Here is a 112470-nt window from a genome sequence, read left to right as displayed (position 1 = left end):
GCCTACAAGGCCGGCGACATGACGGGCGCGGTGAAGGAATGGACCGGCGCTGCGGATGCGGGGCATGTCGGCGCGGCCTGGCTGCTGGGCAATCTCTATGACGCGGGCAAGGTCGTTCCGCAGTCGGACGGTCTGGCGTTCAAATATTACAAGATCGCCGCGGAAGGCGGCCAGCCGGAAGCGGCGACGCGGCTGGGGCTCATCTACCGCGAAGGCAATCCGGATATCGACCTGGAGAAGAACTACGCCGAGGCCGTTCGCTGGTTCGAGGTGGGGGCGCTGGCGCCGCGCGCGGACGCGCAGTTCTATCTGGGCCAGATGCATCGCAATGGCTGGGGCGTCCCGGTGGAGAAGTCCGAAGGCCTGCGCTGGTATCTGCTGTCGGCCAAGAAGCGCTTCGCGCCGGCCTTTCTGGCGCTTGCGCGCATTCATTTCGACGGCGACGGCGTGGATGTGAACCGGGAGGACGCCTGGGGCTTCCTGATGCTGGCGCAGCGCTATGGCGACGATGAGATCAAGCAGAAGGCCGAGGAGGCATACGAGAAATACGATCCTCGCATGAATGCCGGCGAAAAGAGAAAAGGCGCCCGTTTCGCGGAAGCCTGGGTGGAGTCGTCCACGGACGGTCCCGGCAACTAGGCCTCGGGAGGCCCGGGATTCCTTATTCGCCATTGCGGGGAGCGGAAGCGACCAAGCAATCCATCCTTCGAGACGGGCCCCCAAAGCGAGTTGGGGGCGCTCCTCAGGATGAGGTCCTCATGCTGAGGAGCGGCGAAGCCGCGTCTCGAAGCATGTTGGCAATCTACCCGAAAATAACCTTCTCCTCGCCGAACCAGAGCGGCGAGTTTGCCAGATCGACGAACTTGCGTTCGTCTTCCAGCAGGGCGCGCCCCGCCTCGATGGCGTCGGGTTCGGTCCCGATGGCAGCGAGGTCTTCCGCATTGGCCCACCAAAGCTGGGCGACGCCGTCATAGATTTCCGGCGCGCTTTCGATACTCCCTGCGCGCGCCGCGCGGAGCGCTTCGGCCATGGCCGCGTCGCCGGAGTGAAGCTGGACATAGCGCTGGATGCGCAGCGCCTTGCGGTGCGAGGCGACGAGGGGCCCATGCTTGTTCAGCCAGTAGTCCTGGAATTCTTCGAGGGAAAGCGACGGCAGGCGGCGCAGGCAAAAGGTCAGCTTGATCATGCTCATTCCATCCCCGGCAGGTCCGGGTCGAAGCCTTTCATGTATGCGGGGCGGGATTCGGTGAATATCTGGCGCGTCGGCGGGAAGGCCTCCTGATCGTCCAGAGAGGCCAGCGTCACGTCGATTTCCTCGCCGCGCGCCTCATGCCAGAAGCTGATCTGGGTGCCGCAATTGCCGCAGAAGCCGCGCGAAGCCGGGGGCGAGGAGCGATAGTCCTTGAGCGTCCCCCTGGTCACGCGAAAGGCTTCGATCTTTACCGTCACCCACGGGATAACCGCCGCGCCGGCGGCTTTCTGGCACATGCGGCAATGGCAGAAGGTGGAGTGAAGCGGCGTCTCCGTGAGTTCGTAGCGGATCGCGCCGCAGAGGCAGCCTCCTTCGATGGGCAGACCGGCCATGTCCTCTCTCCCTTGCTAGAAGTCGAAGCTCGCCCAGACCGGCGCATGGTCGGAGGGCTTCTCCCGGCCGCGCACGGCGCGATCGATGTCGCTGCCGCTCAGGCGGTCGGCGGCCTGCGGCGACAGCAGCAGATGGTCGATGCGAATGCCGTTGTCCTTCTGCCAGGCGCCGCGCTGATAGTCCCAGAAGGAATAGCGATGCGCTTCATTGTGGCAGGCCCGGAAGGCGTCGGTCAGGCCGAGATTAAGCAGTTCGTGAAACTTCGCCCGCGTCTCCGGCAGGAAGAGCGCATCCTCCGCCCAGGCGGCCGGATCGTACACATCGTCGTCGGTGGGAATGACATTGTAGTCGCCTGCCAGAACCAGCGGTTCCTCATAGGCGAGCAACCCGCGCGCATGTTTGATGAGGCGGTCCATCCATTTCAGCTTGTAGGCGTATTTTTCCTCGCCGCCATTGCCGTTCGGCAGATAGATGCTGGCGACGCGCACCACGCCGCCGTCGATGGAGACGACCGCTTCGAGATAGCGGGCCTGTTCGTCGGATTTGTCGCCCGGCAGACCGGCTGTCACGTCTTCCAGCGGATGGCGGGAGAGGATGGCGACGCCGTTATAGGTCTTCTGGCCATGCACGGCGACGTTGTAGCCGAGCGACTCGATATCGCTTTTCGGAAAGGCGTCGTCGACGCATTTGATTTCCTGCAGGCAGGCAATGTCGGGTTGAGCCTCGTCCAGCCAATCCTTGAGATTGCCGAGCCGGGCCTTGATGGAATTGACGTTGAAGGTCGCGATTTTCATGGATGCCGTCTTCTGAATCGGGAGACGGCAGTCTGACTTATTGAACATCCGCTGCAAAGAGAGCAAGCGAAGTCACTGTGGTGTTAATCGTACCAAGTCGTCGCTAACCATGACCTTTATTGACTGCGTTTTCACGTCGAGAATCCGACAGCCTTGGTCGTGCGCTTGAGCTTCTGTTGAAGTCAGGAAAATCTTTGCCGGTTCTTCGCATCCGACACGTCCGCAAATAGCGGCAGTATTAGGATACCCTAATGGCAGCGAGTAGGCCTCGTATGGCTCTTTGGTGCTGCGTTCAATTGGGTGATTGTCGCATCGGGCGATGGCCATATCTACCTCCCACCTTCATTGCCTGCTTCGCACTCCTGAACGGTCAAAGACGTTATTACGAATTGTCTGTCTGGATAATCAGCCGGAAATGAGGAAGGGAGCGGGGCGTCCTGATCGCGATTGTCAGATCGAAAAGGAGGTGCCGCAGCCGCAGCTTGCCTGCGCGTTCGGGTTCTCGATCTTGAAGGCGGAGCCGATCAGGTCCTCGGCATAGTCCAGCTCGGAGCCTGCGAGATACATCTGCGAGACCGAGTCGATGAGCACGGCCACGCCGTCCCTTTCGATCACGAGGTCGTCGTCCTGCGCGGTGTCGTCCAGCGTGAAGGCATACTGAAAGCCCGAGCAGCCGCCGCCCTGGACCGCCACGCGCAGCATCGTGCCTTCACCTTCTCCTTCAAGAATCGCGGCAATCTGCTTGAAAGCGCGGTCGGAAACGGTGATGGGCTGGCCGGTGCCGGGCAGGGTGTCGATGTCCATATCGCTCATGGCGTTCTTTCCGATGGGGCTCCTTCTTCGCAAAGGAGGCCTTTCGTTCTGGAATGATACTAAATATAGCTCATAAAAGATGTAAGAGGCCATGCCTCCGATTTCAAACGGGCAGACAGGAGAGCGGCGTGCCAGACAGCGATCCGAACCCGAACGGGAAGGGCCGTTCGATCGTCTCCAATCCGGGGACGACGGCGCCCTTTGCCACGCTGGCGGTGGAAACCAGGGGCCGGCTCTATCCCGAGCCCGAAAGCGCCACGCGCACGCCGTTCCAGCGCGACCGCGACCGGATCATCCATTCCGGGGCCTTCCGGCGGCTCAAATACAAGACGCAGGTCTTCGTCTATCACGAGGGCGACAATTACCGGACGCGGCTGTCGCACTCGCTGGAGGTCTCGCAGATCGCGCGCTCCATCGCCCGCCTGCTGGGGCTGGACGAAGACCTCGCCGAGACGCTGGCGCTGGCGCACGATCTCGGCCACACACCCTTCGGCCATGCGGGCGAGGAGGCGCTGGACGGCTGCATGACAGGTTTTGGCGGCTTCGACCACAATGCCCAGACGCTCCGGATCGTCACCAAGCTCGAACACCGCTACGCCGATTTCGACGGGCTCAACCTCACCTGGGAGACGCTTGAGGGGCTGGTGAAGCATAACGGCCCGGTCGTCACGCCCGGCCGGGGCGTCGACGAGCTGCCGCGCGCCATCGTCGAATATGCCGAGCAGCAGGATCTCGAACTCCACAGCTATGCGGGGCTCGAAGCGCAGGTCGCCGCGCTCTCCGACGATATCGCCTACAACAATCACGACATCGACGACGGGCTGCGGGCGCGCCTCTTCACCATCGACGATCTGATGGCGCTGCCGCTGGTGGGCGACGTCTTCCGGGAGGTTCTCGACGCCTATCCGGGGCTGGAAGAGACGCGGATCATCCATGAGGCCGTGCGGCGGATGATCGGCGTCATGATCGCCGATGTGATGCAGGAAACGCAGGCGCGGCTCGACCGGGTGAAGCCGCGAAGCGCGGCGGATGTCCGCGGGCATGACAGGCCCATCGTCGCCTTCTCGCCGGAGATGAACGAGCATAATGCGGCGCTCAAGGCGTTTCTGTTCGAGCGCATGTATCGCCATTACCGGGTCAACCGGAGCATGAGCAAGGCCAAGCGCATCGTGCGCGACCTTTTCGGCCTGCTGCATGCCGAGCCCAACCAGTTGCCGCCCGAATGGCAGGTGGGCTGCGACGGCGATGGCGGGGTGAAGACGGCGCGTCGGGTCTGCGACTTCATCGCGGGCATGACGGACCGTTTCGCCATCGAGGAGCATAAGCGGCTTTTCGACCTGCACGACCCCAGAGGCTAGCGAGGGGCCGGCCTTACTTGCGGGCTGGCAACGGGCCCGTCTCCCCGCTATGGTGCGCGCCACTCAAGCGGCATAAGTGACGATTTCCATGAATCTTTTTCGGCATTTCGAGGAACGGGTCGAGGCGGCGGTTCGCCACCTGATCGACGAGGGTGTGTTGCCCGCGGACATAGACACCGGCCGGGTGACGGTGGAGCCGCCGCGCGACGCCTCGCATGGCGACGTCTCCACCAATGCGGCCATGGTGCTCGCCAAGCCCGCCGGGCTGAAGCCGCGCGATCTCGCGGAGCATATCCAGGCGCATCTGGCGACCGACGAGGCCGTTACCGAGGTGGCGCTGGCCGGTCCCGGTTTCATCAATCTGCGTCTCAGCGACGCCTTCTGGCTTGCGCGGATGCCCGAGATCCTGCGCGCCGGGGCCTCCTATGGGGCGAGCGGGCTCGGCGACGGCGAGAAGGTGAATGTCGAATATGTCTCCGCGAACCCCACCGGCCCGATGCATGTGGGCCATGTGCGCGGCGCGGTCTTCGGCGATGCGCTGGCGAACCTTCTCGAAATGGTCGGCTACGAAGTCTGCCGCGAATATTACATCAACGATGCCGGCGGCCAGATCGAGGTGCTGACGCGCTCCGCCTTCCTGCGTTATCGCGAAGCGCTCGGCGAAGACATCGGCGAAATTCCGGAAGGGCTTTATCCCGGCGATTATCTGAAGCCGGTCGGCACCGCGCTCGTGGCCACGCATGACAAGAGCCTGCTGGAAATGGACGAGGAGGACTGGTTCCCCATCGTCCGCCGTGCCGCGGTCGAAGCGATGATGGAGCTCATCCGGGGCGATCTCGCCGAGCTCGGCATCGTGCATGAGGTCTTCTATTCGGAGAAGTCGCTTCACGATTCCGGTGCGGTCGAGGACACGCTGAAATATCTGGACGAGAAGGGCCTCATCTATGTCGGCGTGCTGGAGCCGCCCAAGGGCGAGGTGCCGGACGACTGGGAAGCCCGCCCGCAGACGCTGTTCAAATCCACCGAGTTCGGCGACGACGTCGACCGCGCGCTGAAAAAGGCGGATGGAAGCTGGACCTATTTCGCGCCGGACATTGCCTATCACCTGGACAAGTACCGCCGCGGCTATCGCTCCATGATCGATGTCTGGGGCGCGGATCATTCCGGCTATATCAAGCGCATGAAGGCCGCCATCGCGGGCGTGACCGGCGGCGACGCCGAGTTCGACGTGAAGGTCTGCCAGATGGTGCGGCTGCTCCGGAATGGCGAGCAGGTGCGCATGTCCAAGCGCTCGGGCGATTTCATCACGCTGCGCGAAGTGGTGGACGAGGTCGGCAAGGGCGTCGTGCGCTTCATGATGCTGACGCGCAAGAACGATGCGCCGCTCGACTTCGATTTTGCCAAAGTGATGGAACAGTCGCGCGACAATCCGGTCTTCTATGTGCAATACGCCCATGCGCGTATCCATTCGGTGCTGCGCAATGCCGCCGATCCGGAGATGGGCTTCGACGTCTCCGACGCCACGCTTTCCAATGCGGATCTCGCCGCGCTGACGGATGAGGCGGAGCTGGGCCTTATCAAGCTTATGGCGAGTTTTCCGCGCGCGGTGGAGCAGGCCGCGCTGGCGCATGAGCCCCATCGCATCGCGTTCTATCTCTACGATCTCGCCTCCGCCTTCCACGGGCTGTGGAACAAGGGCAAGGACGAGCCGCGCCTGCGGTTTATCGTGAGCGACGACAAGGATGTTACCATGGCCCGGCTCGCCTTGATTCGAGCGACAGGCTATGTGATCGCGGCCGGGCTGGGGATATTGGGGGTCGAACCCGCCGAGGAGATGCGCTGATGCCTTCAGGCAGAGACTGGGACGATGAACCCGAATACGACATCGACCCGGACTATGACGACGACTACGACGATTACGACTACGAAGACGAGGATACGTCCAGCCGCCGCCGCGCGTTGATGGTGCTGAGCGTGCTCGTGCTTCTGATCGTGTTCGGCGGCGTGGTGTTCGTGGCCTATCAGCAGGGGATGAAGCAGGGCAATCAGGCCCAGCCGCCCGTGCTCCAGGCCGAGAACATGCCGGGCAAGGTCGCGCCCAAGGAACCCGGCGGGGTCAAGATTCCGCATCAGGAAAACACGATCTACGACCGTATCGACGGCTCCTCGAAGGATAATGAGGAACTGAAGGTCGAGCAGCTTCTGCCGCCGGCGGAAGAACCCGTCGACATTCCCGAAGCCGCGCCGGAAGCCTCCGCTGCGACGCCGCCGGCGAATGCGCCCGAGGGGGAAGAGACAGCAGCCGGGACCGAGCCGGAAGCTGCGCCAAAAGCTGCGCCCGAGCCCGCGCCGGCCGAGGACAAGACCGTCGAGCAGGTGAAGGCCGCGCTCGCTCAATCGTCGCCTCCCGCGCCCTCTGCGCAGGCCGCGTCGGGCGGCTATGTCGTGCAGCTTGCCGCGTTCCGGGACGCAGATGCCGCCCGGGCGGCGTTTCGCGGGTTGCAGGGCAAGCACGCCTCGCTGCTGGGCGGGCTTTCCGCCGACATTCAGCGGGCGGATCTGGGCGACAAGGGCATCTATTACCGGCTCCGGGCCGGATACATGGACAAGACAGACGCAGCCGAGCTTTGCGCGAAGCTGAAAGCGCAGGGCCAGGGCTGCCTTGTGAGGCCGCGATGACGCAACAGGCCGCGATTTACGGCTGCCGGGGTTTAACGCTTAGCGAGGACGAAAAGAGCTTCTACCGGGATGCCCGGCCATGGGGCTTCATCGTGTTCGCCCGCAATATCGAGACGCCGGACCAGCTTCGAGCGCTGACCGCCTCCTTCCGCGAGACGGTCGGCTACGATGCGCCGGTGCTGATCGATCAGGAGGGCGGGCGCGTCGCCCGTCTGAAGCCGCCGCACTGGCGGCGCTATCCCCCGGCGCGCGCCTATGGTGCGCTTTACGAGCGGGACGCGGAAGCGGGGCTCACCGCCGCCCGGCTCGGTTCGCAGCTCATCGCCTCGGAACTTGCCGATGTCGGGATCGATGTCGATTGCCTGCCGGTGCTCGACGTGCCGGTCGCGGGCGCCCACGACATTATCGGCGACCGGGCCTATTCGACCGCGCCGGAGACCGTGAAAGCCGTGGCGCAGGCCGCCGCCGAAGGGCTGCTGGCGGGCGGCGTGCTGCCGGTCATCAAGCATATTCCGGGGCATGGCCGCGCGGGCGTGGACAGCCACGAGAAACTTCCGGTGGTGGATGCCTCGCGCGAAACGCTCGACGAGACGGATTTCGTGCCGTTCCGGACCCTGTCGGACATGCCGCTCGCCATGACGGCGCATGTCGTCTACAGCGCGATCGATCCGGATAATCCCGCCACGACCTCGGCCAAGGTCATTCGGGAGGTCATCCGGGAGGATATGCGGTTTTTCGGTCTTCTGATGAGCGACGATCTGTCGATGCAGGCGCTCAAGGGGTCGCTCGGCGAGCGGACGCGCGCCGCGCTCGGGGCCGGTTGCGACATGGCGCTTCACTGCAATGGCGATATGGCCGAAATGCAGGCGGTGGCCGCCGAGGTGCCCGCACTGGCCGGCGAGGCCGGGGCGCGGGCCGAAACGGCCATTCGCAACTGGAAAAAGCCGCCCATGGGGTTCGACGCGGAAACCGGCTATGCCCGGCTGCAGGAGCTTCTCGGCATCTCGCTCACGGCCTGAGCGCAGAAGGCTGGGGATAAGCTCATGGGCCGGGTAGGCCCTGCGCGGATCACGCGCTATAACTGATTCCTTTCAGCCGTTTCGAGTCGGGGGACATTCAGTCGGGGCTCGGGACTGACGGGACCATTCCAGGGACAGAGATGAACGAGGCGTCCTCACAAAGCGAGATGTCGGGCGAGACGCCGGGCGACGGGCCCGAGGGCGGCGACGAGGCCGTTAGCGAGGCCGGGTCGCAGGCGGAAGCGCCGGACGGGTTCGAGGAAGGTGCGCCGCGCGGCGAACCCGAAGCCGAGGGCGAAGGCGAGTCGCTGATCGTCGATCTGGACGGTTTCGAGGGACCGCTGGACGTGCTGCTGGTGCTGGCGCGCAACCAGAAGGTCGATCTCACCAAGATCTCGATCCTGCAACTGGCCGAGCAGTATCTCGAATTCATCAATCAAGCCCAGAGGATGGAGCTTGATCTTGCAGCGGATTATCTGGTCATGGCGGCCTGGCTCGCCTACCTGAAATCGCGCCTGCTGCTGCCGCCGCCGGATGAGGAGGAAGGCCCCTCGGGCGAGGAAATGGCCGCGCGTCTTGCCTTCCAGCTTCAGCGGCTGGAAGCGATGCGCAAGGCGTCCGAGCAGCTTTTCGCCAGCCAGAAGCGGATGGGCATTCATGTCTTCCGCCGGGGCGCGCCGGAAGGCGTCAGGGTCATTCGGCGGAGCGAGTTCGATGCCTCGCTCTACGACCTTTTGAAGGCCTATTCCGAGCAGCGGCTGACCGGCCATGAGACGAAATGGGAGCCCAAGAAGCTTCCCATCATGCAGATCGAGGACGCGCGCCGCCGTCTGGAAAAGATGCTCGGCATCATGGTCGAGTGGGACCGGATCGAGACCTATCTGCCGACGGGCGAGGGCGTGACGCCGGAACTGCGCCGCTCGGCGCTGGCCAGCATGTTGAGCGCCTCGCTCGTGATGGCCAAGGACGGCCATGTGGAATTGAGACAATCGGGATCTTTCGGGCCGCTTTTCATGCGCCGGCGCGATACGCCGCCCGACGAGCCTCTGGTGCCTGAACAGGCGTCGGACGAGGACGCGGAAGGCGACGACGGCGACACGAATTCGACCGGCGATGACGACACCGGAAAGACAGGCGAATGACAGACGAAATCCAGCACGATCAGCCGACCGGGGAAGCGGACGAGCGCGAGGAAGAGCGCGACGGCGAGATGCCCGAGACGGAGGCGACCGCCGAGGCCGAAAACGACGACGAGGAGAGCGCAGCCGAAGCGCAGGACGGCAAGGCGGCGGACGAGGCCACAGATGGGGCAGAGGACGAGGCGGCGGACAATGTCGTGCGGTTTCCGTCCAATGCGACCGATCATGCGCAGGTGATCCGGATGACCGAGGCGCTGCTTTTCGCGGCTGCCGAACCGCTGGACATCGACAGCATCGCCGCGCGTCTGCCCGAGGGGGCGGATGTGGGCGCGGCGATCGAGGATCTTCAGAAGTTCTACGAAGAACGGGGCGTAAACCTCGTTCGTATCGCCAATAAATGGATGTTCCGGACGGCCGACGACATGGCGTTCCTGATGGAGCGCGAGGCCGTCAGCACGCGCAAGCTGTCGCGCGCGGCGATGGAGACGCTGGCGATCATCGCCTATCACCAGCCGGTCACGCGCGCCGAAATCGAGGAGATCCGGGGCGTCTCCGTGTCCAAGGGCACGCTGGACGTGCTGATGGAAACCGAGTGGGTGCGCCTGCGCGGGCGGCGGCGGACGCCGGGCCGGCCGGTGACCTATGGCACGACCGAGGAATTCCTGGTGCATTTCGGTCTGGAGAATGTGGGCGATCTGCCGGGCGCCGAGGAACTCAAGGCGGCTGGCCTTCTCGACGGGCGTCTGCCGCCCGGCTTCGAGGTGCCCACGCCCAGCGACAGCGGCGGCGACGGGGACGGCGATTTCACCGACGACGAGCCGCTCAACGAGGAATATGGCGCGGCGATGGACGAGCATCTGACGGCGGGCGGCGAAGAGGAATAGGGACGGCCCCGCGACCGGCCGGAAAGGGCGCTATCCAGCGCCCGTCCCGATATGCTAACCAGTGACGATCATTGGGCTTGCCGGACGGGTGCCGCGCAAACCGGACCTATCGCAATTCCGCGCCTGAGCGCCCATATTGTGCTGCACATACCGGTTGTCCGCCGGGATGCGCCCAGCGGAGTTTCGGAGAAGAATATGCCAGGTTGGACACAGATACTGCTCGTCGTTGCGATCATCGTCCTGTTGTTCGGGTCGGGTCGCATTTCCGGTCTGATGGGCGATTTTGCCAAGGGAATCCGGAGCTTCCGCGAAGGCCTTAATGACGGCGATGAGGAAGAGGGCAAGGACAAACCCGAGCCCAAAACCATCGACGCCACCGCCGTTCATGAGGATGAGGCGGCGGAAAAGGCGGAGAGCAAGGACAAGACGGCCAGCAGCTAATCTGGTCCGCGGGGGCCGAGGCGGGCCGGTTCGCGCCGCGTCTTCTTTCCGGCTCCATTTCCAGGATTCATCATGTTCGATCTGGGCTGGTCAGAGCTGCTTCTCATTGCCGTCATTGCGCTTGTCGTGGTGGGTCCGCGCGACCTGCCGCGCATGATGCGCACCGCCGGCCAGTACATGGCCAAGGCCCGCAAGGTGGCCCGCGAGTTCCAGGCGACATTCGACGAGCTGGCGCGGGAAACCGAGGTCGAGGAACTGCGCCGCGAAGTGGCCACGCTGAAATCCGAGGCGACCGCCCCCTTGAGCGAAATGCGCAAGGATCTCGACAAGGCGACGCAGCCGCCGTCCTCCGGCAGCAACCGGGGCGCGGGCAGCGCCGCCATCTCCGAGACCCAGCTCGACGGTCTGCCCGAGGAAATGGCCGACCAGATCCGTGAGAGGCAGGACATCGAGCGATCCGGAGAAGCGGACAACGGCGCGGATAGCGGCGAGGGCGAAAAACCGGCCTCGAAATCGCCGAAGGACGGGGCATGAGCGAGCCGGACGACGAAATGGAGTCCTCGCGGGCCCCGCTGCTCGATCACCTGATCGAACTGCGCTCGCGGCTCATCAAGTCGATCGTCGCCATCGTGATCGGCTTCGGTATCTGCATCTATTTCGCCAAGGACATCTTCAACATCCTGGTGGCGCCCTATAACCACGTCATCGGCAGCCAGCTCGGCGCCAAGCTCATCTTCACCGCGCCGCAGGAATTCTTTCTGACGCAGATGAAGCTCGCCTTTTTCGGGGCGATGTTTCTCGCCTTTCCGATCATCGCGATCCAGATCTACATGTTCGTGGCGCCCGGCCTCTACAAGAACGAGCGGCATGCCTTCCTGCCTTATCTTGTGGCGACGCCGATCCTGTTCCTGATGGGCGCCGGTCTCGTCTATTTCGGCGTCCTGCCCATGGCGCTCGGCTTTTTCGCCGGCATGCAGCAGCAGGCGGGCGACGGGCAGGCGGCCATCGAGCTGCTTCCCCGGGTCAGCGAATATCTGGGGCTGGTGATGACGCTGATCTTCGCCTTCGGCCTCTGCTTCCAGCTCCCCGTCATCCTGACGCTTCTGGGCCGTATCGGCGTCGTCTCGAGCGATATGCTGAAACGCGGCCGGAAATATGCGCTGGTCGTCACCTTCGCCGCCGCGGCCTTTCTGACCCCGCCGGACCTTCTGAGCCAGATCGCGCTCGGTACGCCCACCTATCTGCTCTACGAGGTTTCGATCCTGCTGGTCGGCATGACCGAGAGAAAGCGGGCCGAAGCCGGGGCGGATGAGGAAGAGGGGACGGGCGAGGCCGAGTGATCGCCCGCCGTTCTGGACGCTTTCGGGCCCAGCGCGTATACAGTTCGGCCTGAGACGCGGCGGCGCCGGCTCGATTCGGGCGGGCTTCCGCCATTCCTTCATCCTTCAGACATTCGGGGTGTCATGTTCGACATCAAGGCCATTCGCGACGAACCGGAAGCGTTCGATGCGGGTCTCGCCAAACGCGGGCTGGACCCGCAGGCGGCCCATCTGATCGCGCTCGACGAGACCCGGCGCAAGGTGATTGCCGAGCTTCAGGAGCTTCAGGCCGGTTCCAACGCGGCGGCCAAGCTCATTGGCGGCCTGATGAAGGAGGGCCGGAAGGACGAGGCGGAGGCGAAGAAAGCCGAAGTCGCGGCGAACAAGGCCCGGATGCAGGAGCTGGAAGCCGCCGAACGCGAGGCCACCGGCGCGCTCGACACCGCGCTGTCCGCCATCCCCAACATCCCGCTCGACGAAGTGCCCGAGGGTCCGGATGAGAGCGCCAATGTGGAGCGCCACAAGGTCGGCGAACCCCGCGCGCTGAATTTCGAGGCGAAGGAGCATTTCGATCTCGGCGAAGCGCTCGGCCTCATGGATTTCGAGACGGCGGCGAAGCTTTCCGGCTCGCGTTTCGTGGTGCTGAAGGGCGCGCTTGCGCGGATGGAGCGCGCCATCGCCAATTTCATGGTCGATCTCCACACCACCGAGTTCGGCTATGAGGAAGTGCTGCCGCCTTATCTCGTGCGCGACCAGGCGATGTTCGGTACCGCGCAGCTTCCCAAATTCGCCGACGACCAGTTCGCCGTCTACAAGGGCCAGTCCTCCGAGGAGGAAGACCGCTACTGGCTGGTGCCGACGGCGGAAGTGCCGCTGACGAACCTTGTGCGCGAGAGCATTCTTTCCGAGGAAGAGCTGCCGCGACGCTTCACCGCCTATACGCCGTGCTTCCGCGCGGAAGCGGGCGCGGCGGGCCGCGATACGCGCGGCATGATCCGCCAGCATCAGTTCTCCAAGGTGGAACTCGTTTCCGTCACCACGCCGCAGGCCTCGCTCGACGAGCATGAGCGGATGCTTTCTTGCGCGGAGGAAGTGCTGAAGCGGCTCGATCTGCCTTACCGCGTCATGACGCTCTGCACGGGCGATATGGGGTTCAGCTCGCGCCGGACTTACGACATCGAGGTCTGGCTGCCCGGCCAGAAAATGTATCGCGAGATTTCCTCCTGTTCGGTCTGCGGCGACTTCCAGGCGCGGCGGATGAATGCGCGTTACCGCCCGGCGGGCGAGAAGGGCACGGCCTTCGTTCACACGCTCAACGGCTCGGGCCTCGCGGTCGGGCGGACGCTGGTGGCGGTGCTGGAGAACTACCAGCAGGCGGACGGTTCCATCGCGGTGCCGGACGTGCTTCAACCCTATATGGGCGGCAAAACAGTGATCGGAGCCTGACGATATGGCGCGCGCAGCCCGCAAGACGGCCGGCAAGGACATGCGGATTCTCGTCACCAACGATGACGGGATCAATGCGCCGGGGCTGAAGGCGCTGGAGAAGATCGCGCGCAAGCTCTCCTCCGATGTCTGGGTTGTCGCGCCTGAGGAAGAGCAGAGCGGGTCGTCGCATTCGCTGTCGCTGGCCAATCCGATCCGCCTGCGCGAACTCGGTCCGAAGAAGTACGCGGTGAAGGGCACGCCGTCCGATTGCGTGATGATGGCGGTGCGCCACATCCTTCACGGCGAGACGCCGGACCTCGTTCTGTCGGGCGTCAATCGCGGTCAGAACATCGCCGACGACGTGACCTATTCGGGCACGATCGCGGCGGCGATGGAAGGAACGCAGCTCGGCATTCCCTCCGTCGCGTTGAGCCAGGCCTTTGGCTTCGGCGGCAAGTCCCATGTGAAATGGGCGACGGCGGAGCGTCACGCGCCGGCGATCCTCAAGGATCTGCTCAAGGCGGGCTGGCCCGAGGATGTGCTCGTCAACATCAACTTTCCCGATGTGTCGGCGGCTGCCGTCAAGGGCATTCAGGTGACGAAGCAGGGCAAGCGGGATCAGTCGCTCGTTCGCGTCGAGGAGCGGATCGACGCGCGCAACAATCCCTATTACTGGCTCGGCTTCGAGCGCATTCTGAGCAATCCGCCCAAGGGCACGGACCTGCGGGCGATCTATGACGGCTATGTTTCGGTGACGCCGCTCCACATGAACCTGACGCATGGGCGCACCATGTCCGCCCTCGAGACGGCGGTGAATGGCGGGCGGAAAGCCGCGAAACAAGGCAAGTGAAGTCAATCGAGTAAAAGGGCGGGTGCGCGGCGATGGATGAGGCCGAGCAGGGGAAAATCGAGCTCATCATGTCGCTCCGGCGGCAGGGTATTCGCGACAAGCGCGTCCTTTCCGCGATCGAGCGTATTCCGCGCGAGACCTTCGTGGCCGGCACGTTCCGCAAGCAGGCCTATGAGGATCATGCGCTGCCCATCGAGTGCGGCCAGACCATCAGCCAGCCCTATATCGTCGCCTATATGACCGAGCAGTTGAAGGTCACGGACCGGATGAAGGTGCTGGAGATCGGCACAGGGTCCGGCTATCAGGCCGCCGTGCTGGCGAAGCTCTGCCGCCGCGTCTACACCATCGAGCGCTACCGGACCCTGCTGAAGGACGCCGAAAAGCGCTTCGAGGAGCTGCATCTCCATAACATCACCGCCAAGGTGGGCGACGGGACCAAGGGCTGGCCGGAACAGGCCCCTTTTGACCGAATCATCGTCACCGCGGCGGCCCCGACCGTGCCCCAGACGCTGGTCGACCAGCTCAAGGTCGGGGGCATTCTGGTGGCGCCTATCGCCGCGACGGCGCTGGTAAGGCCGGATTCCGGCGCGCCGAAGCCCATGCCCGGCGACCAGCGGCTTGTCCGGATCGAGCGAACGGAGGAAGGTGTGAAGCGGGAAGAGCTTCTGCCGGTCCGCTTCGTGCCGCTGGTGGAAGGCGTGGCCAAGGAAAGTTGATGCGGCGAGGCAGGACAGGCTGGACGGAACGGGGACAGGGCGCGCGCCGGGCGGCGGCGCTGGTCTTCCTGCTGTTCGCGGCCGGCTGCGCGCGCGAGCCCACGCCCGCCTGGTGGGACGGGGGGCCGAGCCGCCCCGCGCCCGCCGCGCAGGGGCGCGTGAGCGCCGGCGGGCTTTACGCGGTCCAGCGCGGCGATACCGTCTATCGCATCGCCCGGTCGCAGGGCGTGTCGATCCGCGCGCTGATCGACGAGAACGGTCTACAGCCGCCCTATGACATTTATCCGGGCCAGAAGCTCCGCATTCCGCGCGGGCGCTATCACACCGTGCAGCGCGGGGAGACCGTTTATTCGATCTCGCGGCGCTACGATGTCGACATGGCGTCGCTCACCCAGCGCAACAATATCCCGCCGCCCTACGAGATCCGGGTCGGCGAAAAGCTCCAGATCCCGGGGCGCGGCACGCAGGTGCAAACCGCGTCGGGCGTCCCCCGGCCGCAGGCCCGTCCCACGCCGGGCAGGCCGGAAAGCGCCAATGCCCGCCTGGCGCTGACGCTTCCCCTGCAACGGCCGTCCCGCAGCGTCGGTACGCCGGTGGCAACCGCGCAACCGACGAGGTCGCCGGTCCCGCCGCCGCCCGCGTCGTCGGGCAGTTTCGTCTGGCCGGTGCAGGGCAAGGTGATTTCCAGCTACGGGCCCAAGGCGAACGGGCTTCACAATGACGGCGTCAACATCGCCGTGGCCGAGGGCACGCCGGTTCACGCGGCGCAGACCGGCGTCGTCGCCTATGCGGGCAATGAGCTCAAGGGCTATGGCAATCTGCTCCTCATCCGCCATTCCAACGGATGGGTGACGGCCTATGCGCATAACAGCCGGTTGCTGGTGAAGCGGGGCGACCGGGTGACGCGCGGACAGGAAATCGCGCTGGCCGGCAAGAGCGGCAGCGTGGTCACGCCACAGGTCCATTTCGAAATCCGCAAGGGCGCGAAAGCGCTCAATCCGAACGGGCTGATCGGTAGCTGACCCTCCGCCCGGATGCGTCATGGCCCGACTTGTTCGGGCCATCCACGTCTTGGCGGCAAGTAAGGCGTGGATGCCCCGCATAAAGCGGGGCATGACGGTGGAAGAGGGAGGGCGTTCCCCTCAATCCCTCAGCGCCGCCCCCAGACGTCCCGCCAGGTCCTGAATGAACTGCCAGGCCACGCGGCCCGAGCGGGCGCCGCGCGTGGCGGCCCATTCGATGGCCTGGGCGTGGAGGTCTTCCGCGCCGATCTCCAGCCCGTGATAGCGGGCATAGCCGTCGACCATTTCCAGATAGTCGGCCTGGCTGCAATTGTGAAAGCCCAGCCAGAGGCCGAAGCGGTCGGAGAGCGAGACCTTTTCCTCCACCGCCTCCGACGGGTTGATCGCGGTGGAGCGCTCATTGTCCACCATGTCGCGCGGCATCAGATGGCGGCGGTTGGAGGTGGCGTAGAAAAGCACATTGTCGGGCCGCCCCTCGATGCCGCCTTCGAGCACCGCTTTCAGCGATTTGTAGTCGGTATCGTCATGGTCGAAGGAAAGGTCGTCGCAGAAAATGACGACCCGGCGCGGCTGGTCGCGGAGCTGCAGCATCAGGCGGGGCAGGCTCTCGATGTCCTCGCGATGAATTTCGATCAGGACGAGCGCGGACGGGCTTTCCTCGTTCACCGCCGCGTGGGCGGCCTTGACGAGAGAGCTTTTGCCCATGCCCCGCGCGCCCCAGAGCAGGGCGTTGTTGGCGGGCAGGCCCTTTGCGAAGCGGCGGGTATTGTCCAGCAGGATGTCGCGCATCCGGTCCACCCCCTGCAGGAGCGACATATCCACCCGCGAGACCTTCGGCACGGGCTGCAGGGTGGCGCTGTCGGCTTGCCAGACGAAGGCGTCGGCGGCATCGAGCCCGGCCCCTTCGGCGGCGGGCGGCGCAAGGCGCTCAAGGGCGTCCGCGATGCGGTGCAACTGGGCCGTGAGATCGGAGGCGTTTTCTGCGGTCATGGGGCTTTCACGGGGGTTTTGGAGCCGGATGGAGAGGGCCGGACATTAGCACCCGGGCCATGCAGGGAAAATGCCTTTCAGCGCCGAAACTTAACTGGCTGTCATGTGGCGAGAGGCGGTTTGCAAAGCAGCGGGCGACGGCTATAGTCCGCCGCAAATCGCGCTTCGGAGCCCCTTTATTCCAACCGGCTCCGAGTTCAGCTCTTGGGGAGTTTTCTATGGATCAGGCCGGCGGCTTTAACGAGTTTATGATCTCGATTTTTCCGTTCATCGCTCTTTTTGCGATCATGTATTTCCTTGTGCTGCGGCCGCAGCAGCGCCGGGTCAAGGAACACCGCGAAATGGTGTCCAATGTGCGCCGGGGCGACACGGTGGTGACCGCGGGCGGGCTCGTCGGCAAGGTCGCGAAAGTCGAGGAGAACGAGGTTCAGGTCGAGATCGCCGAGAATGTGCGTGTGCGCGTCGTGAAGACGACGATCAGCGAGGTCCGCTCCAAGTCGGAACCTGTGCCCGCGAATTCCAATTCACCGTCCTGATCGCCACCAAGAGCCGCTGCCCCGCCACCGGCGTCCGCAAGGGCGCCCGTGACGGGTGCAAAGAGGGAGCGGAGCCCAGATGCTGCATTTCGAACGCTGGAAGATCATCCTCGTAGCCCTTGTGTGCTTCGCGGGGTTTGCCTATTCGGCGCCCAACTTCTTTCCCAAGGACTCATTGGCCGATATGCCCGCCGGGCTGCCGGACAAGCAGGTCAATCTGGGTCTCGACCTCCGGGGCGGTTCCTATCTGCTGCTGGAAGTCGATATCGACGCGGTCATGAAGGACCGCTTGCAGTCGCTGGTCGGCGATATCCGCAAGGCGCTGCGCGACGAGGGCATCCGCTATACCGGGCTCGGCGTGAAAGGCGATGTGGCGACGGTCCGCGTGACCGACGCCGCGCAGCTCGACACCGCGATGCAGCAGATCAGGGATCTCTCCACGCTGGTCAATGGCGGCGGCTTTTCCACCACGCCGACGCGCGACATCGAAGTCAGCAATCAGGGCAATCTGATTTCCGTGGCGGTGACCGACGCGGCACGGCTGTCGCGCCAGCGCTCGGCCATGCAGCAATCCATCGAGATCGTGCGGCGCCGTATCGACGCGCTCGGCACGACCGAACCCGTCATCCAGCAGCAGGGCGCGGACCGCATTCTCGTGCAGGTGCCGGGCCTCAAGGATCCGGAAAACCTGAAGAACCTGGTGGACCAGACGGCGAAGCTCACCTTCCGTCTTGTGAACAATTCCGCGAACGCACAACAGGCGATGCAGGCGGGGTCGGTGCCGGCGGGCTCCGAAATCCTCTATATGCAGGATAACGATCAGCAGCCGGTTCTGGTCGAACGTCAGGTCATGGTGGGCGGCGACCATCTCACCGATGCGCAGCCGGGCTTCGACTCCCGCACCGGCGAGCCCGTCGTGAACTTCCAGTTCGATTCCACGGGCTCGCGCCTTTTCGGCGATGTGACGAGAAACAATGTGAACCGGCCTTTCGCCATCGTGCTCGACGGCAAGGTGATCTCCGCCCCCGTGATCCGCGAACCGATCACGGGCGGGCAGGGCCAGATCAGCGGCAATTTCACCGTGGCGGAGGCTAACAATCTGGCGATCCTGCTGCGCGCCGGTGCGTTGCCGGCGCCGCTCGATATTCTGGAAGAGCGAACGGTCGGTCCCAGCCTTGGCGCTGACTCCGTCGCCGCGGGCGAAATCGCCTCGCTGATCGGTTTTGCCGCCGTCATCGTCTTCATGGCGCTGATCTATGGCTTTTTCGGTGTGCTCGCCAATGTGGCGCTCATCATCAATGTGGCGCTCATCATGGGTGTGCTGTCGCTTCTGCAGGCAACCCTGACGCTGCCCGGTATCGCCGGTATCGTTCTCACGATCGGCATGGCCGTGGATGCCAATGTGCTGATCTATGAGCGCATCCGCGAAGAGCTGAAGGCGGGCAAATCGGTCATCGCCGCGCTCGAGGCCGGTTATTCCCGCGCGCTCAGCACCATTCTCGACGCCAACATCACCACGCTCATCGCGGCCATCGTGCTTTTCCAGCTCGGCTCCGGTCCGGTGCGCGGTTTCGCGGTGACGCTGGCCATTGGCGTGGTCACCTCCGTCTTTACCGCCTTCACCGTCAACCGCGTGTTCGTTGCCACGTGGTATCAGCGGCGGCGGCCGAAGACGCTGAATCTGTGATCGGGAGATTTTAGGACAATGAGACATTTGAAGCTCATTCCGAGCGATACGAAGATCCCGTTCATCAAATTCCGCCACATCGCGGTCGGGGTCTCGATTCTGCTGATCGTCGCATCGGCCGTGCTGACCATGATGCGCGGCCTGAATTTCGGTATCGATTTCGAGGGCGGCATTCTGCTGGAAGTCGCCACGGACGGCCCCGCCGATATCGGGGGCCTGCGCACCAGGCTGGGATCGCTCGGCCTGGGCGAGGTGCAGATTCAGGAATTCGGCGAAGCCAATGACGTGCTCATTCGCGTGCAGACGCCTGATGAAGGCGGAAACGACGCATCGCAGGCGGTCATCAACAAGATCAAGGCCGCATTGGGCGAGGGCGTCGAATATCGCCGCGTCGAGGTGGTCGGGCCGCAGGTCAGCGGCGAGCTGATCCAGAGCGGCGTGACCGCCGTCATTCTCGCGATCGTCCTGATGCTGATCTATATCTGGTTCCGCTTCGAATGGCAGTTCAGCCTCGGCTCGGTGCTGGCGCTGGTGCATGACGTGGCGCTGACCATCGGCGTCTTCTCCTTCCTGCAGCTCGATTTCAGCCTCCAGACCATCGCCGCCATCCTGACGATCATCGGTTATTCGATGAACGATACGGTGGTGGTTTACGACCGCATTCGCGAAAATCTGCGCAAGTACAAGCGGATGGATCTCGGCGAGCTGGTGGACCTGTCGATCAACGAGACGCTGTCGCGCACGGTGATGACCTCCGGCACGACGCTGCTGGCGCTCTTCTCGCTCTACATCTTCGGCGGCGAAGTGCTGCGCGATTTCACCTTCGCCATGATCTTCGGCATTCTGGTCGGCACCTATTCGTCGATCTTCATCGCCTCGCCGCTGCTGCTCTATATCGGCGTGAAGCGCGACTGGAGCGGCACGGGCGACGCCAAGGTGCAGCAGGCCAAGGGCTGAGATCGGCTTTCGCATGGCGGGACCGTCCTCATCGAAACCTCATTTCAGCGGGCAACCGCTGATCGAGGCCTATGGGGATTTCGGGTTCCGGCTGGAAGGGCAGCGCTTCGAGGGGGCGGTTTTGCTGACCCCCTCCGGGCTCTATCCCTGGCCGGTGGCCGATCTGTCGGAAGTCACCGCGGAGAGCCTCAGCCCCGCCGTTTCGGTGAAATCCAGCTTCGACATCCTGCTCTTCGGCGCGGGCGCGTCCTTCGCCCGGCTGCCGCGCGAAATCGCGGAAATGCTGGAGGAAGAAGGGATTTCCTTCGACGTGATGGACAGCCCCGCGGCGGCGCGGACCTATAACCTCCTCATGGACGAGGGCCGCCGCGTGGCGGCGGCGATCATCGCGGTCGAATAGGCCGATTGGCGAGAGCGGATTAGGTTCAATTTTCTTTATGGCCCTAAGCGGATAACGGAAATACTTTTTAGCTATCCCCTAGATGAGCAGAATGCTGAACAATCAGATTCCGTACATATCCGCCGACGCGGTCGTCTCCCCAATCTGACCGGTTCAGCGATACCCGTATACCATCCGTCACCAAGACGTCTGGTTTGGATTTTTGAGCGCGGGCGTAGATCCTCGGTGCACGCTCAGCGTCAAAAGCCTTTGTGAGTAGAGTCAGTGCGCGTTCATCGAAGGCGCGTTGAGCTTCCTTCGTGTCGTTCTGGTTCGAGCCATCGAGTGCAAGTCGCATCTGCGTCACGGCGCGCTCATTGCCAGTGAGATAATACGAAATTCGATCAGGCAGCACTTCGTTGTTCAGCTCCACCGACGGGATGTGAGCGAACCAGCCCGATTGTGTGCGATGATAGTCGTCGGTAACGAGGCCGAATTCCTTAAGAAATAGCCGCGCTGCGTAGGGCGACCAACCTTCGGCGCGAGCAACGGAGGGTGGATTTTTTTCGACTTTGAGTAACCTTTTGATTTCCTGGATGGCCTCTTTGATACCCTGCTTGTCCACGATGTTGCGCACTTTAATGTCTCGCGCAAGGCGCTTCACCGCATTGATGTTCCATCCGAACGCGAATAGTGCGCTCCATCGCGCGTAGCGAACGATGGACATCTGTTCTGGCCTTATCTGTAAACGGACGAAGGCTTCCTCGTAGGTCATATAGACCGCTAGTAGGAAAATGAACGGAACGAACATCAGCCAAAGGAGCAAGGGTAACCCGAACTCACGCAGTGTATTTAGGGACCAAAAAACGGTAACGCTGTTGGCAACCAGCCAGTAGCTGAAACTGAGAATGATTAGGCCTGCGAACATCTGGAGGCCGCGCAGCAGTTTCAGCACTTGGTCTATGTCGGATTTCTCGGTCTGTTGTTCGCCGACAGCTATAAGGAGAGCGAGAAACACGAGCGCTGGCGCTAGGAGTAGTTCTATCCAGAGTGGGAAGCTCACCAACTCGGCGATGAACAGAATTACGGTGGAGAGCGTGAATGCATCGCGCACTAGTTTGCGTAGCGCATGTGGTTTCTCTTTAAGCCGCTCCGCCTCAAAGACAGAGGTGAAACCAACAGTCAACCACCACAGGAGGGTCGACTTGAGATTGGTCCATTCCCAAAGATTCATCCACGCAAGCAGCCAGACGCAGGTAGCAACGTAGATAGACATGAGCAGCCAGATCTGAGCGAGCTTTGGCGCAAAGAAGGCCTGCACGATATTAAACGCCAAAGGGCGTACCTCTTTCCACATAAGTATGGTGGCAAGCAGGAGGCAAAGATATGTGAGAGTGGCGATTTCGCGATTGCTCAGATCGAAGCCGAAGTTGGCCGATGTGAAAGACATATCGTTGTAGACCATATCTCGCGGATCACGCTATTCGTGGGATTATGGAACTTCTGTTGGTAACTTTGCCCAAGGCAATGTCATGGACGAGTATTAGTGATGTCCGCTTCTGGCACAAAGCGGGCAGGCGGGACCATCCCGACCGTTAAATAGGCGATTTTGCTCTGCTTCCCTTTTCTTCCCAGAACTCCTAGCCTTGGTACCGGCCTGCGGCATTGAGTCGCGGGGATGCGGGCGGCTTGGGAGGGTCGCCTCGCGATGAAGGAAGGGGAGGAACATGGCAGCTATCCTGACATCGCTGAGAAACACGGTCATTGCGGGCTGCGTACTCGCAGCCATTCTGCTCATCATGTATTTCGTCTGGGACGGCCAAGCGGGACGGCTCTTCTGGGCGTTCATTTTCCGCTGGCTGCATGTCGTCAGCGGCGTCATGTGGATCGGCCTGCTCTGGTATTTCAATTTCGTCCAGATCCCGAAAATGCCGAGCATTCCCGACGATCAGAAACCCGCGATCAGCAAGGTGATTGCCCCCGAAGCGCTGTTCTGGTTCCGCTGGGGCGCCATGGCGACCATCGTGACGGGGCTCATTCTCGCCCATCTGAACGGCTATCTGGGCGATGCGCTCACGCTCGGCGCGATGAACGACTTCATGGTGCACAAGAGCACGGCTATCGGTATCGGCATGTGGCTCGGGATCATCATGTGGTTCAACGTCTGGTTCGTGATCTGGCCGAACCAGAAGATCGCGCTCGGGCTGGTGGATACGCCGGCGGAGTCCAAGCCGCCGGCCGCGCGCACGGCCATGCTGTTCTCGCGCACCAACACATTGCTGTCGATCCCGATGCTCTTTGCGATGGTGTCGGCCCAGAACATTTATTGAGGGCCGCTATCGAGGGAATTGCGGTTCCGGTAAAGACGGGGGGTCGCTTCCGGGCGGCCCCCTTGTTATTTGAAGCAGCATGAATGACGGCGTCGACATAAAAGCGAGTTTCGATGCCTGTCTCGCAGAGCTGCGGGCGGGCGACCATGACCGCTTTCTGAGCCTGTTGCTGGCGCCCGCCGAAAAGCGGCCGGCCCTGCTGGCGCTTTATGCCTTCAATCTGGAGATCGCGCGCATCGCCGAAACGGTGAGCGAGCCGATGATGGGGATGATCCGGCTGCAATGGTGGCGGGAGGTTCTCGAAGGTCTCGATGCGGGCGAGACGCGCGGGCATCATGCGGCGGTTGCGCTTGCCGAAACCCGAAAGCATGTCGACCTGCCGCTTTCGGACCTGACGGCGCTGGTCGATATGAGGGAACGCGATCTCGACGAGGAGCCGTTCGAGGATATGGCCGCGCTGGAGGGGTATGCCGTGGCGACCTCGGGGGGGCTCATGTCGCTCGCCGCGACGGTTCTGGGCGGCGAGGGCGCGGCGGCGGCGCATCGCGAGGCCATCGACCATGCGGGCGCGGCCTTCGCGCTGACCGGATTGTTGCGCGCCCTTCCGGCGAAGGCGGCGCAGGGGCATGTGATGCTGCCGGTGGATCTGATGCGCCGCCACGACCTCGATCCGCATGGGCTGCTTCACGGGCGGATGAGCGAGGCGCTTCGCGCGGCGATGCGGGAGATCGGTAGCGCGGCGCGAGCGCATCTGGCCTCGGCGCGGCGCGAGGGCGTCCCGAAAGAGCTGTTGCCCGCGCTGCTTCCCGCCTCGCTCTGCGACCGCTATCTCGACATCGTGCTGGCCGAGGGGTTCGATCCGTTCCGGGAGCGCAGCGACGTGCCCGCCTTCCGCAGGCAGCTCCGTCTGCTGGGCCGGAAATGGCGGGGGCGGATTTAGGCGGCGCGTTTCCCGTTTTCGTCATTGCGAGGAGCGAAAGCGACGACGCAATGACGGTTCGGGTTTATTCCGCGGCTTCGGCGTGCGGTTTCAGCCAGCCTTCGAGATCGGCCAGCGCACGCGATGTGTGGGCGCGTTTCTTCGCCGGGCCCTTGGCCTTGCCGCGCACGCGCTTGCCGTTTTCGTCCTTCGGGATTTCCACCTCCGGAAAGAGCCCGAAATTGACGTTCATCGGCTGGAAGGTGCTGGCCTCCGCATCGCCGGTAATATGGGCGAGCAGGGCGCCGAGCGCGGTGGTGCGCGGCGGCGGCGCGACCTCGCGGCCGAGCCGTTCGGCGGCGGCGAAACGGCCTGCGAGAATGCCCATGGCGCCGCTTTCCACATAGCCCTCGACGCCGGTGATCTGGCCCGCGAAGCGCAGGCGCGGCTCGGCCTTCAGCCGCATGGCGCGGTCGAGCAGTTTCGGGCTGTTGAGGAAGGTGTTGCGGTGGAGCCCGCCCAGCCGGGCAAACTCGGCGTTCTCAAGCCCCGGAATGGTGCGGAAGACGCGCTTCTGTTCGCCATGCTTCATCTTGGTCTGGAAGCCGACGAGGTTGTAGAGCGTGCCGAGCTTGTTGTCCTGGCGGAGCTGGATCACCGCATAGGGCTTCACCTCCGGGTTGTGCGGATTGGTGAGCCCGACCGGCTTCATGGGGCCGTAGCGCAGCGTTTCGATCCCGCGTTCGGCCATCACCTCGATGGGCAGGCAGCCGTCGAAATAGGGGGTCGATTTCTCCCATTCCTTGAACTCTGTCTTCTCGGCGTCGATCAGGGCACGGATGAAGGCTTCGTACTGATCCTTGTCCATCGGGCAGTTGATATAGTCCTTGCCCGCGCCGCCTGCGCCTTCGCCGCCCGATCCCACGCGGTCGTAGCGCGACTGGTACCAGCAGACCGACATATCGATCGTCTCCTTGTAGACGATCGGGGCGATGGCATCGAAGAAGGCGAGTTCGTCGCCGCCCGTCAGCTCCGCGATGGCCGCGCCGAGCTTCGCGGAGGTCAGCGGGCCGGTGGCGATAATCACATTGTCCCACTCGGCGGGCGGCAGGCCGTCCACCTCGCCGCGCTCCACGGTCACCAGCGGATGGTTGGCGAGGCGTTCCGTCACGAAGCCGGAGAAGATTTCCCGGTCCACGGCGAGCGCGCCGCCCGCGGGCACCTTGGCCCGGTCGGCGGCTTCCATCATCAGCGAGCCCGCCCGGCGCATTTCCTCATGCAGCAGGCCGACGGCGTTCTGCTCGTAATCGTCGGAGCGGAAGGAGTTGGAGCAGACCATCTCCGCGAAGCCGTCCGTCTCATGCGCGTCCGTCTTCACCACGGGCCGCATTTCATGCAGCAGGACGGGGACGCCCGCCTGCGCGAGCGCCCAGGCGGCTTCCGAGCCGGCCATGCCGGCGCCGATTACGTGAACGGGTTCGATGCTTTCTGTCATGGAAGGCGTTTTAACGCGGAAACGGCCCGCCCCCAAGAGGTAGATAGGCCGTCATTGCGAGGAGGCGGAGCCGACGAAGCAATCCAGCGCCGCGCCTGCCGCCTCCGGATTGCCGCGCGCCCTTGCGGGCGCTCGCAATGACGGTGAAACCGGTCTCAATCCCACACTTTCGGTTTCCGGTCCTTCCAGGCGCATTCCTTTTCGAGCTGGGCGGCGAGGCGGAAGAGCGTCGCCTCGTCGGCATAGTGCCCGGTGAACATCATGCCGATGGGCAGGCCGTTTTCGGACTGCCAGAGCGGCACGGACATGGAAGGCTGGCCGGTGAAATTGAAGGGCGGGGTGAAGGGGAAGACGCGGCCCTGCCGGCGGTTCAGTTCCTTCGGCTCCTGGTCCGGCGTGAAATGGCCGATCTCGGGCTGCAGGTCGCCCAGCACCGGGCAGAGATAGACGTCGAAATCCTCGAACAGACCGAGGATCTGCCGGTTCATCAGGCGAAGCTGCTGCCAGCCCCACATGGCTTGCGCGCCGGAGACCTTCTGGCCGTTCCTGAAGCCCGCCCATGTATTGGGCTCCAGCTCGTCCTCGCGCGGCTCGCGGCCCATCGCCTCGATGCGGCGCATCATGCCCGCGGCGAAGTTCGAGGCGGAAACGAGCCCCTGCGCCCGGTAGAGGGCACGATAGTCCACGCCCAGCCCGGTCGGGACGAGCTCATGACCGAGCTTTTCCAGAAGATCGGCCGTCTTTTCCAGCGCCGCCTGGATTTCCGGCAGGATGGGCCGCCCGCTCGGCGTTTCCGGCGACCAGGCGATCCTCAGCTTGCCGGGGTTCTTTGTGATCTCTTCCATATAGGGCGCGGATTTGGGCGGCGGCGCGTAAGGCGAGGCGGGTTCGGGATAGCCGGTCGCGTCCAGCATGGCGGCGCTGTCGCGCACCGTCCGGCTCACCACATGATCGACGCTGAAGCCGATGGCGCGGTCATAGTCGCCAGGCCCTTGCGGATTGCGGTCGCGCGTTATCTTGAGGCCGAACAACCCGCAACAGGCCGCCGGAATGCGGATCGAGCCCAGCCCGTCCGACGCATGAGCCAGCGGCACGATGCCCGCCGCCGTGGCCGAGGCCGCGCCGCCCGAGGAGCCGCCGGAAATGCGGTTCGGATCCCACGGGTTCCGGCAGGGGCCGAGAAGCGTGGATTCCGTGGTGCCGGTGATGCCGTATTCCGGCGTGTTGGTCTTGCCGACCAGCACCGCGCCGGATGCGCGGTAGCGTTTGGTGAGTTCGGTGTCCTCGGTATCGACGATATCGGCCACGAAGCGGCTGCCGGAGGTGCGCGGCCAGCCCTTCACCTGAATGCCGAGATCCTTGATGAGGAAGGGCACGCCCTTGAACGGGCCGTCGGGCAGGGGGCCTTTTGCCGTTTCGCGGGCCTCGTCATAGGCCTTGTGAACCACGGCATTGAGCGTTCCGTTATGCCGTTCGATCCGCTCTATCGCCTCGTCGGCCAGTTCGGCGGCGGAAACGTCGCCTTTCTCCACCAGCCCGGCCAGGCCCAGCCCGTCATAGTCGGCATATTCCTTGAACGCCATCCTCGTTCCTCCCCTGAATCTTCGCTATCGGTGTCTTTCGACAAAGATTAGCGGTTGGGGAGGCGGGGTCAAATCGGGAGCGTGTGAGTAAAAATTACTCCGAGTACGGATAAGGCGGTTCGCCGGTGAAGAGGGGCCCTTCGATCGCGGCATCCTCGCCCGGTCCCCAGCTCTTCACGACGAAGCGCGCCTTGCGCAGAATGTCGGGGCCGGCGGGGCCGGCGTCATGCGACACGCCGCCCACATTCACCTGTTCGACGACCACGGCGCTTTCGGTCACGGTGACGAGGGAAAAGCCGTGCCCGCGCGAGTCGACATAGGAAAGGCCGGGGCTCGCCCGTTCGTTCACGAACCAGTCGCCCCAGCCCTTGCCCGCATAGGAGGTGACGAGCCCGGCGCGGAACCCGTTCACCAGCGTGTTGTTCCAGTTCGCCAACTCCTTGCCGTCGGCGTCCTTCATCACGGCGACGCGGTAAAACGTGTCGCTGCCGCGCGCGGTGCGCTCGACGCTGGAGAACATGTCGCCGGAGCTGATCGCCGCCGTCATGAACTCCGCGGCCGGGAAGGCCAGCTTCTCCGCATCCGGGTCGACCGGCAGGCGGCCCGCGGCGAAGGCGTGATAGTCGCCGGAAAGCGTCACGAGATTGGGGATGCCGTTTGCGCGCACATAGGCCATGAGTTCGCGCAACTCACCGGGATAGCCCTGCCAGCCATCCGCGCCGACATAGCCGTCCCGGTAGCCCGCCATCGGAACCGATGAAAGGTCGAGGCGCATGGACAGCGCCGGTACCGAACTCGCCCAGAAGCGCCAGCGCGCCGTCGAGGCCTTGAGAACCTGTTTGAACCAGTGCTTCTGGTCGACGCCCATCTGGGTGCCGGGCGGCATGTTCCGGCGCGGATTGGGAATTTCCCGGTCGCCATGGGAAATCGTCTCGGGGGGATTGCCGTCATTGGCAAGCCGGCCGCTGTCGAGCGTCTTCACCAGATCGACGGGCGGCAGCGGGGCGCCCTTTGTGAGGTCCTCGATCTCCCGCGTCATCACGGGCGGGCTGCGATAGGACCGCAGATCGGTAAGGATCAAGTCGAGCATCGCGCCCCATTTGACCGCGCGATAAATGGTGATGCTGCGCAGGGCTGCGAGGTTGTTCGCGTCCTGCAGCAGAAAGCCGTCATCGGGGTCGCCGAAGGGGCCGTCTTCCAGCTCCGCCTGCGCGAAGTCGCGGGCGCTGGAAGGAATGTCGCCGATGGTCGAGGCGTCGGTCAGGATGGCCGGCACGAATTCGAACCAGGCCGCGTTGGCCGCGAGCTTGCGGCGTTGCGCGGGCGTCGCGTCCTCGAAATAGGTGGCGGCGGACTGCCAGCCATTATTGGAAAACTCGTGATCGTCCCAGATGGCGATGATGGGAAAGCGCGCCCGCGCGGCCTGAAGGTCGGGGTCGCTGAGATAGGTCTTGTAGAGATAGCGATAGTCGTCGAGCGTGACCGCCGCCTGCGCGCCGCGCTGCCACCAGGGATGCGTCCCGTCGGGTTCCCAGGGCGCGGAGCCGTCCGGCATATGGCCGACGAGGCGGGCGGGCGTTTCCTCCTGCGGTACGTCGCCCGCGACCTCGTAAATGAAATCGCCGAGATGCAGCACGAAATCGAGCTGCCGCTCCGGCGGCGCGGCGATATCGTCGTTCACCAGGCGCCGCCACGCCCCGTAAAATCCCTGCTCGTAGTTCTGGCAGGCAACGGCGGCAAAGCGCACGGGCCGGTCGGCATCCGGGCTCGGGGCTGTCCGTGTACGGCCGATCAGGGGCGATGTGTCGCCGCCTGCGTAGAAGCGATAATAATAGATCGTGTCGGGCTGAAGCCCGTCGACCAGCAGGCGGACGGTATGATCGGTTTCGGCGGGCGCCCGCACCGTGCGTTCCAGCACGAGGCTCTCGAATGCCTCGTCCCGGGCGACCTGCACATAAAGGTCGATGGCGCCGTTGAGCGGCTGGGCGACGGGGGCGTCATCGCCCGCGATCCGCGCCACGCGCGTCCAGAGCAGCACGGCGTCCGGCTGCGGGTCCGCCGAGGCGAGCCCTTGCGGGAAATGGAACTGGCCGGGCGCGGCGTCCGCCCGGTTCAGGCGGGCCAGAAAAGGGATAGGCGAGGCGGTGAGCGCATAGCACCCCGCCGCCGCGCCGAACAGTTTCAGAAAGTCGCGCCGACTTGGCCGCGCGCCATCGCGTCTCAGCATCTCGCCATCCCCAGCCACCTCATCACCATCCCTTATAGGAAGTTTGCCGCCTCACGGAAACGTCTTGATGTCGGGAGGGTGTCGCTCATTTCGCCGTTTTGCGACGGGAGGATGCGGCCGGCGTCTTGCGCCGTCCCGCGGGGGCTTTCTTGGCGGGGGCGGCGCGGCCGGACGCGGCGGCGCTTCGCTTTGCGACGTTTCCGGCAGGCTTACGGGAAAACATGGTCTTGAGATACTGGCCGGTATAGGAGCGCGGTTCGGCGGCCACGTCTTCCGGCGTCCCGGCCGCGACGATTTCGCCGCCGCCGTCGCCGCCTTCCGGCCCCAGATCGAGAAGCCAGTCGGCGGTCTTGATGACTTCGAGATTGTGTTCGATCACCACCACCGTATTGCCGTTGTCGACCAGCTCATGCAGCACGTCGAGGAGCTTCGCCACGTCGTGGAAGTGGAGACCGGTGGTCGGTTCGTCGAGAATGTAGATGGTGCGGCCGGTGGCGCGCTTCGACAGTTCCTTGGCCAGTTTCACGCGCTGCGCTTCGCCGCCCGACAGCGTCGTCGCCTGCTGGCCGACCTTGATATAGCCCAGCCCCACGCGCTTCAGAACCTCCATCTTGTCGCGCACGGCGGGCACGGCCTTGAAGAAATCGGCGGCTTCCTCGACCGTCATTTCCAGCACGTCGGCGATGGACTTGCCCTTGAACTTCACTTCCAGCGTTTCGCGGTTGTAGCGGTGTCCGTGGCAGGCGTCGCATTCGACATAGACGTCGGGCAGGAAGTGCATCTCGATCTTGATGACGCCGTCGCCCTGGCAGACTTCGCAGCGGCCGCCCTTCACATTGAAGGAGAAGCGCCCGGGCTTGTAGCCGCGCGCGCGCGACTCCGGCAGTTCGGCAAACCAGTCGCGAATGAAGGTGAAAGCGCCGGTATAGGTCGCCGGGTTCGAGCGCGGCGTGCGCCCGATGGGCGACTGGTCGATGTCGATGATCTTGTCGAGATGTTCGAGCCCGAAAATCTCGTCGAAGGCGCCGGGGTGCTCGCGCGCATTGTTGAGCCTGCGCGCGACGGCCTTGTAGATCGTCTCGATGAGCAGGGTGGACTTGCCGCCGCCGGAAACGCCGGTGACGCAGGTCATGGCGCCGAGCGGGATTTCCGCCGACACGTCCTTCAGATTGTTCTCGCTGGCGCCGGTGATCTTCAGCCATTTGCCGTTGCCCTGGCGGCGTTCGGCGGGCACCTCGATCTGGCGGAAGCCCGTCAGATATTGCCCCGTCAGGCTGTCGGCATTGCGCATGATGTCGTCCGGCGTGCCTTCCGCGACGACTTCGCCGCCATGCACGCCCGCGCCCGGTCCCATATCGACCACATGATCGGCGGTCCGGATCGCATCCTCGTCATGCTCGACCACGATCACCGTGTTGCCGAGATCGCGCAGCCGTTTCAGCGTGTCGAGCAGGCGGTCATTGTCGCGCTGATGGAGGCCGATGGACGGTTCGTCCAGCACATAGAGAACGCCGGTCAGGCCGGAGCCGATTTGCGAGGCGAGCCGGATGCGCTGGCTTTCGCCGCCCGACAGCGTGCCGGAATTGCGCGAGAGCGTCAGATATTCCAGCCCGACATTGTTGAGGAAGTGCAGCCGTTCGCGGATCTCCTTCAGGATGCGGCCGGCAATGTCCTTCTGCTTCTTGTTCAGATGCTTGTCGAGGTCGCGGAACCATTCGTCGGCCTGACGGATCGACATTTGCGAAACTTCGCCGATGTGAAGGCCGGCGATTTTCACGGCCAGCGCTTCCGGCTTCAGGCGGTAGCCGCCGCATTCCTCGCAATCGGTGACGCCCTGAAAGCGCTCGATCTCCTCGCGCGCCCAGGCGCTGTCGGTTTCGCGCCAGCGCCGTTCCAGATTGGGGATCACGCCCTCGAACGGCTTCTTGGTCTTGTAGGAGCGCATCCCGTCGTCATAGGTGAAGGTCACGACCTCATCGCCCGATCCGTAAAGGATGACCTCCTGCGCCTCTTTCGAGAGCTTCGACCAGGGCTGCGCCATGGAGAATTTGTATTGCCGCGAGAGCGCCTGAAGGGTCTGGGTGTAATAGGGCGAGGTGGAGCGGGACCAGGGCGCAATGGCGCCGTTCTTCAGCGAGAGGCCCGGATCGGGCACCACCAGCTCGGGGTCCATATAGAATTGCGTGCCGAGGCCGTCGCAGCTCGGGCAGGCGCCGAAGGGGTTGTTGAAGGAAAAGAGACGCGGTTCGATCTCGTCGATGGTGAAGCCGGACACCGGGCAGGCGAAGCGCGAGGAAAAGATGATGCGTTCGGCCTCTTCCGCGCCTTCCTTCTTATCGGCGAGTTCCACCACGGCGATGCCGTCGGCGAGCCCGAGTGCGATCTCGAAGCTGTCGGCGAGGCGATTGCCGAGGTCGTCGCGCACCACGATCCGGTCCACCACCACGTCGATGTCGTGCTTCAGCTTCTTGTTGAGCGCGGGCACGTCGTCGATTTCGTAGAACTCGCCATCCACCTTGACGCGCTGGAAGCCCTTCTTTTGCAGCTCGGCGAAGTCCTTGCGGTACTCGCCCTTGCGGCCGCGCACGATGGGCGCCAGCAGATAGAGCCGGGTGCCTTCGGCGAGCGCCATCACGCGGTCCACCATCTGCGTCACGGTCTGGCTTTCGATGGGAAGCCCCGTCGCGGGCGAATAGGGGATGCCGACACGCGCCCAAAGCAGGCGCATATAGTCGTAGATCTCCGTCACCGTGCCGACGGTCGAGCGCGGATTGCGCGAGGTCGTCTTCTGTTCGATGGAAATGGCGGGCGAGAGGCCGTCGATCTGGTCGACATCCGGCTTCTGCATCATCTCCAAGAACTGGCGGGCATAGGCCGACAGGCTTTCGACATAGCGGCGCTGGCCCTCGGCATAGATGGTGTCGAAGGCGAGGGAGGATTTGCCCGAGCCGGAAAGGCCGGTGATGACGATGAGTTCGTCGCGCGGCAGCTCCACGGAGACGTTTTTCAGATTGTGCTCGCGGGCGCCGGCGACGCGGATCGCCTTTGTGGAATCCGCCGGCGTGGATTTGTCGGTCTTGCCGGTGGCGGCTTTCTTGCTGCGCGTGGTGCTCATGTCGGGGGGCCGGTACTCAGTAAAAACGCGATGATGGAGGCGTGGCGATACGGGGGCGAGGGGAAGGCTCCGTCCCTCGCCACTCATGTATGTAGCCCGGAGCGTCCGCCTTCAAGGGGCGGTCTCAATCCGGGCGGCGAAAAGGCAGAATATCCGCGTTGGCGGACAGGCTGTCGGCGGCGAGAAGGTCGTCTTCCGTCAGCGGGCGGCGTCCGAAGGCGACGAGACGGCGGTTCACCCGTTCAAGGGCTGTCATGAACTGGTCCGTCGTCCGGTCGAGATTGTCGCACAGGGTCATCCAGTTTTCCGCGGCGCTCATGGGCATGTTCTCCGGCTCGACTCAAGGCTTACGGGAAGATGTTAGCCGCCGGGTGTGAACAAAACAAGAACTCTAGCGGGGCGGGAGGGGTTCGAGTGCGCGGGGATGCGCCCGGTCGATCATCCGGCCCGCCGCCGTCCAGATCGCGGCGGCGGCCGCGGCGCCGGCGATGCCGTCCAGCGCATAGTGGAAGGCGAGCATGATGGAGCCGATGAAGATCGCGACGGCGAAGAGCGTATAGGCGATGCCCCAGAGCCGCCCGAGTCGCCAGCCGAGCAGGGCCAGCGTCGTGGCCATGGCGACGTGGATGCTGGGCATGGCCGAGATCCCGGCGCCCGCGATGGCGCCTTTCAGGCTGAAGATCGACCACAAGCCGTTCTGCACCGATAGCGCCATCAGGGCGTGCCCGTCGCCGTCGATGGCGTGGAGATGGGCGAGGAGCCCGTCGAAGGGCGTCGGCGTGCCCCAGAGGTCCGGCAGGAAGGCGGGCCCGGCGGAGGCGAAGGCCAGCGCGCCGAAGGTGCCGAGCAGGCCCCAGTTCAATGCCAGCGTGGTGATGAATTGCAGCCGCAGATGGGGGCGGCGCACGGAGAGAAGCTGGAGAATGAAGGTCGCGGCGAGGAGCGGGAACCAGAGATAGTAGATGCCGTCGAGCGCCTTGATCGCCCAGGGCGCGCCGAACCAGGCCATGAGATATTGCCAGGGCAGCGTGTCGCCGGTGAGCGCGCGGGTCCATTCGATGATGGGCCGGTCGTAATCGAAGGGCTGGAGGTGCCCGATATGGACTTTCATCGCCGTGAAGCCCGCCAGCACGAAGGCCAGCGGCAGGAGGACGGTCAAAAGGCCTGTGACCCGGTCCGGCGCGAAATATCGGCCCGCCAGCACCCGCCTCAGCGTTTCGCGCGGGTGGGCGCGTCCGGCCTGCAGGGCGCAGAGGGCGCTCCACAGCACGAGGACCGTCGCGAAGGGGACGGCCATGATGACGAGGAGGGTGATGAGGTTCCGGTACAGGAGCGCCGCGCCGCCGGGGGCTGAAAGCGCCAGAAACGGCCAGACCGTCGCGACGCAGAGCAGGCAGAGCGCCAGATAATGGCGGTGGCCGGTCACGGCCTTCCCGACCTCGTCGGCCCAGATATCGGAGGCTTTTCCGCCGCTTTCGGTCTGCATGGTGGCGTAGTCGGTCATGTTCCGGCGTCTCTCCCGGGGATCCCGGGCACCAGATTGCGCGCGCGAATTTAGGGAAGGGTTAATGCCGAATTGCGTTTGCCCCGCTTTATCAATAGGACAACAGGGGAGCGAAACGAGCTGCGCGATTCCGGCAACGGTCGACGTGGCCTGTTCAAGACGAGGCGACGGGGATAAACCTGTCGGGGCAGACAACAGCGAGGCGAATATGGCAGGCAGCGTCAACAAGGTCATTCTGGTGGGCAATCTCGGCGCGGATCCGGAAATCCGCCGCACGCAGGACGGCCGGCCGATCGCAAATCTGCGGATCGCCACGTCGGAAAGCTGGCGCGACAAGAATTCCGGCGAGCGCCGCGAGCGTACCGAATGGCACCGCGTGGTGATTTTCAACGAAGGGCTCTGCCGGATCGCCGAGCAGTATCTGAAGAAGGGCTCCAAGGTTTATCTCGAAGGCTCGCTCCAGACCCGCAAATGGCAGGACCAGTCCGGTCAGGACCGTTATTCGACGGAAGTCGTGCTGCAGGGCTTCAATTCCGTGCTGACCATGCTGGACAGCCGCAGCGGCGGCGGAGGTGGCGACTTCGGTGGCGGCGGTGGCGGCAGCTACGGCAATGACGATTTCGGCGGTGGCGGCGGCAGCTCCAGCGGCGGCGGTGGCGGCGGTTTCGCCCAGGATCTCGACGACGAAATCCCGTTCTGAGGCGTTCGCGGCGCTTTCCCGCGCGTCAGGCTCCAGGGCCCCGCGCCGCCCGAAACAGGGGCGGGCGGGGCCTTTGATTTGCCGTATTGCCGGCGCCCCGAAGCCGCGACTTTTTATCCTTTTAAATCAATATCTTACACCGTCTCCTTCGGGCTCTTTGAAGTTGCCGTGACGGTGGCGACCTGCTAGATTGCGGACAAGTCAAAAAAGGGGATTCGGCGCTTTTCCGGGGCCTCTTTTCATCCCTCGAAATGCCGCGTAACCGGGCCGGATATTCCGCGCCCGGCGGGCGCTCAAGAAGACGAAAAACACTTGTCCGATACTCCAGAAACCGATCAGCCGGGCGACGAGCCGATGTCCGGAAACGGGGACGGCATGAACGGCGGCTCAGGCGGCGGCCGGGATGGCGGCGCCGGAAACGGCGAAGGCGGCGGCCCGCCGCCCGAGCGCGACGTGGCCCCCATCTCCATCGAGGAGGAAATGCGCACCTCCTATCTCGATTACGCGATGAGCGTGATCGTGAGCCGTGCGCTGCCGGATGCGCGGGACGGGCTGAAGCCCGTGCATCGCCGCATCCTCTTCTCGATGAACGAGAACGGTTACGACTGGAACAAGCCCTATCGCAAATCGGCCCGCGTGGTCGGCGACGTGATCGGTAAGTATCACCCGCATGGCGACCAGTCGATCTACGACGCGCTGGTGCGCATGGCGCAGGATTTCTCCATGCGCCTGCCGCTCGCGGACGGGCAGGGCAATTTCGGCTCGGTGGACGGCGACCCCGCCGCCGCCATGCGTTACACCGAAGTGCGCATGGCCAAGGCCGCGCATGCGCTGCTGAACGATATCGACAAGGACACGGTCGATTTCCAGGACAATTACGACGCGACCGAACGCGAACCGAGCGTTCTGCCGGCGGAGTTTCCAAACCTTCTGGTGAACGGCGCCAACGGCATCGCCGTCGGCATGGCGACCAATGTGCCGCCGCATAATCTGGGCGAGGTGATCGACGCCTGCGTCGCGCTGCTCGACAATCCGAACATCTCCATCGACGAACTGATCGAACTCGTTCCGGGGCCGGATTTTCCGACCGGCGGCATCATGCTGGGCCGGGCCGGGGCGAAATCGGCCTATCACACCGGGCGCGGCTCCATTGCCGTGCGCGCGAAGGTCGAGATCGAGGAAACCCGGAAAGACCGTCAGGCGATCATCGTCAGCGAAATTCCCTATCAGGTGAACAAGACCACGCTGATCGAGAAGATCGCCGAACTGGTTCGCGACAAGCGCATCGAAGGCATCGGCGATCTGCGCGACGAGTCCGACCGGCAGGGCATGCGCATCGTGATCGAGCTGAAGCGCGACGCGGTGCCCGATGTCGTGCTGAACCAGCTTTACCGCTTCTCGCAGCTTCAGTCGTCCTTCGCGGCCAATATGCTGGCGCTCGACCATGGCCGGCCCGAGGTGATGAACCTGAAGCGGCTGCTGGAAGCCTTTACGGCGTTCCGCGAAGAAGTCATCACGCGGCGGACCAAATTCGAGCTCGGCAAGGCGCGCGACCGGGCCCATGTGCTGGTGGGCCTTGCCATCGCGGTCGCCAATATCGACGAGTTCATCCGCATCATTCGCTCCTCGCCCGACCCCTCCACCGCGCGGGCGCGGCTGACGGAGCGTAGCTGGCCCGCCGCCGATATCGCGCCGCTGGTGCGTCTCATCGACGATCCACGCCACAGGCTTGCCGATGACGGCACGCTGAAACTGTCCGACACCCAGGCCCGCGCCATTCTCGACCTGCGTCTGCAGCGCCTCACCGCGCTTGGCCGCGACGAAATCGGCGACGAGCTGAAGGGGCTCGGCGAAAGCATCGAGGAATATCTGTCCATTCTTCGCTCGCGCGAGCGGGTGCTGGGCATCATTCGCGAGGAACTTATCGGCCTCAAAGACGAATTCGCCACGCCGCGCCGGACGCAGATCGCGGAAGCCGAATTCGAGATGGAGGACGAGGACCTCATCCAGCGCGAAGATATGGTCGTGACGGTGAGCCATCAGGGCTACATCAAGCGCGTGCCGCTCTCCACTTACCGGGCGCAGCGCCGTGGCGGCAAGGGCCGTTCCGGCATGTCGACCAAGGATGAGGATTTCGTCACCCGCATTTTCGTGGCCAATACGCATACGCCGATGCTGTTCTTCTCCTCGAACGGCATGGTCTACAAGCTGAAGGTCTGGAAGCTCCCGCAAGGGTCGCCGACCTCGCGCGGCAAGGCGATGGTCAACCTCCTGCCGCTGGCGCAGGACGAATACATCTCCACCGTCATGCCCATGCCGGAAGACGAGGAAAGCTGGGGCAACCTCCATGTGATGTTCGCCACCAGGAGCGGCAATGTCCGCCGCAACAAGCTTTCCGATTTCGTGCAGATCAATCGCGGCGGCAAGATCGCGATGAAGCTGGAAGACGAAGAGGACGGCATCGTCTCGGTTCAGATCTGCACCGAGGACGACGATGTGCTGATGACGACCGCGGGGGGCCGCTCGATCCGCTTCCCCGTTACCGATGTGCGCGTCTTCGCGGGCCGCACCTCCACCGGCGTGCGCGGCATCCGCCTCGGCGACGGCGATACGCTGATCGGCATGAGCATTCTGCGCCATGTCGACGTCACGCCGGCGGAGTGCCGCGCCTATCTGAAACAGGCCGCCGCCATGCGTCGTGCCGCGTCGGACGAGGCCCATGAGCCGGAGGCGGATATCGCCGAGCCGGAAGAGGGCGACGAGGAGGGCGGCGACGAACTCACGCTTTCGCCCGAGCGCTATACCGAGCTCGGCGCGAGAGAGCAGTTCGTTCTCACCGTCAGCGAAAAGGGCTTCGGCAAGCGGTCCTCGTCCTATGACTACCGGACCTCCGGACGCGGCGGCAAAGGCATTATTGCGATGGCGGTCACGCAGCGGAACGGTAATCTCGTCGCGTCCTTCCCCGTGGAAGGGCACGACCAGATCATGCTGGTCACCGATGCGGGCCAGCTCATCCGTTGCCCGGTGGACGATGTCCGCGCCGCCGGCCGCGCGACGCAGGGCGTCACCATTTTCCGCACGGCGGCCGACGAGCGTGTTGTCTCGGTCGAGCATATCGGCGAGGCTGGCGAGGAAGAAGGCGACGATGCCGAGGGCGGCGGCGACGCCTGACATGATGGAAACAGGATACGCAACGATGCCCTTCAAAGTCCTCCCCCTTGACGGGGGAGGGTTGGGAGGGGGTGAAGCGGCAAACGCCCAAGCCGCGATATGCCGAAAGGCCGCACCCCCCACCCGGCGCGGTGCGCCGACCTCCCCCTCAAGGGCGGAGGTGAAGCGCAATCAGGGCATTCGGAAGATCGGCGGGGGAAATCCGGCATGACGAAAACGGGGCTTTATCCCGGTACATTCGACCCGATGACGAACGGCCATGTGGACATCATCCGGCGTGCGCTGCGCGTGGTGGATCATCTGGTGGTCGCCATCGGCGTTCATGCCAGCAAGAAGCCCATGCTGTCGCTGGACGAGCGGTTCGACCTGATCGAGCGCGAGGCCGCGCCGATTGCGAAGGAAATGGGCGGCAAGGTTTCGACCGCGTCCTTTTCCGGGCTCGTCGTCAATGCGGCGGACGAGTTCGGCGCCTCCATCATCATCCGGGGCCTGCGCGGATCGGTGGATTACGAATATGAAGAAGCCATGGTCGGCATGAACCGCACCATGAACCCGAAGGTCGAGACGGTGTTTCTTGCCGCCTCGCCGGAAACGGGACATATCTCGTCCACGCTTGTGCGTCAGATCGCGCAGATGGACGGCGATATTTCGCCTTTCGTGCCCGCATCGGTGCGCGAAAAGATGATGGCCAGGGTTACCGAGCTGAAAGCCGGGGGCTGAACCCGGCTCGCGGCTCCCCAGAAAAACCGGAGATCAGAATGCATAAACTGGTAGCGGCATTTGCGCTTGCGGCATTTGCGTTCCTTGCGCCTCTCGCGCATGCCGAGGACGGGCAGAAGCTCGATCCGGAAAACACGCTCTATATGGATCTGAAGGACGGTCGCGTCGTCATCCAGCTCTATCCGGAAATCGCGCCCAAAACGGTCGAACGGATCAAGAAGCTGACGCGGGAGGGCTTTTACGACGGGCTCGTCTTCCACCGTGTGATCGACGGCTTCATGGCGCAGGGCGGCGACCCCACGGGCACGGGGCGCGGGTCCTCCATGTATCCGGACCTGCCGGCCGAATTCACCGACAAGCTGAGCTTCGGTCGCGGCACGGCCGGGCTGGCGCGCTCGTCGTCGCCCGATAGCGGCAACAGCCAGTTCTTCATCTGCTTCGACGATTGCAGCTTCCTCGACGGGCAATACACCATCTGGGGTCAGGTCGTCTCCGGCATGGACCACGTCGACAACATCACGCGCGGCGAACCGCCGGCCAATCCCGACAAGGTCGTCCGGATGCAGGTCGCCGCGGACGCCAAGAAATAAGACGCAAGAAACAGGAGCCGCCTTCATGGCCGATATCAAAGACCCCGAAAACACGCTCATCATGGAAATCCCGCATGGCGAGGTCGTCATCGAACTTCGTCCGGACCTTGCGCCGAAGCATGTCGAGCGCATCAAGGAGCTTGCGCGCGAAGGTTTCTATGACGGCGTCGCCTTTCACCGCGTGATCGACGGTTTCATGGCGCAGGGCGGCGACCCCACGGGCACCGGCACGGGCGGCTCGGGCAAGAAGCTCCCGGCCGAGTTTTCGCGCGAACCGCATACCCGCGGCGTCTGCTCCATGGCGCGGACCCAGGATCCGAACAGCGCGGACTCGCAGTTCTTCATCGTCTTCGACGACGCCAGCTTCCTCGACGGCCAGTACACGGTCTGGGGCAAGGTAATCTCCGGCATGGAAGCCGTCGACAAGATCAAGCGCGGCGAGCCGGTACGCGAGCCCGACCGCATCGCCTCGATGAAGGTCGCGGCGGACGTGGCCTGACAACGGTCCTCGTCATTGCGAGGAGCGTAGCGACGAAGCAATCCAGTGCCGAGTTTGCGGCTCTGGATTGCCTCGCTTCGCTCGCAATGACGGGCGCGACCGCGTTCGGATATAACGGTCGTCATGGCCCGCTTTATGCGGGCCATCCACGTCTTTGCTGAGCGAAAAGCCAAAGGAAGACGTGGATGACCCGGACGAGCCGGGTCATGACGACGATCTTCAGCCCGGCCGTGAATGACGTTGCGGGCATGGCACCAAGTGATGGTCTGACACCTCATGCGCGTCGACGAATTCGACTTCGAGCTCCCGGAGGAGCGCATTGCGTTGCGGCCGGCGCGGCCGCGCGATGCCGCGCGCATGCTCGTCATCGGTCCGGAAGAGGGCGCCCTCGCCGACAAGGGCGTGCGCGATCTGCCGGATTATCTCGATCCCGGCGACGTGCTCGTCTTCAACGATACGAAGGTGATCCCGGCCCGGCTGTTCGGCACGCGGGCGCGCGGCGAGGCGGTGGCGCGCATCGAGGTGATGCTTCACCTTCGCGAAGGGCCGAGCCTGTGGCGCGCCTTTCTGCGCCCGGCCAAGAAGCTCGCTATCGGCGAGACGATAAGCTTCGAGGGCGGGCTCGAAGCGCAGGTCGTGGAGAAGAACGAGGGCGGCGAGAGCGTGTTGCAGTTCTCGCAATCCGGGCCCGATCTCGACGCGGCGATCGCCGTGGCCGGCGTCATGCCGCTGCCGCCCTATATCGCCCGCAAGCGCGAGACGGACGAGGAAGACCTTTCCGACTATCAGACGATGTATGCGGACGAGCCCGGCGCCGTGGCCGCGCCGACGGCGGGGCTGCATTTCACGCCGGAGCTGATGGCGGCGCTGGAGGCGCGCGGCGTGCGCATGGTGCGGTTGACGCTTCATGTGGGCGCGGGCACCTTCCTGCCGGTGACGGCGGACGATACGGATGCTCACAAGATGCATTCCGAAGTCGGTGAGATCACCGGGGAGGAAGCCGAGGCCATCAATGCCGCGCGGCGGGCGGGCGGACGCATCGTCGCCGTCGGCACGACATCGTTGCGTTTGCTGGAAACGGCGACGGATGCGCATGGCGTGGTTCATCCCTGGCGCGGCGGGACCGACATTTTCATCACGCCCGGCTATCGTTTTCACGCGGTGGATATTCTGATGACGAATTTCCATCTGCCGCGCTCGACGCTCTTCATGCTCGTCTCCGCGCTGCGCCGCACGGCGGAGATGAAAGCGGCCTATGCGCATGCCATCGCCGCGGCGTACCGTTTCTATTCCTATGGGGATTCCTGCCTGATCTACCGGCGCGACCCTGAAAGTGAGTACAGGCCATGAGCGCGTTCGGTTTCGATCTCCACAAGACGGACGGCAAGGCGCGCACCGGCGTCATCCGCACACCGCGCGGCGATATCCGCACGCCCGCCTTCATGCCCGTCGGCACGGCGGGAACGGTGAAGGCGATGTATCCCGAGCAGGTGAAGGAGACCGGGGCCGACATCATTCTCGGCAACACCTATCATCTGATGCTCCGTCCGGGGGCGGAGGAAGTGGCCGCGCTCGGGGGCCTGCACACATTCGCCAACTGGCCTTATCCGATCCTCACCGACTCCGGCGGTTTTCAGGTCATGTCGCTCGCCCGGCTCCGCAAGATGACGGAGGAGGGCGTGACCTTCCAGTCGCATATCGACGGATCGCGCCACATGCTTTCGCCGGAGCGCTCCATCGAGATCCAGTGTCTGCTGGGCTCCGACATCCAGATGGTGCTGGACGAATGCACGCCGTTCCCGGCGACCGAGGCGGAGGCGGAAAAGTCCATGGAGCTGTCGCTTCGCTGGGCCGCGCGTTCGAAAGAGGCCTTCGCGGCCCAGCCGCTCCGCAAGGACGGCATGGCGCTCTTCGGCATCGTGCAGGGCAGCACCTATGAGCCCCTGCGCCGCCGCTCCGCCGAGGGGCTGGTCGATATCGGTTTCGACGGTTATGCGGTCGGCGGGCTCGCCGTGGGCGAGGGGCAGGAGGCGATGCTGCGCGTTCTCGATTACGCGCCCGACATGCTGCCCGCGGACAAGCCGCGCTATCTCATGGGCGTCGGCACGCCGGACGATTTGGTGGAAGCCGTCCGGCGCGGCATCGACATGTTCGATTGCGTCATGCCGACCCGGAACGGGCGCCACGGGCTCGCCTTCACCCGTTTCGGCAAGATCAACCTCAAGAATGCCCGCCATGCGACCGACACCGCGCCGCTCGATCCGGAGAGCACTTGTCCGGCCGCGCGGGATTATTCCCGGGCCTATCTCCATCACCTCGTGAAGTCGGGCGAGATGCTCGGCTCCATGCTCGTGAGCTGGAACAATATCCACTACTACCAGTCGCTCATGGCGGGGATGCGGGCGGCGATTTCGGAGGGCCGGTTCGAGAATTTCGTGTCCGATTTCAAGGCGGCGCAGGGGGCTTGAGCGCTATCTTGCCCAAAGCTCTGTTTTCATCATCCCAATCTTGCCCAAACTCTGTTTCTATCTCACCGAAACCATGTCTGGAGTGTTGACCCCCGGCGGCGCTCCCCTTAAGTTCCGCGCACTTTCCGGCGGCTGCCGCGAGTCCCGACTCGTCCGAATAGCCGTTTCAGGACGGGCCCTTAGCTCAGCTGGTAGAGCAACTGACTTTTAATCAGTAGGTCGATGGTTCGAACCCATCAGGGCTCACCACCTTATCCCCGTGCATCTCCGAGTTTCAGCGCCCGGCAATCTTGTCCCCGGGCCTTGAGATGCGCGCAAAGCGTTTCCGCGGCGTCCCGGCTCGCGAGGGGTGTGGTCAGCAGGCGGGTATAGACCTTTCCATCCCGGCTTTCATATCTCATCGTCGTCCAGCCCCGGCCCGACAGCATGTCGGGAAAACGGGCGGAAAGTATGCGTTTTCCCTTCTCGATATTGGCCACATCGAGATAGGAGGCGAGATGAACGGCCCATCCGCTCCCGTTCCGCGCATCGTCTTCGCTGTCCGTGAGTGTCGGTCGAATGTCGAGGCGAACGGGCTTGGCCGCGGATTTCTGCCTTTGTTTCGGCGAGATAGACGCAGTGGTCAGTCCCAATCCGGCCTCCAGCGTGCCGAGCCGGCTGTCGAGCGACCGGTCGTTTGCCTTGAGGTCGGTCAGTACCGGTTCGATGACGGAATATTTGCGGTTCAGCATCGCGACGCGGGATTCCAGCCGGTCGAGACGGCGTTCGACGCTCTTTTCCGGCGGGGCCTGGTCGGCCGCAGTTTCCGCCTCGTTCTGCTCCGTAGGCACCCCGGCGCCTGCCGCGCGCTCCGAGCAGGCGGACAGTCCCAGCGAAAGCGGAACCATGATGAGCGCTGCTGCGATCGCGCCGGGCAACGGCCTGATTGTCATCGAGAGTCCGACCTCCAAACTGCGATGCGGCCCCGGGAGGCAGCGCACCGACAGTCTTTCGTTAGAGCGAGTCGGGCAATATGGTCAAACCGAGGGAGTAGGCCGAATGCCTGTTTTTTGGGCAGCGCCCTCATGTTTTTGCCCGTGTCGGGAACAGAGGGGTTTCGGAAAATCGTGGCAAATGCATGATTGTGCGTGAGGCCCGTTTTCTGCATAGGATGGCGCCGAGATGGCCGGTCGCGGCAGCCGGTCCATGGGAAACTAGAAACGGGGAAGGGCATGTCGTTCGACGAGGTGGTGTCGAGCCTGACGACGCAGGAATTGGCGGTCGTCGCCGGGCTGGTTTTCTTTGCGATTTTCTTTCTTGGCCTCGTCATACGGAGCTGGTTTTTGACCCAGCTTCTGAACGAGCGCGCCGCGAGATCCGAAGCGTTGAACCGTCTGGAGCGTGCGAAACCGGTCGTGGTTTCCTCCAGGCCGGCGCGCCGCGCCGCGCGCAAGCCGATCCCGGCAATACGCTCGGCGGTGCCGGCTCCCCGTAATCATCGCTACAACGGTCTAAAAGGGCGCGCCTGAGGCTCGCCTTGCCCGATATTCGGTGTCTAAGAGCCCAACCGAAAATTAAGTTGAGTGATTTCAGTGGCTTATGATTCTCTGTGGTTTGCAAAGACGACGGAGGATCAGATGGCCTGGACTGAAATCACTCGGGAGCACTATGACCGCAGACACCTGCGTTACGCAAGCGACTGCACGGACGGGGAGTGGGCGTTGATCGAACCGTTCATGCCTGTGCCGAGCAAGGTCGGCCGACCTCGCAAATGGTCGATGCGTGAGATATGGAACGCCATCCAGTATATCGCGGCGGCGGGCTGCCAATGGGCGATGCTGCCGAAAGACTTCCCGCCTTTTACGACGGTTCAGCATTATTTCTACCGGCTTCGCGACAGCGGCATGTTCGACATCATCAACGAAACGCTGGTGATGTCCGCCCGCCTTCTGTCCGGACGGACGGTAGAGCCGACAGCGGGCGTTATTGACAGCCAAAGCGTGAAAACCACGGAAAGCGGCGGACCGCGCGGCTATGATGCCGGCAAGAAGATCAAGGGGCGCAAGCGCCATATCCTCACCGATACGCAAGGCAACATGCTGGGCGCGATCACGCACACCGCCGACATTCAGGATCGCGATGGTGCGCCGGGTATCATCGCCGACACCATGCAGAGCTTCCCCACGCTCGTTCATCTGTTCGCCGACGGCGGCTATGGAGGCGACAAGCTGGAAAACGCCTTGCAGAACATGGATGGGCCGAGCATCGAGATCGTCAAGCGGCCCAATGGGGCAACGGGCTTCGTCGTCATCGCCCGCCGCTGGGTCGTCGAGCGCACCCTTGCCTGGCTCGGCCGCTGCCGCCGTCTCGCCAAGGACTGGGAAGCAACCATCGCATCCTCCGATGCATGGCTCCTGATCGCCTCCATCCGACGCTCCACAAGGCTCATCGCAAGGGCTTGAAATCAATGGGTATTAATTTTGAGTCCGACTCTAAGATCGCTTTGGTTGAATCTTGTCAGATGAGGCCTTGCAATCGCGAACCTGCACGTCTAAATCACATTCAATATCGGGGTTGAAAACAACTCCACATTGTTTTTTTGTATTATGGTCATGCGGCCCGGTTGGATTGCCGTGTGAAGGAGCAAGGCATGGATCGTCTCGATCAGCTTGAGAGCCAAAGCATCTACATCTTCCGGGAAGCGTTCAACCGGATCGAAAACATCGCGATGTTGTGGTCGCTGGGCAAAGACTCCAACGTGATGATCTGGCTCGCCCGCAAGGCGTTCTTCGGCCATGTGCCTTTCCCTGTGATGCATGTGGATACGGAGAAGAAGTTTCCGGAGATGTACGAGTTCCGGGATCGCTATGCGGAAGAGTGGGGCCTGAACTTCATCCGCGAGCTGTGCCCGCCGATCGAGGAAGTCGATCAGTCGCTGCCGCCCGCCGCGCGCTCCGCCTCGCGCAAGACGGCCGGGCTCAAGGCCGCCATCCAGAAGCATCAGTTCAACGCGCTTTTCGCCGGTATTCGACGCGATGAAGAGGCCACCCGCGCCAAGGAACGCGTTTTCAGCCCGCGCGGCCAGACGGGCCAATGGGATTTCCGTGACCAGCCGCCGGAGTTCTGGGACCAGTTCAAGACGGAGTTCCCGCCCGGAACCCATGTGCGCGTCCATCCGCTGCTGCACTGGACCGAGATCGACATCTGGCTTTACACGCAGCGCGAGAACATTCCGGTCATTCCCCTCTATTTCTCGCAGGACGGGAAGCGCTACCGTTCGCTGGGCGACCAGGACATCACCAATCCGGTGGAGAGCGACGCGGCCACGATCGAGGAAATCATCGAAGAGCTGAGCACGACCAAGGTGTCGGAGCGCTCCGGCCGCGCCATGGATCATGAGTCCGAGGATGCTTTCGAGCGTCTTCGCGCCGATGGCTACCTGTAAGGGGGACAAAATATGACCAAGGCACAGGCAGACACGGCAATGAAAGTCATCGAAGGCGGCAAGAGCGTTTCCAATGCGCGCGACCTGCTCAGGATCGTGATTGTGGGGCATGTGGACCACGGTAAATCCACGCTTGTGGGCCGGATGTTCCACGACACCGGCTCTTTGCCCGACGGCAAGTTCGAATCCATCACCGAGATGTGCAAGCGGCGCGGCGTGCCGTTCGAATGGGCCTTCCTGATGGACGCGCTGCAGGCGGAGCGCGACCAGGGCATCACCATCGATACCAGCCAGATCTGGTTCAAGACCGATCAGCGCGACTACACGATCATCGATGCGCCGGGCCACAAGGAATTCCTGAAGAACATGATCACCGGCGCGGCGCAGTCCGATGCGGCGCTGCTCATCATCGACGCGGCGGAAGGCGTGCGCGAGCAGTCGCGGCGGCACGGTTACCTGCTTCATCTTCTCGGTGTGCGCCAGGTAGCGGTCGCCGTGAACAAGATGGACCTTGTCGACTACGACAAGGAGACCTTCGACCGGATCGAGGCGGAATATCGCGAATATCTCCGGTCCATCGGCGTCGAGCCCACCTTCGTCATTCCGGTGTCGGCGCGCGAAGGCGACAATATCGTGGGACCGTCCACCAACACGCCCTGGTACAAGGGGCCGAGCATTGTCGGTGCGCTGGACAGCTTCCAGCCCAAGAGCGACCCGGTGGACAGGCCGCTGCGCATGCCGGTGCAGGACGTCTACAAGTTCGATCAGCGCCGCATCATCGCAGGCCGCGTCGAAGAGGGCGTCATCAAGGTTGGCGACGAACTGGTCTTCTCGCCCTCCAACAAGACCGCGCGTGTGGAGTCCATCGAGGCCTGGCACAATGTGCCCGGCCGCAAGGCGCCGACACAGGCGGAAGCGGGCTACTCCATCGGCATTACGCTTGACGAGCAGATTTTCGTCGAGCGCGGCGAAGTCATCAGCCATGTCGAACACCCGCCCATCGAGACGGATGTTTTCCGCGCCCGGGTGTTCTGGCTGGGCAAGGAGCCGATGGTGCCCGGCAAGACCTACCGCCTGAAGCTTGGAACGCTCGATGCGCCGGTTACCGTCCAGTCGATCGAAACGATTATCGATACGACGGATCTCTCCGGTGCCTCTTCGCATCAGGTCGAGCGTAATCAGGTGGCCGAGGTTGTGATGCGCGCTCGCCGCATGCTGGCGCTCGACGAGTTCGAGACCTCTCCCAAGAGCGGCCGTTTCGTTCTTGTCGACAAATACGATATTGCCGGCGGCGGCATCATTTCCATGGAAGGATATGCCGACCAGCGAGGCCTCATCACGGCGCGCTCCAGCAACATCACCAAGGTCGAGCACGGCATCGACGACCAGGCGAGAGCATTCCGCAACGGGCACAAGGGCGGCGTTCTCTGGTTTACCGGTCTGTCCGGCGCGGGCAAGTCCACGCTGGCCGTTGCACTGGAGAAGAAGCTCTTCGAGAAGGGCTATAACGTCTACGTGCTGGATGGCGACAATATCCGCCATGGACTCAATGCCAATCTCGGCTTCTCGCCGGAGGACCGTGCCGAAAACATTCGCCGTGTCGGCGAAGTGGCGGCCCTCTTTGCGCGCGCCGGCATGATCGCCATCACCTCGTTCATTTCGCCCTACAGGTCGGATCGCGACCGGGCGCGCGAAGCGGGCGGCGACGATTTCCACGAGATCTATGTGAAGGCCGATGTGGAGACATGCGAAAAGCGCGATCCGAAGGGGCTCTACAAGAAGGCCCGGTCCGGTGAGATCAAGGACTTCACCGGTATTTCGGCGCCTTACGAAGCCCCCGATATGGCGGATCTCGAAGTCGACACTTCCTCCGCTTCGATCGAGGAATGCGTCGAACAGCTCACTAAATATGTCGAGGCCCGGTTCAAGATGTGAGCCCGGCGCTCGCCATTCACGGTCTTGTCCGGTTCCTCCGGGAACCGGGCAAGATAGTGAAATATAAATTTATTTCAGAACAGACTGATCTCCGTGCGAATTTGCCCGCGCTCGAACACCGAGTCGCGGTATTTTTATGCGAGCGTCCGACTGTCCATTTCTCCCGGACGCCTGAGAACGAAACGGATAGGTGATGGCGAGAGAGACGGTCACTGCAATCATTCTCGCAGCGGGAAAGGGCACGCGCATGAAGTCGCGGCTGCCCAAGGTGCTGCACAGGATTGCCGGCCGACCGATGCTCGGCCATGTGCTTTCTTTGGTGGACGAGATTCCCAACGCCCGTTCCGTGCTGGTGGTTGGGCCGGATATGGACGAGGTCGCGACCTATGCTAAAGGCGTAGCCCCGGATACGGGCATTGCCGTCCAGGCAGAGCAGCTCGGCACGGCTCATGCCGCGTTGATGGCCCAATCGGATATTTCCGATCGAGAAGGCGTCGTCCTCGTGATTTTCGGCGATACGCCGCTGATGCACCCCGAAACGCTTGCCGGCATGGTCAGAACCTGCCGCGACGAAGCCGAAATCGTCGTGCTGGGTTTCCGGCCCAAGGACCCCGCAGCCTATGGGCGACTGGTGCTCGATGAAGAGGACGCGCTTCAGAAGATCGTCGAATTCAAGGATGCAAGCGAAGCCGAGAAGGGGATCGCTTTGTGCAATGGCGGCGCGATGGCCGTCCGTGCGGAATATCTCTTCGATCTGCTTTCCAGGGTCGGGAACGAGAATGCGGCGGGCGAATATTATCTGCCGGACATTGTCGGTCTTGCCCGTGCCGAAGGCCTTGTCTGTCGCGTCCAGGAAGGCGAGGAAGAGGAAGTGCAGGGCGTCAACAGCCGCGCCGATCTCGCCATGGCGGAAGCGGTAATGCAACGCCGCTTGCGACACAAGGCGATGGCAGATGGTGCAACGCTTGCCGACCCTGCTTCCGTCTATTTCAGTTTCGACACGGTTCTCGGACGGGACGTAACCGTCGGCCAGAACGTCGTCTTCGGTCCTGGCGTGAGGATTGCCGATGGCGCCACGATCAAGCCCTTCTCCCATTTGGAAGGCGCAACAGTCGCTGAGAAAGCGGAAGTAGGGCCCTTTGCGCGTATTCGGCCCGGCTCCTCCATTGGCGCAGGCGCAAAGATCGGCAATTTCGTCGAAACGAAGAAGGCCGAGATTCAAGAAGGCGCAAAGGTCAGCCACCTTTCCTATATCGGCGATGCCCGCGTCGGCGCTCATGCCAATATCGGCGCGGGCACGATCACCTGCAATTATGATGGCTACAACAAGTTCTTTACCGATATCGGGGCCGGGGCGTTCGTCGGCTCCAATTCGGCGCTGGTCGCACCGGTCAAGATCGGCGATGGAGCCTACCTTGGATCCGGCAGCGTCATCACGAAGGACGTTACGCCGGACGCACTTGCTTTTACGCGACCAAAGCAGGTCGAAAAATCCGGATGGGCCTCAGCCTTCCGTGCAAAGAATGAATCCGCTTCCGGGAAAGTGAAGGACTGAGAGATGTGCGGTATTGTCGGGATCGTCGGAGGGCGAGATGTTGCGCCCGTCATTCTCGAGGCGCTGAAACGTCTGGAATATCGTGGCTATGACAGTGCCGGCATAGCGACCCTGGACGACGGGCAGCTCACACGGCGGCGGGCGGAAGGAAAACTTTTCAACCTCGAAACCGCACTTACGGCTCAGCCGCTTCACGGCGGGCTCGGCATCGGCCATACGCGATGGGCAACCCATGGCGCTCCGACCGAAAACAACGCACACCCTCACGCGACCGACCGCGCCGCTATCGTTCATAACGGCATCATCGAGAATTTTCGCGAATTGCGGCAAATGCTGCTGGAGAAAGGGTTCTCTTTTTCGACCGATACGGACTCCGAAATCATTGCCCATCTGGTGACCGATCACCTGAACCGGGGCAAGGATCCGCGAAGGGCCGCCGCCGATGCGCTGCGTGAACTCGAAGGTGCGTTCGCCGTCGCCATCATTTTTTCCGGCGAAGAAGATCTGATGATCGGCGCACGGCGCGGTAGCCCGCTCGCAGTCGGTTATGGCGATGGGTCGATGTATCTGGGGTCCGATGCTTTCGCGCTGGCGCCGATGACGAACCGCGTGTCCTTTCTGGAAGAGGGGGATCGCGTAGAACTTACCCGGGAGGGCGCCGTCATTTATGACGCGGCAGGGCGTAACGTGGAGCGTACCGTCAAGATCACCGACGTTTCCGCCGCGCTCGTGGACAAGGGCAACCACCGCCATTTCATGGCCAAGGAGATATTCGAGCAGCCCGAAGTGATCGGTCATACGCTGTCGGAATATCTCGACCTGGTAAATGAAAAACTTCACCTGCCGGACCTGCCGGTCGATCTCGCCACTGTGCCGCGCATTACCATCATCGCCTGCGGCACGGCGTTCTATGCCGGGCTCGTCGCCAAATACTGGTTCGAAAAACTCGCGCGCATTTCGGTCGAAGTCGATATCGCATCTGAATTCCGCTATCGCGAAGCCGCCTTGCCGGAAGGCGGTCTTGCCATCTTCATCTCGCAATCGGGGGAAACTGCCGACACGCTGGCCGCGCTGCACTACTGCAAGTCGCGGGGGCAAAAGACGCTGTCTGTCGTCAATGTGGTGGAGTCGAGTATCGCACGCGCGTCGGATGTCATTCTGCCGACTTTCGCGGGCCCCGAGATCGGGGTCGCCTCGACCAAAGCCTTTACGTGCCAGCTTTCCACATTGGCCATCCTTGCGGTGCGGGCCGCAATTGCGCGCGGTCAGATCGATGCGGAAGAAGAACGCCGGATCGTTCATACATTGATCGAAACCCCGCGGCATGTCGCCGAGGCGCTCGGCGCGGACGGCGCGATCCAGGACCTCAGCGTCGATCTCGCCAAGGCGCGGGACGTACTTTATCTCGGGCGTGGACACAATTATCCGGTTGCGCTGGAAGGCGCGCTCAAGCTCAAGGAAATTTCCTATATCCATGCCGAAGGCTATGCCGCGGGCGAGCTCAAACACGGTCCCATCGCTCTCATCGACGAGAATGTGCCCGTGATCGTGATCGCGCCGATGGACCCGCTCTATGAGAAAACGGTCTCCAACATGCAGGAGGTCATTGCGCGTGGGGGTAAGGTGCTTCTGATCGCCGACAAGGCCGGTATCGAGCATGCGGGCGAAGGATTATGGGAATCTGTAGAGATTCCGGCGGTCGATCCCCTGATCGCTCCCATCATCAATGCCATTCCGGTGCAACTCTTGGCCTATCACACGGCCGTGTCCAAAGGCACCGATGTCGATCAGCCGCGAAATCTGGCAAAATCCGTCACAGTCGAATAATCCGAATCAGCAGGCTCGCGGGGTGCCCTGTTTAACCGACTGTAAAGCGTTGCGGTCGATTCTGAGGGCACAGGCGGTACGCCCGAGAGTTGTTTTCGGAAACGCGACACCTAGGCAAAGGACGGGGCCATGATCGCAAACAGGCGGAGCAAGGGGATCCTGCATTGCGCAGCGATGGCCGCTATTGCCGCCTTGCTGATCACTGCCAGCCCTGCGCGAGCCGATGCGATCGACGACCTGCATGGCGGCGCGCGGGCGATCGAGCAGGGGAAGTACGGTCAGGCCATTTCTCTTTTCGAAGAGGCGATTTCCAGCGGCGCGCTCAATGAGCATGGGCTGGCGCTTGCACATCATCACCGGGGTATCGCCGAGCAGAAGCTGGGGCAGCCGGCTGCGGCGATTGCCGACTACAGCAAAGCCATTGCGGGCAATGCACTGCCCGAGGCTGTTCTGGCGCGCGCGCATTACAATCGCGGCATCGCCTATTCGCAGCTGGGCGAGGATGCCAAGGCCGAGGCCGATTACCGCGAAACCGTGAAGCTGGTGCCGAGCTATGGCGCGGCCTATCACAATCTGGCCAATATCGAGCGGCGTCGGGGAAACCAGAAAGCCGCCATTTCAAATTATACCAAGGCGCTGGAATATATGTCGGGCGATGCCCGCAAATATGCCTTTCACGGTCGGGGGCTCTCCTATGAAGCGGAGGGCGGCAAAAGCCAAGCGAAAGCCGACTATGAAGCGGCTCTCGAGATCGACAACGATTTCGCGCCGGCCAAAACCGAGCTCGCCGCATTGAACCGGCCGCAACCGAAACCGCTTATCGGCTCCGATACGGCGATGAAAGGTGGGGAAAGCAAGGCGAGGGTCATTCGCGTCGCGTCGGCCACGGGCTGGGAGACCACTGCCGTCAAATATGCCAACCCGGCCGGAAGCGTTTCGCCGGCGCCGGCGGACAACAAGGCGGTTCGGTCCCCCGACAGGCTGGCGAATATCGACAATGCCGTGAGCAAGCCTTCGCCCGGTTCGAGAACCGTCGCTGCCGAAGCTACGCCGGCACCCGGACCGTATCAGGTACAGCTCGGTGCTTATCGCGACGAAGAGACGGCAAAAATCGCCTGGCGCAATCTGCAGACCCGCAGCCAGGGCAGGCTCTCGGGCATCGAACATCGGGTCGTTCGGGCGGACCTCGGTGACCGGGGTATTTTCTATCGTCTGAGAGCGGGCGGTTATGCGGAAGAATCCGTGGCGCACCGGCTTTGTGCGCGACTTTCCACAGTGGACATCGACTGCGTCGTTCCCCGCTAGGGCGCGCCTGACGTAACGGCAGACAAGCGTTGAGCGCTCTTTGCCGGAAGCAGTTGTGCGGACCGCTCAATCGCTCCTAAACTCCTCCCAAAACAAGCACAAATATGTGATGGGAGGACCTATGGCCGAGCAAACAGTAGGTTTGACGGGCTTTGGCGGATATATCCCCCGCCTCCGGCTGCAAAGAAAGGCCATCGCCCAGGCCAATGCGTGGGTAGCGCCGAATTTCATGGGCAAAGCCAAGGGCGAACGCTCCATGGCCAATTGGGACGAGGATTCCGTGACGATGGCCGTTGAGGCCGCGCGCGACCTGCTCGGCCCGGATGACGATCGCAGCCATGTGGATGCGGTCTATTTCGGTTCGACCACCATGCCGTTCGCGGACCGTCTCAACAGCGGCATCATTTCAGCGGCGCTGACACTGGAAGATCGTGTGCGGGCGATCGATGTATCGTCCACGCAGCGCGCGGGCACGAGCGCACTGATGCAGGCGCTTGCCGCCGCCAAATCGGGAGAGACGAAAAACGGGCTGGTGCTCGCTTCCGATCATCGCAAGACCAAAGCGGTGACTGCTCAGGAACTCGATTTCGGCGACGGCGCGGCGGCGCTTTCCGTCGGCACGGACAATGTGATCGCCAAATATCTCGGCGGGGCGAGCCTGACCGTGGATTTCGTCGATCATTTCCGGGGCGATACGGAAGAGTTCGACTACAACTGGGAAGAGCGCTGGATCCGAGATGAGGGTTTTTCCAAGATCGTTCCGCGCGCTGTGAAGTCGGCGCTGGACGATGCCGGCCTCAAGGGCGAGGACATCGCGCATTTCATCATTCCGTCCACCTTCGGCATGAAGTTCATCACGGGCCTCGCGAAGAAATGCGGCCTCAACCCCGAGATCGCGCGCGATACGCTGGCCGCCAATTGCGGCGAGACGGGCACCGCGCATGCGCTGGTCATGCTCATCAACACGCTTCAGACCGAGGCCAAGCCCGGCGACAAGGTGCTGGTGGCGCAATTCGGCGGCGGCTGCGATGCGCTCATCTTCGAGGTGACGGACAAGCTTTCCACGATGTCCGGCAAGCGCGGCATCGCCGGTTCGCTCGCCGAGCGGGTCGAAGAGACCAATTACATGAAGTTCCTGACCTTCAACGGTCTCGTTGAATGGGAAAGGGGTATGCGCGCCGAGCAGGACAAGAAGACCGCGCTCACCACGCTCTACCGCAACGAGGACATGATCATGGGGCTCGTCGGCGGCCGTTGCACGGAAACGGGCGTTATCCAGTTTCCCCGCTCGCGCATCTCCGTCAATCCGAACAAGCACACGGTCGATACGCAGGAGCCCTACAAGTTTGCAGAAAAGAAGGCCAAAATTCTGAGCTGGTCGGCCGACTATCTGTCCTTCTCCATGAACCCGCCCAATCATTACGGCATGGTGGTGTTCGACGAAGGCGGCCGCATCATGATGGATTTTACCGATGTCGAAGTCGGCAATGTGGAATCGGGCATGGAAGTGCGGCTCGTCTTCCGTGTGAAGGAAGTCGACGAAAAGCGTGGTTTTAAACGCTATTTCTGGAAAGCCGTTCCCATGCCGGCCAGCGTCGCGGGCGCGCAGGCTGCCGAATAATCAACCACGATAAACCAACACGAAATTCCCGAACGGGAGGAAATCATGGCTACAGGTATCAAGGACAAGGTTGCGATCGTCGGCATGGGCTGCTCGAAATTCGGCGAGCGCTGGGACAGCGGTCCCGAAGAGTTGATGGTCGAGGCCTATCTCGAGGCAATGCAGGATGCCGGAATCGAACCGACACAGATCGATGCGGCGTGGTTTTCGACGCATATCGATGACATCGGTACGGGCAAGGGCGGTACGCCGCTCTCCCTGGCGCTGCGTCTGCCCAATATCGCGGTGACACGCGTCGAAAACTTCTGTGCCTCCGGATCGGAAGCGCTGCGCGGCGCGGTCTATGCGGTGGCCTCGGGCGCTTGCGACATCGCACTCGCGGTCGGCGTCGAGAAGCTGAAAGATACAGGATATGGCGGTCTGCCGGTCGGCAATATGGGGACGCTCAATCCACAATGGTCGCCGAGCGGGTCCGCGCCCGGCAATTTCGCGCAGCTCGCCTCGGCCTATCGCGCCAAGCATGGCGTGGCCAAGGAAGACCTGAAGCGCGCCATTGCGCATGTTTCGGTGAAGAGCCATGCCAATGGTGCCAAGAATCCGAAGGCACATCTGCGCAATGAAGTCAGCGAAGAGCAGGTGATGAACGCGCCGATGATCGCAGAACCGCTCGGGCTCTTCGATTGCTGCGGCGTCTCGGATGGCGCGGCGGCGGCTATCGTCACGACGCCCGAAATCGCCAAGGCGATGGGCAAGAAGGATGTCGTGACGGTGAAGGCCATGCAGCTTTCCGTCTCCAACGGCCTTGAATCACAGCACAATAGCTGGGACGGCAGCTACTTCCACACCGCGCGCATCGCCGCCAAGAAAGCCTACAAGGAAGGCGGTATCGACAATCCGCGCGAGCAGGTCAGCATGATGGAAGTGCATGACTGCTTCTCCATCACCGAGCTTGTGACCATGGAGGACCTCTTCATCTCACCGGAAGGCGGCGCGGTGAAGGATGTGATGGACGGCTTTTATGACAGTGACGGCAAGGTGCCTTGCCAGATCGATGGCGGCCTGAAGTGCTTCGGGCATCCGATCGGGGCCTCCGGCTTGCGCATGGCCTATGAGATGTATCTGCAGCTTCAAGGCCGGGCAGGGGAACGCCAGCTTCCCAATCCCAAGATCGGCCTCACCCACAATCTCGGCGGTGCGCCGTCGCAGAATGTCTGCTCGGTAACGATCATCGGTGCCGAAGGGGCTTAAACGTCCCGGGCATGGATGTTGAAAAAGGCCGGTCTTGACCGGCCTTTTTTGCATTGTGTGTGAGTGGTCGTCTTATTGCCCAAAACAAGGCTCATTTTCTCCAGATAAGTGCCCGAAACTCCCTGTTTCTTGTGGTCCAGCCAAGACTGCACGAGAGGGAGCGTGGATAAGAAATCCGGCCATCGTCCGAACGACGCGCGCCGCCGCGGGCACCGGCTGGTGCTCATTCGCTATCTCAGCGCAATGATATTGACCGCCGGCGCGATCACGGGCTCCGCGCTTGCTGTCAATTTTACTGTGGATCCGCTGCATTATTTCGGCGGCAACGCGGCTTTGGCGCATGCCACACGCTTCGATGAGCGTCGCCAGAAACTCTATCACCTGCTCGCCGAGCGAGATCGGTATGACTGTCTGATTTTCGGCAGTTCCCGGACGATCCTTTTGCCAACGCATCTGCTCGAAGAGCATAAATGCTTCAATCTGGCCTTCAGCGCCGGGCGTATCGGCGAGTTTGTCTACTACGCCAAATATCTGAGCGATCGCGGATTTCGGCCCAAGCTCGTTATTACAGGTGTGGATGATTTCAATTTCGAGACTGTCGGCGGGTGGAATGTACCGCCCTTCGTGAAGAAGGGTGAGGAGCCACCATCCCCCTTCAAGGTCTATGCATCTATCGACGGACTCCAGCGTTCGTGGGAAGCCCATCGGGCGCGCACTCCGGATGACTGGGTCTGCACAATCGATTTCGATTGCCGCCTCCCGCATTCGTTCAAAACATATAGGCCCGACCATCGGGATCGGAGCGCCGGCCCGTTCAAGCCCGAAGTCTCGGAGCTTTACGGCCAGCTACGCGCCTATTTTCCCGACGCTCGTTTTGTCGGCTATGTCCCCCCGATTTCCGCCTGGCGCGTCGAGGACATGGAGCGTGAGGGGGAGCTGCGATCCTACCTGACTGGTCTGAAGAAGGCGTCTCAGCATTTCGACCGCTTCGTCGATTTCAGTGTGGTGACAAGGATGACCGCCGATCCTCGCAACACGCCCGACGGGTCTCACTATGCCTATCGCGTCAACCGCGTGGTCGCTGCGCATCTCCTCGCCGGAGATCCCGGGCCGGGTCTGGACGTCAAGAAGATGAATCTCGATCGGTTGATGGCGGCCCATATCGCGGGGCTTCGTCGTTTCAATGACAAGCTGGCGGCGAGGGAGTAATCGCATGCTTTTCAACTCGCCGGTTTTCATTTTCGTTTTTCTGCCTGTCACGGCGCTGCTTTGCTTCGTGATCCGTGCGCGGGCGGGCAGGGAGGCGGCACTGGGCTTTCTGGTGCTTGCGTCTCTTTTCTTTTACGGATGGTGGAACCCGCTTTACCTCCCGTTGCTGATCGGGCTTACCGTCTTCAACTTTCTGCTCGCACGCCTGATCATGGCGGAAAGGAGCCGGCCGAATGGGGGGCGGGCGACCGCGCTGGTGACCTTCGGCGTGTCGGTCGACCTTCTCTCTCTTGCCTATTTCAAATATGCGGACTTCTTCATCGGCAGCGTGAACGCGGTCGCGGAGACGGACATTCCGCTTCAGCACGTCATTCTGCCACTCGCCATATCCTTCTTTACGTTTCAGAAGATCGCTTATCTGGTCGATGCGCGACGAGGCGAGGTCGAGCCCCACAGCTTTCTCGAATACAGCTTCTTCGTGATGTTCTTTCCCCAGCTCATTGCGGGGCCAATCGTGCATCACAAGGAAATCTTCGCGCAGACGAAACTGAACCGGAGCTTCAATTTCGACTGGACGAATATCTCCATCGGAGCGACGATCTTTCTTATCGGTCTCTTCAAGAAAGTCGTGCTGGCAGACAATGTCGCCCCGGTCGCAACGCATGTTTTTTCTCTGGCCGATCAGGGCGAGCATGTAACTTTCCTGCAGGCGTGGCAGGGAACGGTTTCCTACAGCCTCCAGATTTATTTCGATTTTTCCGGCTATTCGGATATGGCCATCGGGGCGGCCCGAATTTTCGGTATTCGTCTGCCGCTCAATTTCCATTCGCCTTATCAGTCGGAAAACATCATCGATTTCTGGCGCCGCTGGCACATGACGCTTTCGCGTTTCCTGCGCGACTATCTCTACATCTCGCTCGGCGGCAACAGGAAAGGGAAGTATCGGCGATATCTGAACCTCTTCGCCACGATGGCGATAGGCGGCTTATGGCACGGCGCGGCCTGGACCTTTGCGTTGTGGGGCGCGATGCACGGGCTTTATCTCATCATCAATCACGGCTGGCGCGCCCTCGGCATCGCGCCGATCAACCGCTGGTGGTCGCGCCTTGTCGCACGTTTGCTCACATTTTTCGCTGTGGCCATGGCGTGGGTGGTTTTCCGGGCCGAAACCATGGAAGGCGCATTCACGATCTATCGGTCGATGTTTTCATCGCCGCTGGGAATGCCTCTTTCGGACTTCGCCGTTTCGGCTTGCTGGCTGGTCTTCTGGCTGGCGGTCGTCTGGTACTGGCCGAACACTCAGCAGTGGCTGGCGAGGGCCAATCCGGCTTTCAACTATTCATGGGCGGACCGGAAACAGGATCCGCTTCTCCTGCCTGTCGAAGGCACTCGGTGGCGTGAAAAACTTCTCCGCTGGCGTCCGGGAATACCCCATGCCGTGGCAGTGGGCGGTGCCGGCGCTCTGGCCTTTCTCAGCCTTCAGCGGATCAGCGAGTTTCTGTATTTCCAGTTCTGATCAGATCCTGGCCTTGTCGGCAGCGATGACACAGAAGATCTGGTCGGCTTCGGCGCTGTCTGTCGCTATCGGAAAGACGCCGCGATAAGCCGTAATGAACTCGCGATCGGGAATGGGAAGCGGTGTCCGCGAAAAGATCGGCTCGCGCGCGTTGAGTGCATATTCGAACTCTTGCAACCGGATCTTCGTGGCTTCAGGATCGATGTTTTCTCCCAACAGCCGGTTGGTGTAATCGACGCCAAACAGTTCTGTGCAGCCCGTTCCCGCGAGCCGGTAGCGGAATTGCGCATCGCTACATTTTTCCAGGATCAGCAGCCAGGGGATGGCAGGGAGCATCTCGGAGGGTCTGATGTCCGTCCGATGGGGCAGCGGGCGAGCGACAGACCGCTTGGCGTCCCAGTACCGCGCGAAGAACGCGACCGGATGCCGGTCGGGCAGCTGGGCCAGCGAGACTTCAACGTATTTCGGGTCCGACGCTTCGTACACCGTTACTCACCACTTCGGATTGAAGCGCCATATTTGCTTTTCAGTCGTGAAGAAACAGTTGTTTTTGCAGGTAGCCTGAGCCGGATTACCTATTTTTCTGCATTTTCCTCTTCAAGCGCCCGCCGGTAGCCGGAATATTTCGGCTGATCGACGGCAAGCTTGGCGAGTGTCGTAGCCCAGAGGTGATCCTTGAGCCCCTCCGTGTCGAGCGTCAGCTCTCCGGCCTGGATACGGGTGCAAAGTTCGCGGTTCAGATCGTCCAGGCTTCCGTCCGCGCCCAGCAATGCCTTCAGGCGATCATGTTCTCCGGCATTCGCCTCCGGCGCGATCTCTAGTTCGCGTTTCACGATATCCAGAGCATTGGCCGCCACGCGGGCATGGAACGCGGCATGGCCTTCCAGCTGGGGCATGGCGTGGGTGCGAATGAAGTCGGCAACCGCGCCGACGAGTTCAGCCGATGTGGGTTGGTCCTGCATGGCGTTCTCCTCAGCTTCGCGGCGCCAGCAGGCGCAGCAGGTCGATCTCGGTTTCAGACGAGCGACGGCCGATGGTGGCGCGTTCCACGGAGGGGTCGAGACCGCTTTTGAAGGCCGTCACCATACTTGTGCACATGATGCCCCATTTGAGGGTGCCCAGTACCTCCCAGAACTTCACCCGTTCGGGGTCGACGCTCTGGCCGCTCACTGCCTCGTAACCCGCGAACATATCTTCTCGCGTACCGAAGCCGCCGACAGGCTTGTCGATATTGCCGAAGCGCCAGGAGTTCACGCAGATCCAGCCGAGATCTTCCATCGGGTCTCCGATATGGGCGAGTTCCCAATCGAGGACCCCGCGCACGCCATCCGGTCCGATCATCAGATTGCCGTTCCGGAAATCGCCATGGACGAGTGTAAGTTCGGTGTCCCCGGCGGGAAGATTGTCTTCGAGCCAGCGGAAGGCCAATTCGAAAACGGGGTGAGGGTGACCGTGCTCGCGCAGGGTGGCGTGGTACTGCCTGATTTCCTCTCCGGCGGCCGCAACGCGCAGCGCCGGCAGTTTCGCCTTGTCGATGCTGTGCAGGCGGGCAAGGATCTCGCCGCATTGCCGGGCGAGTTTGGGCCGCGCCTCGGCATATTCCTCGTCCCGGAGGATCTTGCGGGCGATCGTCTCGCCCGTCAGCCGGTTCATGATGAAGCCTTGACCAACGCCGTCTTCCGGCGTCAGGACGTGGCGTACCGTGGGAACGGGCACACCGGCTTTTTCCGCCAGTTCGATCAGTACGGCTTCCGTCTCAAGCGCCACAGCCGTCGTCTTTTCCGCCCGCGTTCCACCCGGCGCGCGCCGCAGGATCAGGGGGAGAGGCGTCCCCTTCGAGGTCGTTGCATCGAAGGCCCAGGTTTCCTGGCTCGCGCCGCCCGATAGCCGCTGGAGCCCGTCGACGCCCGTTGCGCCCTCGATATGGCGCCGGACCGCCTCGGAGAGCGAAGCGGTGAAGTCGTTGTTCCTATCGCTCATCTCAGGCCACGCTTACCGGTTTGCCGTCGACGATCTGGTCGAGATATTCCGACATGCCCAGACCGGTCATCCCGTTGCAGCGATATTCGGTCATGCCTTCGGTAATGCGGGTGTTGAGGTCCGTGCCGTCAGGTGCCTTGCGCCGATTGCGCAGCGGGATGAGCGAGATCACATCGCCCTCGACATCGTATTGCGCGCCTGACTCCGTCTCGACATGGGCCTTCAGCGAGGTCTGGTACCAGTTGTCGTCCCATTCGCTGTCGATGCTGCATTTCCGGATGAGATCGTATTTTCCGTCCTTCAGGACCATCCCGCCCTGACGTTCCTGGCCTTCTTCATTGGTGACGATGGAAATCATCATCGCGAAATCGGGGCCGAAATTCATCGGCAGCCAGCGATACCAATGGATCGCCTGCCAGTAGCGGGGCCCCCAGCTCTTGTCACGAAGCCCGAAGCCGGAAATCTCGAAGCTCTCGTCGCCCAGGGTGAATCTCCCCTCGACCGCCATGTGCTGTTCGTAGTGAGCTTTGGCGAAGGATTTTTCCGGGTCGAGGGCGAGAGACGATCCGTCCTCCTTCACGGTCTCGCCGCCGAACATGGGCGAAACGCCCCTGAAATCGAGGGACACGGTGCAGGGCAGGGTCGGGTTTTCAGTGAAGGCCTTTTTGGGATCCGCCATCTCGCCGGGCCGGTCGAGAAGAAGCGCCTTCTCGGTGTAGTTGAGCTTCAGGTGCTTGAACGGCTCCACCACATCGATACGCAGCCCGCCAGCGTTCATCTCGTCATTGGAGGTGATTTCGGGCTTTTTGTACATGAAGGCCACGCGCCCGCCGGGCAGGTAGAGGCATATGGTCATCTCGGCATAGCGTTCGTTCGGGCGGTTGCCGAGCCGAAACCAGCCGCCGATCCGCCGCGCCGGATCGAACACATTGAAATACATGCTTTCATTGTAATTTGCGGCGGTATCCGGTGTATGCGGATATTCGTCCTCCGGGGCGAGACGGATTTTCGTGCCTTTGCCGGCATTGCTCATTGGGTCCTCCCGGACGCCTTCGGGCGCCTCTATTCGAATTCTGCTGAGCCTATCTTGGAGCGCAAAATTCTGACAGGAAAGGGCTGCTTGGTTACAATCGAGGAACCCCAGCGAGACGCGGCGTCAAGAGCCGCGAATGAAAGTGCGGCCGCGGAAATGACAGCGAAAAAGACCGACAGCGACACCTCGAATCCGGAAGAAGCGGGGGACGGACCCGGCGAACCGCTGATCCTGCCACCGAAGAAGCACGGCATTGCCACCCGGATCAGGAACTACTTTCTGACGGGCATCGTCGTGGCTGCGCCGATCGGCCTGACGATCTACATCACGACCTGGTTCATCGACCTGGTAGACAACTGGTTTACGCCACTGATCCCTGCGCCCTACAGGCCGGATAATTTTCTGCCGGTCGAAATTCCGGGTCTGGGTCTTATCATCGCTTTCGTACTGCTCACGATGCTGGGCGCCATTACGGCTAATTTCATTGGCCGGACGATCCTGAACGCGGGCGAGCGGCTTGTGTCGCGAATGCCTGTGGTACGGAGCATCTATGGCGCTCTCAAACAGATTTTCGAGACCGTCATTTCGCAGAGCAATCAGTCCTTCCGCGAAGTCGGCCTGATCGAGTATCCCAGGAAAGGGATTTATTCGATCTGTTTCATCACGACACGGACGAAAAACGAGCTTGCGACCCGCACGGGCTGCGAGCTGGTGAGCGTTTTCGTGCCGACGACTCCTAATCCGACCTCCGGCTTCCTCCTTTTTGTTCCCGTGGAAGACATCACTATTCTCGATATGTCGATAGAAGAGGGCGCGAAAATGATCATTTCAGCGGGGCTGGTCGAACCGCCGCACCGTGCCGCGGAGGATTCGAATCCTCTCTTGCCGGAATGATCGGTCGCGACGGGCCGCCTGACGCAGCGTAAGGCTGTCGTAGCGGTGCGCGCGGAAAACAAGAAATCCCGATGCTTTACGCCACGTCATCCGCGACACCTTGGCGCTTTTTTCCCTAGGCTCGGATGCGCCAGAATTGGCGGACATAAAAAGCGCAGGGCAGCGCGCATAAACAGTCGGGAGCACAGGATGAGGATTCCTCAGGAAATCGCCGAAACGATCGTCGGCCCCAAGGCCTATGGCGAGAACAAGCCGGTGGACGATGCCTTCTCATATCTCCGCCGCGAAATGCCGCTCGCCATTGCCGAGCCGGAAGGCTTCGATCCGTTCTGGGTCGTCACCAAATATGACGACATTCGTACGGTCGAAGGTCAAAACGAGCTTTTTCACAATGGCGACCGCGCCACCACGCTCGTGACGAAGGAAGGCGACCGCATGGTCCGGGAGATGATGGGCGGCTCGCCGCATCTCGTGCGCTCTCTGGTCCAGATGGACAATCCGGACCACATGGCCTACCGGAAACTTACTCAATCCTGGTTCATGCCGCAGAACCTGAAGAAGCTTGAAGCGCGCATCCGCGAGATTGCGCGCGGCGCGGTGGACAAGATGGCCGCGAAGGGCGGCGAGTGCGATTTCGCAAGCGACATCGCGTTCCTCTATCCGCTGCATGTCATCATGGAAATTCTGGGTGTGCCCGAGGAAGACGAGCCGACGATGCTGAAGCTCACCCAGGAGCTTTTCGGCGCCGCGGATCCCGAGCTGTCACGCACAGGCGAGCAGGAGATGACCGACGAACAGCGCGTTCTTGCGCTGCAGGAAACGGTCGGTGAGTTCATCGCCTATTTCTCGGAGATGACGAAGGACCGCCGAGCTCATCCGCGCGAGGACGCCGCTTCCGTTATTGCGAACGGTCAGGTGCATGGCGGTCCGCTCGGCGAGCTGGAAGCGATGTCCTACTACATCATCGTCGCCACGGCCGGTCATGACACGACCTCGAACACGACGGCGTCGGGTCTCTGGGCGCTTGCCGAAAATCCCGACCAGTTCGCCATGTTGAAGAAGGATCCGTCTCTCATTCCGAACTATCTGGACGAGTCGATCCGCTGGGCCACGCCGGTGAAGCATTTCATGCGCACCGCCACGGCGGATGCCGAAGTGGCGGGACAGAAGATTGCCAAGGGCGACTGGATGATGCTTTCCTATCCCTCGGGCAATCGTGACGAGGATGTGTTCGACGATCCGTTCTCCTTCAAGGTCGATCGCTCGCCGAACAAGCATGTCGCGTTTGGCTATGGGGCGCATGTCTGCCTTGGGCAGCATCTCGGCAAGATGGAAATGCGTATCCTGTGGGAGGAATTGCTGCCGCGGCTGGACTCCATCGAGCTCAACGGCGCTGCCGAACTCAGCCAGTCGAATTTCGTCTGCGGACCGAAGCATGTTCCCATCCGCTACAAGATGAACTGATTGGAGCGCGATCATGGCGGAAACCGAATTCAAGGTGTGGCAATGCCAGACCTGCGGCTACATCTATGACGAAGCGGAAGGCGACCCGGATGAAGGTCTGGAACCGGGTACACGCTGGGCCGATATTCCGGAGGACTGGGTCTGCCCGATGTGCGGGACACCCAAATCGGATTTCGAGATGATCGAGCTTTAACCCGATCTCAGATAGCGGATGGCTTCGTCCCGCTCGAAAAGGTAGAGAAGGGTACGGAGCGCCTTGCCGCGCTCCGTTTCGAGTTCCGGGTCCCGTTCCAGGATCATCCTTGCATCGTCATAGGCCGCGGCGAGCAGATCGCTCTGGCTCTCCGCGTCGGCGATCCGAAACTCCGGCAATCCGCTTTGGCGTGTGCCCAGCAATTCGCCCGCGCCGCGCAGGCGCAGATCCTCTTCGGCGATCCGGAAACCGTCTTCGGTCTCCCGCATGATACGGATGCGCGCCGCCGCCGTTTCTCCCAGAGACGATGCATAGAGCAGAAGGCAGGTCGATTTTTCCGCGCCGCGCCCGACGCGCCCGCGCAGCTGATGAAGCTGCGCCAGACCGAAGCGTTCGGCGTGCTCGATGACCATCACCGTCGCATTGGGCACGTTGACGCCCACTTCGATGACGGTCGTCGCCACGAGGATACGCGCATCTCCCTGTTCGAAGCGCATCATGACTGCGTCCTTCTCGGCAGGCTTCATGCGACCGTGAATAAGCGCCACGCTGTCTCCGAAGATACCGCGTAAATGTTTATATCGCTCCTCGGCCGCGGCGGCATCGACCTCGTCGCTTTCCTCCACGAGGGGACAAACCCAGTAGACTTGCGCACCTGCTTCCAGCGCGCGGCGCATGGCGGTCACCACGTCGTCCAGCTTTTCGAGCGGCATGGCGCGCGTGTCGACGGGCTTTCGTCCCGGCGGTTTCTCGTCGAGCTTGGAGACTTCCATGTCGCCATAGGCGGTCAGCGTAAGCGTTCGAGGGATGGGGGTCGCCGTCATCACCAGCACGTCGGTTCCCTTTCCGCCCTTGCCGGAAAGTTCCAGCCGCTGATGTACGCCGAAGCGATGCTGCTCATCGACCACGGCGAGCGCCAGTGCATGGAAGGCGACGTCCGCCTGGAAGAGCGAATGCGTGCCGACGAGGATATCCAGTTCTCGCGTGGCGGCATCCTGCAATATCTGCGCTCGCTGGCGGCCCTTGTCGCGACCGGTAAGGAGCGCGATCTTTATCCCCGCCTCGGCGCAAAGCGGTTCCAGCGCGGCATAATGTTGCCGGGCAAGGATTTCCGTCGGCGCCATCATCGCCGCCTGGTAGCCGGCCTCGACGGCATTCAGCATGGCCAGCAGCGCGACGACCGTCTTGCCGCTCCCGACATCGCCCTGCAACAGCCGCAACATTCTATGCGGGCTGCGCATGTCGTCGTCGATATCGTGCAGGGCGCGAGATTGCGCACCGGTGAGCGCGAAGGGAAGGGCCGTGACGACCTTTTTGCGCAGATGGCCGTCTCCTGCGATTTCGCGTCCCGGCAGTTTTTTCATCCGCAATCGCACCAATCCGAGCGCCAGTTGGTTCGACAGGAATTCATCGAAAGCGAGCCGTTCCCTCGCCGGGGCCTCCGGTTTCAGGTCGGCCAGCGATTGCGGGCGATGCGCCTGCAGCACGGCGTCGCGCCATGACGGATAGGCCTTCTTTGCCAGCCACCCTGTGTCCTGCCATTCCACCAGTTCCGGCACCCGCTCCAATGCGCCGGAAACGGCTTTCTGGACCGATTTCTGCGGCAGTCCCGCCGTCAGGGGATAAGTCGCTTCCAGTAGCGGCAGCTTTTCGATTTCATCGAGAGCGACAACATGGTCCGGATGCGTCATTTGCGGCTCGCCCTGATAGAAATCTATGCGGCCGGAGATAATGCGCTGCGCTCCTTCGGGAAATGTTCTGGCGAGATAGTCGGCTCGCGGGTTGAAAAAGACGAGCTGCATCTCGCCGGTTTCGTCATGAATGTGGATGCGGTACGGCAGCCCCTTTCGCCGCGCGGGCACATGAAGGCCAATCGTCACTTCCATCGTGGCGATTTCACCGTCTTTGGTTTCGCTGATCTTCGGGCGCTCGCGGCGGTCGATGAGACCGGAGGGAAGATGCCATAAGAGGTCGACGACATTCGGGCCGGTCAGTTTTTCGACCAGCTTCTCCATGCGCGGACCGATGCCCGGCAGGGAACGGGCGGGGGCAAAGAGGGGGAACAGGATTTCCGGTCTCATGCCGCGTCTTCCGCATGCCGGGCGAGAAAGGCGGCGATGTGTTCGAGGCCGTTTACCACTACCGAGAAATGGCCCTCGGCTTCGGGAAAATGCACCTCCGCCTCAGGCATTGCCTTGGCATAGAACTCGCCTATGGAAACGGGCACGATGGTGTCGGCCCGGCCATGCCAGATGGTTGTCGGAACCGCAATCACGGACGGGTCGAAGGGCCAGTCCTCGCCATAGATCCGCGCGTCGGTGGACATACCGAGAGAGGAGCGGGACAGCCCTTCACGCCAGCTCGCCAGCATGGCGTTTTCGAGCCCGCCGCGCATGAGGTCGATATCCGCGCCGGCACGTGGCATACGGTCCCGTACCCGCTTCAGCCGCGTCACGGCGCGGTCGGAATGGATCAGGCGCCTGGCAAGCTGCGACAGGCCGAAGCGGGCGAGGCGGCTCCGGCCGACGCTTCCCAGCAGCTTCAGGCGGCCTGCCGTCATGCCGGGGGCTTCGGGCGGCCCGAGGCCGCAGACCAGCGCAAGCGCGCTCACGCGTTCGCTGAGCGCATGGGCGATCATGGCGCCATAGGGACCGCCGCCGGACAGGCCGATGACGCCGAAGCGGGGCAGGCCTATCCGGTCGGCGAATTCGGCGATATCGTCCGCCCAATCGGCCAGGCGGCGATGGGGGTCGGGTGTGCTGAGCCCGTATCCCGGCCTGTCGATACCGATCAGGCGGATTCCCGGCACCGGAAAAAGCGTGGCTTCCAGCCGCGATCCGGGGAATCCATGGAAATAAAGCACAGGTGCCCCTTCGGGATCGCCGCCATCGGCATATCCCAATATCCGGCCATTCCTCAAACGCAGGCTCATGGCCGTTTTCGGGGTCATTTGATCCATTTTCGGCATCTGCGGAATCATGAGGGCATTCTAACCCTCTGTCTTCGCCCCCGCGAGGCTGACAGACGGGCTCGAGAGGTCTATATCCTCGCGTTGAACCGACAGGAGACGATGATGAGCGACGCCGCGCCCGAAGACCTCGAAACCCGCCGCCGGCGGCTCAAATTCCGTTCCTGGCATCGGGGCATGAAGGAAATGGACCTGATCCTCGGCCATTTCGCCGATACCGAGCTGGACAAGCTCTCGCCGGAAGATCTGGATCTTTATGAGGAGCTGATCGAGTTGCCGGACGGCGAGCTTTACAACTGGATCACAGGACGCGACAAGACGCCCGCCGAACACGATACGCCGCTCTTCGCTCGCATCCGCTCCCTGAAGCACATGGAAGAGAAGATGTGGCGCTGATCCCGCCATATTCGCTATCCGAGAGCCGATTTTGCAGGAACTGGACAAAATTCGAACCGCCCCGGGCCGGCTGACGCTTGGTGAGGTCCCGGAGGGCTTCGACGCGCTGGTGCTGATCGATCTGGCGCGAGCGCGTGCCGCGGCGGGCGAGGGGCCGATCCTTCACATCGCACGGGACGATGCACGGCTGTCCGCCATGGCGGAGGCGCTCTCCTATTTCGCGCCGGACATCGATATGGAGCAGTTTCCGGCCTGGGACTGTCTTCCCTACGACCGCGTTTCGCCCCATCCCGACATTGTAAGCCGCCGGATGGCGACGCTGTCGCGTCTCGTCTCCGGCAAGGCGGATGGGCGCCCGGTCGTGGTGCTTGCGACCGTCAATGCCGCGCTTCAGCGCGTTCCCGCGCGCGATAATGTGCAGGGAACGGCCTGGTCGGCGCATGTCGGCAACCGCATCGATATGGATGCGTTGGCCGGATATCTCTCCGATAATGGCTATATTCGTACCGGAACCGTGCGGGAGAGCGGGGAATTCGCGGTGCGCGGCGGCATTCTCGACGTCTTTCCGCCGGGCTTCGAGGCACCGGTTCGCCTGGACATGTTCGGCGACACGCTGGACGCCATCCGGACCTTCGATCCCGAGAGCCAGCGCACAACCGGGCAAGATTCAGCTATAGAATTGGTGCCCGCGGGCGAGATTCAGCTTGAGAAAGAAGTGATCCGCCGGTTCCGTGCCGCCTATGTGAAAACCTTCGGCTCGGCGACCGATGGGGACCCCCTTTACGAGGCCGTCAGCGAGGGCCGCAAGTATCAGGGGATGGAGCACTGGCTGCCGCTGTTCCATGAAAAGCTCGAGACGCTTTTCGACTTTATCCCCGATGCGCTGGTGACGCTGGATGCGCTGGCGGATGAGGCTCGGACGTCCCGGCTGGAACTGGTCCAGGACTATTATGATGCGCGCATCTCCGCTCGCGAAGTGAAGACCATCGATGTCCCCAGCTACAAACCGTTGGCGCCGGAAGCGCTCTATCTGACCGGGGAGGAGTGGGACGGCATTCTCGAAGCGCGGCGCAGCCGCGTGTTTTCCCCCTTCAGCGTTCCCGAACATGAGGGGATAGCCGCGCTCAATCTCGGTGCCCGGCAGGGACGCAGTTTCGCCCCGGAGAGGGCGCAGGACGGCGTGAATATCTTCGAGGTGCTCGGCGGGCACATCCAGGGGCTGCGAAAAGCGGGCAAGCGGATCGCCATTGCGAGCTGGAGCGAGGGGTCGCGCGACAGGCTGGAGAATGTTCTCGGCGACCACGGTATCCGGAATGTTCTCCCCGCCGAGAGCTGGGCCGATGTTAACACTGCTAACAAAGCGACGGTTTCACTGATTGTTCTCGGTCTGGAAGCCGGTTTCGAAACCGACGACCTTGCCGTCATTTCCGAGCAGGACGTGCTCGGCGACCGTCTGGTGCGCCACCGCAAGAAACGCCGGGCCGAAAACTTCCTGACGGAGGCGTCGAGCCTCACGCCCGGCGATCTCGTCGTGCATGTCGATCACGGTATCGGTCGCTTCGAGCGCCTGCAGACCGTGGAAGTGATGGGCGCGCCGCATGATTGCCTGCTGCTGGTCTATCATGGCGGCGACAAGCTCTATCTGCCGGTCGAGAATATCGAACTTCTGTCGCGCTATGGCAGCGACGACACGACCACCCAGCTCGACCGCCTTGGCGGCACGGGCTGGCAGTCGCGCAAGGCGAAATTGCGCGAACGCATTCGCGAAATGGCGGGCGAACTCATCAAGATCGCTGCCGCGCGCGAACTCAAGAAAGCCGCGGTGATGGAGCCGGCTCCCGGCGCCTATGACGAATTCTGCGCGCGCTTTCCCTTTACCGAAACGGAAGACCAGGAACAGGCCATCGAGGCCGTTCTTGAAGACCTCGCAAGAGGCCGCCCCATGGACAGGCTGATTTGCGGCGATGTCGGCTTCGGCAAGACAGAGGTTGCGCTGCGCACCGCCTTCGTCGCCGCCATGGCGGGCTATCAGGTCGCGGTCGTGGTGCCGACGACATTGCTGGCACGGCAGCATTTCAAGACATTCTCGGAACGCTTCCATGGCTTGCCGCTGAATGTCCGGCAAATGTCGCGGCTCGTCTCCCAGAAGGAACTGTCCGAAACGAAGGAAGGGCTGGCCAATGGCGATATCGATATCGTCGTCGGTACGCATGCACTTCTGGGCAAACAGGTCAAATTCCGCAATCTGGGATTGGTGATCGTCGACGAGGAGCAGCATTTCGGCGTCGGGCACAAGGAACGCCTGAAGAAGCTGCGGGCGGAAGTCCATGTCCTGACCCTGACGGCGACACCCATACCGCGCACGCTACAGCTTGCGCTTTCGGGCGTGCGCGAACTGTCCATCATCGCCACGCCGCCGGTGGACCGACTGGCCGTGCGGACCTATGTGACGCCGTTCGATCCGGTGGTGATCCGGGAGGCTCTGTTGCGCGAACATTATCGCGGCGGACAGAGCTTCTATGTGGTGCCGCGTATTTCGGACCTGGCGGAAGCGGAAGAGTTTCTGAAGGAATATGTGCCGGAAGTGAAATACATCTCCGCGCATGGCCAGATGGCGCCCGGCGAAATCGAAGACCGCATGTCGGCCTTCTATGACGGCAAATACGACATTCTGCTGGCCACGACGATCGTGGAATCCGGGCTCGACATTCCAACCGCCAATACGCTTGTCGTTCATCGCGGGGATATGTTCGGTCTGGCGCAGCTTTACCAGCTCCGCGGCCGCGTCGGCCGGTCCAAGGCGCGCGCCTATGCCTATATCACCGTGCCCCCCAACCGGACGCTGACCGCGACGGCGGAGAAACGCCTGCGCGTACTGCAGTCGCTCGACTCCCTCGGCGCAGGCTTCACGCTGGCAAGCCACGACCTCGACATACGCGGCGCCGGCAACCTGCTCGGCGACGAACAGTCCGGCCATATCAAGGAAGTCGGCTACGAGCTTTACCAGGAAATGCTGGAAGAGGCGGTGGCGTCCATGCGGGGCGGCGGAGAGGAAGACGGGGAGGAAGGTCAGTGGTCGCCGCAGATCAACCTCGGCACGCCCGTTCTTATCCCCGAGCATTATGTGCCCGACCTCAATGCGCGCATGGCGCTTTACAGACGCCTTTCCGATGTCGAAAGCCGGGCGGAGGTGGACAGTCTGGGCGCGGAACTCATCGACCGTTTCGGTCCCTTGCCGAAGGAAGTCGAATTCCTGCTCAAGATCATCGAGATCAAGGGGTTCTGCCGTAGCGCGAACGCGGAGAAGATCGACGCCGGGCCGAAGGGCGTCGTGCTGACCTTCCGCGAGAACACGTTCCCCAATCCGGGGGCGCTTGTGGAGCTGATCAACGACGAACGCGGCAAGGCCAAATTGCGGCCCGACCACAAACTCGTTTTCAAGCGCGACTGGGAAACCCCGGAGGAGCGGCTTCAGGGCACGTTCCGGCTGATGAAAAATCTGGCCGAAATGGCGGGAGAGGGCGTGGCTGCGGCCTGAGGCGTCATGCGTCTGCCTGTTCTTCCGCTTCCGCCTTCTCCTTGGCGATCAGCTTGTCGAACATACGCACCAGCGTTTCCGGCTCCTGCGCGCCGACCATGATCCATTGGGAGTTGATGACGAAGGTCGGCACGCCCTGTATGCCCATTTCGCGCGCCAGCGCGTCCTCGCGGCGAATGAGCTCCTTGTCCGCGTCGCGCGAGAGAAGATCTTCCACGATGGCCGTGTCCATGCCGACTTCGTTGGCGGCGTCCACCAGGACGTCATGCCGCCCGACATCCTCGCCATTGACGAAATAGCGACGGAACAGGGTGTCGACCATCCGGCCCTGAACGCCGGCCGTGCCGGCCCAGCGGATCAGACGATGGCAGTCCAGCGTGTTGGGCGAGCGTTCGATCCTGTCGAAATTGAAGGTTATGCCCGCGGCCTCTCCGGCTTCGCGAATGGTGTTGCCGAGATTCCGGGCGCGGTCCGGCCCGAACTTTTTTTCCATATAGGCTTTGCGGTCGACGCCTTCGGCGGGAATGGTCGCGTCGAGCTGGAAAGGACGGTGAAGCAGGGTGATGCCCTCCTGTCCGCGCATCTCCAGCGCCGTGTCCAGCCGCTTCTTCCCGATATAGCACCATGGGCAGACCACATCCGACACGACATCGAGTTGCATGGCTCGTCTCCCAAAGGTTCCAAATGACGTCAGGGAATTAGAAAGGCGGCGGCGCGGCTTCGCAAGGGCGGGGGCCCCGGCTTGACGCCCATGGCGGCGGCCCTATGCTCCGCCGGAACGGAAAAGCACGTTAAATCAGCATGATAGGGAGTGTTGCATGGCTGACGCAGGGGAAATCTCACTGCCGTCCCACGATCTGACCGGCAAGGTGGCGCTCGTCACCGGGGCAACCAGCGGCCTCGGAAAGCGCTTCGCCCTGATTCTCGCCAAGGCGGGCGCCAGGGTCGCCATTACGGGGCGGCGCGTGGAACGTCTTGCCGACCTGCAAAAGGAAATCGAGGCGATGGGCGGCAAGGCGGCCTCTATCGCGCTCGACGTTACCGATACGCACAGCATCGCGGCCTGCATGGAACAAACCGAGGCGCAGCTCGGTCCCGTCGACATTCTCGTGAACAATGCGGGCATGAACGTGGAGGCGCTGCCGGCCGATGTCACGCCGGACGGTTTCGACACCATGTTCGATACCAATGTGCGGGGGGCCTTCTTCATGGCGCAGGCCGCGGGCCGGAGCATGATCGCGCGCGGGCAGGGCGGGCGCATCATCAATATCGCCTCGATCGGCGCGCATACGGTTCTGCCGGGCCTTACCATCTACTGCATGACGAAAGCCGCTGTCGGCATGATGACGCGGTCGCTCGGCAAGGAATGGGCGCGGCACAACATCAATGTGAACGCCATGTGCCCGGGCTTCATCGAGACGGAGCTGAACTCGGACTGGTTCGCTTCGGAGGGCGGTCAGAAGCAGATCCGTCGCTGGCCGCGCAAGCGGCTCGGCCTGGAAGAGGACCTCGACGGCACGCTTTTGCTGCTTGCATCCGACCATTCGCGCTTCATTACCGGGTCTCTTTTCACGGTCGATGACGGCCAATCGCTCTAATTAGGTATAAATACGGAGGAATTGGGAAAGTCTCTGTTAATAATTAATTTAGGTTAACTCACTAGCCTGCCTAAATTGGTGGCAATCCACTGACGGGATGGCTTCTGAGTTATGGAAAAGCTGCTTTTTGGATTCGTGTTGGGCTTTCTGGCCTGCACCTGGACTTACGAACTGGACGCCGGGGAAGCATTTTTCGGGTTCGGACGCAAGTTCGTGGCTGCTTGCGACCAGTTTCTCGATATCCAGGGCCCCGTGCGCGAGGCGCAGGGCGACAAGGTCCATATCCCGTTGCCCCTTTCCGAGGGCCTCTAGGACGACAGGCTGGACACGGCCTGCGATTCCCCCTCACTGTTGCCCCATGACCGGGGGAATAGCGTTTTCAAGCTGGATCGTGTTGCTGCTGCCGCTTGTCGCGGTGGCGCTTTCGCTTGCGCATCTGCACGACCGGCGGTTCCCGGGTGAGGGCGGGGACAAGGAATGACCGAAACCGCGGTGGGTACGCCGACCCTCATCGCATTGGTGCTCTACCTCCTGGCGATGCTGGGCGTCGGCATGGCCGCATACCGGCTGACCAAAAACCTGTCCGACTACATTCTGGGCGGACGCAGCCTCGGCGCCGCCGTCACCGCCCTGTCGGCCGGGGCCTCGGATATGAGCGGCTGGCTGATGCTGGGGCTGCCCGGCGCGCTTTACGCCTCCGGCCTCAACCAGGTCTGGATCGCGGTAGGGCTTACATTCGGCGCGCTCGCCAATTGGCGGTTCGTGGCAAAGCGCCTGCGCCGCTACACCGAACAGGCGGGGGATGCGCTCACCATTCCCGACTATTTCGAGAACCGTTTCGGCGATGAAAGCCGGCTGCTCAGGGTGGCCTCGGCGATCGTGATCCTGATCTTCTTCACGATCTATACGTCCGCCGGTCTCGTCAGCGGTGCGATCCTGTTTCAGGAGACGTTCGGACTGGGCTATTTCCCGGCATTGTTGATCGGTTCTCTCGCCATCGTGTCCTACACATTCATCGGGGGCTTTATCGGCGTCTGCTGGACCGACAGCATTCAGGGCGTGATGATGTTCTTCGCGCTGCTGATCGTGCCCGCCGTCGCCATTTCGTCGCTGGGGGGATGGGACGCCACGCTTTCCGCTGTCGCGACCGTTCAGTCACCCGCCTTTCTCGATGTATTTCACGAAACGAGTTTCATCGGCGCCGTGTCGCTGATGGCATGGGGGCTCGGTTATTTCGGGCAGCCGCATATTCTCGCGCGCTTCATGGCGATCCGGGATGCCGACGAGATTCCCGTGGCGCAGGCCGTCGGCATGACATGGATGGTGCTGGGGCTTTACGGCGCCATCGCGACGGGCTTTACGGGTATCGCCTATTTCGCGGAGGCGCCGCTCGACAATCCCGAAAGCGTGTTTCTGAATTTCGCGAAGGTTCTCTTCAATCCTTGGGTCACGGGCTTCCTGCTCGCCGCCGTCCTGGCCGCGATCATGTCCACCGTCTCGTCGCAGCTTCTCGTGTCGGCCAGCGTGCTGGCGGAGGATTTCTACAAACGCCTCTATCGCAAACAGGCGGGCCCCGCGGAACTCGTTCGTGTCGGACGATTGTCCGTGCTGATCATATCCATCGTCGCCGTCATTCTGGCGTCCGACAGGGAGAGCAGCGTTCTCTCGCTCGTCGCCTATGCATGGGCGGGCTTCGGCGGGGCTTTCGGGCCGGTGATATTGCTGTCGCTCTTCTGGAAACGGATGACACGCAACGGCGCGCTCGCGGGCATGATTGTCGGGGCCGTGACCGTGCTTGTCTGGAAGCACCTCTCCGGCGGGCTTTTCGAGATTTACGAAATTCTTCCGGGCTTCGTTTTCGCCATGGTTGCGATCGTCGTGGCAAGCCTGATGGAGCGGCAACCTTCCGAAGAGATTACAAATACGTTCGACGCCGTGGCCGGAGACTGACGGCCGAATAGCCCTTCACGCCGATATATCAGTCCGGCTGATGAAGAGCGCGGCGCATGACCTTTCCGTTTGCCGTGCGGGGCAGCTTTTCCACAAACAGGATTTCGCGGGGGCATTTGTAGGCGGCGAGATTTTCTTTCGCGTACGCCTCGATGGAGGCCTTGTCGGGCGCGGCCCCTTCGCGCGGAACGATATAGGCCGCGATCACTTTCACATCCTCGCGGACGGAAAGTTCCGTGACGGCGACTTCCGCAATGTCGGGATGTTCCGCCAGCGCCGCTTCCACCTCCTGCGGCGATACGCGATAGCCCATGGCGTTCATTACATCGTCAGCGCGGCCGCGATACCAGAGGTAGCCGTCCTCGTCGAAAGCGGCGAGATCGCCGCCGATGAACCATTCTCCGCGATAGACGGCTTCCTCGTCCCCGGGGCGGCGCCAATAGCCCAGCATCAGGCCCGGATCGCTGCGGTGAACAGCGAGGAGGCCGGTCTCGCCAGCGGGCAGCGGCTCGGTGCCGCGTTCGACGGGCAGAGCCGCGACGCATCGGCCCGGCTGGGGTTTTCCGGGCGAGCCGGGCCGGATTTCCATGTCCGGTCCCGTGGAGACATAGGTCGAGCACTCGCTCATCCCCAGCGCCTCATAGAGGTTCCTGCCGGTTGCTTCCTGCCAGTGGGCGAGAAGCGCCGGAGAGAGCGCTTCCCCCGCGGTGAGGCCGTGACGCAGCGTGGACATGTCGTGTTCTGCAAGATCGCAATATTTCAGGATCTGCCGGTAGAGCGTCGGCACCGCGGCAAACAGCGTGGCGCCGGCGGCCTCCATCAGCCGGGGCCAGACCTGAACGTCTTTCGGACCGTTATAGAGCACCGTGGTCGCGCGATTGGCCCAGGGGTCGGTCAGGCCGACACCGAGCGTGTAGGTCCAGTTGAAGGCACCGGCGTGGAGCATCACGTCGTCCGCCCGGATGCCGTACCAGCCGCGATACATCGGGCGGCGGCCCCAGGCGCTGCGATGCGCATGCAATACGCCTTTCGGGCGCCCGCTGGTGCCGGAGGTGTAGACGAGGAAAGCCGGATCGTTTGCCGCCGTATCGACATAGTCGGGCAGGGGCTCGTGTTCTCTCAGCGCGTGGATGGCCGTCTCGTCGAAGATCCGCGCGCCGCCTGCGTCGACAACCATGTCCTTGGCGATGGCCACGGCTTTGGCACCGGAGTCGGAAAGCAGAAATTCGGCCTCATGCGCGGTCAACTGGGAGGATGACGGCAGCGGCACCAGACCCGCCGCCAGCGCGCCGAAAAAGAGCAGTGCGTATTCGCTGGTATTCGGCATACGGATCATGATGCGGTCGCCGGCTTCAAACCCTTCCGCCAGCAAACCGGCTGCGATCCGGCGGACGGCATCGTCCAGCGCGCCATAGGTCCAGCACTCGGCCTCGCTTACGGGACGAGCGATATCGGACACGACGATGAGGGCGGTCTTGTCGGGCGTCCCGGCGGCCTGCCGTTCGAGGCAATAGCGAGCCATGTTGAACCGGGCGGGCGGCAGTTCGCCGGAGAATCCGCGCGCTATGGAAGGAGAAGGCATGGGCATGGTCGTTATCTACATGCAGAACGGGCCCGCAGGCAATGGTGCTTCCTCCACCGGCTCAAGCCGACGCTGCGTCATATCGGACAGAACGCCGCCGCCGTTTACGCTCCCGCGAGCAAAGGCTAAAAGAGGCGTCAAAAGACGATGACAACGATTTTTTCAAGGGAGTGAGCAAAATGGGAAGCGGGCCTCTTTCCGGCGTCAGGATCATCGAGTTCGCAGGCATCGGGCCGGGCCCGTTCTGCGCCATGCTGCTGAACGATATGGGCGCCGATGTCATCCGCATCGACCGCAAGGGCGGGCGCGGCGGATCGAAGTTCGATATCGCCAGCCGCGGGCGCCGCTCCGTTGCGCTGGACCTGAAGAAGCCGGAAGCGGTGGAAGCCTGCCTCAAGCTCATCGAGAGCGCGGATATCCTGCAGGAAGGGTTCCGCCCGGGCGTGATGGAACGCCTCGGCCTCGGTCCGGATGTGTGCCTGAAGCGCAATCCGAAACTCGTCTATGGCCGCATGACCGGCTGGGGCCAGACCGGGCCGCTCGCCAAGGCTGCCGGCCATGACATCAACTACATCTCGCTCACCGGAGCGCTGCACGCGATCGGCCGTCCGGGCGAGAAGCCGGTTCCGCCGCTCAACCTGGTCGGCGATTTCGGCGGCGGCGCGCTCTATCTCGCCATGGGCATGCTGGCCGCGCTTCACGAGGCGCAGCGCTCCGGCCAGGGGCAGGTGGTCGATGCCGCGATGACGGATGGCGCCAGCTCGCTGATGGCGATGTTCTACGGCTTCACGGCATCGGGCATGTGGAAGGAACCGCATGGCACCAACATGCTGGATGGCGGCGCGCATTTCTACGACACCTATGAGACCAGGGACGGCAAGTGGGTCTCGCTCGGCTCCATCGAGCCGCAGTTCTATGCGATCCTGCGTGAGAAGGCCGGGCTGTCCGAAGATATCTGGGACGCGCAGATGGACCAGTCGAAATGGCCGGAAATGAAGGAAAAGATCTCCGAGGTCATGAAGACCAAGACGCGGGACGAGTGGTGCGAGATCATGGAGGGCACCGATATCTGCTTTGCGCCCGTTCTTTCCATCACCGAAGCCAAGGATCATCCGCACAACAAGGCGCGTGAAACCATCGTTGAAATCGACGGCGTGGCGCAGCCCAATGTGGCGCCGCGTTTTTCGCGCACCGAGTCGAAGATTCAGGGACCGGTGCCGGAGGTCGGCGCGCATACCGAGGACGCTCTGGCCGATTGGGGCTTCTCGGGCGGCGATATCGACGCCCTGAAGAAGGCGGAAGCTATCTGACCGTCACGCGATTACGCTAGAACTGTCGCCGGCGGATCGGATCGGGTCCGCCGGCGAATTCGTTATGAGGCATAGCCATGACCGTACTCCCGGGAACCACCGGCCGCCGCCGGATCTATCTGATGCGCCACGGGCATGTGGATTATTTCGGCAAGGAAATCGCCGCGGCGGGCGGCGACACGAAGGTCGTTCCGCTGACGCCTCTGGGACAGGAACAGGCCGACGCCGCCGGGCAGGCGCTTTCCCATATCCGCTTCGACCGGGCGGCATGCTCCGGCGTGCCCAGGACGCAGCAGACCGCCGAACGCGCACTCGCCGCGCAGCCGGCGAACGCAAGACCTGCGCTTGAAGTCATTCCCGGCCTTGTCGAAATTCACGGCGGGCGGATCGGCACGATCCGCAGCCGGGCCGAGCTGGCCGCGAAGATGGCCTATTATTTCGAGACCGCCGCGGAGGAAGGCGCGACGATGATGGAAGGCGGCGAAGTCTTCCGCGATGCGCTGAACCGCGCTGTGGACGAGATCGAAAGACTGCTGGCTGAGCCCGGCTGGCACACCATGCTGATCGCCGCGCATGAAGGCATCAACCGGCTGATCCTCGGATGGGCGGCGACGGGCTGTTCGCGCGAGAACGCGCTGACATCGGTGCGGGCGTTCGAGCAGGACCCGGCCTGTATCAACGTCATCGATTTCGACATGGTGCCGCATGAAGACGGAACGCCCGGCACGGATATCGAGCGGGCCATCATCAAGTCGGTCAACGTCACGCCCTATAACTATTTCAAGCACGGCATGAACATGACGAGCCTTGAATCGATCTTCGCCGAGAAACCGGGCTGAGCTCTCAGAAGGTCATGCTGAGGCTCGTATTGACGACATCCGCCGACCCTTCGACCTTGCCGTTCAGATTGCCGCGAAGCTGATTGCCCTCGTCATTCGCATGCTGGTCGATCGTCGTTTCAGGCGAAAAAATATGCGAATAGGCGCCGTCGAAAGTGATGGAATCGGTGAGGTCGTATCCGGCACCGACAGAGACCCAGTAGCGGTCGGCATCGGGAATCCGGACATCCCTGTATTCCCCGCCGGGGATAACCCCTTCGTCAAAGGCGACGCCCGCGCGTAATCTCAGTTTGTCCGAGAGGCGGTAGGTTGCGCCAAGCGAAACGAAGATGCTGTCCTTCCAGTTGTTGACCGTCACATCGTCCGGCTGATCCGCATTGTCGAATTTCACGACCAGGCGGTCGAACTCGCTCCATTGCATCCATGCAAGTTCGGCGGCCAGCGTCCATCTGTCGTCCAGATCGTGCCGGATGCCGAGGGATACCGTCTGTGGCAGAGTGATATGCGTGGAGCCGCCCGTGTCTTGCAGGGCGCCGGAGAGGCCTGAGGCCAACTGGCCGGAAGGGCTTACGGTAAAACGGGCCGCGCCGTCGAGGTCGACGTCGAGTTTCGAGCGGTAACCGATCCCGATCCGCCAATCCGGCGATGGCTCCAGCAATATGCCCAGCGTATAGCCATAGGACCATGTGTTTCCCCTGACCTCCGCATAGGAGTCGTTCGCCCCGTCGCCGGGTGTGATGCCGGGGAGGGGAAGCAACTGAGAAGAGACGGCGCTGCCGATATCCACGGCGCTGGTAAGCCTCGCCGTCAAGTACTGCACCTGAAAACCGGCGCCCAGCGACAGCCAGTCGGTGGGCCTCCATGCGAGCATGGGCGTGAGATTGTAGCTTCGCAGGGCCGAGGTGATGCCGTGATAACGGCCAATCCATGTTTCGTCCTGGCTTGTCACCAGCCCCCATGGTGCGTTGAAACTGAACCCCGCATATGTGTCGTCTGTCAGTTGCCACGATCCGTAAGCCGCGGGCACAACAGCCGTCTGAAGCAGATTGCCTCCCGGCGTTCCGGCGATCGGGTAACCGTTATAGGTGCTGGCGCGGGCTTCCTTCATATGTGCACTGGCTGCGATGAGCGCCGCTTCGCCGGTCAAATGGACACCGTCATTCAGCGTCAAGGTTGCCGGATTGAAGAAAATGCCGCTGATGGAACCATCGTCACAACCGGCGCTCACGCCGGCATCGGCCATGCCCTGGGCGCAGGCCGACTGATCGCGCAGGAAAAAGCCTGCGGCGTGGGCATCGTCGCTCGTTGCGATGGAAAGGATTGCGACGCCGGACACAAGGAACGGCAAGGCCGTGCGGATCGTTTTATTCATGCGGAACCTCCCTGAAAACGCTGGCAGGTCCGCCGTCTTCGTCCCCCGATTACACCCCGTCGATGACGACGGATACGGAAACACTAATCGCGATAGGCGCCGAAGTCACGGAATCGGCATGGCATCGCCTTGTGTGAAAACAATATCGAAAACCGGAACACGCTTCTTCGCATCGACGTTACGCGGGTGTCGTCCGGCGCTCGCCTAGTGGGAATTCCTCGGCGAGATCCACCATGTGCCCGGGCGGAAGCCGTAGAGCGAGGTCGTGTCCGGTACACGGACCTTGTTCCAGAAGGCGAGCCATTGCCGGTCGCGATGGAAGAGGGGGATCAGGCATGCCTGCGACATGATCGTGCGATCCAGCGCCCGCGATGCCGAGACGAATTCGGTTTCGGTCTTCGCCTCCAGCATGGCGTGGATCATGGCGTCCGCCGCGGGGCTTTTCATCCCCATATAGTTGCGCGTTCCCGGCTGCTCGGCGGCTTGCGATCCCCAATAGAAAAGCTGCTCATTGCCGGGGGAAAGCGAGGCGAACCAGTCATTGAAGATCATGTCGAAATCATATTCGTCGCGTCTTTGCTGATACTGGCTGGAATCGACATATCTGACCGAGGCCGATATGCCCGCCTGCCGCACCATATTGCGGTAGACGAGGGCGAGGCGCTCGTCCTCGGGCGTCGTGACGAGAATTTCGAATGAAAGCGGTTCTCCGGTTTTTCCGGCGACCATTCCGCCGTCCCGCACTTCATAGCCTGCTGCCCGCAGCAGCTCCACGGCGCGCATCCTGCCGTCGCGGTTCAGCCCTTTCGGATCGCCCGCCGGTGCGCGCCAGCCGCGTTTCATAATGTCCGGCGTCACGGCGCCGGGAAAGGGCGCCAACAGCTCTCTTTCCCTTTCGGTGGCCGCCCTGCCATGCGACCCGAGGACAGAGTTATCGAAATAGCTCTTTGTACGGATATACACGCTGTGATAGAGGTTCCTGTCGATCCAGGGGAAGTTGAACAGCTCGATCAACGCTTCGCGGACGCGCCTGTCGGCGAATATCTTTCTGCGCATGTTGAAGACGAGGGCGCGCATACCCGACGGCATACCAGTCGGGAATGTCTGCCGCCGGACCTTGCCGTCCCGGACAGCCGGAAAATCATAGCCGGTGGTCCAGCGCCCCGGATCGTCTTCCACCCGAACGTCATAGAGGCCGGATTTAAAGGCTTCGAAGGAAGCATTGGCATCGCGGTAATATTCGTAATTCAGGAGGTCGATATTGTTCTGGCCGCGATTGGCGGAAAGGCGTTCGCCCCAATAGTCCGGATTGCGCGCGTAGACGATGCGACGCCCGGGTTCCATGGAGCTGACGACATAGGGTCCGCTGCCGACCGGTTTTTCGAGGCTCGATTTCTTGAAGTCGCGTTTCTCGTAAACATGCTTCGGCAGGATCGGCATAAGCCCCATGATGAGAGGAATTTCACGATCTCCGGATCCGTCGAATACGAAACGTATCGTCAGGCGGTCGGGCTTTTCGATCCTGACAACCTTGGAATAATAGGTGCCGTAGTTCGGCCGGCCCTTGTCGCGCAGGATTTTCAGCGAAAAAGCCACATCCTCCGCCGTTACGGATGAGCCATCCGAAAATTTCGCATCCGGATTTATATGGAAGGTGATCGATCCGCGATCCGCCGGCCACTCCACAGATTGGGCGAGCAATCCGTATAACGTGAACGGTTCGTCATATCCGCGCGCCATGAGACTTTCGAACACATGCTCACGCAGGCCGATCGCCGCCGTGCCGTTAACGATAAACGGGTTCAGGCTGTCGAAACTGCCCGTTGCGCCGAACCTTATCTTTCCGCCTTTGGGCGCGTCCGGATTGACGTAGTTGAAATGGGGGAAGCCCTCCGGATAGGCTGGCGTTCCATGCATCGAGATGGCATGTAGTCGTTCACCAGCGCAGAGCGGCGATCCCGCGACAACAAGCAGGCCGACCAGCGCACAGACCGCCGCCGCCAGGGTGCCGACATGATTTGGCCGAAATTTGCGGTGAAACCTTCTCAGACGCATCAGATATCCGCCAGCCACCCGGCCATGCCGGAAAAGGAGTTCCCATGAAGTTTCGCCGGTCATTCAGCCTTGCCCTTGCCGGCCTCCTTGCCGCGCCGCTTCTGGCGGCACCTGCGTTCGCGCAGGATAAGCAGCAGCAGCCCAAGCCGGAAATCAAGAATTTCGGATCGTGGAGCACGCGCTGCGATGCCGGAAAGCGTACCGCCGAAACCTGTCATGCCTTTGTCGACGTTCGAATCGGCGAAGACAAGAAACAGCGTATTCTCTACATGGGTGTCGGGTACAATCCGAGTGAGAAGGGTCAGCTTTTCATGTTCTCGATGACCCCTCTCGGATCCGTCCTTCCCGGCGGCGTAAAATACGAACTGGACGGCAAGGAAATGGCCAAGTCCGGTTACGCCTATTGCCTGCCGACGGGATGCCAGGCCGAACACAAGCTCAGCGCGGAAAATGTGCAGGGGCTGAAGGCCGGCAACGAACTGAAGGTCAGTTTCGTCGTTCTCGGCAAGGGGCCCGTCACCGTGCCGGTGAAACTCGACGGCTTCACCGCTGCGACGAACGATCTTCCCAAGCCGGAATAATCTTCGTCAGTCTTCCCTTGTGGGCGCGAAAATGCTTCGGAGCCACCGCCAATAGGTGTTCTCCCGAAGCAGATAGCGCTGCAACAGATCGACGTCGCGGGCGAGCTTTTCGGGATTCTCGAACAGGTCGGCGCGCCGCCGACGGGGGCGGTCCGGGTCCAGTTCGCGGACGACGCGCGCGGGGTTGCCCGCCGCGATCGTGTTTGCCGGCACGTCCCGGGTGACGACGGCTCCGGCGCCGATGATGCTGTTATCGCCTATCGTGACGCCCTTGCCGATAATGGCGCGCACCCCGAGCCAGGCGTTGTCGCCGATGCGAACGGGGGCGTATTTGTCGAGTTCGGCGGTTCGATCGTAGGTGTCGTGCCAATCGGAGTCGGAGATATAGACCCCGCTTGCCATCATCGTGTTGCTACCGATTTCGATGTCGATGGACGAGATGATCTGGGTGCCGGGACTGATCAGCACATTGTCACCGATGGTCACGCGGCCGTGCCTGTCCGCCGCCTGCCATGTCGCAATGCGAACGAGATTGCCGCGCGATGCGTGGAGATGGAAATTGGCACCCGCCGTGATGCCTCTTCCCCAAAGCTCCACGTCCCAGGGATTGGTGACATCGAGCCCGGGGCCGACGGCTTCAAAGCCGGGAACGAGAAAGCGTTTCGTCCAGGCTTTCTGAAAGCCGTCGCGCAGGCGACGAATGGGATAGGGCCTGTTGTCCTGGCGCAATAGGAGGTCCTTGTCAGAAGCAGGGGCGGCGGCTCATGCGGCGCGCTTTGTGTTTAGTGGGAGTTGTCTTCACGCAGCTTGTACACACCGTCTTCCAGCGGCCCGAAGAATTCGGCGACCTGCGGATGCCGAACCGGCTCGCCCGACTCGTCGGGAAGCAGGTTCTGCTCGGACACATAGGCCACATATTCCGTCTCGCCGTTTTCGGCGAGCAGATGGTAGTAGGGCTGATCCTTGCGCGGGCGTACCTCTTCGGGAATGGATTGCCACCATTCCTCGGTATTGTTGAAGGTGGGATCGACGTCGAAGATCACGCCACGGAAGGGGTAGAAGCGATGCCGCACCACCTGTCCGATCCGGAATTTCGCCTGCCGGTTGATCTCCATTCCTGCCCAACTTTCCTTACTCGGGGCCGTCCGTTCGGGTCGCGAAACCTATCAGCTTGGCCGGAAAGCGCAAATGTAACGGCGTTCCTTCGCGTCAGCTCTCCGCCATGGCGTTTTGCAGGGCCCGTGTGCCGACAAGGTTGATTCCCTGCGCTTCGGCATGTTCCCGGATCGCACCGGAAACCAGCATTTCGTGGTCCATGACGCGAGAGCGCCAATCCGGGCAGATCGACCTGATTTCAGGCGTGTCATGCGCGGGGTGGAAAACCACATAGCCGATATGTCCCGGCCTGATGGTGTCGATCATGGCTTTCGTCTTGGGGAGGCGGTCCTCTTCGTCGGAGAGCGAAAGCTGGTGGATCCGGTCCAGCAGCGGAATGCCGGCCTCTTCGAGGCGCGCGGTCTCCCGGGTCAGCACCTGAACCGTTTCCTCCGGATATCCGGCGCGGCCCCATTGTTCCGCCGTCAGGCGCAAGGCGAAGGGGGCGAGGCCGTGACGGTGCGCGACCTCGAGAAACAGGGGGTAGAGGCGGCGGTCCATCACCGAGCCCATATGGGTGTCGAAATGCGTGGCCGCGATCCCGGCTTCCAGCGCCAGTTCGACCTGTCGGGCCAGTTCGAGTTCGGCGGCTTCGGGGGCGGCGCTTTCCATGATTTCGGGGGAGGTTTGGGGAAACGCGCCTTCATCGTCCATCAGGCCGCTGGCCGGATCGCGCGTGGAGACGGGGCCCCAGCGATAGCCGGACCATTCGCTGGTCAGCGTCGCATGAACCCCCAGATCGGCGGCGGGGTGGGCGCGGGCCCATTCGGCCGTCGCGCGGAACCAGGGGCAGGGCACCATGACCGAGCCGCAGGTTACCGCGCTTTTCGCCCATAGCTCGTCGAAGGCGGCCAGCGAGGCCCCGCACATGCCGACATCGTCCACATGCAGGATCGCCACGCGGTCGTCTGGTTTGAAACCGAGTTTTTCGAGAGCTGGGTTATGCGTCATTGAGCTTCCGGGTTGCGTGAGTTGAACAGCTTGTTGCCGTCATAAGTCTTGTTCTTGGCGGCGGGGTCCCCATTATGACGCCTATTCGAAAATTTGCCCTCTGGAGAAAAACACATGTCCCGCTCTGTAGAATCCCTGTTCCGGCCTTTCACCTTCAACGGCCTGACCTTGCCGAACCGTATCGTGATGGCGCCGATGACGCGCTCGAAATCCCCGGGCGCGGTGCCGGGGCCGGAGGTCGCGGCCTATTACCGGCGGCGCGCGGAAAACGAGACCGGCCTTATCATCACCGAAGGGACGACGGTCAACACGCCCGTTTCCACCGGCGATCCGAATGTGCCGCAGTTCTGGGGCGATGAGGCGCTGGCAGGCTGGAAGCGCGTGGTGGAGGAAGTGCATGGGGCAGGCGGCAAGATCATGCCGCAGATCTGGCATGTCGGCATGATGCGCAACCCGTCCAAGGCGACCAATACGCATCTGCCGAGCCACGGTCCCTCGGGCCTCACCAAGCCGGGTTCCAAGCATGCCGAGCCGATGACCACGCAGGAGATCAAGGACACGATCCAGGCCTTCGGCCAGGCCGCCTATGATGCGCGCGAGATCGGCTTCGACGGCATCGAGCTGCATGGCGCGCATGGCTATCTCATCGACCAGTTCTTCTGGGAGGGGACCAATGAGCGCGAGGACGAGTATGGCGGCGACATGGTCGGCCGCACGCGCTTTGCCGTGGAGATCATCGAGGAAGTGCGGCGGCGGGTCGGCGACGACTATCCGCTCATCCTGCGCTTCTCGCAGTGGAAGCAGCAGGACTACACGGCGAAGCTGGCGCAGACGCCGGAGCTTCTGGGCGCATTCCTGAAGCCGCTCTCCGAGGCGGGAGTCGACATGTTCCATTGCTCGCAGCGCCGCTTCTGGGAGCCTGAGTTCGACGGATCCGACCTGAACCTGGCGGGCTGGACCAAGAAGCTCACCGGCAAGCCGACCATCACAGTGGGCAGCGTCAGCCTTTCGGGCGAGTTCATCGGCTCCTTCATGGGCGAGTCGTCGGAAGCCACGGGCATCGACGACCTGCTCGAGCGGCTCGACAAGGACGAGTTCGACCTTGTGGCCGTGGGCCGGGCGCTGCTGGTGGACCCGGCATGGGCGCGGAAAATCCATGAAGAGCGCTATCCCGAACTGCTGCCTTTCAGCCCGGAAGCGCTTGCCACGCTTTCCTGATCCGGCGGGGTCCGAGGGCTCCTCTGGCCAAATCGCGCTTCCACGGCGAAACTACGGGCGATGACAGAGCAAGACTCAAAATCATTCGCCTTCGCCGTGGATGCGGGCGGTCAGGCCGGTCCGGTCGAGCTGTCTTCGGCTTCCGCGCCGCGGGCCGACGGGCTGGTCTGGGCCCATATCCATCTGCGGGACGAGGCCGCGCTCGACTGGCTGGCAAAGGGCAGCGGTCTCGATCCGATCGTGGTGGAGGCCCTGAGCGCGCCGGAGACCCGCCCCCGTTTCACGCGCATGGGCGAGGGCGCCATCATCAATCTGAGAGGCGTCAACCTCAATCCGGACGCAAGCCCCGAAGACATGATCTCGATCCGCATGTGGGTGGAGAAGGGGCGCGTGATCAGCGTCTATCTGAGGCCGCTCCAGGCGGTGCGGAGCCTTGCGGATCGGATGTCCGGCGGACAGGGGCCGAAGGACGCGGCGCGTTTCGTGACCGAACTGGCGGACGGGCTGGTGGAACGCACACAGCCCATCGTCGCCGGTCTCAACGACCTCCTGAACAGCTATGAAGAACAGATCATCGACAATGCCGACCGCGAGATGCGCACGCGGCTTGCCAAGCTGCGCCAGCGGGTGCTGCGGCTGAAGCGTTTCATCGCGCCGCAACGCGAAGCGCTCATGAGCCTGTCGCGGGACGATGCGCCCTGGCTCGACAAGCGGGCGCGCACGAAGTTTCAGGACATTCTGGACGACGCCACGCGCCATATGGAAGAGCTCGACACGATGCGCGACCGGGCGAGCGTGTTGCAGGATGAGGTGGAAAGCCGCCTTGCCGACATACTCAACCGGAACCTTTATGTGCTGGCCATTGTCAGCGTGATCTTCCTGCCGCTCGGTTTCGTCACCGGGCTTCTCGGCATCAATGTCGGCGGTATTCCGGGATCGGAATATTCCGGATCCTTCGCCATCGTCGTCGGCCTGCTTCTGCTCGGCGCCGTGGCGGAATATGCCTTCCTGAAATGGAAAGGCTGGCTCTGAGGCCAGCCTTTCGTCTCAATTCATCGTGTGGCGGGCGTCACTTTATGCCGTAAGCCTCGGCCAGGTCCGGGTCGCGGGCGGCGACCTTTTCGGCAAGGTCGTAGATGACCTTGGCCTGTTTCCAGGTCGCGTCGTCCTGCATCTTGCCGTCGATCATGGCGACGCCGCTGCCGTCGGGCATGGCGTCGAGAATCTTCTTGGCGAAGATCACTTCATCGGGCTCAGGGCTGAAGACTTCCTTGGCAATGGCGATCTGGTTGGGATGCAGCGACCAGGCGCCCGCGCAGCCCATTAGGAAGGCGTTGCGGAACTGCTGGCGGCAGGCGTCGAGATCCTGAATGTCGCCGAACGGGCCGTAGAACGGCTTGATGTTGTTGGAGAGGCAGGCGTCCACCATCTTGGCGACGGTATAGTGCCAAAGATCCTGCTGCGCATAGGCGCGCGCACTGCCGTCTTCCTTCGGGTCTTCCAGCACGCCGTAATAGGGATGGCCGCCGCCGACGCGCGTCGTCTTCATGCCGCGCGAGGCGGCGAGGTCGGCCGGACCGAGGCTCATGCCGTGCATGCGCGGGCTCGCGGCGGCGATCTCTTCGACATTCTTCACGCCCTGCGCGGTTTCAAGGATCGCGTGAATGAGGATCGGCTTCTTCACGCCATGCTTCGCTTCAAGCTGGGCGAGGAGCTGGTCGGTGAAATAGATGTCCCACGGGCCTTCGACCTTGGGCAGCATCAGCACGTCGAGCTTGTCGCCGACGGCGCCGACGATCTCCGTCACGTCGTCGAGGAACCAGGGGCTGTTCAGCGGGTTCACGCGCGTCCACAGACCCGTTTCGCCGAAATCATGGGCCTTCGCCGTTTCGATGAAGCCCTGACGCGCCGCTTCCTTGGCGTCGGCGGGGATCGCATCTTCGAGATTGCCCAGCAGCACGTCGACCTTCGGGATCATCTCTCCGACGCGGGCGCGGACCTTTTCGTTGTGCCCGGGAAAGAAATGGATCATCCGCTCCAGCCGGATCGGCAATTCGCGATAGGGCTCGGGGGCGCCGATGGCGAGGGGCTTGTAGAAATTGCTGGGAAGCTTCATGTCCGGTCCGTCTTTGCTGATAGGAATTTGCGGCGCAGCATAATCCGCGGCGCGCTACGAGGCCAGCGGCCAGTCAGAACGTCTCGTTTTCGGCGGTCCGGTGGGCCTTGAGAGGCGCGGAAACGGGGCCCGCCGCCCAGAGCGCCAGAAAACCGAGAATGGGCGAGATGGTGATGACGAGGAAGGCGGTCTGATACCCGCCGGTCGTGGTCTCATAGAGGAAGCCGAGCAGGGCGGGGCCCGCCGCGTTCGCGCAGGTGGTGATCATCTGGGCCAGCGACAGGACGCGGGCATAGGCCTTGAGCCCGAACGCCTCGGCGATGAGGAGCGGCTGCATCATCTGCAGGTTCCCGACGGTCGCGCCGAAAAGGGACGAGACGATGAAAAGCTGCCAGTTCGTGTGGGCAAAGGCGAATGAGAAGAACGCCACGGCCTGAATACAGAAAATTCCCATCAGATAGGCGCGGGACGAAATCCGCTGAAGGAGCGAACCGCCGACCAGCCGGCCGATGATACTGGAGGCGGCCATGATCGAGATGGCATAGGCCGCAATGCCGTCGTCCTGCGCGCGCAGGGAAACGAGCCGGAACTGGTGCGCCAGCGTGCCGACCTGCGCCATCATCGAGAAGACATAGGCCGCCGTGCAAAGAATGAAAAAGCGGCTGCGGATCGCGTCGGCATAGTCCACGCCGTCCGGCGGTTCGACGCTGCCATCCGCGCGCAGACGCGGCGGATCGCCGTCCGGGGCAAGGCCCATGGATTCCGGGCTCGGCCGCAGGAACACCCATGACACCGGCAGAATGCCGATCAACAGGATGAAGGAAAGCCAGTAGGCCGCGCCGCCGAGGCCAAGATTTTCGATCAGCGAGGCGGAAAACGGCGTGAAGACGATGCCGCCCAGCGACAGGCCGGTGGAGGCATAGGCGATGGCCTTGGAACGCTGCCGGGTGAACCATCGCGCCACGATGGTCATGCCCGGAATCACCACCAGCGCCGCATTGCCCATGCCGAAGAGGATATAGAACAGGTAGAGCTGCCAGAGCTCGCTCACATGGCCTGCGCTTGCCAGCGTGGCGGCGGCGAGCAGCGAGCCGCCCGTCATCACGAAGCGGGGGTCGTAGCGGTCGAGCAGCCAGCCGACGCCAAGGCCTGTCACGCCGGAGGACAGGAAGAACATGGCCGTCGCGGCGGAGGTCGTGCCGACGGAGAAAGGCCCCTCTGCGACGAACGCCTTGAGCAGAATGGAAAGATTGTAGAACAGGAGGCCGCAGCCGACCGTCTGCGTCACGAAGACCGCGCCGACAACGTACCAGCCGTAGAATATCCGCGGTCGGGGCCTTGGCCCGCCTGTCTCTCCCGGCGCCGGAGCGCCGGCGCTGTCCTCACCCATGAAACTCTCCAGAAAACAGACGCGCCGACCCGGGCAGGCGACGCGCCCGCCTTACTTATCGTTTCCGTTGCGGCAAACCAAGGGATTTATAGGGTGACCACCCCATCCCGATCCGGTCAGGACAGCGCCTTCAATTCGTCTTCCATGGCTTTGCGGAAACTGTCGCGGTCGGTCACGCGATGGTCGCCCCGGGCATAGGCGAGCGCGTTTTCATAGTAGAAGCGGGCGTTCATGATATTCGCCACGCGATTATCCCGCGTCTTCACCAGCTTGGCCGGCGATCCCGCAATGATGGAATTGGGCGGGAACTCGGTCCCTTCCGTGACGATGCTGTGCCCGGCGACGATGGAGTTCGCGCCGATCTTTGCTCCGTCCATCAGGGTCGCATTAATGCCGATCAGGCAGTTATCGCCGATTTCGGCGCCATGCACGGTGACGTGATGGGTGATGGAGCAATTGTCGCCGATGACCGTCGGCGTCTCGTTGCCGACATGGATCATCACGAAATCCTGGATATTGGTTCGCTTGCCGATCACCACTTCATGCATCTCGCTGCGGATGACGACATAGGGCCAGAGCGAGGCGCCTTCGCCGACCGTCACCTTGCCGTAAATGAGGGCCGTGTCGTGAATGAATGCGGGGTCGTTCAAGACCACATCCGGGCCGAATCTAGTCATGTGCCGTATCTCCCGTTTGTTGCTCCATGAGCCGCCCCACGGGGCCCGCCGCGGCGATCAGGCCGAATGCCAGAAGGGAGCCCGCCGCCACCAGAAAGAAGGAGGCGTCATAGCCACCGGTGGTTTCTTCGAGTATCCCGATCAGCGCCGGGCCGGACGCCACGCCGAGCGTCATGAAAAACTGGTTCACCGAATAGAGCCGGCCATAGGCCTTCAGCCCGAAGGCTTCCGCGATCAGTAGAGGCGCCATCATCAACAGATTGCCGACTGTCAGTCCGAACAGCGCCGCATTTGCGATAAGCGCCGTCTGTCCATGCAGCGCGGCATAGAGAGACAGAGCCACCGCCTGGGTCACGATGAGGCCGAGAACGAAAAAGCGCGACGACATCCATGCCAGCGCCCAGCCGCCGGCGAGACGCCCGACAATGCTGGCGCCCGCCATGACGGCAATGGCCAGAGCGGCCGTGTCGTCGCTTCCGGTGCGCATGGAGACCAGGCGAAACTGATGCGCGATTGCGCCGACCTGCGCCATCATCACGAAGATGTAGCCCGCGGTGAAAAGCAGGAAGAACCGGCTTGCGACCGCTATGTCGAAGTCGATGCCGTCGGGCGGCAGTTCCACCCCGGTTTCGTCGCGCCGGATTTCGTCGCCATCCGGGCCGACGCCCATGGATTGCGGGGAAGGACGGATAAAAGCCCATGTCACGGGGATAACGCCGACGATGAAGATCGCGGCAAGCCATGGGCCGGCGCCGCCGATCCCGTTCGCATCGATCAGGCGCACCGAAACCGGCGTCAGAATTATTCCGCCCAGGGACAATCCGGTCGAGGCGATGGACAATGCGATGGAGCGGCGCCTCGCGAACCAGCGCGCAACCAGCGTCGTTCCCGGGATGAGGGCAGTGGCGGCATAGCCGCTGCCGAATACGACGTAGAACGCATATAGCTGCCAGATCGTGTGGACATAGCCGGCCAGCAGGATGGCCGCCGCGCTCACGACCGCACCGGCGGTGATGATCCAGCGCGGATCGTATCTCTCGATGAACCAGGCGACGCCGATGCCCGTGATGCCGGAGGCAACGAAAAAACAGGCCGTGGCGCCGGAGGTCGCCGCGACGGAAAAGCCTTCCGACGATATGAACGCCTTCAGATAGACGGAGAGATTGTAGAAGCCGAGCCCGGCGCAGACCGTCATGACGATGAAGACGCCCGCCACGACATACCACCCGTAGAACGGCGGCGGTTTTCCGCGCGTTTCTTTTCCCGACGGCGTTGTCATCGATCCTCCCTGACGGCGCCGCCGATGTGCCGTTTCCTGCCGCGCCCTCCAAGCCCTATAGCGCGAGGGACGTCCACAGGCCAAGCCCTGTCCGGTAGCGCGCGGTCCCGGCATCGGATAAACATGAGCGAACGGCATTCAGAACCGTGTACAGGGAGAGAAACATGAAGTTCTACAATTCCATCGGCCCCAACCCTCGTGTGGTGAAGATGTTCATGGCGGAGAAGGGCATCGAAATCCCCTTCGAGGAAGTGGATATTATGACCGGCGCCAACCGCCAGGAGCCTTATCTCAAGGTCAACCCGGCCGGTCAGCTTCCCGCGCTCGAACTCGATAATGGCAGCGTGATCTCCGAGATCACGGCGATCTGCGAATATCTGGACGAGAAGTTCCCGGACAATTCGCTTGTGGGCACCACGCCGGAGGAGCGGGCCGAAACGCATATGTGGACGCGCCGCGTGGATCTGGGCATCTGCGAACCCATGGCCGGCGGTTTCCGCTATGCGGAAGGCCTGCCGATGTTCAAGGATCGCATGCGCTGCCTGCCGGAAGCCGCGGACGGTCTCAAGGCCATCGCGCAGGACAAGCTGAAATGGCTCGACGGTCTGCTGGAAGGCAAACAGTTCCTCGCCGGCGACCGCATGACGCTTGCCGATATTCTGCTTTTCGCTTTCATGGATTTCGGCACGCAGGTCGGCCAGGCGGTCGATACCGGCAACAAGAATGTTGCCGCATGGTTCGAGCGGATGAAGGCCCGCCCGAGCGCGGCGGCCTCGGCCTGATCGCACGATCTTTTTCGCAGGTGCGGCCGGTCTTCGGCCTGCGCCTGCGAAAATCGTTCTTCCACCTCAAATTGACGATTGCATCCGCTTCTCCTTTCGCGGCAGGTTAGTAAATAACCTTTATCAACTGGGGAGGAGATGAGGTGAAGGCACTGCTGTGGATGGTCATGGCGTTCGGATTGGGCATGGTGGCCATGAAGGCCATGCCTGCGTCGGCGGCCGAAATGCCGGCTTGCGTCGATAGCGAGCGCGGCAACGCGACGAAAGCCCAGGCCTGGTGGGATCGGCGAAGCCCGCAAGAACAGAAATACATTTCCGAACTGCCATGCGAGGAACGCTATATTCCCATGGTATGTATCTTCCTCTGGGTCCCCGACCTGCAATCATGCGTCAACAAGCGCGTGGGCGACTTCAGGGCGTCGAAATACTGCGACCAGCAGGGTTTCGAGCTTCTTTCGCAAGAGCATGTCTCCTGCCAGAAGAAGTGGATCAGGGAAAAGTACAAGGAACCCTTCCCGAGCGCGTCGTCCTGACCGTCGGCCCCGTGCGGCCCGGATCCGGACGGGCCGGGAGTTGCACAGGAAGAGACGATCGGTGAGCAAAGGGGCGAATGAGGACGCAGCGGAAAACCGCAATCCCGACGAATGGGAATCCGCCGCCGCCATTACACTCGGCAAGGAAGTTCTGGAGACGGACAGGCAGCGCGGCCATATCCGCGCGGCCTATTTCGCGGGCGACCATTTCCTGAACAGGGGCGGGCGGATTTATGGCGGTTTCCTTGCCGCCATGCTCGATGGATTGTGCGGACACGCGGTCCGGCTCACCCATCCGGCGGACGATCCGGAAATGCCGCAGGTTACCCTGGAACTGAAGACGAGTTTTATCGGGCGGGCCGATCCCGGCCGCCTGGTGGGAGAGGGCTGGGTTCGCCATCGCGGCCGGGCCATCGCCTTTGCGGAGGCCGAACTCCGTAACGAGGCGGGCGATCTCGTCGCGCGCGGCAGCGCCACGTTCAAGGTCGGGCGCTGAGCCTTTCTTCAAAGGCAATTGACACATTGCTCAAGCTGACTAAGCCTAAGCGATATTTCGGAATAGGGGGGGCTCAATGTTCAATCGATTCGCGCTGGGCGCAGCGTTTCTTGCATCCGCTTTCTTCGCCGCGGGCCATGCCGCGCAGGCGGAGACCGCGGACTGGTCGGGTTTCTATCTGGGTGCCCATGCGGGCGGCCTCGCGGCCGAAGAGCATTGGGAGTGGAACCAAGCCGGTTTGTATGCCGCCAGCGCGGGCGAAACGCATAATCCGAAGGTGAACGGCCTCATCGCGGGCGGCCAGGCGGGCTATCTCCATCAGTGGGGACCGTGGGTCGCGGGCGTTGAACTGTCGGCGTCCACCGGGCATCTGAAAGATACCTCCGACAGCTCCTCGACACCCGGCGTGGTGCAAAAGACCACGATCGACTGGTTTGCGACCGCCGCTGCGAAATTCGGCTATGCGCGGGAAGATTATCTGTTCTACGGATTGGCCGGCTATGCGGGGACCGACATTCACACCTCGACCGGACGCCCCGGCATCAGCGAGTTCTTCGAGGAAGTCTGGCAGAGCGGGTTTCTGCTCGGGGCCGGCGTGGACTACAAGCTCTCCGAGCACATCGTGCTCGGCGCGCAGTACAACTACATGCACATTCCGAAAAGAGATCGTACCGGTACCGGCCAGTTCGAAACCGGCGGCTCGACCGGCGTCGCGGAATCCATCAGCACGGGCGCGGATTATCATGTCGCCACGCTTCGTATGAGCTGGCAGTTTTGATCATTCCGGCGTGCGCGTCCAGCCGGTGGCGCCGCCCACAAGTTGCAGGAGGGCGGCGTCGACCTCTTTCTTCGTCGCCCCAGCGAATTTCATCAATGCCACGGTGTGCCCGCCGCCGATAAAAATGCGCGCAGCGGCTTTCGGGTTTATCCAGGCGGGAATGTCGTTTGCCTTCTGGCCGCGCCTGATGGTCGCTTCCGCGGCGTGGTGCAGCCGCCCCAAAACCTCCAGATAGGCCGGCCAGCGATCGCTTCCCGTGCCCGTGCTCCAGTCCAGCCAGACGCGAATGCGGTCCGGCTGTTCCTCCACGCTGTCCGTGAACAGGCGCGCGAGTATCGTCAGCGCCTCGTCGGCGGGCAGCGTTTTCCGGGCGAGCGAGTCCGCGAGGAGGCCGTCCAGGAAGGTTTCGACCTCTGCCAGAGTCGCGGCGACGAGATCGTCCCGGGTCCGGAAATAGGAATAGACGGCCGGAATGGAAACGCCGGCCCGCGCCGCCACGTGAGAATGCGTCGCGCGCGCTATTCCATGCTCGGCGAAAGCGGCCAGGGCGCAATGAAGCAGTTGGGCACGCCGGTCCTCTGGGGAAAGGCGGGTTCGGCGGCGATTTCCTTCAACGGACAATTCAACGATTCTCCCGGTCATTTCGGTGCCGGATCATGCCATGGCTCAATAGATGTTGACAGGCTGCAGGATTGTTATTGATACTTTACTCAATTAATGCGCTTGTCATTCATCAGGGAGGAGGACCCCATGAGCATGGCCGCAGAACGTCCCGCCGTGGCGGCGGCGTCGATTCCGCTCGACGAGATCGATGTCAGCAATCCCGTGCTTTTCGAGACGGACACGGTCGGCGATTATTTTGCCAGGCTGCGCGCGGAAGATCCTGTGCATTTCTGCGCGGATAGCGCCTATGGGCCCTATTGGTCCGTCACCAGATACAACGACATCATGCATGTCGAGACGCACCACCAGATCTATTCCTCGGAAGCGAAATTCGGCGGTATCGTCATCGACGACAGCATCCAGAAATCCGGGCAGGGCGGTATCGACCTTCCCAACTTCATCGCCATGGACCCGCCCCGGCATGACGCGCAGCGCAAGGCCGTGAGCCCCATCGTCGCGCCGGACAATCTCGCCAGGATGAGCGGCCTGATCCGGGAGCGGACGGCGGGGGTGCTGGACAGTCTGCCGGTGGGCGAGGAATTCGACTGGGTACCGACGGTATCCATCGAGCTGACGACACGCATGCTGGCGACGCTTTTCGATTTTCCCTATGAGGAGCGCGCCAAGCTCACCCGCTGGTCCGATGTCATCACCGCGCAGCCCGGTACAGGCATCATCGATAGCTGGGAACAGCGCACCGACGAGTTGATGGAATGCGCGGGCGCGTTTCAGACATTGTGGAACGAGCGCGTCAATGCCGATCCGGAACCGGATCTCATTTCGATGATGGCGCATTCGGAAGCGACGCGGAACATGCCGCCGGAAGAGTTCCTCGGCAATCTGGCGCTCCTCATCGTGGGCGGCAATGACACGACGCGCAATTCCATGTCGGGCAGCGTGCTGGCGCTGCATCAGAATCCGAAGGAATATGAGAAGCTGCTGGCCGACCGCAAGCTGATCGACAGCATGATACCGGAAGTCATTCGCTGGCAGACGCCGCTGGCGCATATGCGTCGGACCGCGCTGGAAGATACCGAGCTTGGCGGCAAGACCATCCGCAAGGGCGACAAGGTGGTCATGTGGTACCTGTCCGGCAATCGCGACGATGAAGTAATCGAGAATCCGGAAGCTTTCATCATCGATCGTGCCCGGCCGCGTCAGCATCTCTCCTTCGGCTTCGGTATCCACCGTTGCGTCGGCAACCGCCTCGGCGAATTACAGTTGCGCATTCTCTGGGAAGAAATCCTGAAGCGCTTCAGCCGGATCGAAGTCGTCGGCGAGCCGGAACGCGTCCGCTCCAACTTCGTACGCGGTTACGCCACGCTGCCGGTGAAGATACACGCATAAGACGTCTGCGGAAGGCGTCAGGCAGGCGAGGCTTCAAAAATGGAGTCCTGCCATTTTCTTCCGACTACGGTTTACCGCCACCCGACCGTCAAGCGTTTGTGGCGGCCGTCCCGCGCTTCTGTCAGGTCCAGCATGGCAACCGCGAAATCGGCATAGGATATCTGCGAGTTTCCTTCAGCATCGGTCACAAGCGTATCCGTTCCACTGACATAATGTCCTGTCCGCGGCCCCTGCAACAGCAGGGCGGGCGGCCGCAGGCAAGTCCATGCCGCCTCATTTTCCGTTTCGAGCAAGGCATCCTGCGCTGCGCAGGCTTCGGCAATCGGACACACCGCGTCAGGCAGGAAGCCCGGTGCGGTCAAAACCGTGTCGCCACTTCCATCGGCCAGTTTCAGGGTTGCCGCTCCGCCGGTCACGAACACGGGAAGAGATGTTTCCGCAGCGCCTTCCAGGAGAGTGCGGGTCAGACCGACCAGGTCGGTCTCACTGCCCGTCGGTGGACGAAGCGCGCCGATAACCGCGTCATGCCCCGCCATCAATCCGACGGTGATATCCGCATCGATCATGAGGTCACCGACCTCGCGCCTCAGATTGCCGGGCAACTTGTCAAGCCGGTCCCGCGATCTGGCCACGGCAGTGACGGCGTGACCCCGGGCTAGCGCTTCGGCAACCACATGGCTGCCCACATCGCCGGTGGCACCGAAAACGATCAGTTTCATTCCTGTTTATCCTTTGCTCTGAAGGGATGAGGCAACGGTGGGAGCCATTCGGCCGGCACGTTGTCCAAGCCAGACGCTCAGCATCACGATCGCGGCGCCGCAGGCCTGTTCGAGCGACAAGCGCTGGTCGAGCAAGAGCCAACCCAGCAGGACCGCACTCAAAGGGCTCAGCAATGTGAAAGCGGTGACGCTAGCCGGACCGAGCCGTGCAATCCCGCGAAACCAGAGAAAATAGGTCAGCGCCGCTCCGACGAGACCGAGCCAGATGAAACCGGCCAGATTGACGGCGGAGGGGAGGGGAAATCCTGGCTCGAAGAAGAGGGCCATCGGCAGCAGAAGAAGCCCGCCAGCCGTCAACTGCCATGCGGTGAATGTGAGCGCGGAAACAGGCGGCTGCCATTTACGGGTCAGCACCGTTCCGCTGGCCATGGAGAGCGCACCGCCAATGGCGGCCATCACACCGACGAAATCGAGCTTCGCCTCGGGCGAGAGGATCAGCAGCCCAACCCCCATGACTCCGGTACATGCGGCGATGACGCCGGGCATGGAAATCGTCGTACCCAGAGCGGCCCTTGCAAGAAACAACACCATCAAGGGTTGTGTTGCGCCCAAAGTGGCTGCCACACCGCCAGGCAGGCGATAGGCCGCCAGAAAGAGAAACGTCCAGAGAGCTGTGAAATTCAACCCGCCAAGAATGAGGGTACGGCCAAGCCAGTCCCTGGGCGGCAGTCGGCGGACGATCAGAAGGAGTAAAAGGCCTGCCGGGAGGGCACGAAGCAGACTTACCGTCAGCGGATAGCCGTCGGGCAGCATCTCGGTCGCGACGATATAGCTGGTGCCCCAGATCGCAGGAGCCATTGCAGTGGATACGAGATCGAATGTGCGCGTCATGTGTCGCCTCCATTTATCTTGATGTCGAGATATATGGCTATTATCTTGACGTCAAGATATTTATGGGAGAGTGTCGTGTATGGATCAGATAGACAGAATTCTCGACCAATGGCGGGCGGAGCGTCCGGATCTGGACGTCGCCCCCATGGGTACGATCGGCCGGATGAAACGCCTTACGGCACATCTGGCGCAAGGCATGGAACGCGTCTTCACCGCCCATGGCCTGAATGCCGCAAGCTTCGACGTGCTGGCCACGCTGCGGCGGGCAGGGGAGCCTTATGCGCTCTCGCCCTCGGAACTCATCGAATGGACAATGGTGACATCAGGCACCATGACCAACCGGCTGGACCGGCTGGAGCAGACGGGCTTCATCACGCGCCGTCGCAATCCGGAGGACGGACGAGGCTTCGTCATCGCGCTGACGGAAAAGGGGCACAAGCTGATCGACAAGGCCGTCACGGCACATGTCGAAAATCAGCATGCCATGGTGGAGGTGCTGAGCGAAAACGAGCGTAAGACGCTCGACAGGCTGCTGGGAAAATGGCTGGGCGCATTCGAATAGGCACCGGCGCTTGCGCTCACCCCTGGCCGGCACCCGCCCGGCGTACGATTTCGGCAATATTCTCGAACTGATCCGACAACGGATTGGTTTTTCGCCATACCATGCCGATTGTTCTTGAAGGGCGGGGGGCGCCCAGCCGCGCAACGGAAACCGGCGCGGAGCATGTTTCGATGGGTACAGCCATTTGCGGGATGAGCGTGACGCCGATCCCGGCGCCCACCATCTGCACGAGTGTCGAAAGGGAACTCCCTTCCACGAGATCGCGCGGTTCGCTGCCCGACAGCTTGCAGAAAGACAGCGCCTGATCGCGGAAGCAATGGCCCTCTTCGAGGAGAAGCAGGCGCATTTCGCGAAGTTTGTCCGCACCGGGAATGGGCTTGTCGGCATCTTCGAGCGGACGGACGAGAACGAATTCCTCATCGAAAAGCGGCTGCTCGGTCAGGGACGCTTCCGAAACGGGCAGCGCCACGATAGCTGCGTCCAGGCGGCCGTCCTGCAGATCTTCGATGAGCTTCTGGGTCACAGCCTCGCGCGGGCGCAGATCCACTTCGGGATATTGCTCGGCCAAGACCTTGATAATCTTCGGCAGCAGATAGGGGGCCACGGTCGGGATAACGCCGATCCGAAGAGGCCCCGTCAGCCAGTCGGAGGACGCCCGGCCGAGATCACCCAACTCGTCCACCGCCTGAAGGATGCTCCGCGCACGCTTCGCGAAGGCCTCGCCAAGGCCGGTCAGGCGGATATGCCGCGTTCCTCGCTCGACGAGCGGGGCGCCCGTGATTTCTTCCAGCTCCTTGATCTGCTGGGAGAGGGCCGGCTGGGAAATCGCGCAGGCTTCCGCTGCGCGCCCAAAATGCCCGTGGTGGGCCAGCGCATCGAAATAGCGAAGGTGCTTGATCGTGATCGCATTCATAAGCTGAGCCTATCGCCGCTATCAGGAAATACAAATTATAATTATTCTAATGAAGTGGTAGAAACTGACTACGAGCGGAAGGCGTGAAGCCCATCATTCGTTCCCGCGCAGGTCAGGCGGCCCCCTTTAACCGGCCTGCTCCGCGCTCCTGAAGCGAAGTCTCAATGGGAGAAAGTCAAATGGACGGAAATGACCCGAAATCCACCGGCAAATGCCCGGTCATGCACGGCGCCCTCACATCCACCGGCATGTCGAACATGGACTGGTGGCCCAATGCGCTGAACCTCGACATCCTTCATCAGCACGATACGAAGACCAATCCGATGGGAAAGGACTTCAACTATCGCGATGAGCTCAAGAAGCTGGATTTCAACGCGCTGAAGAAGGATATGCGCGCGCTGATGACCGACAGCCAGGAATGGTGGCCGGCCGACTGGGGCCATTATGGCGGTCTCATGATCCGCCTGTCGTGGCATGCGGCGGGTTCCTACCGCGTGGCCGATGGCCGTGGCGGCGGCGGCACCGGCAATCAGCGGTTCGCGCCGCTCAATTCCTGGCCGGACAATGTCAGCCTCGACAAGGCGCGCCGTCTGCTGTGGCCGATCAAGAAGAAGTACGGCAACAAGGTGAGCTGGGCCGACCTCATCGTGCTGGCCGGTACCATCGCCTATGAGACCATGGGTCTGAAGACCTTCGGTTTCGGTTTCGGACGCGAAGACATCTGGCACCCCGAGGAAGACACCTATTGGGGGTCGGAAAAGGAATGGCTCGCGCCGAGCGACGGGCGCTATGACAGCGTCGAAGATCCGACCACGATGGAAAATCCGCTGGCCGCGGTTCAGATGGGTCTGATCTACGTCAACCCGGAAGGCGTGAACGGCAAGCCGGATCCGATGAAGACCGCCGGACAGGTGCGCGAGACGTTCGAGCGCATGGCGATGAACGACGAGGAAACCGTCGCGCTGACCGCCGGCGGACACACCGTCGGCAAGACGCATGGTAACGGCGATGCGGGCAAGCTCGGCCCCGACCCGGAAACGGCCGGCGTCGAAGCGCAGGGCCTCGGCTGGGCCAATCCGACCGGCTCCGGTCACGGCCGCGATACCATCACCAGCGGCATCGAAGGCGCATGGACCTCGAACCCGACCAAATGGGACATGGGCTATTTCGACATGCTGCTCGACCATGAATGGGAGCTGCAGAAGAGCCCGGCGGGCGCCTGGCAGTGGCAGCCGGTCGACATCAAGGAAGAGGACATGCCGGTCGATGTGGAAGACATGACGACCCGTTGCATGCCCATCATGACCGATGCCGACATGGCGATGAAGGTGGACCCGGTCTATCGCGAGATCATGGAACGGTTCCGCAAGAATCCGGCCGCCTTCGACGATGCGTTCGCGCGCGCCTGGTTCAAGCTCACCCATCGCGACATGGGCCCGAAGGTCCGCTATGTCGGACCGGACGTGCCGAAGGAAGACCTGATCTGGCAGGATCCGGTTCCGGCCGGTCCGACGCGCTACAACGTCAAGGCGTTGAAGAAGAAGATCGCCGCGAGCGGTCTCAGCGTGAGCGACATGGTGGCGACCGCCTGGGACAGCGCACGTACCTATCGCGGTTCGGACATGCGTGGCGGCGCCAATGGGGCGCGCATCCGCCTGGCTCCGCAGAAGGACTGGGAGGGCAATGAGCCCGAACGTCTGGCCAGGGTGCTCTCGGTTCTCGAGCCGATCGCAGCCAAGGCGGGCGCCAGCGTGGCGGATGTCATCGTGCTCGCAGGCAATGTCGGCATCGAGCAGGCCGCGAAAGCCGCGGGCGTGAAAGTGGAGGTTCCCTTCGCGTCGGGCCGGGGCGATACTACCGACGAGATGACGGACGCGCCGTCCTTCGACTATCTCGAACCGGTTGCAGACGGATACCGCAACTGGCTCAAGAAGGACTATGTCGTCAGTGCGGAAGAGCTGATGCTCGACCACACGCAGCTCATGGGGCTGACGGCGCCGGAGATGACGGTTCTCGTCGGCGGCATGCGCGTGCTCGGCACCAATCACGGCGGCACGAAGCACGGGGTCTTCACCGACAAGGAAGGTACGCTGACCAACGACTTCTTCGTCAATCTGACGGACATGAAATATGCATGGAAGCCGACCGGCAACAACCTCTACGAAATCCGCGACCGGAAGACGGATGAGGTGAAGTGGACGGCGACACGGGCGGACCTCGTCTTCGGGTCCAACTCGATCCTCCGCGCCTATTCGGAAGTCTATGCGCAGGACGACAACAAGGAGAAGTTCGTGAAGGACTTCGTTGCCGCCTGGACCAAGGTGATGAACGCGGACCGCTTCGACCTCGAAGCCTGATCCCGATACAAAAAGGCCTCTCCGCGTTACCGGCGCGGGGAGGCCAACTCTTTTCAGGTCGCAAGGCTATTCAGGCGACACGTGTCCATTTCGTCTTGTCGGTCAGAAAGCGCCGCGTGTCTTCGGGGCTCATCGGCTGCGAATAGAAGAAGCCCTGCATTTCCGAACAGCCGATGATTCCCAGCAAATCATGCTGGGTTTTCGTTTCCACGCCTTCGGCGGTCACGGGAATTCCCAGCACCCGCGCAAGATAGGTGACCGCATGGACGATCGCCTCGGACTCGCCGTTCTTTATGATGTCCTGGACGAAGGACTTGTCGATCTTCACCTTGTCGATGTCGAGCTTTTGCAGGTGAGTCAGGCTTGAATATCCGGTGCCGAAATCGTCCAGCACGATCCTGATGCCGACGGCGCGCAGCTTTTTCAGTTGATCGCGCACCATCCCATCCGTATCCAGAATAGCGCCTTCCGTCAGTTCCAGCTCCAGTTTCGAGGGCTTGAACCCCGTTTGCCGCAGAATGGCGAGAACTCTGTCGACCAGATTGTCCTCCCTTATCTGCACGGGCGAGAGGTTCACCGCCAATACGAGGTCGGGCCATTGCGCCATCATCGTGCAGGCTTGCGTCAACACCCATTCACCAAGCGGTACGATGAGACCGGTTTCCTCCGCAATGGGAATGAACTCTTCGGGTTGCAGCAATCCGAATTCGGGATGATGCCAGCGGACCAGCGCCTCCATCCCCGCAAGGCTTTCACCGGCGGTGTTGAAGAGCGGCTGATAATGGACCTCCAGGCCGCTTTCCTTTGCCAGGCTCTCGCGCAAATCCTTTTCGAGGCGTCGAATGCGCCGGATCCGTTCGTCGAGCTCGCTCGTGAAACGGCGGAAACAGGCACGGCCTTCGCGTTTCGCCTGATAGAGCGCCACGTCGGCGCGGCGCTGGAACTCGATATTGTCGAGCTCCTCGACCGCGTCGGCAACGCCGACGGAGGCGCTAAGGAAAACGCGGCCGCCTTCGATTTCGAACGGCTCGGCGCCCGCTTCGAGAATGCGGTTGCAGACGATCTCCACATCGGCGTCCTCGCCGCGGTCGACAAGCAGGACGGCGAACTCGTCGCCGCCAAGCCGCGAGACCGTGTCGGAGGCGCGGACGATCGACGTAAGCCGTGCGGCAAAAGCCTGAATCAGCGCATCGCCCGCCTGATGGCCATAGGTGTCGTTGACTTCCTTGAAGCGGTCGAGATCGATGTAGAGCAGGGCGCAGCGCTCATCGGTCCGCCGGCGGCGAAGCAGTGTCTGGTCGATGCGCTCGTTCAGCAGGGCGCGATTTGGCAGACCGGTCAGCGTGTCATGGAAAGCCAGATAGTGACTATGGGCCTCCGCCTCGCGATAGGCCGTCACATCCGTAACGGTCGCGACGAGGTAATACTCGTCATTGAGCGTAACGCGGCGTTTACGCGTTATCACCGTGCGGGGCTGGCCCCTCGCATCGGTGACCTGTTCTTCATTCTCCGACAGGACGCCGGTCTCGAATACGCGGTCGTCGTTGGCATGAAACACCTCGACCTCTTCGTCGGGGAACAGATCGGTGTCGGAAAAGCCGAGCATCACTTCGCGGGAATGGCCGAAAAACTGGCAGGCCGCATCGTTGATCAGAACGATACGATGATCGCTGTTCTTGATGAGAACCGGCAACGGCATCACGTCGATGATGGCCTGAAGATCGGAGATGCTGGTGATATTGGCGGCTTTTTTCATGAGCCGGATCGCTCCCGTGAGCCGCAAATTTCGCGCAGTGCGGCAGCGCGGAAGGATAGCGGCGCCGGAGTTACCGAAAGGTTAGGGAATTCGGGGGAAAAGCGCGTATCCAGGCACCATCACGGGCCCGGTCACCGGGTGGATTATCCCGCCATGAAGGCGCATCGACGCGATGGCGGAAGGGGTGGGATTCGAACCCACGAGACGGTTCCCCGCCTGCCGGTTTTCAAGACCGGTGCCTTCAACCACTCGGCCACCCTTCCGTCAGGCCCTTGGTTAGCCGCGCAGCCGAAAGGACACAACGGGAAAATTCATTCCTTCGCCGCGCCGTGAGCGAGGCGCCGCGCGGCGGCGTATAGTTAACGCCAATTCCCTTTTGCAAGTCCCCGGTGAGCTTGGCAAAATGCGTCCCAATGTGGCACATACCAAGAAGGCCGCAGTATTGTTGGGGGGAGTAAATCTGTGCCGCAAATCGACTTAACGTCCGTCTGGATTCCCGGTGGTCTGATCGGGGTTCTCGTTCTCATCATGATCCGGCTGTTCATCAATGAGCGCCGGTCGGCGTCTGTGCTGGCCGCCGATACCGGCAGCGCCGCGCCCGTGGAGGTCACGATGCCGGCGCTGACGACGGATGCGCCGGACGCCGTCGAGCCGCCGCCCGTGGCGGACAAGCCTGCCGAAGTACCCGAGGCACCGGTCGCCAAAAAGGAAGATGCACCCGTTGCCGCGAAGGAAGCGCCGGAAAAGGCGCCCAAGGCCAAACGGTCTTTCGTCTGGCGTACGGCCTGGATCTGGCTTCCATTTCTGGCAGGGTTTCTGGGGCAGGCCTATCTCGACATCTTCAAGCCGATCATCGAACCGCTTCTCGAAAAAAGCGCGGGCTGAAGCGCCCGCCATTTCGTTCAGACGAGGTGTAGATCGGGCAGCTCGCCGCCATCGGGCAGGGCGAGAATGGCCTCGATCAGCCTGTCGGGATCGGGCACGGCGCCATGCGTCATCAGCATCCGGGCCTTGGCGATCATGTCTCCGTCGGAGAGCGGCGCTTCCGGATCGCCTTTTGCGTTCGTCCGTTCCGCCATGTGCTGCGTGCCGTCCCTCAGCGTAAGGGTGACGCGCGCGCCCCAGGCATTGGGATAAGCGCCGGCAAAGGGGTCGGCGGCTTCGAGCGTGACGCGCGTTGCGAGCGCGGCGCATTGTTCGCGCGCGGCATCGCCAAAGGCGGCGAAATCCACCACGGGGCGGAGCAGGGCGGCCGACATCGCGTGCTGAAGCGAAAACTTCGCCTCGTAATCCGTCGTGGCGACGGGCCTGTCGCAGACATCCAGCGCGGCGCGATAGGTTTCCACTTTCACCGTCTCGACCTCTTCGACGGGGCGACCTTCGGCGGCCAGTCTGTCGCGCAATTCTTCGCCGGCATCGATTGCCGGATGGGTATGGCGGCAGGACGGCCAGGGCTTGATCGAGGTCCGGCGAAGCTGCCAGGGCGCCTCGGGCGCTGCCGTGACCAGTTCCGGCCGCGCACCCGGGCAGGCGGCGCGGAAGAACCCTTTCTCGCCTTCGAGAATGGCGGGCGGACCGGTAAAGCCGAACGCGGCCAGTTCCGCCGCCTTCATGCCCGCTTCCGCGGCGTGGCCCGCATGGAGATGCTTGGTCATCGCCCCCGTTTCGAGAAACTGCCAGAGCCCCGCGGCCTGGCTGCCCGCATTGCCGAGCGCATTCACGCTCTGCGCTTCGTCGAGATCGAGAAGATGCGCGGCGGCCATGGCGGAACCGAAAGGCCCGCAGGTCGCGGTGTTGTGCCAGATGCGATAATGCTCGGCGCCCACGCCCATGCCGACCCGTGTACAGGCTTCGAACCCATGCAGGATGGCGACGAGAAGCGCCTTGCCGTCCGCGCCGCGCGCCGCGCCTAGCGCCCAGGCTGCGGGGACCACCACGCAGCCCGGATGCACCACCGATTCCCGGTGCAGATCGTCCGTTTCCAGAATGTGGGTGAGGGCGCCCATCAGGAAGGACAGCGAGGCCGGTTCGACGGGCTGATTTCCCGGATGGCCGGCGCGCCACCAGTCGAGCAGGACCTTGCCGGGCGCCGAGTTTCGGCCCGCCAGCGTGTTCGCCACGGCATCCAGCGTGAAGAGCGCCGCGGCGTCCAGATCGGCACGGGAGACCGGCTTTGCCCGGATATGGCGGGCAAGCTGCCCGGTCAGCGTGGCGGGCACGGCTGAATCTTCGGGAGCCCGCATTACGGAACCTGACATTCGATTTTCCTTAATGGTCTTTAGGCTATTGTTTTTATGGCATTCTCGGGGGCGCTCCTTGCCGTGGCAAGGGCCGCTGACTATAAGCGTTTCATAGCAAGCTCGACTGATTCGGGGTGCGAATCCGGGGCCTCACACGGACATGGTTCGGCAACTATGACGGGCGTTTTCAACAGGCGGTGGCGGACCCGCATTATGAGACAGCGCGGCCTCGTCGCCCTGGCGCCGCTGGCGATGGCGCTCGCCGCCTGTTCCGGCACCCCGTCGCCGAGCAGCGGCTCCATTCCCTCCAGCGCCGGCACCGCGCATTACAAGGTCGGCAATCCCTATCGCATCGGCAGCATCTGGTACTATCCGAAAGAGGATACCGGCTACGATCATACCGGTATCGCCTCATGGTACGGGCCGCAGTTTCACGGCAAGCGGACGGCCAACGGCGAAATCTTCGACGAGAACAAGCTGACCGCGGCACATCCGACGCTGCCGCTGCCCGTGCTGGTTCGCGTCACCAATCTGGAAAACGGCAAATCGCTGATCGTCCGGGTGAACGATCGGGGGCCGTTCGCGGCGGGGCGTGAGATCGACCTTTCCAAGGAAGCCGCCAAGGAACTGGGCTATATGCGCCAGGGGACGACGAAAGTCCGTGTACAGTATATAGCGCGCGCCGCACTTCCCGGCGATCCCGGTTACAGCCTGCTGCAGGCGGCCGCCGACGATCCATCCCGGGAGACTTTCGTCGCCGCCAAACCGAAGACGGCGCCCGAAGAGCGCAAGGTGGCCGCGACGGCGCCCGTGCAACGGGTCAGCGTCGTTTCCGCGGGCCTCGGGTCGACGCTCACGGCTCCCGATATTTCCACCATGTCCGCCAACAAGCCCGCCGCCTCCATGCAGCCGATCCCGGACGGGCAGGCGCAGATGGCGCCGATTGCCGACGACAAGACTGTGAATACCGTAAGCCGGACCGCCGCCGATCCGGTGGCGGCGCCCACGGGCAAGCTCTATGTGCAGGCGGGGTCGTTTCAGGATCTCGCCAATGCGGAGAAGCTCCAGCAGCAATTGTCCGGTATGGGCAAGGTCTCGATCCAGCAGACCTATGTGGATGGCGCCCCGTATTACCGGGTGAGGGTGGGGCCGGTTTCCGACCTTCCTTCCGCCGACAGCACGCTTCAGCAGATCATCGGCGACGGCCATCCCGGCGCGCGTATCGTCACCGATTGAACGCCGACACACACCGCGGCGCAGATGAAAAACTTGTCATATTGGATTGTGCGCGGGCCGCATGTATCCCTGTTAAAGTCCGCCCCGCACCGACAATCCGGAGAGGAATCCAGCCGATCATGACCTTGCCGCGACATCTGCCGAGTTCAGTTGCCACCCTGTGCTGCGCGCTGTTTGCCCTTGTTCTTCTGGGCACGCCCGCGCACGCCTTCGAGACATCGGCGAAATATGCCGTGCTCATGGACTATCAGACCGGGGCGGTACTCTGGGAGAAGGATGCCGACACCAGGATGCATCCGGCGAGCATGAGCAAGCTGATGACGCTGGAGATGCTGTTCCACGCGCTGAAGGACGGCACGGTCAAACTCGACGACGCATTCACGGTGAGCGAGCATGCTTGGAAAACCGGTGGCGCGGCGTCCGGCTCCTCCACCATGTTCGCCAAGGTCGGGTCCAAAATCCCGGTGGAAGATCTCATTCAGGGGATCATCGTGCAGTCCGGCAACGATGCCTGCATCGCCGTTGCCGAGGCGCTGAAGGGATCGGAAAGCGCTTTCGCCGACGCGGCGACGGAACGCGCGAAGGAAATCGGTCTCAAAAACTCCTCCTTCGCCAATGCAACCGGCTGGCCAAACCCCGATCACATGATGACGGCACATGATCTTGCGCGCCTCGCCCGGCACATCATCAAGGACTATCCGGAGTACTATCACTATTTCAGCGAGAAGGTGTTCACCTGGAACGGGATCACCCAGCACAACCGCAATCCCGCGCTCTATCTGGACAACACCGTGGACGGACTCAAGACTGGTCATACGGAACAGTCCGGCTACGGTCTCGTGGTCTCCGCCGAGCGCGACGGGGAGCGGCTGATCGCGGTGCTGAACGGCATGCCGAGCCAGAAGGCCCGCGCCGAAGAAGGTATCCGGGTTATCGACTGGGGGTTCCGCTCGTTCAGGCACTACAAGCTTTTCGCAGCGAACACGCCTGTCGAGAACGCGCCCGTGTTCCAGGGCACCTATGCGAAAGTGCCGCTCGTCAGCACCGAGGATATCGACGTGATCATGTCGCCCGAGCAGCGCCGTAAAATGACGGTGAAGGCGGTCTATTCCACGCCGATCGCGGCGCCCGTGAAAGCCGGTCGCCGTCTGGGGACGCTGCGCGTGGAGGCCCCGGGCCTGCCGACACGGGAATATCCGCTCGTCGCCGGGGCCGATGTCGAACGGCTCGGCATTTTCGGCCGCGCCATGGATTCCCTCAAAACGATGATTTTCGGCACGGGCGATGACGGTACGCCGATGCCGCGACAGCCGGCGGACGGCCAGTGAGAAGCGGACGCTTCATCACCTTCGAAGGCGGCGAGGGAGCCGGGAAATCCACGCAAGCCCGACGGCTCGCACAGGCCCTCGAACGGCATGGACACGGCGTGGTCGTCACCCGGGAGCCTGGCGGCTCGCCCGGCGCCGAGCATATCCGCTCGCTGATCGTCTCCGGCGATACCGACAAATGGACTCCGTTGACGGAGACGTTGCTCGTCTTCGCGGCCCGGGCGGACCATCTGGAGCGCACCATCCGCCCCGCGCTCGAAAGGGGGAAATGGGTGATCTGCGACCGTTTCGTGGATTCGACCTTTGCCTATCAGGGCGTCGGACAGGGGATGAGCCCGGATACGATCGCCGGGTTGCGGGATCTGGTGGTCGGTGAGGATATGCCCGGCCTGACCCTCATTCTCGATCTGCCGGTGGAAACGGGTCTTGGCCGCGCCGGCAAGCGCGACCATGACGAAGACCGTTTCGAGCGCATGGGCGACGATTTTCATATGAAACTGCGTCAGGCCTTTCTCGACATCGCCGCCGCGGACCCGGAACGATGCGTCGTCATCGATGCCACCCATGACGAGGACACGGTGGCCGACGCCATCTGGCAAGCCGTGAGCTCCCGCCTCGCCGTTTGACGGCAGCCGTGCTAACAGAACCCCATGAGCGATACGCCAGAAAGCGACCGGCTGGGTGATTTTCCGCATCCCCGCGAAACGGCAGGGCTGATCGGCCAGGAAGAGGCCGAGCAGGTCCTGTTCGACGCCTTCATGAGCGGGCGGATGCACCATGCCTGGCTGCTGACGGGTCCAAAGGGAATCGGCAAGGCGACGCTTGCGCATCGCATGGCGAAATTCGTGCTGCGTTACGGCACACCGGCGGCGGCGCGGGCGGCGGGCGCGACCAAGCTTTCTCTTCCCCAGGACGATCCGGTTTTCAGGCAGGGGCTTGCGCAAAGTCTTTCCGATCTTCTGGTGATCCGCCGGCCCTATGACGACAAAAGCAAGCGCCTCAAGACCGTTATTCCGGTGGAAGAAGTGCGCCGCACGGCGGGGTTCTTCGGCATGAGCGCAGGCGCGGGCGGATGGCGTGTCACCATCATCGACAGCGCCGACGAGATGAACGCCAATGCCGCGAACGCGCTTCTGAAAGTGCTTGAAGAACCGCCTGCAAACAGCCTGTTTCTGGTCATCAGCCATCAGCCGGGCCGGTTGTTGCCGACGATCCGCTCGCGTTGCCGGACCCTGCCGCTGAAACCGCTCAGCCATGACGCCATCGCCGAGGTGCTGGCCGCCAATGGCGCGGACGTCGCGGCGGACGACCGCGAAGCGATTGCGCGGCTGGCGGAAGGGAGCGCGGGCCGGGCCCTCTCGCTCAGCGCGGGCGGCGGGCTCGATCTTTACAAGCAGGTCGCGAATATCCTCATGGGGCTTCCCAAGCTCAATGTGGAGGCCGTGCACGAATTGGGCGACAAGGTAGGCCGCCGGGGCGCGGAAGACGCCTATTTCGCGACGGTGGAACTGCTGACCGACTGGTTGCAGCGGCTGATCCGCGCCGGGAGCGGGCTCGATACGGGCGCCGATATCGTGACGGGAGAGGGCGCCGCCATGGCGCGGCTGGCGCAGGGCAGCCGCCTTGATCGCTGGGTCGAGGTATGGGAAAAGATCAGCCAAACGGTCGCCCGCGCCGAGGCGCTCAATACCGACCGCAAGCTGGTCATCCTCAACATCTTTTCGATGCTGGAAAGCGCAGCCGCCGAGCTTGCGAAGGCTTGAAGCCATGCGACAATCCGGCGATTCTGCCAGCGTTTCTGTTTCTGCTCAGGTAACTTCCGAATGACGGCTCCCAAGCCCTTCTACATCACCACCGCGATCTCCTATCCCAATGGCGCGCCTCATATCGGCCATGCCTATGAGGTCATCACCACGGATGTCATCGCGCGCTATAAGCGGCTGGACGGATATGACGTCCGCTTCCTGACGGGCGTGGACGATCACGGGCAGAAGATGGTGCAGACGGCGAAGGCCCGCGACATGACGGCCCAGGAACTGGCCGACGAGATGGCGCCGAAATTCGTCGCGATGACGGAGCGTCTGGACATTTCCAATGACGATTTCATTCGCACGACGGAAGAGCGGCATATCCGGTCCTGCCAGACGATCTGGCAGAAGATGGCGGACAAGGGCGATATTTTCCGCAGCACCTATTCTGGCTGGTACTCGGTCCGCGACGAGGCCTATTACGGCGAGGACGAACTGAGCGAAGGCGAGGGCGGCCAGCAACTTGCGCCCACCGGCACACCCGTCGAATGGATGGAGGAAGAGACCTATTTCTTCCGGCTCTCGGCCTATGCCGACAAGCTGCTTAAGCTCTATGAGGAACAGCCCGATTTCATCCAGCCCGCGTCGCGGCGCAACGAGGTCGTGGCCTTCGTCAAACGCGGGCTCAACGACCTGTCGGTGTCGCGCGCGCGTTCCAAGCTCGATTGGGGCATCGAGGTGCCGGGCGACCCCGAGCATGTGATGTATGTCTGGGTGGACGCGCTCACAAACTACATTACCGCCGTCGGCTATCCCGATACGGAGAGCGAGCTTTTCCGGAAATACTGGCCCGCCGATGCGCATATTATCGGCAAGGATATCGTGCGCTTTCACGCGGTCATCTGGCCGGCCATGCTGATGGCCGCCGGCGTGGACCTGCCGCGCCAGGTGTTCGGCCATGGCTTCCTCAACAATCGCGGGGAAAAGATGTCGAAGTCGGTCGGCAATGTGATCGATCCCTTCACCATCACCGATACCTATGGCGTCGACCAGATCCGCTATTTCTTCTGCCGCGAGGTCAGCTACGGCCAGGATGGCAGCTACAGCCACGATACGGTGGTGAACCGCATCAATGCCGAGCTCGCCAACGATCTCGGAAACCTCGCACAGCGCTCGCTTTCCATGATCGCCAAGAACTGCGGCGGCGCGGTGCCGACGCCGGGCGAGTTCACATCCGAGGACAAGGCGCTGCTCAACAGCGCCGCCGAACTGCTGCCGGCGACGCGGGCGATGATGACGCGCTTCGAGATCCACAATTACGTCGGAAGCGTCATCGAGGTGGTGAGCGAGGCCAACCGCTACTTCGCCTCGCAAGAGCCCTGGGCGCTGAAAAAGACCGATCCGGAGCGTATGGCGACCGTTCTCTACGTCACGGCGGAGACGGTGCGGCGTTGCGCGACCTTGCTGCAACCGGTGATGCCGGCGTCCACGGCAAAGCTTCTCGATAGCCTGGCCGTGCCTGAGGATGCGCGGAGCTTTGCGACGATCGACGAGGCCGGATCGCTGAAACCGGGGATCGTGATGCCCAAGCCCGAGCCCGTTTTCCCGCGTTTCGTGGACGAACTTGCCGAGGAAGGAAAGGCCTGACGATGAACGCCCCGGTTCTGGTCGACAGCCATTGCCATCTCGATTTCCCGGATTTTGCCGAGGAGGTCGACGAGATCGTGAACCGCGCCCATGAGGCGGGCGTGGGGCTGATGGTGACGATTTCGACCAAGATCAGCGAATTCGAACGGGTGAGGGCGGTCGCGGAGCGGTTTCCCCATGTTTATTGCACCGTCGGTATCCATCCGCATGAGGCCGAAGACGAGCCGGAAATCTCCGCAGCGCGGCTGATCGAGCTGGCACAGCATCCCAAGGTCGTCGGCATCGGGGAGACGGGGCTCGACTTTTTTTACGAGCACAGCCCGCGCGAAGCGCAGGAAACCGCGTTCCGTGCGCATATCGCGGCTTCGCGGGAAACCGGATTGCCGCTCATCGTCCACACGCGCGATGCGGATGAGGACACGGCGCGCATTCTGGTCGAGGAGATGGAGAAGGGCGCCTTCCCCGGTCTCCTGCATTGCTTTAGCTCCAGCCGTCAACTTGCTGAAAAGGCTGTTGAATTAGGGTTTTACATCTCGCTTTCGGGCATCCTGACCTTCAAGAAGGCCGAGGAATTGCGCGAGACGGCGGAAGCCTTGCCGCTGGAGCGGCTGCTGGTGGAAACGGATGCGCCATATCTTGCGCCTGTGCCCAAGCGCGGAAAGCGCAACGAGCCGTCCTTCGTGGTGCACACGGCCGCGAAGCTCGCCGAGGTCAAGGGCGTGAGCGCGGCGGAACTGGCCGAAGCGACCACAGAGAATTTTCTCAAGCTTTTCAAGCGTGTACCGCGCGAAGCGGTATATGGCGCATGAAGCTCGTCGCGACGGTTCTGGGCAGCGGCTCGTCAGGCGGCGTGCCGCGTATCGGCAATCACTGGGGCGCCTGCGACCCGAAAGAGCCGAAAAACAGGCGGCGGCGCTGCTCGCTGCTGATCGAGCAATTCGATCCGGCGGAACCACATCACAAGACGAGCGTCCTTATCGACACGTCGCCCGATATGCGCGAACAGCTTCTCGATGCGCAGGTCGATTGGGTGGATGCCGTTCTCTACACGCATGACCATGCCGACCAGTGCCACGGGATCGACGATCTCCGGATGCTGGCGATCAACCGGCGGCGGCGCGTGGATGTGTGGATGGACGAGCCGACCTCGAAATCGCTCATCGCGCGGTTCGGCTATTGTTTTATCCAGCCGCCGGGCTCCAGCTATCCGCCGATTCTGAACGAGCACCGGATCGAAGGGCCGGGCGCTGCGATCCGCGTCGAGGGCGCGGGCGGCCCGATGGACATTCTGCCGTTCGATGTGGATCACGGCAGCATAAGGGCGCTGGGGTTTCGGGTCGGCCCGCTGGCATATTGCGCGGATTGCGTGGATGTGCCCGATGAGAGTTTCCGGCTCCTGGACGGGATCGAGAGCTGGATCGTCGATGCGCTGCGCTACACGCCGCATCCGACGCATGCCCATGTGGACCTGGCGCTGGAATGGCTCAAACGGGCGAGCGTTGCCCATGGCGTCCTGACAAACCTTCATGTGGATCTGGACTATCGGACGCTGAAGGGCGAGCTGCCCGAAGGCGTCGAGCCGGCCTATGACGGAATGCGGGTCGAATTCGACGTTTCGACGTAAAAACGGGCGATTCCGAGTGGAATCGCCCGCAAAACAGTGATTTATCCGGCAATATTGAACCAGCTATAGAGCCAGTTTCAGGATTCCGGCTGCTCGTCGACCACCGCGCCGGTCCGCGCATTCACGACGAGCTTCACGTTCTCACCGTCCTGGTTGGTCGCCTTGAACTCGGCCTCGCCATCGGCTTCGGCCATGTCGTCAGTGCGCTCAATGGCGGTGTAGCCGCGTTCCTTGAGCTGCGCTTCCAGGTTCGCGGCCGTCTGAAGCGCCGAACCAGCCGCATCGGCACCCATTTCAGCACCGGCCTCGGCCGAATTCTTCATCTTGCCGGTCGCACCGGCAGCGGCATCGACGGCCGTATCCGCCGCGCCGGAGGCATCCGGCGTCTCGACGTTACCGCGCGCGCCGGCCTGACCGGAAGCGGACCCGTTGACGCCCGGCGTCTTCATCTGCGTATTGGCACCGGTTTCGGCGCCGGCCTTGAGGCCGCTCGTGCCCACGCCAACATTGGCGTTCGCTTTGCCGCCAGCGCCGCCAGCGCCGCCGTCGAGCAATCCGGCCATTGCGGGGGCCGTTCCGAGCGCCACCGCGGCGGTACCGGCAATCAGGATCGTTTTCAGTTTCGTCATGGCTCGTTCCTCCATGCTTGGTCAATCTTGGTAAGCGGTGTTCCGGTCACACCCCGCCCATTTCACCGGCTTGTTTTCGGCTTCCAGCGTTTCGCGAGCTTGAGGACTTCGAGACGGAGTTCATC

General features: G+C 62.6%; 105 protein-coding genes and 2 tRNA genes (1 of these 107 only partly in view). 68 read left to right on the top strand and 39 right to left on the bottom strand.

Annotated features, from left to right (window positions below):
• Positions 1-639, top strand: the 3' portion of a protein-coding gene (locus tag FHS78_RS00530; protein ID WP_167089226.1) for a tetratricopeptide repeat protein. Its footprint begins 123 nt before the window's first position; 639 of the gene's 762 nt are visible here — the last part of the coding sequence; the start codon falls outside the window, past its left edge; it ends in the stop codon at positions 637-639.
• A 163-nt stretch (positions 640-802) separates the two neighbouring features.
• Here FHS78_RS00530 and FHS78_RS00525 read toward each other — a convergent pair whose 3' ends face one another.
• The 5 genes from FHS78_RS00525 to erpA form a co-directional block, all read right to left on the bottom strand.
• On the bottom strand, positions 803-1186 hold the full coding sequence (locus tag FHS78_RS00525) for an EthD domain-containing protein (RefSeq protein ID WP_167089224.1): 384 nt from the start codon (positions 1184-1186) through the stop codon (positions 803-805).
• 2 nt (positions 1187-1188) lie between these two features.
• Positions 1189-1584 carry a GFA family protein gene (locus FHS78_RS00520; RefSeq protein WP_167089222.1) on the bottom strand — a complete coding sequence of 132 codons (396 nt, stop codon included), beginning with the start codon at positions 1582-1584 and terminating at the stop codon, positions 1189-1191.
• A 15-nt stretch (positions 1585-1599) separates the two neighbouring features.
• Positions 1600-2379 carry an exodeoxyribonuclease III gene (locus tag FHS78_RS00515; protein ID WP_167089220.1) on the bottom strand — a complete coding sequence of 260 codons (780 nt, stop codon included), beginning with the start codon at positions 2377-2379 and terminating at the stop codon, positions 1600-1602.
• Between the two features lie 72 nt (positions 2380-2451).
• Positions 2452-2706, bottom strand: a complete 255-nt coding sequence (locus FHS78_RS00510) for a hypothetical protein (RefSeq protein ID WP_167089218.1) — start codon at positions 2704-2706, stop codon at positions 2452-2454.
• A gap of 123 nt (positions 2707-2829) precedes the next feature.
• The gene (gene erpA / locus FHS78_RS00505) at positions 2830-3192 is read right to left on the bottom strand and encodes an iron-sulfur cluster insertion protein ErpA (RefSeq protein WP_246220289.1); all 363 of its coding nucleotides are present in this window, start codon (positions 3190-3192) and stop codon (positions 2830-2832) included.
• Positions 3193-3362: 170 nt separating this feature from the next.
• On the opposite strand from erpA, the gene FHS78_RS00500 reads away from it, so the two are divergent.
• The 13 genes from FHS78_RS00500 to FHS78_RS00440 all read left to right on the top strand — a co-directional run bounded on the left by FHS78_RS00500 (position 3363) and on the right by FHS78_RS00440 (position 16047).
• Entirely contained in the window at positions 3363-4550 is a 1188-nt protein-coding gene (locus tag FHS78_RS00500) for a deoxyguanosinetriphosphate triphosphohydrolase (protein WP_343041917.1), read from the top strand.
• 88 nt (positions 4551-4638) lie between these two features.
• A complete protein-coding gene (argS, locus tag FHS78_RS00495) occupies positions 4639-6393 on the top strand; it encodes an arginine--tRNA ligase (RefSeq protein WP_167089213.1) in 1755 nt (584 codons plus the stop codon).
• Positions 6393-7229, top strand: coding sequence for an SPOR domain-containing protein (locus FHS78_RS00490; protein ID WP_167089211.1), 837 nt, complete (start codon positions 6393-6395; stop codon positions 7227-7229). The genes argS and FHS78_RS00490 overlap by 1 nt, the downstream gene beginning before the upstream one ends.
• On the top strand, positions 7226-8248 hold the full coding sequence (nagZ, locus tag FHS78_RS00485) for a beta-N-acetylhexosaminidase (protein ID WP_167089210.1): 1023 nt from the start codon (positions 7226-7228) through the stop codon (positions 8246-8248). Before FHS78_RS00490 ends, nagZ begins: the two co-directional genes overlap by 4 nt.
• A gap of 140 nt (positions 8249-8388) precedes the next feature.
• Positions 8389-9390: a segregation and condensation protein A gene (locus tag FHS78_RS00480; protein ID WP_246220288.1), complete on the top strand. Its 1002-nt coding sequence runs from the start codon at positions 8389-8391 to the stop codon at positions 9388-9390.
• A gap of 68 nt (positions 9391-9458) precedes the next feature.
• On the top strand, positions 9459-10271 hold the full coding sequence (gene scpB, locus FHS78_RS00475; protein ID WP_167089920.1) for an SMC-Scp complex subunit ScpB: 813 nt from the start codon (positions 9459-9461) through the stop codon (positions 10269-10271).
• Between the two features lie 195 nt (positions 10272-10466).
• Positions 10467-10712 carry a twin-arginine translocase TatA/TatE family subunit gene (locus tag FHS78_RS00470; RefSeq protein ID WP_167089208.1) on the top strand — a complete coding sequence of 82 codons (246 nt, stop codon included), beginning with the start codon at positions 10467-10469 and terminating at the stop codon, positions 10710-10712.
• Between the two features lie 72 nt (positions 10713-10784).
• On the top strand, positions 10785-11246 hold the full coding sequence (tatB, locus tag FHS78_RS00465; protein WP_167089206.1) for a Sec-independent protein translocase protein TatB: 462 nt from the start codon (positions 10785-10787) through the stop codon (positions 11244-11246).
• Positions 11243-12052, top strand: coding sequence for a twin-arginine translocase subunit TatC (gene tatC, locus FHS78_RS00460; RefSeq protein WP_167089204.1), 810 nt, complete (start codon positions 11243-11245; stop codon positions 12050-12052). Before tatB ends, tatC begins: the two co-directional genes overlap by 4 nt.
• Before the next feature lie 123 nt (positions 12053-12175).
• Positions 12176-13477 carry a serine--tRNA ligase gene (gene serS, locus FHS78_RS00455; RefSeq protein ID WP_167089203.1) on the top strand — a complete coding sequence of 434 codons (1302 nt, stop codon included), beginning with the start codon at positions 12176-12178 and terminating at the stop codon, positions 13475-13477.
• Positions 13478-13517: 40 nt separating this feature from the next.
• The gene (surE, locus tag FHS78_RS00450; RefSeq protein WP_167089918.1) at positions 13518-14309 is read left to right on the top strand and encodes a 5'/3'-nucleotidase SurE; all 792 of its coding nucleotides are present in this window, start codon (positions 13518-13520) and stop codon (positions 14307-14309) included.
• 32 nt (positions 14310-14341) lie between these two features.
• Positions 14342-15025, top strand: coding sequence for a protein-L-isoaspartate(D-aspartate) O-methyltransferase (locus tag FHS78_RS00445; protein WP_167089201.1), 684 nt, complete (start codon positions 14342-14344; stop codon positions 15023-15025).
• Positions 15025-16047, top strand: a complete 1023-nt coding sequence (locus FHS78_RS00440) for a M23 family metallopeptidase (protein ID WP_167089199.1) — start codon at positions 15025-15027, stop codon at positions 16045-16047. The genes FHS78_RS00445 and FHS78_RS00440 overlap by 1 nt, the downstream gene beginning before the upstream one ends.
• 120 nt (positions 16048-16167) lie before the next feature.
• Here the strand turns inward: FHS78_RS00440 and FHS78_RS00435 are convergent, their stop codons facing one another.
• Positions 16168-17037: an ATP-binding protein gene (locus FHS78_RS00435; RefSeq protein ID WP_167089197.1), complete on the bottom strand. Its 870-nt coding sequence runs from the start codon at positions 17035-17037 to the stop codon at positions 16168-16170.
• A 218-nt stretch (positions 17038-17255) separates the two neighbouring features.
• Between FHS78_RS00435 and yajC the strand changes: the two genes are divergently transcribed.
• From yajC to FHS78_RS00415, 4 genes are all read left to right on the top strand, one after another.
• On the top strand, positions 17256-17573 hold the full coding sequence (yajC, locus tag FHS78_RS00430) for a preprotein translocase subunit YajC (RefSeq protein WP_167089195.1): 318 nt from the start codon (positions 17256-17258) through the stop codon (positions 17571-17573).
• A gap of 79 nt (positions 17574-17652) precedes the next feature.
• Entirely contained in the window at positions 17653-19260 is a 1608-nt protein-coding gene (gene secD / locus FHS78_RS00425; protein WP_167089193.1) for a protein translocase subunit SecD, read from the top strand.
• A gap of 18 nt (positions 19261-19278) precedes the next feature.
• Positions 19279-20217 carry a protein translocase subunit SecF gene (gene secF / locus FHS78_RS00420; RefSeq protein WP_167089191.1) on the top strand — a complete coding sequence of 313 codons (939 nt, stop codon included), beginning with the start codon at positions 19279-19281 and terminating at the stop codon, positions 20215-20217.
• Between the two features lie 13 nt (positions 20218-20230).
• Positions 20231-20617, top strand: a complete 387-nt coding sequence (locus tag FHS78_RS00415) for an Mth938-like domain-containing protein (protein ID WP_167089189.1) — start codon at positions 20231-20233, stop codon at positions 20615-20617.
• A gap of 67 nt (positions 20618-20684) precedes the next feature.
• On the opposite strand, the gene FHS78_RS00410 is transcribed toward FHS78_RS00415, so the two are convergent.
• Complete coding sequence (locus FHS78_RS00410; protein WP_167089187.1) at positions 20685-22061, bottom strand: hypothetical protein; 1377 nt, start codon at positions 22059-22061, stop codon at positions 20685-20687.
• Between the two features lie 262 nt (positions 22062-22323).
• Here FHS78_RS00410 and FHS78_RS00405 point away from each other — a divergent pair, with 262 nt between their 5' ends.
• Together FHS78_RS00405 and FHS78_RS00400 are read left to right on the top strand one after the other, a co-directional pair.
• Positions 22324-22926, top strand: coding sequence for a urate hydroxylase PuuD (locus tag FHS78_RS00405; RefSeq protein ID WP_167089185.1), 603 nt, complete (start codon positions 22324-22326; stop codon positions 22924-22926).
• 79 nt (positions 22927-23005) lie between these two features.
• Positions 23006-23866, top strand: coding sequence for a phytoene/squalene synthase family protein (locus tag FHS78_RS00400; protein WP_167089183.1), 861 nt, complete (start codon positions 23006-23008; stop codon positions 23864-23866).
• 64 nt (positions 23867-23930) lie between these two features.
• On the opposite strand, the gene trmFO is transcribed toward FHS78_RS00400, so the two are convergent.
• The 6 genes from trmFO to FHS78_RS00370 form a co-directional block, all read right to left on the bottom strand.
• Positions 23931-25340, bottom strand: coding sequence for a methylenetetrahydrofolate--tRNA-(uracil(54)-C(5))-methyltransferase (FADH(2)-oxidizing) TrmFO (gene trmFO, locus FHS78_RS00395; protein ID WP_167089181.1), 1410 nt, complete (start codon positions 25338-25340; stop codon positions 23931-23933).
• A 155-nt stretch (positions 25341-25495) separates the two neighbouring features.
• Complete coding sequence (locus tag FHS78_RS00390; protein ID WP_167089179.1) at positions 25496-26923, bottom strand: amidase; 1428 nt, start codon at positions 26921-26923, stop codon at positions 25496-25498.
• A 94-nt stretch (positions 26924-27017) separates the two neighbouring features.
• The gene (locus FHS78_RS00385) at positions 27018-29150 is read right to left on the bottom strand and encodes an alkaline phosphatase D family protein (protein WP_167089177.1); all 2133 of its coding nucleotides are present in this window, start codon (positions 29148-29150) and stop codon (positions 27018-27020) included.
• Positions 29151-29235: 85 nt separating this feature from the next.
• Entirely contained in the window at positions 29236-32265 is a 3030-nt protein-coding gene (gene uvrA / locus FHS78_RS00380; RefSeq protein ID WP_167089175.1) for an excinuclease ABC subunit UvrA, read from the bottom strand.
• Between the two features lie 124 nt (positions 32266-32389).
• Positions 32390-32584: a hypothetical protein gene (locus tag FHS78_RS00375; RefSeq protein WP_167089173.1), complete on the bottom strand. Its 195-nt coding sequence runs from the start codon at positions 32582-32584 to the stop codon at positions 32390-32392.
• A 72-nt stretch (positions 32585-32656) separates the two neighbouring features.
• On the bottom strand, positions 32657-33769 hold the full coding sequence (locus tag FHS78_RS00370) for a phosphatase PAP2 family protein (protein ID WP_167089171.1): 1113 nt from the start codon (positions 33767-33769) through the stop codon (positions 32657-32659).
• 208 nt (positions 33770-33977) lie between these two features.
• Here FHS78_RS00370 and FHS78_RS00365 point away from each other — a divergent pair, with 208 nt between their 5' ends.
• From FHS78_RS00365 to FHS78_RS00330, 8 genes are all read left to right on the top strand, one after another.
• Entirely contained in the window at positions 33978-34469 is a 492-nt protein-coding gene (locus FHS78_RS00365; RefSeq protein ID WP_167089169.1) for a single-stranded DNA-binding protein, read from the top strand.
• Between the two features lie 375 nt (positions 34470-34844).
• Entirely contained in the window at positions 34845-37640 is a 2796-nt protein-coding gene (gene gyrA / locus FHS78_RS00360; RefSeq protein WP_167089916.1) for a DNA gyrase subunit A, read from the top strand.
• A gap of 207 nt (positions 37641-37847) precedes the next feature.
• A complete protein-coding gene (coaD, locus tag FHS78_RS00355; RefSeq protein WP_167089167.1) occupies positions 37848-38360 on the top strand; it encodes a pantetheine-phosphate adenylyltransferase in 513 nt (170 codons plus the stop codon).
• 38 nt (positions 38361-38398) lie between these two features.
• On the top strand, positions 38399-38950 hold the full coding sequence (locus tag FHS78_RS00350; RefSeq protein ID WP_167089165.1) for a peptidylprolyl isomerase: 552 nt from the start codon (positions 38399-38401) through the stop codon (positions 38948-38950).
• A gap of 25 nt (positions 38951-38975) precedes the next feature.
• Positions 38976-39449 carry a peptidylprolyl isomerase gene (locus FHS78_RS00345; RefSeq protein ID WP_167089162.1) on the top strand — a complete coding sequence of 158 codons (474 nt, stop codon included), beginning with the start codon at positions 38976-38978 and terminating at the stop codon, positions 39447-39449.
• Positions 39450-39725: 276 nt separating this feature from the next.
• Positions 39726-40799: a tRNA preQ1(34) S-adenosylmethionine ribosyltransferase-isomerase QueA gene (queA, locus tag FHS78_RS00340; RefSeq protein WP_167089160.1), complete on the top strand. Its 1074-nt coding sequence runs from the start codon at positions 39726-39728 to the stop codon at positions 40797-40799.
• Positions 40796-41917, top strand: a complete 1122-nt coding sequence (tgt, locus tag FHS78_RS00335) for a tRNA guanosine(34) transglycosylase Tgt (RefSeq protein ID WP_167089158.1) — start codon at positions 40796-40798, stop codon at positions 41915-41917. Before queA ends, tgt begins: the two co-directional genes overlap by 4 nt.
• 173 nt (positions 41918-42090) lie before the next feature.
• A tRNA-Lys gene (locus FHS78_RS00330) sits at positions 42091-42166 on the top strand.
• Between the two features lie 2 nt (positions 42167-42168).
• Here the strand turns inward: FHS78_RS00330 and FHS78_RS00325 are convergent.
• Positions 42169-42849 carry an SPOR domain-containing protein gene (locus tag FHS78_RS00325; RefSeq protein ID WP_167089156.1) on the bottom strand — a complete coding sequence of 227 codons (681 nt, stop codon included), beginning with the start codon at positions 42847-42849 and terminating at the stop codon, positions 42169-42171.
• Positions 42850-43128: 279 nt separating this feature from the next.
• On the opposite strand from FHS78_RS00325, the gene FHS78_RS00320 reads away from it, so the two are divergent.
• From FHS78_RS00320 to FHS78_RS00270, 11 genes are all read left to right on the top strand, one after another.
• The gene (locus FHS78_RS00320; RefSeq protein WP_167089154.1) at positions 43129-43425 is read left to right on the top strand and encodes a hypothetical protein; all 297 of its coding nucleotides are present in this window, start codon (positions 43129-43131) and stop codon (positions 43423-43425) included.
• Between the two features lie 108 nt (positions 43426-43533).
• A complete protein-coding gene (locus FHS78_RS00315; RefSeq protein WP_167089152.1) occupies positions 43534-44358 on the top strand; it encodes an IS5 family transposase in 825 nt (274 codons plus the stop codon).
• Between the two features lie 188 nt (positions 44359-44546).
• On the top strand, positions 44547-45341 hold the full coding sequence (gene cysD, locus FHS78_RS00310; protein ID WP_167089150.1) for a sulfate adenylyltransferase subunit CysD: 795 nt from the start codon (positions 44547-44549) through the stop codon (positions 45339-45341).
• A gap of 12 nt (positions 45342-45353) precedes the next feature.
• Positions 45354-47276, top strand: coding sequence for an adenylyl-sulfate kinase (cysC, locus tag FHS78_RS00305; protein WP_167089148.1), 1923 nt, complete (start codon positions 45354-45356; stop codon positions 47274-47276).
• Between the two features lie 190 nt (positions 47277-47466).
• Positions 47467-48831: a bifunctional UDP-N-acetylglucosamine diphosphorylase/glucosamine-1-phosphate N-acetyltransferase GlmU gene (gene glmU / locus FHS78_RS00300; RefSeq protein WP_343041909.1), complete on the top strand. Its 1365-nt coding sequence runs from the start codon at positions 47467-47469 to the stop codon at positions 48829-48831.
• Between the two features lie 3 nt (positions 48832-48834).
• A complete protein-coding gene (gene glmS / locus FHS78_RS00295; protein WP_167089144.1) occupies positions 48835-50658 on the top strand; it encodes a glutamine--fructose-6-phosphate transaminase (isomerizing) in 1824 nt (607 codons plus the stop codon).
• 129 nt (positions 50659-50787) lie between these two features.
• A complete protein-coding gene (locus FHS78_RS00290; protein ID WP_167089142.1) occupies positions 50788-51963 on the top strand; it encodes an SPOR domain-containing protein in 1176 nt (391 codons plus the stop codon).
• Positions 51964-52084: 121 nt separating this feature from the next.
• The gene (locus FHS78_RS00285) at positions 52085-53584 is read left to right on the top strand and encodes a hydroxymethylglutaryl-CoA synthase family protein (RefSeq protein ID WP_167089140.1); all 1500 of its coding nucleotides are present in this window, start codon (positions 52085-52087) and stop codon (positions 53582-53584) included.
• A gap of 45 nt (positions 53585-53629) precedes the next feature.
• Positions 53630-54832 carry an acetyl-CoA acetyltransferase gene (locus FHS78_RS00280; protein WP_167089138.1) on the top strand — a complete coding sequence of 401 codons (1203 nt, stop codon included), beginning with the start codon at positions 53630-53632 and terminating at the stop codon, positions 54830-54832.
• Between the two features lie 162 nt (positions 54833-54994).
• Positions 54995-56041, top strand: coding sequence for a hypothetical protein (locus FHS78_RS00275; RefSeq protein WP_167089136.1), 1047 nt, complete (start codon positions 54995-54997; stop codon positions 56039-56041).
• Positions 56042-56045: 4 nt separating this feature from the next.
• Positions 56046-57557, top strand: a complete 1512-nt coding sequence (locus FHS78_RS00270; RefSeq protein WP_167089134.1) for an MBOAT family O-acyltransferase — start codon at positions 56046-56048, stop codon at positions 57555-57557.
• Here the strand turns inward: FHS78_RS00270 and FHS78_RS00265 are convergent, their stop codons facing one another.
• The 4 genes from FHS78_RS00265 to FHS78_RS00250 all read right to left on the bottom strand — a co-directional run bounded on the left by FHS78_RS00265 (position 57558) and on the right by FHS78_RS00250 (position 60570).
• Positions 57558-58043: a PAS domain-containing protein gene (locus tag FHS78_RS00265; protein WP_167089132.1), complete on the bottom strand. Its 486-nt coding sequence runs from the start codon at positions 58041-58043 to the stop codon at positions 57558-57560. It abuts the gene before it with no gap.
• Positions 58044-58132: 89 nt separating this feature from the next.
• On the bottom strand, positions 58133-58519 hold the full coding sequence (locus FHS78_RS00260; RefSeq protein WP_167089130.1) for a DUF6285 domain-containing protein: 387 nt from the start codon (positions 58517-58519) through the stop codon (positions 58133-58135).
• A 10-nt stretch (positions 58520-58529) separates the two neighbouring features.
• Positions 58530-59537: a phosphotransferase family protein gene (locus FHS78_RS00255; protein WP_167089128.1), complete on the bottom strand. Its 1008-nt coding sequence runs from the start codon at positions 59535-59537 to the stop codon at positions 58530-58532.
• A gap of 1 nt (position 59538) precedes the next feature.
• Positions 59539-60570: a DUF7064 domain-containing protein gene (locus FHS78_RS00250; protein WP_167089126.1), complete on the bottom strand. Its 1032-nt coding sequence runs from the start codon at positions 60568-60570 to the stop codon at positions 59539-59541.
• 54 nt (positions 60571-60624) lie between these two features.
• Here FHS78_RS00250 and FHS78_RS00245 point away from each other — a divergent pair, with 54 nt between their 5' ends.
• The 3 genes from FHS78_RS00245 to FHS78_RS00235 all read left to right on the top strand — a co-directional run bounded on the left by FHS78_RS00245 (position 60625) and on the right by FHS78_RS00235 (position 63121).
• Entirely contained in the window at positions 60625-61464 is an 840-nt protein-coding gene (locus tag FHS78_RS00245; RefSeq protein ID WP_246220287.1) for a DUF502 domain-containing protein, read from the top strand.
• A 189-nt stretch (positions 61465-61653) separates the two neighbouring features.
• Positions 61654-62928, top strand: coding sequence for a cytochrome P450 (locus FHS78_RS00240; RefSeq protein WP_167089124.1), 1275 nt, complete (start codon positions 61654-61656; stop codon positions 62926-62928).
• 13 nt (positions 62929-62941) lie between these two features.
• Entirely contained in the window at positions 62942-63121 is a 180-nt protein-coding gene (locus tag FHS78_RS00235; protein ID WP_167089122.1) for a rubredoxin, read from the top strand.
• Here FHS78_RS00235 and recG read toward each other — a convergent pair.
• Both recG and FHS78_RS00225 read right to left on the bottom strand, forming a co-directional pair.
• Positions 63118-65202 (bottom strand): ATP-dependent DNA helicase RecG, encoded by a 2085-nt coding sequence (recG, locus tag FHS78_RS00230; protein ID WP_167089120.1) that lies wholly within the window; start codon positions 65200-65202, stop codon positions 63118-63120. The genes FHS78_RS00235 and recG overlap by 4 nt on opposite strands.
• Complete coding sequence (locus FHS78_RS00225) at positions 65199-66080, bottom strand: alpha/beta fold hydrolase (protein WP_167089118.1); 882 nt, start codon at positions 66078-66080, stop codon at positions 65199-65201. Before FHS78_RS00225 ends, recG begins: the two co-directional genes overlap by 4 nt.
• A 114-nt stretch (positions 66081-66194) precedes the next feature.
• On the opposite strand from FHS78_RS00225, the gene FHS78_RS00220 reads away from it, so the two are divergent.
• Together FHS78_RS00220 and mfd are read left to right on the top strand one after the other, a co-directional pair.
• On the top strand, positions 66195-66485 hold the full coding sequence (locus tag FHS78_RS00220) for an FAD assembly factor SdhE (RefSeq protein WP_246220286.1): 291 nt from the start codon (positions 66195-66197) through the stop codon (positions 66483-66485).
• A gap of 31 nt (positions 66486-66516) precedes the next feature.
• Positions 66517-70023: a transcription-repair coupling factor gene (mfd, locus tag FHS78_RS00215; protein WP_205305138.1), complete on the top strand. Its 3507-nt coding sequence runs from the start codon at positions 66517-66519 to the stop codon at positions 70021-70023.
• 4 nt (positions 70024-70027) lie between these two features.
• Here mfd and FHS78_RS00210 read toward each other — a convergent pair whose 3' ends face one another.
• Positions 70028-70684, bottom strand: coding sequence for a DsbA family oxidoreductase (locus tag FHS78_RS00210; RefSeq protein WP_167089113.1), 657 nt, complete (start codon positions 70682-70684; stop codon positions 70028-70030).
• A gap of 157 nt (positions 70685-70841) precedes the next feature.
• Between FHS78_RS00210 and FHS78_RS00205 the strand changes: the two genes are divergently transcribed.
• The 4 genes from FHS78_RS00205 to putP all read left to right on the top strand — a co-directional run bounded on the left by FHS78_RS00205 (position 70842) and on the right by putP (position 73571).
• Positions 70842-71621: a glucose 1-dehydrogenase gene (locus tag FHS78_RS00205; RefSeq protein WP_167089112.1), complete on the top strand. Its 780-nt coding sequence runs from the start codon at positions 70842-70844 to the stop codon at positions 71619-71621.
• A gap of 111 nt (positions 71622-71732) precedes the next feature.
• Positions 71733-71933: a hypothetical protein gene (locus FHS78_RS00200; RefSeq protein WP_167089110.1), complete on the top strand. Its 201-nt coding sequence runs from the start codon at positions 71733-71735 to the stop codon at positions 71931-71933.
• Positions 71934-71979: 46 nt separating this feature from the next.
• On the top strand, positions 71980-72102 hold the full coding sequence (locus tag FHS78_RS19555) for a hypothetical protein (protein ID WP_281356537.1): 123 nt from the start codon (positions 71980-71982) through the stop codon (positions 72100-72102).
• Complete coding sequence (gene putP / locus FHS78_RS00195; RefSeq protein ID WP_167089108.1) at positions 72099-73571, top strand: sodium/proline symporter PutP; 1473 nt, start codon at positions 72099-72101, stop codon at positions 73569-73571. Before FHS78_RS19555 ends, putP begins: the two co-directional genes overlap by 4 nt.
• Before the next feature lie 28 nt (positions 73572-73599).
• Here the strand turns inward: putP and FHS78_RS00190 are convergent, their stop codons facing one another.
• Positions 73600-75153, bottom strand: coding sequence for an acetate--CoA ligase (locus tag FHS78_RS00190; protein WP_167089911.1), 1554 nt, complete (start codon positions 75151-75153; stop codon positions 73600-73602).
• Between the two features lie 179 nt (positions 75154-75332).
• Here FHS78_RS00190 and FHS78_RS00185 point away from each other — a divergent pair, with 179 nt between their 5' ends.
• Both FHS78_RS00185 and FHS78_RS00180 read left to right on the top strand, forming a co-directional pair.
• Entirely contained in the window at positions 75333-76463 is a 1131-nt protein-coding gene (locus tag FHS78_RS00185; protein WP_167089106.1) for a CaiB/BaiF CoA transferase family protein, read from the top strand.
• Between the two features lie 77 nt (positions 76464-76540).
• A complete protein-coding gene (locus FHS78_RS00180; RefSeq protein ID WP_167089104.1) occupies positions 76541-77302 on the top strand; it encodes a histidine phosphatase family protein in 762 nt (253 codons plus the stop codon).
• Between the two features lie 4 nt (positions 77303-77306).
• On the opposite strand, the gene FHS78_RS00175 is transcribed toward FHS78_RS00180, so the two are convergent.
• Together FHS78_RS00175 and FHS78_RS00170 are read right to left on the bottom strand one after the other, a co-directional pair.
• On the bottom strand, positions 77307-78674 hold the full coding sequence (locus FHS78_RS00175) for an OmpP1/FadL family transporter (RefSeq protein ID WP_167089102.1): 1368 nt from the start codon (positions 78672-78674) through the stop codon (positions 77307-77309).
• A gap of 204 nt (positions 78675-78878) precedes the next feature.
• Positions 78879-80792 carry an extracellular solute-binding protein gene (locus FHS78_RS00170; RefSeq protein ID WP_246220285.1) on the bottom strand — a complete coding sequence of 638 codons (1914 nt, stop codon included), beginning with the start codon at positions 80790-80792 and terminating at the stop codon, positions 78879-78881.
• Between FHS78_RS00170 and FHS78_RS00165 the strand changes: the two genes are divergently transcribed.
• Positions 80774-81310: an invasion associated locus B family protein gene (locus tag FHS78_RS00165; RefSeq protein ID WP_167089100.1), complete on the top strand. Its 537-nt coding sequence runs from the start codon at positions 80774-80776 to the stop codon at positions 81308-81310. The two genes, FHS78_RS00170 and FHS78_RS00165, sit on opposite strands and share 19 nt — an antisense overlap.
• 6 nt (positions 81311-81316) lie before the next feature.
• Here the strand turns inward: FHS78_RS00165 and FHS78_RS19550 are convergent, their stop codons facing one another.
• From FHS78_RS19550 to FHS78_RS00150, 3 genes are all read right to left on the bottom strand, one after another.
• Positions 81317-82039, bottom strand: a complete 723-nt coding sequence (locus FHS78_RS19550) for an acyltransferase (RefSeq protein ID WP_281356536.1) — start codon at positions 82037-82039, stop codon at positions 81317-81319.
• A gap of 53 nt (positions 82040-82092) precedes the next feature.
• Positions 82093-82425, bottom strand: coding sequence for a heat shock protein HspQ (hspQ, locus tag FHS78_RS00155; protein ID WP_167089098.1), 333 nt, complete (start codon positions 82423-82425; stop codon positions 82093-82095).
• Between the two features lie 94 nt (positions 82426-82519).
• Positions 82520-83416 (bottom strand): ChbG/HpnK family deacetylase, encoded by an 897-nt coding sequence (locus tag FHS78_RS00150; protein ID WP_167089096.1) that lies wholly within the window; start codon positions 83414-83416, stop codon positions 82520-82522.
• A gap of 114 nt (positions 83417-83530) precedes the next feature.
• Between FHS78_RS00150 and FHS78_RS00145 the strand changes: the two genes are divergently transcribed.
• Entirely contained in the window at positions 83531-84634 is a 1104-nt protein-coding gene (locus tag FHS78_RS00145) for an NADH:flavin oxidoreductase (protein ID WP_167089094.1), read from the top strand.
• 60 nt (positions 84635-84694) lie between these two features.
• Positions 84695-85666 carry a zinc transporter ZntB gene (locus FHS78_RS00140; RefSeq protein WP_167089092.1) on the top strand — a complete coding sequence of 324 codons (972 nt, stop codon included), beginning with the start codon at positions 84695-84697 and terminating at the stop codon, positions 85664-85666.
• Positions 85667-85703: 37 nt separating this feature from the next.
• On the opposite strand, the gene FHS78_RS00135 is transcribed toward FHS78_RS00140, so the two are convergent.
• From FHS78_RS00135 to FHS78_RS00120, 4 genes are all read right to left on the bottom strand, one after another.
• Positions 85704-86750, bottom strand: a complete 1047-nt coding sequence (locus tag FHS78_RS00135; protein WP_167089090.1) for an HpcH/HpaI aldolase/citrate lyase family protein — start codon at positions 86748-86750, stop codon at positions 85704-85706.
• Positions 86751-86823: 73 nt separating this feature from the next.
• Positions 86824-88140 carry an MFS transporter gene (locus FHS78_RS00130; protein ID WP_167089088.1) on the bottom strand — a complete coding sequence of 439 codons (1317 nt, stop codon included), beginning with the start codon at positions 88138-88140 and terminating at the stop codon, positions 86824-86826.
• Positions 88141-88256: 116 nt separating this feature from the next.
• Positions 88257-88817, bottom strand: a complete 561-nt coding sequence (locus tag FHS78_RS00125) for a gamma carbonic anhydrase family protein (protein WP_167089086.1) — start codon at positions 88815-88817, stop codon at positions 88257-88259.
• Positions 88810-90096, bottom strand: coding sequence for an MFS transporter (locus FHS78_RS00120; protein ID WP_167089084.1), 1287 nt, complete (start codon positions 90094-90096; stop codon positions 88810-88812). Before FHS78_RS00120 ends, FHS78_RS00125 begins: the two co-directional genes overlap by 8 nt.
• Positions 90097-90260: 164 nt before the next feature.
• Here FHS78_RS00120 and FHS78_RS00115 point away from each other — a divergent pair, with 164 nt between their 5' ends.
• From FHS78_RS00115 to FHS78_RS00100, 4 genes are all read left to right on the top strand, one after another.
• A complete protein-coding gene (locus FHS78_RS00115) occupies positions 90261-90878 on the top strand; it encodes a glutathione S-transferase family protein (RefSeq protein WP_167089082.1) in 618 nt (205 codons plus the stop codon).
• A 143-nt stretch (positions 90879-91021) separates the two neighbouring features.
• Positions 91022-91411: a hypothetical protein gene (locus tag FHS78_RS00110; RefSeq protein WP_167089080.1), complete on the top strand. Its 390-nt coding sequence runs from the start codon at positions 91022-91024 to the stop codon at positions 91409-91411.
• A gap of 61 nt (positions 91412-91472) precedes the next feature.
• The gene (locus FHS78_RS19545; RefSeq protein ID WP_167089078.1) at positions 91473-91907 is read left to right on the top strand and encodes a hotdog domain-containing protein; all 435 of its coding nucleotides are present in this window, start codon (positions 91473-91475) and stop codon (positions 91905-91907) included.
• Between the two features lie 76 nt (positions 91908-91983).
• Positions 91984-92685: an outer membrane protein gene (locus FHS78_RS00100; RefSeq protein ID WP_167089076.1), complete on the top strand. Its 702-nt coding sequence runs from the start codon at positions 91984-91986 to the stop codon at positions 92683-92685.
• Here the strand turns inward: FHS78_RS00100 and FHS78_RS00095 are convergent, their stop codons facing one another.
• Positions 92686-93327, bottom strand: coding sequence for a TetR/AcrR family transcriptional regulator (locus FHS78_RS00095; RefSeq protein WP_246220284.1), 642 nt, complete (start codon positions 93325-93327; stop codon positions 92686-92688).
• 114 nt (positions 93328-93441) lie between these two features.
• On the opposite strand from FHS78_RS00095, the gene FHS78_RS00090 reads away from it, so the two are divergent.
• The gene (locus FHS78_RS00090; protein WP_425500281.1) at positions 93442-94695 is read left to right on the top strand and encodes a cytochrome P450; all 1254 of its coding nucleotides are present in this window, start codon (positions 93442-93444) and stop codon (positions 94693-94695) included.
• Between the two features lie 71 nt (positions 94696-94766).
• Here the strand turns inward: FHS78_RS00090 and FHS78_RS00085 are convergent, their stop codons facing one another.
• Complete coding sequence (locus FHS78_RS00085) at positions 94767-95414, bottom strand: NAD(P)-dependent oxidoreductase (protein WP_167089070.1); 648 nt, start codon at positions 95412-95414, stop codon at positions 94767-94769.
• Positions 95415-95420: 6 nt separating this feature from the next.
• Entirely contained in the window at positions 95421-96305 is an 885-nt protein-coding gene (locus FHS78_RS00080; RefSeq protein WP_167089069.1) for an EamA family transporter, read from the bottom strand.
• Positions 96306-96384: 79 nt separating this feature from the next.
• Between FHS78_RS00080 and FHS78_RS00075 the strand changes: the two genes are divergently transcribed.
• Positions 96385-96867, top strand: a complete 483-nt coding sequence (locus tag FHS78_RS00075; protein ID WP_167089067.1) for a MarR family winged helix-turn-helix transcriptional regulator — start codon at positions 96385-96387, stop codon at positions 96865-96867.
• 16 nt (positions 96868-96883) lie between these two features.
• Here the strand turns inward: FHS78_RS00075 and FHS78_RS00070 are convergent, their stop codons facing one another.
• On the bottom strand, positions 96884-97780 hold the full coding sequence (locus tag FHS78_RS00070; protein ID WP_167089065.1) for a hydrogen peroxide-inducible genes activator: 897 nt from the start codon (positions 97778-97780) through the stop codon (positions 96884-96886).
• Between the two features lie 179 nt (positions 97781-97959).
• On the opposite strand from FHS78_RS00070, the gene katG reads away from it, so the two are divergent.
• The gene (katG, locus tag FHS78_RS00065) at positions 97960-100137 is read left to right on the top strand and encodes a catalase/peroxidase HPI (protein ID WP_167089063.1); all 2178 of its coding nucleotides are present in this window, start codon (positions 97960-97962) and stop codon (positions 100135-100137) included.
• Positions 100138-100207: 70 nt separating this feature from the next.
• Here the strand turns inward: katG and FHS78_RS00060 are convergent, their stop codons facing one another.
• Together FHS78_RS00060 and FHS78_RS00055 are read right to left on the bottom strand one after the other, a co-directional pair.
• Complete coding sequence (locus FHS78_RS00060) at positions 100208-101893, bottom strand: putative bifunctional diguanylate cyclase/phosphodiesterase (protein WP_167089061.1); 1686 nt, start codon at positions 101891-101893, stop codon at positions 100208-100210.
• A gap of 173 nt (positions 101894-102066) precedes the next feature.
• Positions 102067-102156 (bottom strand) — tRNA-Ser (locus FHS78_RS00055).
• Between the two features lie 199 nt (positions 102157-102355).
• On the opposite strand from FHS78_RS00055, the gene FHS78_RS00050 reads away from it, so the two are divergent.
• Positions 102356-102778, top strand: coding sequence for a hypothetical protein (locus FHS78_RS00050; protein WP_167089058.1), 423 nt, complete (start codon positions 102356-102358; stop codon positions 102776-102778).
• Positions 102779-102795: 17 nt separating this feature from the next.
• On the opposite strand, the gene FHS78_RS00045 is transcribed toward FHS78_RS00050, so the two are convergent.
• The gene (locus FHS78_RS00045; protein ID WP_246220283.1) at positions 102796-104151 is read right to left on the bottom strand and encodes an MmgE/PrpD family protein; all 1356 of its coding nucleotides are present in this window, start codon (positions 104149-104151) and stop codon (positions 102796-102798) included.
• A 195-nt stretch (positions 104152-104346) separates the two neighbouring features.
• Between FHS78_RS00045 and FHS78_RS00040 the strand changes: the two genes are divergently transcribed.
• The 7 genes from FHS78_RS00040 to FHS78_RS00010 all read left to right on the top strand — a co-directional run bounded on the left by FHS78_RS00040 (position 104347) and on the right by FHS78_RS00010 (position 111716).
• Positions 104347-105369, top strand: a complete 1023-nt coding sequence (locus FHS78_RS00040) for a septal ring lytic transglycosylase RlpA family protein (protein WP_205305137.1) — start codon at positions 104347-104349, stop codon at positions 105367-105369.
• A 119-nt stretch (positions 105370-105488) separates the two neighbouring features.
• A complete protein-coding gene (locus FHS78_RS00035) occupies positions 105489-106697 on the top strand; it encodes a D-alanyl-D-alanine carboxypeptidase family protein (protein WP_167089054.1) in 1209 nt (402 codons plus the stop codon).
• A complete protein-coding gene (gene tmk, locus FHS78_RS00030; protein ID WP_167089052.1) occupies positions 106694-107323 on the top strand; it encodes a dTMP kinase in 630 nt (209 codons plus the stop codon). The genes FHS78_RS00035 and tmk overlap by 4 nt, the downstream gene beginning before the upstream one ends.
• A gap of 24 nt (positions 107324-107347) precedes the next feature.
• On the top strand, positions 107348-108460 hold the full coding sequence (locus FHS78_RS00025) for a DNA polymerase III subunit delta' (protein WP_167089050.1): 1113 nt from the start codon (positions 107348-107350) through the stop codon (positions 108458-108460).
• A 60-nt stretch (positions 108461-108520) separates the two neighbouring features.
• The gene (gene metG / locus FHS78_RS00020; RefSeq protein WP_167089048.1) at positions 108521-110092 is read left to right on the top strand and encodes a methionine--tRNA ligase; all 1572 of its coding nucleotides are present in this window, start codon (positions 108521-108523) and stop codon (positions 110090-110092) included.
• A 2-nt stretch (positions 110093-110094) separates the two neighbouring features.
• The gene (locus tag FHS78_RS00015) at positions 110095-110901 is read left to right on the top strand and encodes a TatD family hydrolase (RefSeq protein ID WP_167089046.1); all 807 of its coding nucleotides are present in this window, start codon (positions 110095-110097) and stop codon (positions 110899-110901) included.
• On the top strand, positions 110898-111716 hold the full coding sequence (locus FHS78_RS00010; RefSeq protein ID WP_167089044.1) for an MBL fold metallo-hydrolase: 819 nt from the start codon (positions 110898-110900) through the stop codon (positions 111714-111716). The genes FHS78_RS00015 and FHS78_RS00010 overlap by 4 nt, the downstream gene beginning before the upstream one ends.
• A 77-nt stretch (positions 111717-111793) precedes the next feature.
• Here FHS78_RS00010 and FHS78_RS00005 read toward each other — a convergent pair whose 3' ends face one another.
• Positions 111794-112345, bottom strand: a complete 552-nt coding sequence (locus tag FHS78_RS00005; protein WP_167089042.1) for a PepSY domain-containing protein — start codon at positions 112343-112345, stop codon at positions 111794-111796.
• Positions 112346-112470 lie beyond the last annotated feature (125 nt).

Source organism: Parvibaculum indicum (assembly GCF_011762095.1).
GTDB lineage: Bacteria > Pseudomonadota > Alphaproteobacteria > Parvibaculales > Parvibaculaceae > Parvibaculum > Parvibaculum indicum.
Note: the sequence above shows the minus strand (reverse complement) of the source record. Positions and strands in the feature narration are given on the sequence as shown.

What these genes read in the sequence shown, in the direction of transcription:
- FHS78_RS00095 (WP_246220284.1), bottom strand. Translation starts at nt 93,327, where the DNA reads ATGACCGGGAGAATCGTTGAATTGTCCGTTGAAGGAAATCGCCGCCGA.
- hspQ (WP_167089098.1), bottom strand. Translation starts at nt 82,425, where the DNA reads ATGGAGATCAACCGGCAGGCGAAATTCCGGATCGGACAGGTGGTGCGG.
- FHS78_RS00175 (WP_167089102.1), bottom strand. Translation starts at nt 78,674, where the DNA reads ATGAATAAAACGATCCGCACGGCCTTGCCGTTCCTTGTGTCCGGCGTC.
- FHS78_RS00365 (WP_167089169.1), top strand. Translation starts at nt 33,978, where the DNA reads ATGGCAGGCAGCGTCAACAAGGTCATTCTGGTGGGCAATCTCGGCGCG.
- FHS78_RS00325 (WP_167089156.1), bottom strand. Translation starts at nt 42,849, where the DNA reads ATGACAATCAGGCCGTTGCCCGGCGCGATCGCAGCAGCGCTCATCATG.
- tatB (WP_167089206.1), top strand. Translation starts at nt 10,785, where the DNA reads ATGTTCGATCTGGGCTGGTCAGAGCTGCTTCTCATTGCCGTCATTGCG.
- FHS78_RS19555 (WP_281356537.1), top strand. Translation starts at nt 71,980, where the DNA reads ATGACCGGGGGAATAGCGTTTTCAAGCTGGATCGTGTTGCTGCTGCCG.
- FHS78_RS00040 (WP_205305137.1), top strand. Translation starts at nt 104,347, where the DNA reads ATGAGACAGCGCGGCCTCGTCGCCCTGGCGCCGCTGGCGATGGCGCTC.
- FHS78_RS00410 (WP_167089187.1), bottom strand. Translation starts at nt 22,061, where the DNA reads ATGGTCTACAACGATATGTCTTTCACATCGGCCAACTTCGGCTTCGAT.
- FHS78_RS00260 (WP_167089130.1), bottom strand. Translation starts at nt 58,519, where the DNA reads ATGCAGGACCAACCCACATCGGCTGAACTCGTCGGCGCGGTTGCCGAC.
- uvrA (WP_167089175.1), bottom strand. Translation starts at nt 32,265, where the DNA reads ATGAGCACCACGCGCAGCAAGAAAGCCGCCACCGGCAAGACCGACAAA.
- FHS78_RS00015 (WP_167089046.1), top strand. Translation starts at nt 110,095, where the DNA reads ATGAACGCCCCGGTTCTGGTCGACAGCCATTGCCATCTCGATTTCCCG.
- FHS78_RS00130 (WP_167089088.1), bottom strand. Translation starts at nt 88,140, where the DNA reads ATGGGTGAGGACAGCGCCGGCGCTCCGGCGCCGGGAGAGACAGGCGGG.
- FHS78_RS00405 (WP_167089185.1), top strand. Translation starts at nt 22,324, where the DNA reads ATGGCAGCTATCCTGACATCGCTGAGAAACACGGTCATTGCGGGCTGC.
- FHS78_RS00520 (WP_167089222.1), bottom strand. Translation starts at nt 1,584, where the DNA reads ATGGCCGGTCTGCCCATCGAAGGAGGCTGCCTCTGCGGCGCGATCCGC.
- katG (WP_167089063.1), top strand. Translation starts at nt 97,960, where the DNA reads ATGGACGGAAATGACCCGAAATCCACCGGCAAATGCCCGGTCATGCAC.
- FHS78_RS00225 (WP_167089118.1), bottom strand. Translation starts at nt 66,080, where the DNA reads ATGGATCAAATGACCCCGAAAACGGCCATGAGCCTGCGTTTGAGGAAT.
- FHS78_RS00470 (WP_167089208.1), top strand. Translation starts at nt 10,467, where the DNA reads ATGCCAGGTTGGACACAGATACTGCTCGTCGTTGCGATCATCGTCCTG.
- FHS78_RS00185 (WP_167089106.1), top strand. Translation starts at nt 75,333, where the DNA reads ATGGGAAGCGGGCCTCTTTCCGGCGTCAGGATCATCGAGTTCGCAGGC.
- trmFO (WP_167089181.1), bottom strand. Translation starts at nt 25,340, where the DNA reads ATGACAGAAAGCATCGAACCCGTTCACGTAATCGGCGCCGGCATGGCC.
- FHS78_RS00510 (WP_167089218.1), bottom strand. Translation starts at nt 2,706, where the DNA reads ATGGCCATCGCCCGATGCGACAATCACCCAATTGAACGCAGCACCAAA.
- FHS78_RS00250 (WP_167089126.1), bottom strand. Translation starts at nt 60,570, where the DNA reads ATGAGCAATGCCGGCAAAGGCACGAAAATCCGTCTCGCCCCGGAGGAC.
- FHS78_RS00345 (WP_167089162.1), top strand. Translation starts at nt 38,976, where the DNA reads ATGGCCGATATCAAAGACCCCGAAAACACGCTCATCATGGAAATCCCG.
- FHS78_RS00255 (WP_167089128.1), bottom strand. Translation starts at nt 59,537, where the DNA reads ATGAGCGATAGGAACAACGACTTCACCGCTTCGCTCTCCGAGGCGGTC.
- scpB (WP_167089920.1), top strand. Translation starts at nt 9,459, where the DNA reads ATGCCCGAGACGGAGGCGACCGCCGAGGCCGAAAACGACGACGAGGAG.
- FHS78_RS00235 (WP_167089122.1), top strand. Translation starts at nt 62,942, where the DNA reads ATGGCGGAAACCGAATTCAAGGTGTGGCAATGCCAGACCTGCGGCTAC.
- FHS78_RS00240 (WP_167089124.1), top strand. Translation starts at nt 61,654, where the DNA reads ATGAGGATTCCTCAGGAAATCGCCGAAACGATCGTCGGCCCCAAGGCC.
- FHS78_RS00060 (WP_167089061.1), bottom strand. Translation starts at nt 101,893, where the DNA reads ATGAAAAAAGCCGCCAATATCACCAGCATCTCCGATCTTCAGGCCATC.
- putP (WP_167089108.1), top strand. Translation starts at nt 72,099, where the DNA reads ATGACCGAAACCGCGGTGGGTACGCCGACCCTCATCGCATTGGTGCTC.
- FHS78_RS00045 (WP_246220283.1), bottom strand. Translation starts at nt 104,151, where the DNA reads ATGTCAGGTTCCGTAATGCGGGCTCCCGAAGATTCAGCCGTGCCCGCC.
- nagZ (WP_167089210.1), top strand. Translation starts at nt 7,226, where the DNA reads ATGACGCAACAGGCCGCGATTTACGGCTGCCGGGGTTTAACGCTTAGC.
- FHS78_RS00125 (WP_167089086.1), bottom strand. Translation starts at nt 88,817, where the DNA reads ATGACTAGATTCGGCCCGGATGTGGTCTTGAACGACCCCGCATTCATT.
- glmS (WP_167089144.1), top strand. Translation starts at nt 48,835, where the DNA reads ATGTGCGGTATTGTCGGGATCGTCGGAGGGCGAGATGTTGCGCCCGTC.
- FHS78_RS00280 (WP_167089138.1), top strand. Translation starts at nt 53,630, where the DNA reads ATGGCTACAGGTATCAAGGACAAGGTTGCGATCGTCGGCATGGGCTGC.
- FHS78_RS00290 (WP_167089142.1), top strand. Translation starts at nt 50,788, where the DNA reads ATGATCGCAAACAGGCGGAGCAAGGGGATCCTGCATTGCGCAGCGATG.
- queA (WP_167089160.1), top strand. Translation starts at nt 39,726, where the DNA reads ATGCGCGTCGACGAATTCGACTTCGAGCTCCCGGAGGAGCGCATTGCG.
- FHS78_RS00350 (WP_167089165.1), top strand. Translation starts at nt 38,399, where the DNA reads ATGCATAAACTGGTAGCGGCATTTGCGCTTGCGGCATTTGCGTTCCTT.
- FHS78_RS00090 (WP_425500281.1), top strand. Translation starts at nt 93,442, where the DNA reads ATGGCCGCAGAACGTCCCGCCGTGGCGGCGGCGTCGATTCCGCTCGAC.
- FHS78_RS00445 (WP_167089201.1), top strand. Translation starts at nt 14,342, where the DNA reads ATGGATGAGGCCGAGCAGGGGAAAATCGAGCTCATCATGTCGCTCCGG.
- cysD (WP_167089150.1), top strand. Translation starts at nt 44,547, where the DNA reads ATGGATCGTCTCGATCAGCTTGAGAGCCAAAGCATCTACATCTTCCGG.
- FHS78_RS00205 (WP_167089112.1), top strand. Translation starts at nt 70,842, where the DNA reads ATGGCTGACGCAGGGGAAATCTCACTGCCGTCCCACGATCTGACCGGC.
- FHS78_RS00005 (WP_167089042.1), bottom strand. Translation starts at nt 112,345, where the DNA reads ATGACGAAACTGAAAACGATCCTGATTGCCGGTACCGCCGCGGTGGCG.
- secD (WP_167089193.1), top strand. Translation starts at nt 17,653, where the DNA reads ATGCTGCATTTCGAACGCTGGAAGATCATCCTCGTAGCCCTTGTGTGC.
- FHS78_RS00270 (WP_167089134.1), top strand. Translation starts at nt 56,046, where the DNA reads ATGCTTTTCAACTCGCCGGTTTTCATTTTCGTTTTTCTGCCTGTCACG.
- serS (WP_167089203.1), top strand. Translation starts at nt 12,176, where the DNA reads ATGTTCGACATCAAGGCCATTCGCGACGAACCGGAAGCGTTCGATGCG.
- tgt (WP_167089158.1), top strand. Translation starts at nt 40,796, where the DNA reads ATGAGCGCGTTCGGTTTCGATCTCCACAAGACGGACGGCAAGGCGCGC.
- cysC (WP_167089148.1), top strand. Translation starts at nt 45,354, where the DNA reads ATGACCAAGGCACAGGCAGACACGGCAATGAAAGTCATCGAAGGCGGC.
- FHS78_RS00010 (WP_167089044.1), top strand. Translation starts at nt 110,898, where the DNA reads ATGAAGCTCGTCGCGACGGTTCTGGGCAGCGGCTCGTCAGGCGGCGTG.
- FHS78_RS00285 (WP_167089140.1), top strand. Translation starts at nt 52,085, where the DNA reads ATGGCCGAGCAAACAGTAGGTTTGACGGGCTTTGGCGGATATATCCCC.
- FHS78_RS00115 (WP_167089082.1), top strand. Translation starts at nt 90,261, where the DNA reads ATGAAGTTCTACAATTCCATCGGCCCCAACCCTCGTGTGGTGAAGATG.
- FHS78_RS00435 (WP_167089197.1), bottom strand. Translation starts at nt 17,037, where the DNA reads ATGACCGCAGAAAACGCCTCCGATCTCACGGCCCAGTTGCACCGCATC.
- FHS78_RS00370 (WP_167089171.1), bottom strand. Translation starts at nt 33,769, where the DNA reads ATGACCGACTACGCCACCATGCAGACCGAAAGCGGCGGAAAAGCCTCC.
- FHS78_RS00375 (WP_167089173.1), bottom strand. Translation starts at nt 32,584, where the DNA reads ATGAGCGCCGCGGAAAACTGGATGACCCTGTGCGACAATCTCGACCGG.
- FHS78_RS00320 (WP_167089154.1), top strand. Translation starts at nt 43,129, where the DNA reads ATGTCGTTCGACGAGGTGGTGTCGAGCCTGACGACGCAGGAATTGGCG.
- FHS78_RS00100 (WP_167089076.1), top strand. Translation starts at nt 91,984, where the DNA reads ATGTTCAATCGATTCGCGCTGGGCGCAGCGTTTCTTGCATCCGCTTTC.
- metG (WP_167089048.1), top strand. Translation starts at nt 108,521, where the DNA reads ATGACGGCTCCCAAGCCCTTCTACATCACCACCGCGATCTCCTATCCC.
- argS (WP_167089213.1), top strand. Translation starts at nt 4,639, where the DNA reads ATGAATCTTTTTCGGCATTTCGAGGAACGGGTCGAGGCGGCGGTTCGC.
- FHS78_RS00480 (WP_246220288.1), top strand. Translation starts at nt 8,389, where the DNA reads ATGAACGAGGCGTCCTCACAAAGCGAGATGTCGGGCGAGACGCCGGGC.
- FHS78_RS00415 (WP_167089189.1), top strand. Translation starts at nt 20,231, where the DNA reads ATGGCGGGACCGTCCTCATCGAAACCTCATTTCAGCGGGCAACCGCTG.
- FHS78_RS00035 (WP_167089054.1), top strand. Translation starts at nt 105,489, where the DNA reads ATGACCTTGCCGCGACATCTGCCGAGTTCAGTTGCCACCCTGTGCTGC.
- FHS78_RS00220 (WP_246220286.1), top strand. Translation starts at nt 66,195, where the DNA reads ATGAGCGACGCCGCGCCCGAAGACCTCGAAACCCGCCGCCGGCGGCTC.
- FHS78_RS00165 (WP_167089100.1), top strand. Translation starts at nt 80,774, where the DNA reads ATGAAGTTTCGCCGGTCATTCAGCCTTGCCCTTGCCGGCCTCCTTGCC.
- FHS78_RS00170 (WP_246220285.1), bottom strand. Translation starts at nt 80,792, where the DNA reads ATGACCGGCGAAACTTCATGGGAACTCCTTTTCCGGCATGGCCGGGTG.
- tatC (WP_167089204.1), top strand. Translation starts at nt 11,243, where the DNA reads ATGAGCGAGCCGGACGACGAAATGGAGTCCTCGCGGGCCCCGCTGCTC.
- FHS78_RS00085 (WP_167089070.1), bottom strand. Translation starts at nt 95,414, where the DNA reads ATGAAACTGATCGTTTTCGGTGCCACCGGCGATGTGGGCAGCCATGTG.
- FHS78_RS00190 (WP_167089911.1), bottom strand. Translation starts at nt 75,153, where the DNA reads ATGCCTTCTCCTTCCATAGCGCGCGGATTCTCCGGCGAACTGCCGCCC.
- FHS78_RS00210 (WP_167089113.1), bottom strand. Translation starts at nt 70,684, where the DNA reads ATGCAACTCGATGTCGTGTCGGATGTGGTCTGCCCATGGTGCTATATC.
- FHS78_RS00200 (WP_167089110.1), top strand. Translation starts at nt 71,733, where the DNA reads ATGGAAAAGCTGCTTTTTGGATTCGTGTTGGGCTTTCTGGCCTGCACC.
- FHS78_RS00515 (WP_167089220.1), bottom strand. Translation starts at nt 2,379, where the DNA reads ATGAAAATCGCGACCTTCAACGTCAATTCCATCAAGGCCCGGCTCGGC.
- secF (WP_167089191.1), top strand. Translation starts at nt 19,279, where the DNA reads ATGAGACATTTGAAGCTCATTCCGAGCGATACGAAGATCCCGTTCATC.
- FHS78_RS00025 (WP_167089050.1), top strand. Translation starts at nt 107,348, where the DNA reads ATGAGCGATACGCCAGAAAGCGACCGGCTGGGTGATTTTCCGCATCCC.
- FHS78_RS00390 (WP_167089179.1), bottom strand. Translation starts at nt 26,923, where the DNA reads ATGGCGTTCAAGGAATATGCCGACTATGACGGGCTGGGCCTGGCCGGG.
- yajC (WP_167089195.1), top strand. Translation starts at nt 17,256, where the DNA reads ATGGATCAGGCCGGCGGCTTTAACGAGTTTATGATCTCGATTTTTCCG.
- FHS78_RS00180 (WP_167089104.1), top strand. Translation starts at nt 76,541, where the DNA reads ATGACCGTACTCCCGGGAACCACCGGCCGCCGCCGGATCTATCTGATG.
- FHS78_RS00135 (WP_167089090.1), bottom strand. Translation starts at nt 86,750, where the DNA reads ATGAAGCTTCCCAGCAATTTCTACAAGCCCCTCGCCATCGGCGCCCCC.
- surE (WP_167089918.1), top strand. Translation starts at nt 13,518, where the DNA reads ATGCGGATTCTCGTCACCAACGATGACGGGATCAATGCGCCGGGGCTG.
- FHS78_RS00145 (WP_167089094.1), top strand. Translation starts at nt 83,531, where the DNA reads ATGTCCCGCTCTGTAGAATCCCTGTTCCGGCCTTTCACCTTCAACGGC.
- FHS78_RS00315 (WP_167089152.1), top strand. Translation starts at nt 43,534, where the DNA reads ATGGCCTGGACTGAAATCACTCGGGAGCACTATGACCGCAGACACCTG.
- coaD (WP_167089167.1), top strand. Translation starts at nt 37,848, where the DNA reads ATGACGAAAACGGGGCTTTATCCCGGTACATTCGACCCGATGACGAAC.
- FHS78_RS00120 (WP_167089084.1), bottom strand. Translation starts at nt 90,096, where the DNA reads ATGACAACGCCGTCGGGAAAAGAAACGCGCGGAAAACCGCCGCCGTTC.
- FHS78_RS00385 (WP_167089177.1), bottom strand. Translation starts at nt 29,150, where the DNA reads ATGCTGAGACGCGATGGCGCGCGGCCAAGTCGGCGCGACTTTCTGAAA.
- FHS78_RS00400 (WP_167089183.1), top strand. Translation starts at nt 23,006, where the DNA reads ATGAATGACGGCGTCGACATAAAAGCGAGTTTCGATGCCTGTCTCGCA.
- FHS78_RS00490 (WP_167089211.1), top strand. Translation starts at nt 6,393, where the DNA reads ATGCCTTCAGGCAGAGACTGGGACGATGAACCCGAATACGACATCGAC.
- erpA (WP_246220289.1), bottom strand. Translation starts at nt 3,192, where the DNA reads ATGAGCGATATGGACATCGACACCCTGCCCGGCACCGGCCAGCCCATC.
- FHS78_RS00080 (WP_167089069.1), bottom strand. Translation starts at nt 96,305, where the DNA reads ATGACGCGCACATTCGATCTCGTATCCACTGCAATGGCTCCTGCGATC.
- FHS78_RS00070 (WP_167089065.1), bottom strand. Translation starts at nt 97,780, where the DNA reads ATGAATGCGATCACGATCAAGCACCTTCGCTATTTCGATGCGCTGGCC.
- FHS78_RS00075 (WP_167089067.1), top strand. Translation starts at nt 96,385, where the DNA reads ATGGATCAGATAGACAGAATTCTCGACCAATGGCGGGCGGAGCGTCCG.
- FHS78_RS00150 (WP_167089096.1), bottom strand. Translation starts at nt 83,416, where the DNA reads ATGACGCATAACCCAGCTCTCGAAAAACTCGGTTTCAAACCAGACGAC.
- FHS78_RS00525 (WP_167089224.1), bottom strand. Translation starts at nt 1,186, where the DNA reads ATGATCAAGCTGACCTTTTGCCTGCGCCGCCTGCCGTCGCTTTCCCTC.
- gyrA (WP_167089916.1), top strand. Translation starts at nt 34,845, where the DNA reads ATGAACGGCGGCTCAGGCGGCGGCCGGGATGGCGGCGCCGGAAACGGC.
- FHS78_RS00440 (WP_167089199.1), top strand. Translation starts at nt 15,025, where the DNA reads ATGCGGCGAGGCAGGACAGGCTGGACGGAACGGGGACAGGGCGCGCGC.
- FHS78_RS00140 (WP_167089092.1), top strand. Translation starts at nt 84,695, where the DNA reads ATGACAGAGCAAGACTCAAAATCATTCGCCTTCGCCGTGGATGCGGGC.
- recG (WP_167089120.1), bottom strand. Translation starts at nt 65,202, where the DNA reads ATGAGACCGGAAATCCTGTTCCCCCTCTTTGCCCCCGCCCGTTCCCTG.